Annotated in this window: 112 protein-coding genes and 1 pseudogene (1 of these 113 cut by a window edge); 55 read left to right on the top strand and 58 right to left on the bottom strand. The window is 62.1% G+C overall.

The window, feature by feature from the left end; genetic code table 11:
• Positions 1-327 precede the first annotated feature (327 nt).
• The 4 genes from J2J98_RS06085 to J2J98_RS06070 all read left to right on the top strand — a co-directional run bounded on the left by J2J98_RS06085 (position 328) and on the right by J2J98_RS06070 (position 5,039).
• The gene (locus J2J98_RS06085; RefSeq protein WP_207602634.1) at positions 328-1,830 is read left to right on the top strand and encodes a protein adenylyltransferase SelO; all 1,503 of its coding nucleotides are present in this window, start codon (positions 328-330) and stop codon (positions 1,828-1,830) included.
• A gap of 157 nt (positions 1,831-1,987) precedes the next feature.
• Entirely contained in the window at positions 1,988-2,131 is a 144-nt protein-coding gene (locus tag J2J98_RS06080; RefSeq protein WP_156665736.1) for a hypothetical protein, read from the top strand.
• A 12-nt stretch (positions 2,132-2,143) separates the two neighbouring features.
• Positions 2,144-4,483 carry a glucose/quinate/shikimate family membrane-bound PQQ-dependent dehydrogenase gene (locus J2J98_RS06075; protein WP_207602633.1) on the top strand — a complete coding sequence of 780 codons (2,340 nt, stop codon included), beginning with the start codon at positions 2,144-2,146 and terminating at the stop codon, positions 4,481-4,483.
• Between the two features lie 91 nt (positions 4,484-4,574).
• The gene (locus tag J2J98_RS06070) at positions 4,575-5,039 is read left to right on the top strand and encodes a hypothetical protein (RefSeq protein ID WP_207602632.1); all 465 of its coding nucleotides are present in this window, start codon (positions 4,575-4,577) and stop codon (positions 5,037-5,039) included.
• Between the two features lie 194 nt (positions 5,040-5,233).
• Here J2J98_RS06070 and bla read toward each other — a convergent pair whose 3' ends face one another.
• The 3 genes from bla to dmeR all read right to left on the bottom strand — a co-directional run bounded on the left by bla (position 5,234) and on the right by dmeR (position 7,602).
• Complete coding sequence (gene bla / locus J2J98_RS06065; RefSeq protein ID WP_207602631.1) at positions 5,234-6,139, bottom strand: class A beta-lactamase; 906 nt, start codon at positions 6,137-6,139, stop codon at positions 5,234-5,236.
• A 97-nt stretch (positions 6,140-6,236) separates the two neighbouring features.
• A complete protein-coding gene (dmeF, locus tag J2J98_RS06060) occupies positions 6,237-7,235 on the bottom strand; it encodes a CDF family Co(II)/Ni(II) efflux transporter DmeF (RefSeq protein WP_207602630.1) in 999 nt (332 codons plus the stop codon).
• Positions 7,236-7,329: 94 nt separating this feature from the next.
• Complete coding sequence (gene dmeR / locus J2J98_RS06055) at positions 7,330-7,602, bottom strand: Ni(II)/Co(II)-sensing transcriptional repressor DmeR (RefSeq protein ID WP_064711046.1); 273 nt, start codon at positions 7,600-7,602, stop codon at positions 7,330-7,332.
• 320 nt (positions 7,603-7,922) lie between these two features.
• Between dmeR and J2J98_RS06050 the strand changes: the two genes are divergently transcribed.
• The gene (locus J2J98_RS06050) at positions 7,923-8,417 is read left to right on the top strand and encodes a GNAT family N-acetyltransferase (protein WP_064711045.1); all 495 of its coding nucleotides are present in this window, start codon (positions 7,923-7,925) and stop codon (positions 8,415-8,417) included.
• A gap of 66 nt (positions 8,418-8,483) precedes the next feature.
• Positions 8,484-9,113 carry a glutathione S-transferase family protein gene (locus tag J2J98_RS06045; RefSeq protein ID WP_207602629.1) on the top strand — a complete coding sequence of 210 codons (630 nt, stop codon included), beginning with the start codon at positions 8,484-8,486 and terminating at the stop codon, positions 9,111-9,113.
• Between the two features lie 24 nt (positions 9,114-9,137).
• Here J2J98_RS06045 and J2J98_RS06040 read toward each other — a convergent pair whose 3' ends face one another.
• From J2J98_RS06040 to J2J98_RS06030, 3 genes are all read right to left on the bottom strand, one after another.
• Positions 9,138-10,052 (bottom strand): c-type cytochrome, encoded by a 915-nt coding sequence (locus tag J2J98_RS06040; protein WP_138393590.1) that lies wholly within the window; start codon positions 10,050-10,052, stop codon positions 9,138-9,140.
• A gap of 192 nt (positions 10,053-10,244) precedes the next feature.
• Entirely contained in the window at positions 10,245-10,685 is a 441-nt protein-coding gene (locus J2J98_RS06035) for a c-type cytochrome (protein WP_138393591.1), read from the bottom strand.
• A gap of 144 nt (positions 10,686-10,829) precedes the next feature.
• Entirely contained in the window at positions 10,830-11,465 is a 636-nt protein-coding gene (locus J2J98_RS06030) for a LysE family translocator (RefSeq protein ID WP_207602628.1), read from the bottom strand.
• Between the two features lie 128 nt (positions 11,466-11,593).
• Here J2J98_RS06030 and J2J98_RS06025 point away from each other — a divergent pair, with 128 nt between their 5' ends.
• Complete coding sequence (locus J2J98_RS06025) at positions 11,594-12,307, top strand: helix-turn-helix transcriptional regulator (protein WP_207602627.1); 714 nt, start codon at positions 11,594-11,596, stop codon at positions 12,305-12,307.
• A 74-nt stretch (positions 12,308-12,381) separates the two neighbouring features.
• Here the strand turns inward: J2J98_RS06025 and J2J98_RS06020 are convergent, their stop codons facing one another.
• Both J2J98_RS06020 and J2J98_RS06015 read right to left on the bottom strand, forming a co-directional pair.
• On the bottom strand, positions 12,382-13,227 hold the full coding sequence (locus tag J2J98_RS06020) for a metallophosphoesterase (RefSeq protein ID WP_207602626.1): 846 nt from the start codon (positions 13,225-13,227) through the stop codon (positions 12,382-12,384).
• A gap of 100 nt (positions 13,228-13,327) precedes the next feature.
• Entirely contained in the window at positions 13,328-13,930 is a 603-nt protein-coding gene (locus J2J98_RS06015; RefSeq protein WP_012483135.1) for a superoxide dismutase, read from the bottom strand.
• Between the two features lie 212 nt (positions 13,931-14,142).
• On the opposite strand from J2J98_RS06015, the gene J2J98_RS06010 reads away from it, so the two are divergent.
• From J2J98_RS06010 to J2J98_RS06000, 3 genes are all read left to right on the top strand, one after another.
• The gene (locus tag J2J98_RS06010; RefSeq protein WP_207602625.1) at positions 14,143-14,469 is read left to right on the top strand and encodes a hypothetical protein; all 327 of its coding nucleotides are present in this window, start codon (positions 14,143-14,145) and stop codon (positions 14,467-14,469) included.
• A 194-nt stretch (positions 14,470-14,663) separates the two neighbouring features.
• On the top strand, positions 14,664-15,317 hold the full coding sequence (locus J2J98_RS06005) for a class I SAM-dependent methyltransferase (RefSeq protein WP_064706594.1): 654 nt from the start codon (positions 14,664-14,666) through the stop codon (positions 15,315-15,317).
• Between the two features lie 59 nt (positions 15,318-15,376).
• Positions 15,377-16,108, top strand: a complete 732-nt coding sequence (locus tag J2J98_RS06000; protein ID WP_138393597.1) for a sulfite exporter TauE/SafE family protein — start codon at positions 15,377-15,379, stop codon at positions 16,106-16,108.
• Positions 16,109-16,120: 12 nt separating this feature from the next.
• Here the strand turns inward: J2J98_RS06000 and J2J98_RS05995 are convergent, their stop codons facing one another.
• Positions 16,121-16,465, bottom strand: coding sequence for a nuclear transport factor 2 family protein (locus J2J98_RS05995; RefSeq protein WP_207602624.1), 345 nt, complete (start codon positions 16,463-16,465; stop codon positions 16,121-16,123).
• A 115-nt stretch (positions 16,466-16,580) separates the two neighbouring features.
• Here J2J98_RS05995 and J2J98_RS05990 point away from each other — a divergent pair, with 115 nt between their 5' ends.
• Positions 16,581-17,837 carry a multidrug efflux MFS transporter gene (locus tag J2J98_RS05990; protein WP_207602623.1) on the top strand — a complete coding sequence of 419 codons (1,257 nt, stop codon included), beginning with the start codon at positions 16,581-16,583 and terminating at the stop codon, positions 17,835-17,837.
• Between the two features lie 21 nt (positions 17,838-17,858).
• Here the strand turns inward: J2J98_RS05990 and nadE are convergent, their stop codons facing one another.
• Positions 17,859-18,692 (bottom strand): ammonia-dependent NAD(+) synthetase, encoded by an 834-nt coding sequence (gene nadE, locus J2J98_RS05985; protein WP_064711039.1) that lies wholly within the window; start codon positions 18,690-18,692, stop codon positions 17,859-17,861.
• Between the two features lie 462 nt (positions 18,693-19,154).
• Complete coding sequence (locus J2J98_RS05980) at positions 19,155-20,042, bottom strand: branched-chain amino acid aminotransferase (protein WP_207602622.1); 888 nt, start codon at positions 20,040-20,042, stop codon at positions 19,155-19,157.
• 243 nt (positions 20,043-20,285) lie between these two features.
• On the opposite strand from J2J98_RS05980, the gene J2J98_RS05975 reads away from it, so the two are divergent.
• A complete protein-coding gene (locus tag J2J98_RS05975) occupies positions 20,286-21,329 on the top strand; it encodes a zinc-dependent alcohol dehydrogenase family protein (protein ID WP_207602621.1) in 1,044 nt (347 codons plus the stop codon).
• Between the two features lie 148 nt (positions 21,330-21,477).
• On the opposite strand, the gene J2J98_RS05970 is transcribed toward J2J98_RS05975, so the two are convergent.
• Entirely contained in the window at positions 21,478-22,410 is a 933-nt protein-coding gene (locus J2J98_RS05970) for an AraC family transcriptional regulator (protein ID WP_064706582.1), read from the bottom strand.
• Positions 22,411-22,654: 244 nt separating this feature from the next.
• Between J2J98_RS05970 and J2J98_RS05965 the strand changes: the two genes are divergently transcribed.
• From J2J98_RS05965 to J2J98_RS05925, 9 genes are all read left to right on the top strand, one after another.
• A complete protein-coding gene (locus J2J98_RS05965) occupies positions 22,655-24,085 on the top strand; it encodes an extracellular solute-binding protein (RefSeq protein WP_207602620.1) in 1,431 nt (476 codons plus the stop codon).
• Positions 24,086-24,220: 135 nt separating this feature from the next.
• On the top strand, positions 24,221-25,099 hold the full coding sequence (locus J2J98_RS05960; protein WP_064706580.1) for a carbohydrate ABC transporter permease: 879 nt from the start codon (positions 24,221-24,223) through the stop codon (positions 25,097-25,099).
• Positions 25,096-25,929 carry a carbohydrate ABC transporter permease gene (locus tag J2J98_RS05955; protein ID WP_064692241.1) on the top strand — a complete coding sequence of 278 codons (834 nt, stop codon included), beginning with the start codon at positions 25,096-25,098 and terminating at the stop codon, positions 25,927-25,929. The genes J2J98_RS05960 and J2J98_RS05955 overlap by 4 nt, the downstream gene beginning before the upstream one ends.
• A gap of 2 nt (positions 25,930-25,931) precedes the next feature.
• A complete protein-coding gene (locus J2J98_RS05950) occupies positions 25,932-26,138 on the top strand; it encodes a DUF2160 family membrane protein (protein ID WP_010052171.1) in 207 nt (68 codons plus the stop codon).
• 4 nt (positions 26,139-26,142) lie between these two features.
• Positions 26,143-27,183 carry an NAD(P)-dependent alcohol dehydrogenase gene (locus J2J98_RS05945; protein ID WP_207602619.1) on the top strand — a complete coding sequence of 347 codons (1,041 nt, stop codon included), beginning with the start codon at positions 26,143-26,145 and terminating at the stop codon, positions 27,181-27,183.
• A gap of 1 nt (position 27,184) precedes the next feature.
• On the top strand, positions 27,185-27,955 hold the full coding sequence (locus tag J2J98_RS05940) for an SDR family NAD(P)-dependent oxidoreductase (RefSeq protein WP_207602618.1): 771 nt from the start codon (positions 27,185-27,187) through the stop codon (positions 27,953-27,955).
• A 66-nt stretch (positions 27,956-28,021) separates the two neighbouring features.
• Positions 28,022-29,092: an ABC transporter ATP-binding protein gene (locus tag J2J98_RS05935; protein ID WP_207602617.1), complete on the top strand. Its 1,071-nt coding sequence runs from the start codon at positions 28,022-28,024 to the stop codon at positions 29,090-29,092.
• Between the two features lie 25 nt (positions 29,093-29,117).
• Positions 29,118-29,846: an SDR family oxidoreductase gene (locus J2J98_RS05930; RefSeq protein ID WP_207602616.1), complete on the top strand. Its 729-nt coding sequence runs from the start codon at positions 29,118-29,120 to the stop codon at positions 29,844-29,846.
• 23 nt (positions 29,847-29,869) lie between these two features.
• Positions 29,870-30,598 (top strand): SDR family oxidoreductase, encoded by a 729-nt coding sequence (locus J2J98_RS05925; RefSeq protein WP_138393610.1) that lies wholly within the window; start codon positions 29,870-29,872, stop codon positions 30,596-30,598.
• 178 nt (positions 30,599-30,776) lie between these two features.
• Here the strand turns inward: J2J98_RS05925 and J2J98_RS05920 are convergent, their stop codons facing one another.
• Both J2J98_RS05920 and J2J98_RS30830 read right to left on the bottom strand, forming a co-directional pair.
• On the bottom strand, positions 30,777-31,124 hold the full coding sequence (locus J2J98_RS05920) for a YciI family protein (protein WP_138393611.1): 348 nt from the start codon (positions 31,122-31,124) through the stop codon (positions 30,777-30,779).
• Positions 31,125-31,479: 355 nt separating this feature from the next.
• Positions 31,480-31,659 (bottom strand): YjiS-like domain-containing protein, encoded by a 180-nt coding sequence (locus tag J2J98_RS30830; protein WP_375337139.1) that lies wholly within the window; start codon positions 31,657-31,659, stop codon positions 31,480-31,482.
• A gap of 714 nt (positions 31,660-32,373) precedes the next feature.
• Between J2J98_RS30830 and J2J98_RS05910 the strand changes: the two genes are divergently transcribed.
• The 3 genes from J2J98_RS05910 (at position 32,374) to tam (ending at position 35,372) form a co-directional block, all read left to right on the top strand.
• Positions 32,374-32,829: a cupin domain-containing protein gene (locus tag J2J98_RS05910; protein WP_138393612.1), complete on the top strand. Its 456-nt coding sequence runs from the start codon at positions 32,374-32,376 to the stop codon at positions 32,827-32,829.
• 416 nt (positions 32,830-33,245) lie between these two features.
• Positions 33,246-34,526 (top strand): hemolysin family protein, encoded by a 1,281-nt coding sequence (locus tag J2J98_RS05905; protein WP_207602614.1) that lies wholly within the window; start codon positions 33,246-33,248, stop codon positions 34,524-34,526.
• Between the two features lie 75 nt (positions 34,527-34,601).
• A complete protein-coding gene (gene tam, locus J2J98_RS05900) occupies positions 34,602-35,372 on the top strand; it encodes a trans-aconitate 2-methyltransferase (RefSeq protein ID WP_207602613.1) in 771 nt (256 codons plus the stop codon).
• A 125-nt stretch (positions 35,373-35,497) separates the two neighbouring features.
• On the opposite strand, the gene J2J98_RS05895 is transcribed toward tam, so the two are convergent.
• The 6 genes from J2J98_RS05895 to speB all read right to left on the bottom strand — a co-directional run bounded on the left by J2J98_RS05895 (position 35,498) and on the right by speB (position 41,730).
• Positions 35,498-36,517, bottom strand: coding sequence for an Ldh family oxidoreductase (locus tag J2J98_RS05895; RefSeq protein ID WP_375337102.1), 1,020 nt, complete (start codon positions 36,515-36,517; stop codon positions 35,498-35,500).
• Positions 36,518-36,741: 224 nt separating this feature from the next.
• A complete protein-coding gene (locus J2J98_RS05890; protein ID WP_207602611.1) occupies positions 36,742-37,539 on the bottom strand; it encodes an ABC transporter permease in 798 nt (265 codons plus the stop codon).
• Positions 37,536-38,393 (bottom strand): ABC transporter permease, encoded by an 858-nt coding sequence (locus tag J2J98_RS05885; RefSeq protein ID WP_064706566.1) that lies wholly within the window; start codon positions 38,391-38,393, stop codon positions 37,536-37,538. The genes J2J98_RS05890 and J2J98_RS05885 overlap by 4 nt, the downstream gene beginning before the upstream one ends.
• Positions 38,390-39,424, bottom strand: a complete 1,035-nt coding sequence (locus J2J98_RS05880) for an ABC transporter ATP-binding protein (protein ID WP_207602610.1) — start codon at positions 39,422-39,424, stop codon at positions 38,390-38,392. The genes J2J98_RS05885 and J2J98_RS05880 overlap by 4 nt, the downstream gene beginning before the upstream one ends.
• A gap of 60 nt (positions 39,425-39,484) precedes the next feature.
• Positions 39,485-40,567, bottom strand: a complete 1,083-nt coding sequence (locus J2J98_RS05875; RefSeq protein WP_207602609.1) for an ABC transporter substrate-binding protein — start codon at positions 40,565-40,567, stop codon at positions 39,485-39,487.
• A gap of 104 nt (positions 40,568-40,671) precedes the next feature.
• On the bottom strand, positions 40,672-41,730 hold the full coding sequence (gene speB, locus J2J98_RS05870) for an agmatinase (RefSeq protein ID WP_064706563.1): 1,059 nt from the start codon (positions 41,728-41,730) through the stop codon (positions 40,672-40,674).
• A 174-nt stretch (positions 41,731-41,904) separates the two neighbouring features.
• On the opposite strand from speB, the pseudogene J2J98_RS05865 reads away from it, so the two are divergent.
• Both J2J98_RS05865 and zwf read left to right on the top strand, forming a co-directional pair.
• Positions 41,905-42,771 (top strand): annotated as a pseudogene (locus tag J2J98_RS05865) (LysR substrate-binding domain-containing protein); the annotation flags it as partial.
• A 185-nt stretch (positions 42,772-42,956) separates the two neighbouring features.
• The gene (zwf, locus tag J2J98_RS05860; RefSeq protein WP_207602608.1) at positions 42,957-44,474 is read left to right on the top strand and encodes a glucose-6-phosphate dehydrogenase; all 1,518 of its coding nucleotides are present in this window, start codon (positions 42,957-42,959) and stop codon (positions 44,472-44,474) included.
• A gap of 7 nt (positions 44,475-44,481) precedes the next feature.
• On the opposite strand, the gene J2J98_RS05855 is transcribed toward zwf, so the two are convergent.
• The 3 genes from J2J98_RS05855 to J2J98_RS05845 form a co-directional block, all read right to left on the bottom strand.
• Positions 44,482-44,799 (bottom strand): hypothetical protein, encoded by a 318-nt coding sequence (locus J2J98_RS05855; protein ID WP_138393620.1) that lies wholly within the window; start codon positions 44,797-44,799, stop codon positions 44,482-44,484.
• Positions 44,800-44,918: 119 nt separating this feature from the next.
• Positions 44,919-45,374 (bottom strand): NUDIX hydrolase, encoded by a 456-nt coding sequence (locus J2J98_RS05850; RefSeq protein WP_138393621.1) that lies wholly within the window; start codon positions 45,372-45,374, stop codon positions 44,919-44,921.
• 86 nt (positions 45,375-45,460) lie between these two features.
• Positions 45,461-45,853 (bottom strand): hypothetical protein, encoded by a 393-nt coding sequence (locus tag J2J98_RS05845; protein WP_207602607.1) that lies wholly within the window; start codon positions 45,851-45,853, stop codon positions 45,461-45,463.
• Positions 45,854-46,075: 222 nt separating this feature from the next.
• On the opposite strand from J2J98_RS05845, the gene J2J98_RS05840 reads away from it, so the two are divergent.
• Entirely contained in the window at positions 46,076-47,635 is a 1,560-nt protein-coding gene (locus J2J98_RS05840) for a helicase HerA-like C-terminal domain-containing protein (RefSeq protein ID WP_207602606.1), read from the top strand.
• A gap of 129 nt (positions 47,636-47,764) precedes the next feature.
• Here J2J98_RS05840 and J2J98_RS05835 read toward each other — a convergent pair whose 3' ends face one another.
• The gene (locus J2J98_RS05835; RefSeq protein ID WP_207602605.1) at positions 47,765-47,974 is read right to left on the bottom strand and encodes a hypothetical protein; all 210 of its coding nucleotides are present in this window, start codon (positions 47,972-47,974) and stop codon (positions 47,765-47,767) included.
• Between J2J98_RS05835 and J2J98_RS05830 the strand changes: the two genes are divergently transcribed.
• Positions 47,973-49,571: an ABC-F family ATP-binding cassette domain-containing protein gene (locus J2J98_RS05830; protein ID WP_207602604.1), complete on the top strand. Its 1,599-nt coding sequence runs from the start codon at positions 47,973-47,975 to the stop codon at positions 49,569-49,571. The two genes, J2J98_RS05835 and J2J98_RS05830, sit on opposite strands and share 2 nt — an antisense overlap.
• 450 nt (positions 49,572-50,021) lie before the next feature.
• Positions 50,022-51,548 carry an ABC-F family ATP-binding cassette domain-containing protein gene (locus J2J98_RS05825; RefSeq protein ID WP_207602603.1) on the top strand — a complete coding sequence of 509 codons (1,527 nt, stop codon included), beginning with the start codon at positions 50,022-50,024 and terminating at the stop codon, positions 51,546-51,548.
• A gap of 139 nt (positions 51,549-51,687) precedes the next feature.
• Here the strand turns inward: J2J98_RS05825 and J2J98_RS05820 are convergent, their stop codons facing one another.
• From J2J98_RS05820 to J2J98_RS05810, 3 genes are read right to left on the bottom strand one after another with little or no spacing between them, the layout of a single operon-like run.
• Positions 51,688-52,467 (bottom strand): VOC family protein, encoded by a 780-nt coding sequence (locus J2J98_RS05820; protein WP_207602602.1) that lies wholly within the window; start codon positions 52,465-52,467, stop codon positions 51,688-51,690.
• Positions 52,468-52,516: 49 nt separating this feature from the next.
• On the bottom strand, positions 52,517-52,984 hold the full coding sequence (locus J2J98_RS05815) for a DUF1579 domain-containing protein (RefSeq protein ID WP_064706554.1): 468 nt from the start codon (positions 52,982-52,984) through the stop codon (positions 52,517-52,519).
• A gap of 43 nt (positions 52,985-53,027) precedes the next feature.
• On the bottom strand, positions 53,028-53,756 hold the full coding sequence (locus tag J2J98_RS05810; protein ID WP_138393627.1) for a DUF899 domain-containing protein: 729 nt from the start codon (positions 53,754-53,756) through the stop codon (positions 53,028-53,030).
• An 88-nt stretch (positions 53,757-53,844) separates the two neighbouring features.
• Here J2J98_RS05810 and J2J98_RS05805 point away from each other — a divergent pair, with 88 nt between their 5' ends.
• Both J2J98_RS05805 and J2J98_RS05800 read left to right on the top strand, forming a co-directional pair.
• On the top strand, positions 53,845-54,366 hold the full coding sequence (locus J2J98_RS05805; RefSeq protein WP_207602601.1) for a MarR family winged helix-turn-helix transcriptional regulator: 522 nt from the start codon (positions 53,845-53,847) through the stop codon (positions 54,364-54,366).
• 394 nt (positions 54,367-54,760) lie between these two features.
• On the top strand, positions 54,761-55,981 hold the full coding sequence (locus J2J98_RS05800; RefSeq protein ID WP_207602600.1) for a cytochrome P450 family protein: 1,221 nt from the start codon (positions 54,761-54,763) through the stop codon (positions 55,979-55,981).
• A gap of 418 nt (positions 55,982-56,399) precedes the next feature.
• Here J2J98_RS05800 and J2J98_RS05795 read toward each other — a convergent pair whose 3' ends face one another.
• Positions 56,400-56,822: an organic hydroperoxide resistance protein gene (locus J2J98_RS05795; RefSeq protein ID WP_064706550.1), complete on the bottom strand. Its 423-nt coding sequence runs from the start codon at positions 56,820-56,822 to the stop codon at positions 56,400-56,402.
• Between the two features lie 125 nt (positions 56,823-56,947).
• Here J2J98_RS05795 and J2J98_RS05790 point away from each other — a divergent pair, with 125 nt between their 5' ends.
• Entirely contained in the window at positions 56,948-57,436 is a 489-nt protein-coding gene (locus J2J98_RS05790) for a MarR family winged helix-turn-helix transcriptional regulator (protein WP_207602599.1), read from the top strand.
• A 37-nt stretch (positions 57,437-57,473) separates the two neighbouring features.
• Here the strand turns inward: J2J98_RS05790 and J2J98_RS05785 are convergent, their stop codons facing one another.
• The 10 genes from J2J98_RS05785 to J2J98_RS05740 all read right to left on the bottom strand — a co-directional run bounded on the left by J2J98_RS05785 (position 57,474) and on the right by J2J98_RS05740 (position 65,651).
• The gene (locus J2J98_RS05785) at positions 57,474-57,710 is read right to left on the bottom strand and encodes a hypothetical protein (protein ID WP_207602598.1); all 237 of its coding nucleotides are present in this window, start codon (positions 57,708-57,710) and stop codon (positions 57,474-57,476) included.
• A gap of 91 nt (positions 57,711-57,801) precedes the next feature.
• A complete protein-coding gene (rpsU, locus tag J2J98_RS05780) occupies positions 57,802-58,038 on the bottom strand; it encodes a 30S ribosomal protein S21 (RefSeq protein WP_064706547.1) in 237 nt (78 codons plus the stop codon).
• 56 nt (positions 58,039-58,094) lie between these two features.
• Positions 58,095-58,379: a cold-shock protein gene (locus J2J98_RS05775; RefSeq protein WP_207602597.1), complete on the bottom strand. Its 285-nt coding sequence runs from the start codon at positions 58,377-58,379 to the stop codon at positions 58,095-58,097.
• A 171-nt stretch (positions 58,380-58,550) separates the two neighbouring features.
• Positions 58,551-58,760 carry a cold-shock protein gene (locus tag J2J98_RS05770; RefSeq protein ID WP_207602596.1) on the bottom strand — a complete coding sequence of 70 codons (210 nt, stop codon included), beginning with the start codon at positions 58,758-58,760 and terminating at the stop codon, positions 58,551-58,553.
• A gap of 257 nt (positions 58,761-59,017) precedes the next feature.
• A complete protein-coding gene (locus J2J98_RS05765) occupies positions 59,018-59,752 on the bottom strand; it encodes a L,D-transpeptidase family protein (RefSeq protein ID WP_207602595.1) in 735 nt (244 codons plus the stop codon).
• Between the two features lie 139 nt (positions 59,753-59,891).
• Complete coding sequence (locus J2J98_RS05760) at positions 59,892-60,698, bottom strand: L,D-transpeptidase (protein WP_138393631.1); 807 nt, start codon at positions 60,696-60,698, stop codon at positions 59,892-59,894.
• A gap of 137 nt (positions 60,699-60,835) precedes the next feature.
• Positions 60,836-61,759, bottom strand: coding sequence for an alpha/beta hydrolase family protein (locus J2J98_RS05755; protein WP_138393632.1), 924 nt, complete (start codon positions 61,757-61,759; stop codon positions 60,836-60,838).
• A gap of 118 nt (positions 61,760-61,877) precedes the next feature.
• On the bottom strand, positions 61,878-63,503 hold the full coding sequence (locus J2J98_RS05750; protein ID WP_207602594.1) for a cisplatin damage response ATP-dependent DNA ligase: 1,626 nt from the start codon (positions 63,501-63,503) through the stop codon (positions 61,878-61,880).
• Positions 63,504-63,785: 282 nt separating this feature from the next.
• The gene (locus J2J98_RS05745; protein ID WP_207602593.1) at positions 63,786-64,796 is read right to left on the bottom strand and encodes a ligase-associated DNA damage response exonuclease; all 1,011 of its coding nucleotides are present in this window, start codon (positions 64,794-64,796) and stop codon (positions 63,786-63,788) included.
• A 51-nt stretch (positions 64,797-64,847) separates the two neighbouring features.
• Complete coding sequence (locus J2J98_RS05740; protein ID WP_138393634.1) at positions 64,848-65,651, bottom strand: alpha/beta fold hydrolase; 804 nt, start codon at positions 65,649-65,651, stop codon at positions 64,848-64,850.
• Positions 65,652-65,773: 122 nt separating this feature from the next.
• On the opposite strand from J2J98_RS05740, the gene J2J98_RS05735 reads away from it, so the two are divergent.
• Positions 65,774-66,745, top strand: coding sequence for a glycerophosphodiester phosphodiesterase family protein (locus J2J98_RS05735; RefSeq protein WP_207602592.1), 972 nt, complete (start codon positions 65,774-65,776; stop codon positions 66,743-66,745).
• A gap of 19 nt (positions 66,746-66,764) precedes the next feature.
• Here J2J98_RS05735 and J2J98_RS05730 read toward each other — a convergent pair whose 3' ends face one another.
• On the bottom strand, positions 66,765-68,555 hold the full coding sequence (locus J2J98_RS05730) for a methyl-accepting chemotaxis protein (RefSeq protein WP_138393636.1): 1,791 nt from the start codon (positions 68,553-68,555) through the stop codon (positions 66,765-66,767).
• A gap of 481 nt (positions 68,556-69,036) precedes the next feature.
• Between J2J98_RS05730 and J2J98_RS05725 the strand changes: the two genes are divergently transcribed.
• Entirely contained in the window at positions 69,037-69,759 is a 723-nt protein-coding gene (locus tag J2J98_RS05725; RefSeq protein ID WP_064706536.1) for a LuxR family transcriptional regulator, read from the top strand.
• A 36-nt stretch (positions 69,760-69,795) separates the two neighbouring features.
• Here J2J98_RS05725 and J2J98_RS05720 read toward each other — a convergent pair whose 3' ends face one another.
• On the bottom strand, positions 69,796-72,093 hold the full coding sequence (locus J2J98_RS05720) for a sensor domain-containing protein (RefSeq protein ID WP_207602591.1): 2,298 nt from the start codon (positions 72,091-72,093) through the stop codon (positions 69,796-69,798).
• 251 nt (positions 72,094-72,344) lie between these two features.
• Between J2J98_RS05720 and J2J98_RS05715 the strand changes: the two genes are divergently transcribed.
• On the top strand, positions 72,345-73,709 hold the full coding sequence (locus tag J2J98_RS05715; protein WP_207602590.1) for a TIGR03808 family TAT-translocated repetitive protein: 1,365 nt from the start codon (positions 72,345-72,347) through the stop codon (positions 73,707-73,709).
• Between the two features lie 19 nt (positions 73,710-73,728).
• Here J2J98_RS05715 and J2J98_RS05710 read toward each other — a convergent pair whose 3' ends face one another.
• The gene (locus J2J98_RS05710; protein WP_207602589.1) at positions 73,729-74,193 is read right to left on the bottom strand and encodes a YbhB/YbcL family Raf kinase inhibitor-like protein; all 465 of its coding nucleotides are present in this window, start codon (positions 74,191-74,193) and stop codon (positions 73,729-73,731) included.
• Between the two features lie 54 nt (positions 74,194-74,247).
• Complete coding sequence (locus tag J2J98_RS05705) at positions 74,248-74,487, bottom strand: hypothetical protein (protein ID WP_207602588.1); 240 nt, start codon at positions 74,485-74,487, stop codon at positions 74,248-74,250.
• 237 nt (positions 74,488-74,724) lie between these two features.
• On the opposite strand from J2J98_RS05705, the gene J2J98_RS05700 reads away from it, so the two are divergent.
• The gene (locus J2J98_RS05700) at positions 74,725-75,390 is read left to right on the top strand and encodes a glutathione S-transferase family protein (protein ID WP_207602587.1); all 666 of its coding nucleotides are present in this window, start codon (positions 74,725-74,727) and stop codon (positions 75,388-75,390) included.
• A gap of 3 nt (positions 75,391-75,393) precedes the next feature.
• Here J2J98_RS05700 and J2J98_RS05695 read toward each other — a convergent pair whose 3' ends face one another.
• Complete coding sequence (locus J2J98_RS05695) at positions 75,394-76,290, bottom strand: LysR substrate-binding domain-containing protein (protein ID WP_064706532.1); 897 nt, start codon at positions 76,288-76,290, stop codon at positions 75,394-75,396.
• Positions 76,291-76,433: 143 nt separating this feature from the next.
• Between J2J98_RS05695 and J2J98_RS05690 the strand changes: the two genes are divergently transcribed.
• Positions 76,434-76,628 (top strand): hypothetical protein, encoded by a 195-nt coding sequence (locus tag J2J98_RS05690; RefSeq protein WP_207602586.1) that lies wholly within the window; start codon positions 76,434-76,436, stop codon positions 76,626-76,628.
• Between the two features lie 67 nt (positions 76,629-76,695).
• Here the strand turns inward: J2J98_RS05690 and J2J98_RS05685 are convergent, their stop codons facing one another.
• Complete coding sequence (locus tag J2J98_RS05685) at positions 76,696-77,154, bottom strand: DUF2231 domain-containing protein (RefSeq protein ID WP_207602585.1); 459 nt, start codon at positions 77,152-77,154, stop codon at positions 76,696-76,698.
• Positions 77,155-77,516: 362 nt separating this feature from the next.
• Between J2J98_RS05685 and J2J98_RS05680 the strand changes: the two genes are divergently transcribed.
• From J2J98_RS05680 to J2J98_RS05655, 6 genes are all read left to right on the top strand, one after another.
• Complete coding sequence (locus J2J98_RS05680) at positions 77,517-78,395, top strand: SDR family NAD(P)-dependent oxidoreductase (RefSeq protein ID WP_207602584.1); 879 nt, start codon at positions 77,517-77,519, stop codon at positions 78,393-78,395.
• Positions 78,396-78,570: 175 nt separating this feature from the next.
• Positions 78,571-79,128: a DUF2087 domain-containing protein gene (locus tag J2J98_RS05675; protein ID WP_207602583.1), complete on the top strand. Its 558-nt coding sequence runs from the start codon at positions 78,571-78,573 to the stop codon at positions 79,126-79,128.
• A 188-nt stretch (positions 79,129-79,316) separates the two neighbouring features.
• Positions 79,317-79,784, top strand: coding sequence for a hypothetical protein (locus J2J98_RS05670; RefSeq protein WP_207602582.1), 468 nt, complete (start codon positions 79,317-79,319; stop codon positions 79,782-79,784).
• A 117-nt stretch (positions 79,785-79,901) separates the two neighbouring features.
• On the top strand, positions 79,902-80,903 hold the full coding sequence (locus J2J98_RS05665) for an ABC transporter ATP-binding protein (protein WP_207602581.1): 1,002 nt from the start codon (positions 79,902-79,904) through the stop codon (positions 80,901-80,903).
• A 90-nt stretch (positions 80,904-80,993) separates the two neighbouring features.
• Complete coding sequence (locus tag J2J98_RS05660; protein WP_138393647.1) at positions 80,994-81,794, top strand: ABC transporter permease; 801 nt, start codon at positions 80,994-80,996, stop codon at positions 81,792-81,794.
• Positions 81,795-81,796: 2 nt separating this feature from the next.
• Positions 81,797-82,600, top strand: a complete 804-nt coding sequence (locus J2J98_RS05655; protein WP_207602580.1) for an ABC transporter permease — start codon at positions 81,797-81,799, stop codon at positions 82,598-82,600.
• Between the two features lie 200 nt (positions 82,601-82,800).
• On the opposite strand, the gene J2J98_RS05650 is transcribed toward J2J98_RS05655, so the two are convergent.
• The gene (locus tag J2J98_RS05650; RefSeq protein WP_207602579.1) at positions 82,801-83,421 is read right to left on the bottom strand and encodes a glutathione S-transferase family protein; all 621 of its coding nucleotides are present in this window, start codon (positions 83,419-83,421) and stop codon (positions 82,801-82,803) included.
• A gap of 285 nt (positions 83,422-83,706) precedes the next feature.
• On the bottom strand, positions 83,707-84,063 hold the full coding sequence (locus J2J98_RS05645) for a DUF4406 domain-containing protein (RefSeq protein WP_207602578.1): 357 nt from the start codon (positions 84,061-84,063) through the stop codon (positions 83,707-83,709).
• Between the two features lie 140 nt (positions 84,064-84,203).
• Here J2J98_RS05645 and J2J98_RS05640 point away from each other — a divergent pair, with 140 nt between their 5' ends.
• Positions 84,204-84,959: a DeoR/GlpR family DNA-binding transcription regulator gene (locus J2J98_RS05640; protein ID WP_207602577.1), complete on the top strand. Its 756-nt coding sequence runs from the start codon at positions 84,204-84,206 to the stop codon at positions 84,957-84,959.
• On the opposite strand, the gene J2J98_RS05635 is transcribed toward J2J98_RS05640, so the two are convergent.
• On the bottom strand, positions 84,960-85,967 hold the full coding sequence (locus J2J98_RS05635; RefSeq protein ID WP_207602576.1) for an asparaginase: 1,008 nt from the start codon (positions 85,965-85,967) through the stop codon (positions 84,960-84,962).
• Between the two features lie 403 nt (positions 85,968-86,370).
• On the opposite strand from J2J98_RS05635, the gene J2J98_RS05630 reads away from it, so the two are divergent.
• Complete coding sequence (locus J2J98_RS05630; RefSeq protein ID WP_207602575.1) at positions 86,371-87,582, top strand: MFS transporter; 1,212 nt, start codon at positions 86,371-86,373, stop codon at positions 87,580-87,582.
• 99 nt (positions 87,583-87,681) lie between these two features.
• On the opposite strand, the gene J2J98_RS05625 is transcribed toward J2J98_RS05630, so the two are convergent.
• From J2J98_RS05625 to J2J98_RS05610, 4 genes are all read right to left on the bottom strand, one after another.
• Positions 87,682-88,680, bottom strand: a complete 999-nt coding sequence (locus J2J98_RS05625; protein WP_207602574.1) for an NAD(P)H-quinone oxidoreductase — start codon at positions 88,678-88,680, stop codon at positions 87,682-87,684.
• A 75-nt stretch (positions 88,681-88,755) separates the two neighbouring features.
• On the bottom strand, positions 88,756-90,573 hold the full coding sequence (locus J2J98_RS05620) for a GGDEF domain-containing protein (protein ID WP_207602573.1): 1,818 nt from the start codon (positions 90,571-90,573) through the stop codon (positions 88,756-88,758).
• 159 nt (positions 90,574-90,732) lie between these two features.
• Positions 90,733-90,975 (bottom strand): ribbon-helix-helix domain-containing protein, encoded by a 243-nt coding sequence (locus J2J98_RS05615; RefSeq protein ID WP_064706519.1) that lies wholly within the window; start codon positions 90,973-90,975, stop codon positions 90,733-90,735.
• A 180-nt stretch (positions 90,976-91,155) separates the two neighbouring features.
• Positions 91,156-91,704, bottom strand: a complete 549-nt coding sequence (locus J2J98_RS05610; protein ID WP_207602572.1) for an HdeD family acid-resistance protein — start codon at positions 91,702-91,704, stop codon at positions 91,156-91,158.
• Positions 91,705-91,844: 140 nt separating this feature from the next.
• On the opposite strand from J2J98_RS05610, the gene betI reads away from it, so the two are divergent.
• The 3 genes from betI to betA all read left to right on the top strand — a co-directional run bounded on the left by betI (position 91,845) and on the right by betA (position 95,810).
• Positions 91,845-92,480 (top strand): transcriptional regulator BetI, encoded by a 636-nt coding sequence (gene betI, locus J2J98_RS05605; protein WP_245296560.1) that lies wholly within the window; start codon positions 91,845-91,847, stop codon positions 92,478-92,480.
• Between the two features lies 1 nt (position 92,481).
• Complete coding sequence (betB, locus tag J2J98_RS05600; protein WP_207602571.1) at positions 92,482-93,945, top strand: betaine-aldehyde dehydrogenase; 1,464 nt, start codon at positions 92,482-92,484, stop codon at positions 93,943-93,945.
• A gap of 212 nt (positions 93,946-94,157) precedes the next feature.
• Positions 94,158-95,810 carry a choline dehydrogenase gene (gene betA, locus J2J98_RS05595; RefSeq protein WP_064706515.1) on the top strand — a complete coding sequence of 551 codons (1,653 nt, stop codon included), beginning with the start codon at positions 94,158-94,160 and terminating at the stop codon, positions 95,808-95,810.
• A gap of 12 nt (positions 95,811-95,822) precedes the next feature.
• Here betA and J2J98_RS05590 read toward each other — a convergent pair whose 3' ends face one another.
• The 3 genes from J2J98_RS05590 to J2J98_RS05580 all read right to left on the bottom strand — a co-directional run bounded on the left by J2J98_RS05590 (position 95,823) and on the right by J2J98_RS05580 (position 97,249).
• On the bottom strand, positions 95,823-96,293 hold the full coding sequence (locus tag J2J98_RS05590; RefSeq protein ID WP_064706514.1) for a DUF6644 family protein: 471 nt from the start codon (positions 96,291-96,293) through the stop codon (positions 95,823-95,825).
• Between the two features lie 9 nt (positions 96,294-96,302).
• Positions 96,303-96,689 carry a DUF6152 family protein gene (locus J2J98_RS05585; RefSeq protein WP_207602570.1) on the bottom strand — a complete coding sequence of 129 codons (387 nt, stop codon included), beginning with the start codon at positions 96,687-96,689 and terminating at the stop codon, positions 96,303-96,305.
• A 113-nt stretch (positions 96,690-96,802) separates the two neighbouring features.
• Positions 96,803-97,249 (bottom strand): RrF2 family transcriptional regulator, encoded by a 447-nt coding sequence (locus J2J98_RS05580; RefSeq protein WP_064706512.1) that lies wholly within the window; start codon positions 97,247-97,249, stop codon positions 96,803-96,805.
• A gap of 421 nt (positions 97,250-97,670) precedes the next feature.
• On the opposite strand from J2J98_RS05580, the gene J2J98_RS05575 reads away from it, so the two are divergent.
• The 3 genes from J2J98_RS05575 to cysN all read left to right on the top strand — a co-directional run bounded on the left by J2J98_RS05575 (position 97,671) and on the right by cysN (position 100,974).
• On the top strand, positions 97,671-98,411 hold the full coding sequence (locus tag J2J98_RS05575; protein WP_207602569.1) for a phosphoadenylyl-sulfate reductase: 741 nt from the start codon (positions 97,671-97,673) through the stop codon (positions 98,409-98,411).
• Between the two features lie 111 nt (positions 98,412-98,522).
• The gene (gene cysD / locus J2J98_RS05570; protein ID WP_064692172.1) at positions 98,523-99,476 is read left to right on the top strand and encodes a sulfate adenylyltransferase subunit CysD; all 954 of its coding nucleotides are present in this window, start codon (positions 98,523-98,525) and stop codon (positions 99,474-99,476) included.
• A 1-nt stretch (position 99,477) separates the two neighbouring features.
• Positions 99,478-100,974 (top strand): sulfate adenylyltransferase subunit CysN, encoded by a 1,497-nt coding sequence (cysN, locus tag J2J98_RS05565; RefSeq protein ID WP_207602568.1) that lies wholly within the window; start codon positions 99,478-99,480, stop codon positions 100,972-100,974.
• A gap of 204 nt (positions 100,975-101,178) precedes the next feature.
• On the opposite strand, the gene J2J98_RS05560 is transcribed toward cysN, so the two are convergent.
• Entirely contained in the window at positions 101,179-102,171 is a 993-nt protein-coding gene (locus J2J98_RS05560) for an MBL fold metallo-hydrolase (RefSeq protein ID WP_207602567.1), read from the bottom strand.
• 136 nt (positions 102,172-102,307) lie between these two features.
• Here J2J98_RS05560 and J2J98_RS05555 point away from each other — a divergent pair, with 136 nt between their 5' ends.
• Positions 102,308-103,204, top strand: coding sequence for a LysR family transcriptional regulator (locus tag J2J98_RS05555; RefSeq protein ID WP_207602566.1), 897 nt, complete (start codon positions 102,308-102,310; stop codon positions 103,202-103,204).
• A 34-nt stretch (positions 103,205-103,238) separates the two neighbouring features.
• Here J2J98_RS05555 and J2J98_RS05550 read toward each other — a convergent pair whose 3' ends face one another.
• The gene (locus J2J98_RS05550) at positions 103,239-104,138 is read right to left on the bottom strand and encodes an alpha/beta fold hydrolase (protein WP_207602565.1); all 900 of its coding nucleotides are present in this window, start codon (positions 104,136-104,138) and stop codon (positions 103,239-103,241) included.
• 227 nt (positions 104,139-104,365) lie between these two features.
• The gene (locus tag J2J98_RS05545) at positions 104,366-105,103 is read right to left on the bottom strand and encodes a hypothetical protein (protein ID WP_207602564.1); all 738 of its coding nucleotides are present in this window, start codon (positions 105,101-105,103) and stop codon (positions 104,366-104,368) included.
• Between the two features lie 112 nt (positions 105,104-105,215).
• Here J2J98_RS05545 and J2J98_RS05540 point away from each other — a divergent pair, with 112 nt between their 5' ends.
• The 3 genes from J2J98_RS05540 (at position 105,216) to J2J98_RS05530 (ending at position 109,338) form a co-directional block, all read left to right on the top strand.
• Positions 105,216-105,668, top strand: coding sequence for a winged helix-turn-helix transcriptional regulator (locus J2J98_RS05540; RefSeq protein ID WP_207602563.1), 453 nt, complete (start codon positions 105,216-105,218; stop codon positions 105,666-105,668).
• 131 nt (positions 105,669-105,799) lie between these two features.
• On the top strand, positions 105,800-108,088 hold the full coding sequence (locus tag J2J98_RS05535; RefSeq protein ID WP_207602562.1) for a PBP1A family penicillin-binding protein: 2,289 nt from the start codon (positions 105,800-105,802) through the stop codon (positions 108,086-108,088).
• Between the two features lie 296 nt (positions 108,089-108,384).
• Complete coding sequence (locus J2J98_RS05530) at positions 108,385-109,338, top strand: NmrA/HSCARG family protein (RefSeq protein WP_207602561.1); 954 nt, start codon at positions 108,385-108,387, stop codon at positions 109,336-109,338.
• A gap of 329 nt (positions 109,339-109,667) precedes the next feature.
• Here J2J98_RS05530 and J2J98_RS05525 read toward each other — a convergent pair whose 3' ends face one another.
• Positions 109,668-110,197: the 3' portion of a LysR family transcriptional regulator gene (locus J2J98_RS05525; RefSeq protein ID WP_207602560.1), read on the bottom strand. The gene runs 391 nt beyond the window's last position; only the last 530 of its 921 coding nucleotides appear in the window; the start codon falls outside the window, past its right edge; it ends in the stop codon at positions 109,668-109,670.

Here is a 110,197-nt window from a genome sequence, read left to right as displayed (position 1 = left end):
GGACGCGCGCGGCGCAAGACAGCTTCGTTCACTGGAACTGCCCCAGGTGGCGGCGTCGTGTGGCCGGCGCGCTCGAAACAGCAGTCGCGGTCATGATCGCCGTTCAGGGCTACTCGCGATATCGGACTGCTTTTCGGCGCGGTGATCATCGTCGCGGCAGCTTTTACTGTCCTACGCCACCGTGATGCTTGCCCCCACTTTGAGCCTTCGTCGGCTTGATCGTCCTGGCGGGCATCGCCTGACGAACGGAAGCTTGCCCCGGGGCCTGAAGACCTGGCTTCACGGGAGCGGCTTGCGCTGCGGCCACCCCGGCCCTACCTATGAGTGATGACCTCGACCTCGCAGAAAATCAGGTCCGGCGCGGCCTTTCCGTTCGACAACAGCTATGTCGGCTTGCCCGAGCGCTTCTTTGCGCCGCAAGCGCCGACCCCGGTGACCGAACCCTGGCTGATCAAGCTCAACGAACCGCTTGCCGCCGAGCTCGGGCTTGACGTCGAGGCGCTGCGCCGCGACGGGGCGGCGATCTTTTCCGGCAATCTCGTCCCCGAAGGGGCCGAACCGCTGGCGATGGCCTATGCGGGGCATCAGTTCGGCGGCTTCTCGCCGCAGCTCGGCGACGGGCGGGCGATCCTGCTCGGCGAAGTGGTCGCCCGCGGCGGCCAGCGTTTCGATATCCAGCTGAAGGGTGCGGGACCGACGCCTTTTTCACGGCGCGGCGACGGGCGGGCGGCCATCGGGCCGGTGCTCAGAGAATATATCATCAGCGAGGCGATGTTCGCGCTCGGCATTCCCGCCACGCGGGCACTGGCAGCCGTGACGACGGGCGAGCCGGTCTATCGCGAAGAGGTGCTGCCGGGCGCGGTCTTCACCCGGGTCGCCGCAAGTCATATCCGGGTCGGAACGTTCCAGTATTTCGCGGCAAGGGGCGATACAGACGGCGTGCGGGCGCTCGCCGACTATGTGATCGAGCGGCACTATCCCGCGCTGAAGCAGGCGGAGGAGCCCTATCTCGCGCTGTTTTCGGCGGTGTCTGAGCGCCAGGCGGCGCTGATCGCCCGCTGGCTGCATGTCGGCTTCATCCATGGCGTGATGAACACGGACAATATGACGGTTTCCGGCGAGACGATCGACTTCGGCCCCTGCGCCTTCATGGATGCCTATGATCCGGCGACCGTCTTCTCGTCGATCGACCAACATGGCCGTTATGCCTATGCCAATCAGCCGGCCATCGGCCAGTGGAACCTCGCGCGGCTCGGCGAAACGCTGTTGCCGCTGATCGACGCCGAGCCGGACAAGGCGGTCGACAAGGCCAATGCGGTGATCCGGGCCTATGGCGAGCGGTTCCAGGCTGCGTGGCTGGCCGGCATGCAAGACAAGATCGGCCTTGCCGGAGACGAAGACGGCGATCTCGACCTCGTCCAGGCGCTGCTGTCGCTGATGCAGGCGCAGGGCGCCGATTTTACCCTGGCGTTCCGGCGGCTGTCCGATCTTGCTGGCAACGACGCCGCAGAACCAGCCTTTGCCGACAGCTTCCGCGAGCCGGAGGCCTGCCGTCCCTGGCTCGCGCAGTGGCGCGAGAGACTATCGCGTGATCCGCAGACACCCGCCGAACGCGCCATCACCATGCGCAGCGTCAACCCAGCCTTCATCCCCCGCAATCACCGGGTCGAACAGGCGATCGAGGCCGCGGTCGAGAACGGCGATTTCTCGCTGTTCGAGGCGCTGCTCTCGGTGCTTTCGAAGCCTTACAAGGATCAGCCGGAATTCGCCGCCTATATGGAGCCGCCCAAGCCGGAAGAACGGGTGCTGCAGACCTTCTGCGGCACGTAAGGGCGGGTCGCCAGCATCGCAAGCGTAGCCTCCCCGCATTGGCCGGATCGGACCCGCCGATCGGAGGAAAAATTCAGTCGATAACGGACTGACATTTCCGACATGGGAACTATTTTCTGCACCGGGGGTTGAGAACGCTCTTGCGAGGGATCTGCCTATGAAGAAGAACAACCTTCTGATCACCGCTGGCGCCGCAATCGTCTTGATCGTCATTCTCCTGCTTTTCACCGGCATCGGCACAGACGAACCGCCGACCCCCGGACAGCCATCCCCGCACGCGCTTGACCAATCCCAGCAGTGATTAGGAACCGCCATGGCTATCATCGTCACTTTCATCCTATTCATCATCATCGGGCTTGCGCTCGGCGGCGGCGGCCTCTGGCTCGTGACGCTCGGCGGCAGCGTCTTCTATCTGTTCGCCGGCCTGATGTTTCTCGTCACTGCCGGGCTGCTGCTGATGCGCAAGGCGGCGGCGCTCTGGGTCTATGCGGTGCTCGTCGTCGCCGCACTCGCCTGGGCGGTCTGGGAGGTCGGCTTCGACTGGTGGCAGCTAGGGCCGCGCGGCGAGGTCATCATTCTTCTCGGCCTCTGGCTGCTGACGCCCTGGATCCGCCGGCCGCTCGGCTTTCGCAGCCCGACGGGCATCGCCTACGGCGCCAATCCCTGGCCGCTCGCCGTGCCCGTCATTCTCGCCATCCTCGTCGCCGTCTATTCGATGACAACAGACCCGCATGATCTGGCCGGCGAACTGCCGAAGGATCAGGTCGCGGCCAGCCCGGCCGTCGGCGGCAGCGTGCCTGATGGAGAATGGCACCAGTATGGCCGCACCCCCTTCGGCCAGCGCTATTCGCCGCTCGACCAGATCACCGCCGAGAACGTCTCGACGCTGAAGGAAGCCTGGAGATATCAGACCGGCGACGTCAAGCGGCCGGAGGATATCAGCGAGACGACCTATCAGGTGACGCCGCTCAAGGTGAAGGACACGCTCTATCTCTGCACGCCGCATAACTGGGCGATCGCGCTCGACGCCAAGACCGGCAAGGAGAAATGGAAATACGACTCGAACTCGGGCATGAATCCCAACCGTCAGCATCAGACCTGCCGCGGCGTCACCTATTATGCCGATCCCGATGCCGCCGCCGGCCAGCCCTGCGCCGAGCGTGTCTACCTGCCGACCTCGGACGCCAGGCTGATCGCGCTCGATGCGGCCGACGGGAAGGTCTGCACCAGCTTTGCCGATCAGGGCGTGCTGCACCTGGAAACCGGCATGCGCTTCAATCCGGCCGGCTATTATTATTCCACCTCGCCGCCGGTCGCGGTGGCCGGCAAGATCATCGTCGGGGGGGCGGTGAACGACAATTATTCCACCGAGGAGCAATCCGGCGTCATCCGCGCCTTCGACATCAAGACCGGCGCGCTGGTCTGGAACTGGGATTCCGGCAACCCTGATGTGACGACACCGCTCGCCGAGGGCCAGACCTACACGACCAACTCGCCGAACAGCTGGTCGGTCTTCAGCGTCGACGAGTCGCTCGGCATGGTCTACATCCCGCTCGGCAATCAGGTGCCGGACCAGATCGGCATCAACCGAAGCGACAATGTCGAGAAATTCTCCTCCTCGATCGTCGCGCTTGACATCGCCACCGGCCAGCTGCGCTGGGTGCGCCAGACCGTGCATCACGATCTCTGGGACATGGACGTCCCGGCGCAGCCCGCACTCATCGACCTTACCAAGCCTGACGGCACTGTGGTTCCAGCCCTCGTCGGCCCGACGAAGCAGGGCGATCTCTATGTGCTCGACCGGCGCAGCGGCGAGCCGATCATCCCGATCAAGGAAATCCCGGCCCCCGGCGGAGCGGTCTCTGGCGACCACACCGCGCCGACGCAGCCGATCTCCGACCTCACCTTCTCGCCCGAGCCGCTTAAGGAAAAGGACATGTGGGGCGTGTCGCTGTTCGACCAGCTCCTCTGCCGCATCGATTTCCACCGCTATCGCTATGAAGGCCGCTACACGCCGCCGTCGCTCGAAGGGACGATCGTCTATCCCGGCAATTTCGGCACCTTCAACTGGGGCTCGGTGGCGGTGGATCCGGAGCGGCAGATCATGTTCGGCATGCCGACCTATCTCGCCTTCACTTCCCGCCTGGTGCCGGCTGCCGATATTCCGCCGAGAGGCCAGGACGAGAAGGGCAGCGAACAGGGGCTCAACCGCAATGACGGCGCGCCCTACGGCGTCTTCATGGGACCCTTCCTCGGGCCTCTGCAGATCCCCTGCCAGGCGCCGCCATGGGGCTATGTCACAGGCGTCGACCTGCGCACCGGCAAGATCGCCTACATGCATAAGAACGGCACCGTCCGCGATATGACGCCGCTGCCGCTGCCCTTCAAGCTTGGCGTGCCCGGCATCGGCGGCCCGATGCTGACCAAGGGCGGAGTCGCCTTCCTCGGCGCGGCGGTCGACAACTATCTGCGCGCCTACGACGTGACGAACGGGCACGAACTCTGGCGGACGCGGCTTCCGGCCGGCGGCCAGGCGACGCCGATGACCTATACGACCGATGACAACAAGCAATATGTCGTCATGGTCGCCGGCGGCCACGGCTCTGTCGGCACCAAGCCCGGCGACTATGTCATCGCCTACACGCTGCCGTGATGGGAAGCTGCTTTTCTCGAGTGGAAGAGCCGGCGCAAGTTCTAGGCAGGGTTGCCGCGCCATTGTCTCCCCGTTTTATGGGGAGATTTTTATGGAAATCAGTAGCAATATTCGCAATTACTATGGGATCGGCGGCCTTTTCGATCAGCAGCCCAAATCCAAGAAACAACAGACGACGGAATTCACCACAGCCGCCCGCAGTGGCGGGCCCGGTCTCGAACCAAGCAGCACGCCGCCGTCGATCGCCAACACTGTCTGGGCTCTTCAAAGCACCGAAGGCCCCTATATCGATGCACCTTCGGACAAGGAGGCAGCGGCGGGCGCGGTGCACCAGTCCCTGATCGACGAGTTTTCCGAATGGGGCAACATGACGCCGGCGGAGTATATCCGAGCCCGCTACCTGGAGCAGCACGATCTCACCGAAGCCGATCTGGCCGCCATGCCTGCCGACCAGCGCGCGGCAATCGAAAAGGAGATCGCAGAGCAGATCAAGCGCGAGATGGCCGGCATCGAGACTGACGGCAGCGAAACGACGGATGACATCGCCGCCGTCTGAGCGGGAGCGTTTCGCGCAGCTGTCCCACACGTCGTCGGTGTGACGAACGCCGAGGCGTCCAAGGGGGGCGGCCATGGGTGTGGGCTTCAACGTGCCAACAGTTGCAGCGTGGTCACTTGGGAGATAGTTGTAGGGAAGGTCTTTCTCCGGCTCAAACCGAACAGCTGTCGATCATGCCCTCCGCATTACCTGCGTCACACCATCTCGGTGATCATCTTGCTGACTTCGGCAAAGATCGGATTGAGATCCTTCACCGGCGCGGTTGCCTCGGCGATATAGACGGCCGCGACGATCGGGCCGCGGTCGGGCGGCCAGATCACGGCGATGTCGCCGAGTGAGCCGTTCGGACCGGTGCCGGTCTTGTCTCCGACCTTCCAATCCTGAGGCAGGCCCGCCCGCAGCCGCTCCTTGCCTGTTGAACTTGCCACCAGCCAGGCGATCAGCCTGTCCGAAGAGGCTTCGGTGAGCACCGAGCCGAGCGTCAGATTTCCGAGCGTGTCGAGCATTGCGTCCGGCGTCGTCGTGTCGCGCGGATCACCCTTTCTGCCCTCGTTCAGCGTCGGTTCGGTGCGGTCGAGGCGCGTCGTGCCGTCACCGATCGAACGCAGCCAGTCGGTCAGCGCCGGCGGGCCGCAGAAGCTTTCGAGCAGCAGGTTGCCGGCCGTATTGTCGCTGACGGTCACCGCCGCCTCGCAGAGTTCGGCGATCGTCATGCCGTCGACGCCGGCGTGTTTTTCACTGAGCGGCGAATAGTCGACCAGCTTGTCCCTGCCGTAAGTCACCCGCCGGTCGAGCTTTTCGTCGCCTTTGTCGACGCGGGCCAGCACGAAGCCGGCGGCCAGCGCCTTGAAGGTGCTGCACATTGGAAAGGCCTCGCTGCCACGATAGCCGAAGGAAATGCTCGTCTGGGTGTCGAGCACCGAGACGCCGAGACGGCCGCCGGTGCGTTTTTCCAGCGCGGCAAGCCGCCGCTCGATATTGTCGTCGCCCTCCCCGGCACTCTCCTGCGCATCGGCGGGAAGCGCCAGTGCGGATAGACCCAAGGCTGGCAAGCAGAGTGCCGAGCCGATCAGCGTGCGGCGAGTAAGACTGATATCCATGAAATCCTCCGGCGAGTCGGTGACAGAGCTAAGGACCGATTGCGGCGGCATCTCGTCCGCTCGACAACCTTGTTCGTCCGCGCGGCAACTTCGCCAATCAGGCGGCGCGCGTGACCTCGACCGTCACATGCGACAATTCTTCGAGCGCCGAAAGCCTGCCCTTGTAGAAGGCCGGTTCGCGCGGCTGCGACGTGACGACGGCAACGATCGCCGCGTGATGGCCGGGGCCGACCTGCCAGACATGCAGATCGGTGATCCGGTCCTCCTCGGTCTCGATGGCCTCGCGGATTTCGCCCGGCAGCGTCTCACCTTCCGGCACGACGTCGAGAAGCACGCCTCCGGAAGATTTCATCAGGCTCCAGGACCAGTTGGCGATGACCAGCCCGCCGACGATGCCCATGATGGGATCGAGCCAGAGCCAGCCATAAAGGCTGCCGAGGGTGAGTGCCGCGATGGCGAGCACGGAGGTGAGCGCATCGGCCATGACATGCAGGTAGGCGGCGCGAATATTGTTGTCGCCGGCCTCTGTGTGGTGGTGGGCATGGTCGCCATGGCCACCATGGGCGTGGTGGTGTGCGTGGTGCCCATGCGCGTGGTGTCCGTGCGCGTGATGGCCATGCGCGTGACCGCCGCCCGCCAGCAGCCAAGCGCTGGCGAGGTTGACGGCAAGTCCGATGACGGCGACCGCGATCGCCTGGGCAAAACCGATCGGCACCGGATTGGAGAGGCGCAGCAGGCTTTCCCAGGCCATCAGCAGGGCAATCAGGGCAAGGACGATGGCGCTGGCAAAGCCGGCGAGATCGCCAAGCTTGCCGGTGCCGAAGGTGAAGCGCGGATTTCGCGCCTGCCTGCGGGCGAAGAGATAGGCAAGTGCGGAGATCAGGAGAGCGCTGGCATGGGTCGACATGTGCCAGCCGTCGGCGACGAGGGCCATGGAGCCGTAGACGCTGCCGGCGGCGATTTCGGCGACCATCATCACCGCCGTCAACGCGATCACCAGCCAGATGCGCCGCTCGTTGCGCGCGTGATCGGCGCCGAGGAACACATGGTCGTGCTGCAGGCGGCTCATCGCAGCTTTATCTATTCCGGCACTCATTACAGGCTCCTTCGTCACGCTGGAGCGATTCGGCTTTCAGAGCCGCCCCAAGTTTCTGGTTTTTTCAGTTTCCTGGAAATCCGCATCACTGGCTCTAGCGGATATAGGTTCTCAAGACTTCGGATATTTCCTCGACCGCCTCAGCCCTCGCCCTATCATCCTCGGCATTCAGCACATGTTCGCGCAGGTGATCATCCAGCACCTCGCCGGTCAGCCCGGTCAGGGCGCCGCGGACGGAAGCGAGCAGCTGCAGGATTTCGCCGCAGGGGCGCTCGGCCTCCAGTGCCCGTTCGACCGCCTCCATCTGCCCTTTCAGACGGCTGATGCGGGCGATGAGCTTCTTCTTCTGCAGGGTGGTGTGCGACATGGAAGGTTCTCATTTTAGTATAGGGGGGTACCCTATCATGAGCATGGAGCCAAGCGCAAACGGCCGGCTTTTTTCGCTTTCGGCCCCGGATGAACAGCTAGACCGGCGGATCGATGACGCTTCGGCGATCTGCCATTGACAAACGCCGCGTTTGCGACGATTGATGCTCTATGATCAAAAACGTGCACCAGAGCCGCTCGTATTTTTGGCTGTACCTGTAAAGGGCGGCCGGACAGATCATATTGTCAACAAGCCGCCGTCAGGCGGCTTTGTTGTATCGGCAGCGTCCTGACGGCAGATTATCGAAGGACGCGAAGACCATGACCGACATCGAAGACAGCGAAATTTCACTGATGCGCCCATCGGTGGTGACGATCCGCACCGCCAAGCCGCGCGATCTGCCAGAGCTCAACGAAATGATCGCCCTGCTTGCCGCCCATCACGGCGATGCGGCCGCTGCGACGCCGGAGCAATTGGAACGCGACCTGTTCGGCCCGCTGCCCTGGATTACCGCGCTTGTGGCCGAGACCGGCGAAGGGCTGATCGGCTACGCCATTCTCGTGCCGCTCTACAGGGCGCAGGAAGGCAAGCGCGGCATGGACCTGCATCATCTCTTCGTGCGCGATGGCCATCGCGGCCACGGCACCGGCCAGTTGCTCGTCGACCGGGCGCGCGAGACCGCGCGCAATGCCGGCTGCGGCTACCTCTCCGTCAGCGCCGCGACCGGCAACGTGCTGGCGCACCGCTTCTACGAACAGATGGATTTTACCCCGCGTCCCGTTACCGGTATGCGTTACATGCAGTCGATCGCCTGAAGCGCTTCGCGATCCTTCAAATTCGCTCGGCCGACGCTTCAAGTCTTTGTCCTATAAGGAACTTTCATGCCTGATTTCAAACTCCATTGCTTCGCTCTCTCGGGGAATTGTTACAAGGTCGCGCTCTTCTTTGCGCTTGCCGGCATCGAGTGGGAAAGCGTTTTCGTGGATTATCTGGGCGGCGAAACGCGAACCGAAGAATGGCGGAAAACCGTAAACGAACAGGGCGAGGCGCCTGTGCTCGAACATGGGCACACGAAGATCAGCCAATCGGGAATCATCCTGGATTATCTATCGGAGGTGACAGGGCAGTTTGGGGCGCAGACAGCCGAAGAGCGGCGAGACATCATGCGCTGGATTCTCTTCGATAACCACAAATTCACCAGCTATTACGCGACGCTGAGGTTCATCTACGGCCTCCAGAAGAGCGGCGAGACACCGGTCACCGAGTTTTTAAGACTGAGGGCCAAAGCTGCCTATGCCATTGTCGACGAACACCTGACAGGCCGGGCCTTCATGGTCAGCGGCCGGCTGACGATCGCGGACCTCTCTTTGGCAGGCTATGTCTTCATGCCGGAGGATACCGGGATCGATCACAGCGCTTATCCGGCCATCGCAGCCTGGAAAGACCGGATCAGCAACATGGCCGGCTGGCGCCACCCCTATGATCTGATGCCAGGCCCCACCTCCCTGTAAAGAGGCGTCGGTTTTGCAAAGGCGCTAACGCCCCGGCACCACCTTCAGATAGGCGGCGATCGCCTCGCGGTCGCTGGCCGGCAGGCGGGCGATATTCTGTTGAACGTCGACCATCTGGCCACCGACGGAATCGAAATCGGGCGTGAAGCCGGTCTCGAGGTAGTTGACGATGTCCGCCTCGCTCCAGCCGCCGATGCTCTCGGAGGCCGGGGTGATATCGGGTATGCGGCCCTTGCCTTCCGGATTGGGCGCGCCGGCGAGCCACTGATCTGCCTGGAAGCCGCCGAGCCCATCGCGCGGCGTGTGGCATTCGCCGCAATGGCCGGGGCCTTCGACGAGATATTGCCCGCGCTTGATCTTGTCGTCGCCCCTGGCGAGCGCGACGCGCGGCTGATCGTTGAGATAGAGAAATTTCCAGCCGCCGAGCGCCAGGCGGACGTTGTAGGGAAAGGGCAGTTCATGCGGAGGCGTTACGTTGGCGCTCTTCGGCAGCGTCTTCAGGAAGGCGAAGAGATCGTTGACGTCCTTGTCGCTCATGCGCGCATAGGAACCATAGGGAAAGGACGGATAGAGATGCTCCCCGCCCCGGCCGACGCCGCGCTTCATCGCGTTGCCGAACTCGGCGAGCGTCCAGGCGCCGATGCCAGCCTTTTCATCCGGCGAGATGTTGGGCGCGTGGAAAGTGCCGAAAGGGCTCTTGAGCGCCAGACCGCCCGACAGCGTCAGCCTGGCATCGCCTTCGGAACCGGGCGCAGCATGGCAGCTGACGCAGCCGCCCGTCCAGAAAACCATCTCGCCGTTTGCCGTGTCCGGCGCACCGAGGTTGGCCCAGTGGCTCTCCGGCAGCGGATCGGGCGCGGTGACGAGATAGAAGGCGCCACCGCCGAGCACGGCGACGCCGATCAGACAGAGCAGAAACCGGATGAACCTACGGACCATACGCCGCCTCCCCTTTGAAGACATTCCTCTCCGGTCGATCCGCGACCGGTCCGCACGAGCGGACAATAATGCGATCCGCGCCGGCGGCAAGTGCAGCGCGAATCGAGTGTCCAGATCATTTTCGCTTTTGCGCAATTCCAAACACAAAACCGCTCCGCAGTTTTGCTGGACTTGCTCAGACAGGCCTATCGCTCACTTACTAAGCCGATAGGCCTTGTGACAGCCAGCGCAATTGGCGCCGAGCGTGTTGACCGCAGCGCCGACGGCTGCGGCATCAGCCGGCAGCTGAGCGAGAGCGGTTTCGGCATCGGCGGAGAGCTTTTCGGAACGAGCCTTGAAGTCCTCCATGTTCTCCCAGATTTTCGGGCTGGCCCCAGGGTCGTTCATATCGCTGCCGGGCTTGAACTGGTCGGGGAAGGCCTTGGCAGTCGTCGCAATCGTCGTCAGCGCCGCCTTCACTGCCTCGGCATCATAGGGCTTGGAGCCTTTCGCGATGGCTGAAAGCGCGCCGGTCGATCCACCCATCTGCTTCATCTGCGCGACGCGCGAATCTTGCGTGCCGTCGGCGGCCGTCACCGAACCCACGGCCAAGCCGGCCATCGCTGCGGCGGCAGCTACTGCTTTCCAGTTCATATTTCCTCTCCATTTCTCTGCGTTGTTCCTGGGGCCAAAACGGCCAGTTGCCAATCTGCACCGGCAGAATGACAAAATTCCATGCGTCCAGGCGGTCACGTTTTGCCGGAGGGTCATAAAAACAATGTGATAAGCACTGGCGACTCATGCAGTTTTCCAACCCTGCCAAAGGCTGAAGGCGGAGACCGCAACCAGCAGCAGCCCGGCGAAGCGGCCGACAAAGGCCGTGGCGTCGGGATTTGCGACCAGCAGGTCGCGGCTGCGGCCGGCTGTCATCGCCAGCGTGCCGTAAATGGCGAACTGCGTAGTGACTGTCATGAGACCCATGATCAGGCCCTGCATCCAGACCGGACCGTATTCCGGCCTCAGAAACTGCGGGTAGACGGCGAACATGAAAATATAGGCCTTGGGATTGACGAGGCAGGTGACGGCGCCCTGACGGAAAGCGCGCCAGGCGGAGCGCGCCGTCGCCGGCCCGACCGCCTCCACAGTGATCGAACTGCGCATCAGCGAAACGCCGATCCAGATCATATAGGCAACGCCGGCAAAGAGCAGCAGGTTGAAGAGCTGCGGCAGCATGGTGACGAGCACGCCGACGCCGGCCGCACCATAGGCCGAATGCACCGCACCGCCTGCCATGATGCCGCCTGTGGCAGCCAGCCCGCGGCGGACGCCGCCCGTCAGCGAATTGGCGAGGACGAAGAGCATGTCCATGCCCGGCACGATGATGATGCCGAAGAGAAGGGTGAAGAAGAGCCACAGGTTTTCATGGTAGTTCATGTCAGTTACCGCCTTCATTCCGCGGGCCATTTTCGAAAGACCGCGATTGATTTCAATCCGATAGACGGCTCTATACGCAAACCCAACTGACAGTGTATTGTCAGGAGCGTGGGAGATGGAGGCAAAAGATGCGCAAGGCGTCACGGCTTTTCGAGATCATTCAGATCCTGAGGCTCGCCAGAAAACCGATGACGGCGGCTGTTATGGCCGAGACGCTCGAAGTGACCGTGCGCTCGATCTATCGCGATATCGCCGCCCTTCAGGCAATGCGGGTGCCGATCGAAGGCGGACGCGGCATCGGCTACATCATGCGGCCGGGCTTTGACCTGCCACCCTTGATGTTCTCGATCGAGGAGATGGAGGCGATCGTTCTGTCGCTGGCGTTGCTCGAACGGACGGCCGACGAGGAGCTGAAGCAGGCCGCCCGCCGGGTCAACCGGAAGATATCAGGCGCCGTGCCGGCACCGTTGCGCCAGGCGCTGGACAACAAGGCGCTTTATGCCTGGGGCTCGACCGCGCAGCCGGCTGCAATCGACCTTGCGATCGTGCGCCGGGCGATCCGCGACGAACGCAAGCTGACACTCGCCTATCGCGACGAGCTCGGCCGCGCCAGCGAGCGGACGATCCGGCCGATCGCGTTGATCTATTATTCGCAGACCGCCAATATCGTCGCCTGGTGCGAGCTGCGTCAGGCGATCCGCAATTTCCGCAGCGACCGGGTGGAGCGCTGCGGGGCGAGCGAGGATTTCTTCAAAGGCGATGGCGACAGGCTGCGGGAGTTGTGGACGAGCGGCTGGACGGAGAAGGCTGTGTCGGGTAGCGCGCAAGCGTTTGGTGGATGAACCCTCGCGGCGCCTGCGTGCGGACAGGACCTCGATGTTGTAGGAGCGGGCTAGCTCAGGAAATCTTCCAAGCTCTAGTAAGCAAGCGTGCGGCTCTGCTCTCGGCCGAAGCCGCGGATTTCGATGCGGTCGGGGTGGAGCTCGACGATGGCGAAGGCGTTTTCACTTTCTGTGTCGACCACGCCCTTGAAATTGACGAAGTGGCAGGCGCCGGCCTTGCCGTAATTGCCGACATGGTCGTGGCCGTTGAGATAGGCGACGACATGACTTTGCGAGGCGAGCAGCGCGACGACGCGCTCGCTGTCCCACATGCCGTGCTCGCCGGCGGGATAGACGGGATAGTGGTTCATGATGATGACCTTCTCGCCGGCCGCTGCAGCCTTTGCGATTTCATCGGCCAGCCAAGCGAATTGCTTGTCGCTCAGCGCGCCATTCCAGCGATGAGCATTCGCTGCACCTTTGGCTTGCAGCTCCGCCAAAATCTCGGCAGCCAAAGCGCGATGAGGATGGTTATCCGGCGGCGCGAAGGTGCTGACCTCGTTGCCGTCGAGCACGACGAAGCGCCAGCCGGGACGGGAAAAGCTGTAATAAGGCGACGGCATGCGAAGACGGGCAGCTACTTCGGAAAGGTGCCCGGCTGAGACGGAGAAATCGTGATTGCCGAGCAGGAACAGCGCCTCGTGCCTCAATTTGCCATAGACCGGCAGGATATCGTCGAAGCTCGCGAAGCTGCGGTCGATGACGTCGCCGAGCGTCATGACGAAACTCAACTCCTCGCCGTTGAAGACCTCGATCGCCTCGGCGACCTTGACGAGGCTGTTGGCGTAATAGCGGTCCATCGCCACATGCGGGGCGATTGCCGCATATTGCGGATCGGCGATGATGCCGAAGCGGAGCGGAGGAGAAGCGGAGGAGGACATCGGGCGTGATTAGGAGCGGCGGATGACAGGGCTATGACGGCCGATAGAAAGAAAACACCCGGCGTCTGAGGCGCCGGGTGTCGAATTGGATGAAAGCCGCTTACTTCGTTGCTTCTTCGTAGCGTTCCAGGACGTAATCCCAGTTGATCAGGCTGTCGATGAAGGCCTCGAGATATTTCGGGCGCGCATTGCGATAGTCGATGTAATAGGAGTGTTCCCAGACGTCGACGCCGAGGATCGGGGTGGCGCCGTGAACCAGCGGATTTTCGCCGTTCGGGGTCTTGGAGATTTCGAGCTTGCCGTTCTTGACGGAAACCCAGGCCCAGCCCGAGCCGAACTGGGTGGCGCCGGCATTGGCGAAATCGGCCTTGAACTTGTCATAGCCGCCGAGATCGGAGGCGAAGGCCGCTTCGAGCTTGCCCGGCAGCTTGTTGCCGCCGCCGCCCTTCTTCATCCACTTCCAGAAGTGGATGTGGTTGTAGTGCTGGGCGGCGTTGTTGAAGAGCCCGGCATTGGTGCCGAAGGACTTCTTCACGACCTCTTCGAGCGAGAGATCCGACAGGCCGGCTTCGGCGGCGAGCTTGTTGCCGTTGTCGACATAGGCCTTGTGATGCTTGTCGTGGTGAAACTCCAGCGTTTCCTTCGACATGAACGGTGCAAGCGCTTCGTAATCATAGGGAAGTTCAGGCAATTCGAAAGCCATGTCAGATCTCCTCTTGGCAATAGATTGCGTCATCGGCAGGTGAGGCGGAACATAGGAGGGGAAAGGAGGAGAGGCAACCGGCGAAATATCAAAAAACGACCGCACGGAGGAAAATTTGCCTCAGTTTCAGGGCGAGATTCAAGCGCGCAAATCGCCCGCCATGCCGCCGCCAAAACAGCTTACACCGGCAACAGACACAACGGAGATCAGATATGAAAAGGAATATAATCCCGCATCTCGCCATTTCCGCGCTTCCGTTTCTTGTCACTGCGGCGCATGCCTCCTCGGACGAGGCCTGGAAACAACTGGCCGCCGACGTGGAAGCCAAGTGCAGGAAGGCCGCGGTCGCGATCGAGAAGCCGAATGCCGTCGTCGATCCCTTCGGCACCTCGCATTACGGGCTGGCCCTGGTGACGGGAAAGCCGAAGGGGGCCAAGGGGCTCGTCGTCCAGATCTGCGTCTATGACAAACAGGAGAAGTCGGTCGAGATCGGCAGCGCGATGGATGCTAAAGAGTTCGGGCTCACGCCAGCGAAATAGCCGGCCGCGGTAATTGTTTGTGACTGCGGTCACATTCCGAGCGGAACCCAGGCTCGCCCCCGCGAGTTGAAGTCCTGGCTTTTTAGAGCACGGCGCGTCTAGGACAGGCGCCAAGGCGCACTATGTTTGCGATAAGCATGACCTTTTCGAGGACCGATACCGATTCTCGAGGTTGTGCGCAGGGAGGTTTAAGCATGTCGGAGCTTCGCAACCGGGCGGAAGATCAGCAGAAAATCTATCAGCGCTGGGCACCTGTTTATGATCGTGTCTATCGCGGCATCTTGCGCGACGGCCACCGCAAGCTTGCCGCGCTTGCCGCTGCGGCCGGCACCGATATTCTCGAAATCGGGGTCGGCACCGGCCTGACGCTCGCCCACTATCCCAGCCGCTGCCGGGTGACCGGCGTCGACATTTCCGAACATATGATCGCACGGGCGCGCGAAAAGGTGCGTCGCGAAAACCTGCAGCATGTGCAGGCGCTCGAGGTGATGGATGCGCATGCGCTGCGTTTTGCCGACAAGTCTTTCGACGTGGTCTGCCTACCCTTCGTCATCACGCTGATTCCCGAGCCCGAGCGGGCGCTGGACGAATGTGCCCGGGTGCTGCGGCCGGGCGGTGAGATCATCCTCGCAAGCAAGCTCAGCGACGGCGCCGGTCTGCAGGGCGCGATCGAGGCGGCGGTGGCGCCGCTGGTGCGTCACATCGGCTGGTCTTCCGCCTTCCGCATCCACCGGATCGTTGCCTGGGCCGAGCGCCGCGGCGATTTTTCAACGACCGATATTCTGCCGGTCTTTCCGAACGGCTTTTTCAAGATCGTCCGGCTGAAGCAGCGCGGCTTTTCCTCCTGAGACCAAAATTTTTTCCCGCATCGCCGATTCTGATGCTACCGTTCGCCTGAGGGGACTGCATGACATCGGATATCTTCTTTTTCATCGCCGTTGGCTTCTGCGCGCAGATCGTCGACGGCGCGCTCGGCATGGCCTTCGGCGTGCTGTCGACGACGAGCCTGCTGGCTTTCGGGGTGCCGGTGGCCAATGCCAGCGCCATGACGCATGTGACGGAAATGTTCACGACGGCGGCGTCAGGCCTGTCGCATGCCTATCATCGCAATGTCGACTGGCGGCTGGTGGCGCGTCTCGCTCCGGCCGGCATGATCGGCGGCGCGATCGGCGCCTATCTGCTTGCCAATATCGACGGCAAGGTGATCGAGCCCTTCGTATCGGCCTATCTGATCGCAATCGGCCTCCTGATCCTCTACAAGGCCTTCCGACCGCAGATCAGGCGCGAGGTGCGCGACTGGGCCGTGCCGCCCGTTGGCCTTTTCGGTGGCCTGCTCGATGCGATCGGCGGCGGCGGGTGGGGCCCTATCGTGACCAGCACACTGGTCGGGCGCGGCCATGATCTGAAACGGGTGATCGGCTCGACGAATTTCACCGAATTCGCGGTGACGCTGACGATTTCGATCACCTTCGTCGTGACGCTCGGCTGGTCTGAGCTCAACTCAGCGATCGGCCTCATCATCGGCGGCGTCATCGCCGCGCCTTTCGGCGCCATCCTCGTCAAGCGGCTGCCGGTGCGGGCGCTGATGGTGGCGGTCTCGATGGTCATCATCACAACGTCAGCGATGCGGCTCTTCTAGCCCGCGCCGGAGCTACAGATTCCGGCCGAAATAGACATCCACGGCGGCGATCCTGTCGCCGCGAAAACGAAGGCTTTCCATGTTGGCGAAGCTCGTGCCGTCCAGTTTTTCGGCGCGGTAACGCACAACAGCCTCGTCGCCCTTGATCGCCAGGAATTCGATGTGGATCCCGCGGAAGAGCGGCTCCTTCGGCCAGCAACGCTCGAAATAGGCGGCCCTGTCGATACGGTCGTCGCGCGGGCTGGAGAAGGTGAAATCCTCCGTCAGCATGGCGCCGACAATATCCTTGCGGTCGGCGAGATAGGCGGCATAGAGGTCGCGGACGGTCTTCTCGCGAGATGGGGACATTGCGTTCATGGCAAATCCTCCAATTAACCGGTTGCGTCACGCAATCCGTTTGGCTCTAGCACTTTTAGCTGAGATGATCCAGATTGCGGCGCAACTGCGCTGCAGGATCGATGCCGGGGCAAGAATGACAGACACGCAACAGGAGGCCAGCGCCAGGCCGGGCTCGATTTACTGGAAGCGCAACCTCGCCGTCTCGCTGACCGGCTCCTTCACGACAATCGTGGCGATGACGCTGCTGCTTCCCTTCCTGCCGCTCTATGTCGAGGAGCTCGGCGTAACCGGCCATGCGGCGATCGTGCAATGGTCGGGCATCGCCTATGGCGCCACCTTTCTTGCCGCCGCCCTCGTCGCGCCGCTCTGGGGGCGGCTCGGCGACATCTACGGCCGCAAACTGATGCTGGTGCGCGCCAGCCTCGGCATGACGCTGGCGATTTCGCTGATGGGCATGGCCGGCAATGTCTGGCAGCTGGTGGCGCTGCGCCTGTTCGTCGGGCTTGCCGGCGGTTATGCTTCCGGCTCGATGGTGCTGGTGGCGACGCAGACGCCGAAAGACCGCTCCGCCTGGGCTCTCGGCGTGCTCTCCTCCGGCATCATGGCCGGCAATCTCGTCGGGCCGCTCATCGGCGGGGCGCTGCCGCCGATCATCGGCATCCGCGGCACGTTTCTCACCGCCGGCGGCATGATCTTCCTCGCCTTTCTCGCCACTATCTTGCTGATCAAGGAGGAGAAGTCACCGGCCTACAGCCGGGCGGCCAAGGCCAGCGGCGGCTGGAAATCCATTGCCGACAAGCGGCCCGTCATCGCCATGCTGGCGACCGGCATGCTTCTGATGTTCGCCAATATGTCGATCGAGCCGATCATCACCGTCTATGTCGCTCAGATCGTGCCCGTCGAGACGCAAGTCACCATGCTCTCGGGGCTCGTCATGTCGGCCGCCGCCCTCGGCAGCATTCTCTCGGCCTCGTGGCTCGGCAGGCTCGCCGACAGGATCGGCCACTGGCCTGTTATAGCGGGCGCGCTCGCCGTCGCCGGCCTGCTATTGATCCCGCAGGCCTTCGTCACCAGTTCCTGGCAGCTGATCATCCTGCGTTTCCTGATGGGCGCAGCCCTTGGCGGGCTTCTGCCCTGCATCGCCGCCATCATCCGCCATAGCGTGCCGGACAGCGCGGCCGGCAGCATTCTCGGCCTTTCCGTCTCCTCGCAATATGTCGGTCAGGTGGCGGGCCCAATCCTCGGCGGCTTCGTCGGCGGGCATATCGGCATGCGGGCGGTTTTCCTCGGCACCTCGCTGCTGCTTGTGGCGGGTGCCGCCTATGCCTGGGCGGTGCGGCCCAAGAATGCGCAGACATCAAACATGCGTGCTTCGGCAGATCGCGCCTGAGCGGGCAATCGCCTCCAGCTCTCAGAGTGTGTTGACGGCGACCGGCAGCGCGCGCTTATGCGCGGTGGCCCGATAGGCGGCGAGGATGCGGCGGCGGGCGATCTCGCCAACCGGCTTGCCTTCAAGGAAATCGTCGATCTCGTCATAGGTGACGCCATAGGCCTCCTCGTCGGGACGCAGCGGCCGCTGATCCTCGAGATCGGCCGTGGGCACCTTGAACACCAGTTCGTCCGGAGCGCCGAGCCGCTTTGCCAGCAGCCGGACGCGGCGCTTATTGAGGCCGGCAAGCGGCAGGATATCGGCGGCGCCGTCGCCGAACTTGGTGAAGAAGCCCATGACTGCCTCGGCCGCGTGATCCGTACCGATGACGAGCCCGCCGAGCGCGCCGGCCAGAGCGAACTGGGCGATCATCCGCTGGCGGGCCTTGATATTGCCGAGGATGAAATCCTGCCGACCGGCATCGGCGAAGGCGAGACCGCCGTTCTGCGCGGCGGCCAACATCGCATCCGCCGGTTCCTTGATGTTGACCACCATCGAGCGGTCGGCGCCGATCGTTGCGAGCGCCTTCGCTGCATCGGCCTCATCCGCCTGGATCCCGTAGGGAAGGCGCACGGCTATGAATTCCGCCGAGTGGCCGCTGTCACGCAGCTCGCGCACCGCCCTCTGGGCAATCAGCGCCGCCGTCAGTGAATCGACGCCGCCGCTGATGCCCAGCACGTAGCCGCGCATGCCGGACGCCACAAGATAATCCTTGAGAAAGGCGGTTCGCCGCTCGATCTCATGCTCCGGGTCGATCTCGGCGGCAACGCCGAGTTCCCGGATGATCTCGCCTTGTTCATCGGAGAGCACGGTCATGGGTCGTTTCCTCGGTGTTGTGGAATTCGCGGGCACTATGGCGGCAGGGAAGGGAAGCGGTTTCGGGCACGCCCGCCCTACGTCGTCGAGTGAGCGTTTGACATTTATGATCGATCGGCGAAGCCGAAATGATTGCGTGACGAGATTGTTCCCGACCAACTGGAACCTGCGTGAGGCCAAGATGCAACGGGCATCTCAATCGCTCGTTGCGTTGTCGTCGCTGAACGATTGATGAGCAATTGCCGGCGTGGGACTGTTGCGCTTGGTGGGGCCGACGCGGATCTCCATTTTGCCGCGCATGCCAGACCGCCTTCCAGTCCCCGAGGTTCGCAGTTTGTAATCGCTTATTGGGTCGATTGCTCCCGCTGCGCAGGACCTCTCCAGCCCTGCGCTTGCGCTCCGGGCGTTCGCAGTTGCAATCGATTCACCGGATCGATTGCTTCGGCTGCGCCGAACCACTGCTCACTCCTCGCTCTCGCTTCTGCCGTGGGCCCAGTCCATGTAGAGCTCCAGCGCTTTGCGGGTGACGGGGCCTTCCTGGAAAACGCGGTCGTCGAGGCGGGTGACGCCGACGACCTTGGAATAGTTGCCTGTTGTGAAGATCTCGTCGGCTTGAAGGAAATCCTCGACGGAGAGCGTTGCTTCCACGACGTCGAAGCCGGCCTTGCGCAACAAGCCGATGACCCGGGCTCGGGTGATGCCGGCGAGGAAAGTTCGGTTAGCGGCCGGCGTCATCACGATGCCGTCGCGCACCAGGAAGACGTTCGACGAGGCAGTCTCGACGACATTGCCGTTCAGATCGCGCGCCAGGGCGTTGTCGAAGCCGCGGCTGCGCGCCTCGGTGATCATGCGGCCGCTGTTCGGGTAGAGCGAACCGGTCTTGGCCTCGGTCATCGCGGTTTCCGGAGAAGGGCGCCGGTAGGGGGAAATGGTGAGGCTGGTGCCGCCATGGCCGCCCATCGGCGCCTCGAACAGGCAGAGCGCGAAGCGGGTCGATTCGGCGTCGACGGAGACGACGCTGCCGGGTGCACCATGTTCGCCCCAGTACATCGGCTTGATGTAGATCGCCGTCGCGCCATCGAATTTGGCAACGCCTTCCCAGGCGAGTGCGGCGATCTCCTCGGCCGACTTCACCGGCTTCAGGCCCATGGCGAGCGCTGAGCGGTTGACGCGCTGGCAGTGCAGGTCGAGATCCGGGGCGATGCCGTCGAACCAGCGGGCGCCGTCGAAGACGGTGGAGCCGAGCCACATGGCATGCGAGGTCGGCCCGATCAGCGGCGGATTGCCGGGGAGCCATTCCCCGTCGACGTGAGTCCAGGTGGTTGAACGCGGTGATGTATCGACGGCCATGCTACCCTCCCTATCAGGTCGCGAAAGCAAAAGCCGCAGCGGCAAGCCCGGTCAAGGGCAAATCCGGGCGGGAAATGCGGAAGCAAGAAAATGCCGGAGGACGCCGCCGGGTCGCAATATTCGTGCGCGGCGACGGGAGCTTCGGCGATGGGTGCATCAGCAAAAATGATGGAATGAATGTTGGATCGGCCAGCTCCCGCATGCGATGATGGCAACCGCGGAGAGACAGCAAGGAAGACGCCGATGAAAGCCATGTTTTACGAAGCCTTCGAGCAGGCGCCGGAGATCCGCACCCTGCCCGATCCGACGCCTTCGGAGGACGGCGTCGTCATCGCGGTCGGCGCAAGCGGGCTCTGCCGCAGCGACTGGCACGGCTGGAGGGGCCACGACCCCGATATCCGCCTGCCGCATGTGCCGGGGCACGAGCTTGCCGGGCGGGTCGTCGCCACCGGCCGCGGCGTGATGCGCTTCAAGGTGGGCGACCGGGTGACCGTGCCCTTCGTTTCCGGCTGCGGCCACTGCTCGGAATGCCATTCCGGCAACCAGCAGGTCTGCCCGAACCAGTTTCAGCCGGGCTTCACCCATTGGGGCTCCTTCGCCGAATATGTGGCGATCGACTATGCCGACACCAATCTGGTGCACCTGCCCGATACGATCGACGATGCGACGGCGGCAAGCCTCGGCTGCCGCTTTGCCACCTCGTTCCGCGCCGTTGCCGACCAGGCCCGCACCGGCCCCGGCGAATGGATTGCCGTGCATGGCTGCGGCGGCGTCGGCCTCTCTGCGATCATGATCGCCACCGCGCTCGGCGCCAATGCAATCGGCGTCGACATATCCGAGGAAAAGCTCGCCTTCGCGCGCGAATGCGGCGCGGTGGCGACGGTCAATGCATCTGATGTCGCCGACGTGGCCGAGGCGGTGCGCGAGATCACCAAGGGCGGCGCGCATGTCTCGATCGACGCGCTCGGCCATCCCGCCACCTGCTTCAACTCGATCAACAATCTTCGCCGGCGCGGCCGGCATGTGCAGGTGGGGCTGATGCTCGGGGAATACGCCACCCCTCAGATCCCGATGGCTCAGGTGATCGGCCACGAGCTCGAAATCTACGGCAGCCACGGCATGCAGGCCTGGCGCTACGACGCGATGTTGTCCATGCTGGCGGCCGGCAAGATCGCCCCGCAGAAACTGATCGGACGGCGCGTCAGCCTCGAGGAAGCCGTGCCGGCGCTGATGGCGCTCGACAAGGCGGAGGCGACAGGGATCAGCGTAATTACGCGGTTTTCATAGGGAGCGTTTTCCCCTCCCTGCCGGGACGAACACGCGAGGAAGCAATAACTTCCTCCGTCAGGTCGGAAAGGAGTAGGTATGAGTCAGGGCATATGAAGTCGCAAGAATAATACATCTTCCCTCCTCTCTGAGTAGCATCGATTGATCGCTAGACTGGCTGCACAGGCACATGATCTGTCGCGGTCTGAGGTAACGGAACGGTTCTGCGGTTGGTGGACAGTTTCCGGTATTTTGTCGGTGTTAAGTTGTGGTGGCGGAGAAACACTCGGTTGAAATTCGACAGATTGCGATAGCCCACCTCGAAGCAGATGTCCGTTATTGGCAGAGAGGTATCGGTCAATAGCTGACCCGCCTTCCAGATACGAAGCTTGTTGATGTGGTCGGTGAAGGTGTGGCCGCTGTTTTTCTTGAAGAATCGCGAGAAGGCGCTGTCACTCATGCCGACCATGCGAGCCATATCAGGCAACCGGATGTCCTCCGACAGATTAGCAAAAAGATACGCGAAGACCTGTTGTAGGGCTTCCAGCGAACCATAGCTCAGGTCCGGCACATAAGCCTCTGAAGACAGCGTATCGAACTCGTCAGTGTCCCGCAGCAGTGAGAGCAATGACAGGAAGGTCGCAAGCCGCACCGAGCCGGTCTGGAACTCCATGTCGAGTATCAGCGCCTCCGCCTGTTCCCGCGCCCGGCCCTTGAAGGAGAGCCCCCGCTGTGCGCGGGCCAAAAAGTCACGCAGCCCCGCCAGTTCCGGCAGGAAGGCCGAAGCCTGCTCCAGCTTGGCCGGCGGAAACTGGATGACGATGTCACGTCCTGGAATGCGCTCATTCGGTCCGAGCGGCGTCACCCAGTCGTGCGGCAGGTTGCTGCCGATGACGGAAATATGGCCCGGCGTGAACGCGCCGACATGATCGCCCGCAAGTAGGACGCCGCTGGCGTTGGGAATATAGTGGATCTCCACCTCCGGGTGGAAATTCCAGACGTTGCGTTCCCACGGATAGTCGTCGCGGCGCCAGAGGAACGACTCGTCCGCCCCGGTCAAGACATATTCAAATCTCGCGACCTTCGGCGAAATAACTGACATTGCGGATATCCTCCAGTGCTTCCCCGCCATGCTCGCTGCACCGACAATCAATATTCGATTGTGCAACGCACACAAAAATTCATGAAGATATTCGGCATTTCGCGCATGAGAGTATCAGTATCGCGCAACGGCCGCGCTTGTGTCCACCCCTTCTTTCTACAAGTATTGAGGTCCGTTGAGCGTGTCGGAGGAGAGTTGAGAACGCACAACCGGACCGATTTTGCGATCCAAATGGAGGAGAACAATGAACAGTTTCGTCAAAGCCGTGGGCGTCGGCTTCATTTCGCTTGGCCTTTGGAGCTCGACAGCTCTTGCTCAAGATTCCTGGTGGAAGACTGCCGCCCAGCCCTATCAGGGCGCGACCATCCGGGGCATCTCGGAATCGACCCCAGCGTCGAAATATGTCGAGCAGGTGCTCGGTCCCAAGTTCACCGAAGAGACCGGCATCAAGGTCGAATTCGAGGCCACGTCCTGGGACCAGATGTACGACAAGGCGATCAAGGACATGGAGGCCAATACCGGCATCTATGACTTCGTCTATATCGAGCAGGACATCGTATATACGTATCTGGCCCGCAACTTCCTGGTCGATATCACCAAGTCGCTCGCCGATAATGCGAAGATCGCTTCGCCGGACTTCAAGCCGGAGAATTTCACCACTTTCTTGAACTATTTCAAGGATCCGAAGTCGGGCAATGTCATGGGCGTCCCCATGGAAGCATTCATCAAGCCTTACCTCTACCGCAAGGATCTTTTCGATGATCCGGCAATCCAGAAAGCCTACAAGGATTCCACCGGTGCGGATCTGAAGCCCGCGACGACGCATGACGAGTATACCCAGATCGCCAAGTTCTTCACCGAATACGGCGCAGACAAGGAGCTCTGGGGAACTACCGTACAGGCCTCGTCGAGCCACCCCGCCGCCTTCTACGAATTCTTCGAGTCGATCGCGCCGACCTTTGGCGTGTACAACTGGGGCATCGATGGCACGACCTTCGCGGCCACCGAAGCTAACGGCGGCCAGATGAACTCCGCCGCCGCAAAGAAGGCGCTCAACTACTGGGTCGACCTGCTGAAATACGCGCCGCCGGAATCGACGTCGTCCACTTGGGACGAGGTTGCCGGGACATTTGCCGCCGGCCGCGCAGCCCAGGGCCTCGTCTACGGTGAAAACGCTGCCTGGATCGCAACCGACGAAAGCAAATCGACGGTCGTCGGCAAGGTGGGAGTGTCATTGCCTCCGGTCGAGGCGGGTGTCATGGAAGCAGCCGAGTCCGGCAAAGGATATATCGGCTATTACGATGGTGGCGCGTTCGGCATCCCGCATTCGTCCAAGAACAAGGAGGCGTCGCTGCTATTCCTGCAGTATATCGGTCAGGCTTCAGTGCAGACCGACTGGGCGCTGGCCGGCTCCCGCATCGTCATGAACTCGACCTATGACGATCCCAAGATCGTCGATCAGGACAAGAAGATGAACGGCTATTACACGCTGATGCGTGAGGACGGAAAGCTGTTCGCCGGAGCTCCGCCGTTCCCGTTCCACTCGCAAGTTCTGCAGGTAGTCGCGCCGTTCATCTACAAAGCGATCGTCGGTGAGATCAAGCCGGACGATGCGCTGGACCAGGCCGCCACCGCAGCTGAAGCTGAACTCGTGAAGCTCGGCTACCGCAAGTAAAGACCGCACCTCCCAAGCGGTTGGCGGTCGCCTTCAGCAAGGTGGCCGCCCCTTTCCTGACTGCGGTTTGCGGGCCTGTCCGCGACGCTGGTAGTCAGGCGAATAAGAGTCAAGGACGATCTGACGGAGCGCAGGATGAGACAATCCAACATCGGATGGCTGTTTCTAACACCAGCCACGCTAATCCTGTTCATTGTCGGGTTCGTTCCCTTCATCTACATTCTCTATGTTGGCTTCTTCGACTGGAACACCAACGCAGTCGACCCCACCCTGCGCTGGGCCGGCCTCCAGAATTATCGCAGCCTCGTTTTTGACACGACATTCCTGAACTCGCTTGCGCGCACGCTGGTTTTCGCATTCTTCGTCGTCGTGAGCGAACTGTTGTTAGGCTATGTCCTGGCCCGCGCGCTGATGGCAGACCGCCTGTGGGGCCGGCAATTCTTTCGCACGATCCACACACTGCCGATCGTTGTCGCGCCCATTGCAGTCGGCGCTACCTGGCGGCTGCTCTGCGTCCCGGGCTTCGGTATCGTGCCCTATTACCTGAAACTGTGGTTCGGCATCGACTACAACATCTCGACCAACGCCTATCACGCCTTCGGCACGGCGATCATCATGGACCTGTGGCACTGGACGCCGTTCGTTACGCTGTCGCTCATGGCGGGACTGACCGCCTTGCCGAAAGAACCGCTCGAACAGGCGCAGATCGACGGCGGCAACAAGCTGCAGATTTTCTGGTACGTGATCGTTCCGATGTTGAAGCCGGTGCTGCTGACGACCGTCTTCATCCGGCTGATGGACGCATTGCGCTCGGTCGATGAAATCTGGATGCTGACCAAGGGTGGTCCGGCTGAGGCGACCCGGTTCATCGGCCTTCATATCTGGATCAACGTCTTTCCGAAGACCGATTACGGCTATGGCGCGGCCATGTCGCTGCTGACGCTTTACGTCACGATCGTTCTGAGCTGGCTGCTGTTCGTCGCCATGACCGGCCGCAAGGGAGGTGCACAATGAAACGCTCCGGTATAGCCTCCTTCGTCCTTTGGGTATGCCTGACCATTCTGACACTGCTTCCCGTCTGGTGGATGCTGGTCGTTTCCATGCGCCCCCGCGTGAAGCTTTATTCGAAGTCGTTCCTCATCGACGATCTTTATTGGAACAATTTCCTGGCGGTGCTGAACAGCTCGACCTTCCTGCAGTATCTCTGGAATTCGCTGATCGTGGCGACATCGAACGCAGCGCTGGTATGCGCGCTCGGCCTGCTCGCGGCGTTCGGGCTGTCGCGTTACAAAATCGGCGGCGGTGACAACGTGTTTTTCTGGTTGATCACCAACCGCATGGCGCCGCCAGCCGTGTTTCTGCTGCCGCTCTTCCTGCTGTTCACCAAGTGGTTCGTGTTTGGCGATTTCATGCTGTTCGACACGAAGATTGGCCTAATCCTGCTCTATTGCGTCTTCAATCTGCCCTTCGCCATCTGGCTCTTGAAGGGCATGCTCGACGGGATTCCGCAGGAACTTGACGAAGCGGCGCGGGTCGATGGTGCGACAACCGGCCAGGTGCTGTCCAACGTCATCCTGCCGCTGGCGCGGCCGGGGTTGGCCGTCACCTTCATCCTGACGTGGATTTTCGCCTGGAACGAGTACCTATTCGCTGCGACCCTAACGTCGTCGGCTGACGCCAGAACCGTGACGACAGCGCTTGCTGAATATGTCTCGGTCACCGGAACGAATTGGGGCGAGATGGCGGCGATGGCGTTCCTGACCACGCTCCCGGCCCTAATCGTGCTCGGCTTCGTCCAGAAGCACATCGTGACCGGCCTCACGTTCGGCGCATTGAAAGGGTAAAGATGATGGCTGGCGTTCAACCCCAGAAAACCCAACGCGACGGATTCCTGCCTATCCGAACCAACGGCTTCGACAGGGGCTTCATCTCGGTCGTGATCCTAATCCTGGTGCATCTTCTATGGATGCGCTTCCTGGAGGGCGTGTTGCCCCTATGGGTGGCGACGGTGCTCTGCCTGGCGCTGGCCGTGTTCATTATCCGAAAGGGCTGAAAACATGAGATCACTCGTCCTCGAACGCAAAGACGAACTGCGCATTCGCGACCTGGACCCGAAGGAGGCGCTCGGTCCCACCGACGTGCGCATCGCCATCAAGACCGTTGGCGTCTGCGGATCGGACGTTCACTATTACACTCACGGCGCGATCGGCCCTTTCGTTGTGCGCGAGCCGATGATCCTCGGCCACGAAGCCGCCGGCATCATCGAAGAGGTCGGCAGCGCCGTCCAGAACCTGAAAGTAGGCGACCGCGTTTGCATGGAGCCCGGCATTCCCGACCCTCAAAGTCGCGCGTCGCGACTGGGTCTCTACAATCTCGATCCCGCGGTGCGCTTCTGGGCGACGCCGCCGGTGCACGGCGTACTGAGACCGAGCGTGGTCCACCCGGCGGCCTTCACCTTTAAGCTTCCGGACAACGTTTCCTACGCCGCTGGCGCCATGGTCGAGCCACTGGCTGTAGGCTTTCAAGCAGTGTCCAAGGCGAGGCTGACGCCCGGTGCGATCGCGCTGGTCACGGGTGCCGGGCCGATCGGCATGGTGACGGCGATCGCGGCGCTGTCGGCTGGCTGCGCCAAAGTTATCGTTACCGACGTTGTCGACGAAAAGCTCGACGTGGCGCGCAGGCTCGGCCCTGCCATCATGACCGTCAACGTACGCTCCCAGGACCTGAAGAGTGTCATAGCCCGCGAAACCGACGGCTGGGGCGTCGATGTCGTCTTCGAATGTTCCGGCGCGGCCGAAGTGATCGCAGACACGGCGCACCATGCTTGCCCCGGCGGCGCCATCGTCCTTGTCGGCATGCCCCTGAAGCCGGTACCGCTCGATGTCGTCATCTCCCAGACCAAGGAGCTGCGCATCGAACACGTGTTCCGCTACGCCCATGTCTATCCGCGCATCGTCGCGCTATTGGGATCGAACCAGATCAATGTCGATGCGCTGATCACCGATACCTACGCCTTCGAGGATTCTGTCGAAGCGTTCGATTACGCCGTGCGACCGAAGCCGTCCTCCGTGAAGATTCAGATCGAGCTTGGGAAGTAGCATGTACCTGCGGAAGCTGGATCTCAGTGGAAGAGTGGCGGTCGTCACCGGCGCGGGGCGCAACATCGGCTATGCCTGCGCTGATGCCTTATCGGAAGCGGGCGCGCATGTCGTACTGACTGATCTTGATGAAGAGCTCGGTCATTCGGCCGTCTCGAAGCTCGCCGCGATGGGGCGAAAGGCCGAATTCATTCGTCTGGACGTGACCGATTCCGGCGAAACCGACCGTGTCGCGGCGGCGATCGCGACCAAGCTTGGTCGCGTCGACATTCTGGTCGCCAATGCCGGCATCGCTTCGCACAGTCCGGCGGAGGCGATGTCAGATGAGGATTGGCTCAGAGTCCTGAACGTGAACCTCAACGGCGTGTTCTGGAGCAATCGCGCTTTCGGAAACCTGATGCTGAAGGCGGGCAAGGGCTCGATCGTCAATATCGGTTCGATGTCCGGCATCATCGCCAACCGGCCGCAGCCGCAAGCTGGTTACAACGCCTCGAAGGGTGCCGTTCACATGCTGACGAAGTCGCTTGCAGCCGAATGGGCCGAGCGGGGCGTGCGCGTCAACGCCGTCGCGCCAACCTATATCGCGACGGACATGACGAAGACCGCCGTCGAGAGGACCGGGTGGGACAAGGACTGGATGGACATGACGCCGATGAAGCGGATGGGCGAAGTCGAGGAAATTGCGTCTGTCGTCCTGTTCCTGGCCTCCGATGCCGCCAGCCTGATGACCGGCAGCATCGTCGTTGCCGATGCAGGATACACCTCATGGTGAAGCTGCCCGTGGACCCGTCCCGAATGATCGGCGGCCATGCCGCCACAACTGACTAAGGATTGACACATGGCAACGATCGAGCTCGACAACGTCGACAAGCATTACGGCTCCTATCACGCACTGCGCAACATCTCGTTCGATATAGCCGACGGTGAGTTCGTCGTACTGGTCGGTCCTTCCGGTTGCGGCAAGTCCACGCTGCTGCGATCGCTCGCCGGCCTTGAGGAGATCACCGAGGGCACGATCAAGATTGGCGGACATCGCGTCGACAACATCGCCGCCAAGGACCGTGATGTGGCGATGGTGTTCCAGAATTACGCGCTCTATCCGCACATGACCGTTCGGGAGAACATGGCCTTCGCACTGAAGTTGCGCGGCGAAAATCTTGCGGATCGCAATGCCAAGGTCGACAAGGCTGCCGAGATGTTGCGGCTGACGCCCTATCTCGACCGGTATCCGAAGGCGCTCTCCGGAGGTCAGCGGCAGCGTGTTGCCATGGGGCGCGCGATGGTTCGCAGCCCGAAGGCGTTCTTTTTCGACGAGCCTCTGTCAAACCTGGACGCTGCGTTGCGCGTAGACATGCGTTCGGAGATCAAAGCGCTTCACCAGCGCCTTGGCGCTACTTCCGTCTATGTCACGCATGACCAGATTGAAGCCATGACGATGGCGGACCGTATTGTAGTGCTTCGTGACGGCAAGGTGGAGCAGATCGGTGCGCCGCTGGAGCTTTACGATCGGCCAGCAAATATCTTCGTCGCCGGCTTCATCGGATCGCCGGCGATGAACATGCTACCAGCCACGATCGATCTCTCTGCGAACTCAGCGCGGCTCGCCGACGGGTCAGCCCTTACGCTTCCAAAAGGCACGCGGGCAAGTAACGGCCAGGAGGTGATATACGGCGTCCGTCCTGACCAGTGGCTATTGTCGAACGGAAATAAGGGCGTACCGGCAACTGTCGAGTTGATCGAGCCGACGGGTGCCGAAATACTCGTGGCAGTCCAATTGGCGGGCAAGCGGATCTTATGCGCCTTTCGCGAGCGCCACGCGTTGAGGCCGGGCGACAGGATAAGGCTCGACGTCGATCCTGCCGCGGCTCATGTGTTCGACAAGCAAACCGAGCAAAGACTCCCGTTCTGAGCAACAGGCATCGGAAGGATCAACCATGTCGGACTTTACAGGAAAAACGGTAATCATCACCGGTGCCGGCAAGGGTATCGGTCGCGCCTGCGTTGAACTGCTCACCCACCGTGGCGCTCGAATCGTAGCCTTGTCGCGTACGCAGGCCGATCTGGATGATCTTGCGGCAAAGTTCGGCGCGACCGTAATATCAGTCGATCTCGCCGACAATGCAGCAGCACGCGCCGCCATGAAGAAGGCGGGGCTGGCAGACGCGCTGATCAATTGCGCGGGAACCAACGTGCTTGAAAGCGTCATCGATATGACCGAGGAGGGCTATGAGCAGGTCCTCGGCATCAACCTGCGGGCCGCGCTGATTTGTGCGCAGGAGTTCGCGCGGGCTCGCATTGCAAACGGCGGCGGTGGTACGATCGTGAATGTGACCTCGATCGCCGGACATCGTGGTTTCGTGGATCACGTGGCTTACGCCGCTTCGAAGGCGGGACTGGAAGGCGCGACACGTGTCATGGCCAAGGAACTCGGCGCCTATGGAATCCGGGTCAATGCAGTGGCGCCTACGGTTACCATGACGGAGCTTGCCGCCAAGGCGTGGTCCGAGCCTTCCAAACGTAACCCGATGATTGTTCGCCACCCGTTGGCGCGCTTTGCAGCGGTCGACGACGTCTCGCGCTCGATCGCACTGCTTATTTCAGAGGACGCCCCGATGATCACTGGCGCAGTACTGCCAGTCGATGGCGGCTTCCTTGCTGTCTGAAAACCAAGAGGCGAGACAAGACGATGACTAAATCACTCGAAGGAAAGATCGCTGCGGTAACCGGCGCAGCTTCCGGTATCGGGCTGGCGACGACCCGTGCCCTGGTCGATGCCGGCGCCAAGGTCGTGATGGTCGACTATAACAGACAGGCGCTGGAAACGTACGCTGCCGAGTTCGGCGACGCCGTAGTCATGCAGGTAACCGATCTTCTGGACGCCGCAAGTTGTGCGGCCATGGTGCCGGAAATCCTGGCAAAGGTCGATCATCTCGACATCCTGCACTGCAATGCAGGGTCTTACATTGGCGGGGATCTTATCGATACCGATACCGCGACAATCGATCGGATGCTGAATCTCAACGTGAACGCCGTCATGAAGAACGTCCGCGACATCGCTCCGCATATGATCGAGCGCGGGACCGGGGACATTTTGGTCACTTGCTCCGTAGCCGGCCATGCGCCGATCCAGTGGGAGCCGGTCTATTCCAGCTCCAAGTGGGCGATTACCAGTTTCGTCCAGATCATGCGCCGGCAGTTGAAAAACCACGGCATCAGGGTCAGCCAGGTCTCGCCCGGCCCGGTCGTTTCCGCTCTGCTTGCCGATTGGCCCGCGGAAAACCTTGAGAAGGCAAAGGCCAATGGGAGTCTGATCGAGCCCTCAGAGGTCTCCGATGCCATCATCTTCATGCTGACCCGCCCGCGAAACGTCACGATCCGGGACATGATTGTCTTGCCGACAAATTTCGACGTGTAGGTACATCCGCAGTGTTTTCCTCCGCGGGCGTCGTGTTGCTCTTCCCTCCGCAGTGATCTTCGCCCGGCTCTTCCGGGCGTGTCTCGTCAAGAGCATGAACAATCCAGCGAGAACGATTCATGTTACCTAATCAGAACGTCGGGGGCATGTCCGATGGAATTAGCGGGACACCTCGAATCTAAAAGCCGGCGGTCTCGCGCACCTCGATCGCCCCCATCCGAGCGAGCGGGTCCCGCCCCGCGATCTCCATTGCCTCCGCAAGGTTCTTCGCTTCGATGAGCAGGAAGCCACCCAGATGCTCCTTGGTCTCTGCGAAGGGCCCGTCGGTCCAACTTGCCTTGCCGGCCCGAACGCGCAATGTCTTTGCGGTCTTTGGGTCGGCAAGAGCATTGGAGGCGAGATAGTGGCCTGATCGTTGGAGTTCTTCATTGGAAGCCAAGGACTCCCGGTCGATCTCGGCCCATTCCTCCTTGCTGGCGGCATCAGCAAGTGTTTGATCGATGTAGAAGAGACAAAGGTAGCGCATCCGGTTCCTCCATGGTGCTGCCGATACTAGTCGCATTTGGACACCGCGAATCGACAAAGAGCAAAATAATGCTGTACGCTTTCCGGTGAGAGCTGCTTGCTGCTCTGCGTGAGCAGTGCCTCATAATGCCTCGTGTTCGCTTCGCTTTCCTTGCTCGCCATTCTTCTTGGATATTATCTCTCCGCTTGAGCAAGCGGATAGGAGGTGACCTCCGACCCATCAATCCTAGAGGCGCGAGCCGAAGAAGAGGATACAAGGGAACGGCCGCATTCCCTCTCGCCGGCATGCGGCGACTAGGGGAAGAGGGGCGACATGAAGCGGCGCAGCTAAAGGCAAACGCACTCATACCGGCGAGTCAGCCATCGCGGACGGATTCTGGTTCCAGCACTCTGATCGTCTGGGTGGAGAGGTCATTCTCCGATCTTTCCAGTGGAGACTCTGGGGGCGCCAAGCCGATATCACGGAGCAGGCGAGAGTTAAACCGCGAGAGCTCGCTCAAGCTTCGGCGGTACCTTCGCTGATGTTTCAGCAGCATCCAAACGGCTTGCAAAGTGCGCACGACACTGAAGTGCGGCGACTGTTCGACTTGTTCGGAATGCATAGTGGCAACCATACTTGTCTCTCCTTTGACTGGTCACGGCGCTCCGTCTTAATCGAACAGGATCGGCCGAAATCGACACGCTGGTTTCCGGTGCTTGATCAGAGCGGGTGACAAGACGGTGCGCGGACCATGGCCGTGGTTTGATGAGTGACACGATCTTGAGGGAATAGCGCCGGCCGACCCGCAGGACTTCGTGAAGGTGCTTTTCATGATGAAGGCAGCGGGCTTACCCACGGTGGGTTTTATCGAACTTCACACCAAACGATGTTCCGGCAGGCCTGACCATTGAGGGCGCTGCGTTACAAGCAATGACATTGCTGGTTGGGCCCAATTACGTGATGAGCCGTTGCACGTGCTCGAATGGTATGTGTGACGAGCCCATCGCGGCGAGCCGGCCGCAGGATCATCAAGGCGGCGGCAGGCCCGTGTCATTTTCACGCAGGCTGCCCCGGATCAGGGACCTTGCGGAAACGGCCCGCCGCACCGATATCCGCCGCGACGGCTTCACCAGGCATTTCCCGTACCGAAGCCACCCGGCGATCTTGTCCCCGGCAACAGGGCAGTTGCCAAAGGCGGCGCAAAGGTCTAACGGCTGCGCCGGCAAGAAGGCGCCTACAAGAAAAGCCTCGCTAAGAAGAAGAAAGAGACATGATGTCCAACTCGTTTGTGAAAATACCTGCCGAAAAGCGATATTTCGTGCTCGGCGACCAGATCGAGCGGCGGCTTCGGCTCCGCGGAACCTGGCTCAACATCTTCGACGTAACCGTGCCTTCAGGCAGCCGGACTCCGAAACATGCGCATGCGAGCCCGGAAGTGTTTCGCATCCTCGAGGGCCGCCTGACGATCTGGCGGCTGACCGACAGCGGTCCCGAAGAGATCGAGGCCGGCGCTGGCGACATCATCACAATCCCGCCCTTCATGGTGCATGGTTATGCCAACCGCGGAACCGTTCCGGCGGTCTTTTCGGCGATCGTCGACCGCGAGATGGCCGAATTCATCGAAGCGGAAGGCACGAGCGAGCCGCTGAAAGCCCCCTCGCCCGAGACCATCGCCCGGATTAGGGCCGCTGCCAATGCTTATGGGATCACCATTCTGGCGGCCTGACATTTTGAGAGCGTGATGCCGGAACGCTCTTGCGTCTTCGGCATCACGCATGAATGCAATTTCCCCTGAAAATCCCCGGCGGACGGCATGTTTGCCGCCAATTTTCCGAAACTGTCACATCAATTCGCTATAAGGAATTCGCCCAGCGCCTCTTGCGCCGAGCCTATTTCACCGCCAAAATTGCGCCATGCCTGATAGCGACCCATCCAGTACAAGCTCCGCCTGGTCAAACCGGAAAGCCGCCGCAGAAGATGCTGGCGCCTGTTGTAAACGGTGTGACGATGTCTGCTTCGCCTCGCACCCAGCCGGGCTCACAGAAAGCTTTGCCGATGGGTGATGCGCATATATAGCGTCTCTGCGAAAAGCCCCGCCGCCTCGCCTTATGCGGCATCAAAACCTCAACGAATAGGGTCCCTGTGTTTCTGGAAATTGGAATTGTGGCGCTTCTCACCATCTTGAATGGTGTGCTCGCCATGTCTGAACTCGCCGTGGTGTCTTCTCGAACGGCCCGCCTGAAGGTTCTGTCCGACAATGGGAGCAAGGGTGCAGCTCAAGCAATCAAACTTGCCGAAACCCCCGGTCGCTTTCTCTCCACGGTTCAGATCGGCATCACGCTGGTCGGCGTTCTCTCCGGCGCTTTCTCAGGCGCCACGCTCGGGGGCCGCCTGGCTGGATGGCTGGAAGCTCAGGGGGTGTCGTCGACTGCCGCCGACGCCATTGGCGTCGGTTCCGTCGTCGTGGCAATCACCTATCTTTCCCTGATCGTCGGCGAGCTTGTTCCAAAGCAGATCGCATTGCGGGAACCAGAAGCGGTTGCGGCGAGGGTCGCGCCCGCCATGGCGCTGCTTTCAAAAATTGCGCTGCCTCTCGTCTGGCTTCTCAACGCCTCGGGAAATCTTGTGCTCAAGCTCCTCGGCCAAACAGGAAAAGTCGGTGACAACGTCTCTGACGAAGAGATCAAGACCGTTCTGGCCGAGGCGCAGTCGGCGGGTGTTATCGAAAGCGAGGAGTCAGCGATGATCTCAGGCGTCATGCGGCTGGCGGACCGCACCGCCCGGGCGCTGATGACACCGCGACGGGACGTCGAAATTATCGATATCGATGACAGCCTCGATGAAATCCGGGCGCAGTTGCACCGAACGAAACGGTCTCGATTGCCGGTTCGCAAAGGCAGCTCCGACGAGGTGATCGGCATCCTTCCGGTCAAAGATTTTTACGACTCGATGTCCGAACACGGCAGTGTCGACATCAAGGCTCTGACGCAGGACGTTCCGGTCGTTTCAGACCTTGCAACCGCCACCAGCGTGATCGAAGCCATCAGGAAGTCGCCTGTTCACATGGTGCTGGTGTTTGACGAATACGGCCATTTCGAGGGGATTGTTTCGTCAGGCGACATTCTGGAAGCGATCATGGGCGCGCTCCAGGAGGGGCCGATCGATGAGCAGGCCATCGCGCGTCGAGACGACGGTTCCTATCTCGTATCCGGCTGGACGCCGATCGACGAATTCGCCGAGTTCCTGAATCTCAAGCTCGAGGACGATCTCGAATATCAGACCGTGGCCGGCCTGGTGCTGGAGGAGCTGAAACATTTGCCGGAATTGGGGGAGAGCTTCACGAGGGATGGATGGCGCTTCGAGGTCATTGATCTCGACGGCAGGCGCGTGGACAAAATCCTTGTGACCGAAGATCGCACCTGAGCTCGACGGCCGCAACTTCGACAAGATCCGCATGCGCCACAGGAAAGACGTGGCCGAACATCGAGAGATATCGCAATGGCGTGGTCCGCCAGCCAATATGTGAAGTTCGAGGACGAGCGCACGCGACCGGCGCGCGATCTTCTGGCGCAGGTACCGCTCCAGAACCTTCGCCGCGCTGTCGACCTCGGCTGCGGACCGGGCAATTCCACCGAACTCATTATCGAGCGTTTTGGGGCTGCCGGCGTCTCCGGCCTCGACAGCGACATAAATATGCTGGAAGCGGCGCGCAGGCGCCTGCCGGGAACGGCCTTCGTGGAAGCCGATCTCGCCAGCTGGCAACCCGCCGAACCGGCCGATCTGCTCTTTGCCAATGCGGTCTTCCAGTGGCTGCCCGATCATCTCGACATCTTCGACCGGCTGATGGACGGGCTTTCCGAAGGCGGCGTTCTTGCCGTGCAGATGCCCGACAATCTCGGAGAACCCTCGCACCTGGCGATGGAAGAGACCTCCCATGCCGGCCCGTGGAAGGCTGCCTTCGCGGCGAAGGGCGTGCGCCGCAGCCCCCTGCCCCCGCCGTCCGCCTATTACGACAGGCTGATCGCCAAAGCCTCGCGCGTCGACATCTGGCACACCATCTATAATCACCCGATGGCCGATGCGGCGGCGATCGTCGAATGGGTCAAGGGAACCGGGCTGATGCCCTATCTCGCCCGTGCCGGCGAAGAGCATCGCGAGGCATTTCTCGCCGATTACCTCGCGCGGGTCGAACAAGCCCATCCTAAGCTGTCGGACGGGCGGGTACTTCTCAGATTTCCGCGGCTTTTCATAGTGGCGGTGAAGAAATGACCGGCTGCGCCCGGCATGCTCTTCGCACCCTTGCGCTCACAGTTCGCAGGGATTGCACATGAGATTCCGAGGTCGATGGATCCGTCATTGCCCCGAAACCGCTGCGCATTTCCGAACGACGTGCTTTATTTAACGGCGGCCAGTCCGCCAGCCAGCAGCGCATCCAGCTGGGCGATCTCCGCTGCAGTCAGGCTGATCCCTTCGGCTTCCGATTTGATCCGCGCGGCGAAGCGGCGCTGCGATGGCAGCCGCGCGCCTTGTCCGACGATCGTTTCGAAGAGGATTTCGGCGCGCGCGAACGGATCGCCGGGGCGGCCCCTGGCGAAGTTCTGGGGTGATATTGCAATGATCAGTTCGCCATGAAACGGCGCCAAGGTCGTCGTTCCGAGGTAGTCCAGAACCTCGGGGCTGGTGAGATCGCCGATCATGATTCCGGCGAGCAGTTCTATCATGGTGGCGATGGCGGACCCCTTGTGGCCGCCGAAGGGCATCATTGCGCCTTCGAGCGCAGCAACCGGGTCAGTGGTGGGATTGCCTTCAGCATCGATCGCCCAACCGTCCGACAGTTGCTTGCCAGCGCGGCGGTGCAGTTCGATCTCACCGCGCGCCGCCACCGACGTGGCAAAATCGAACACGTAGGGCGGCTGGTCCTTGCGAGGCCAGCCGAAGGCAAATGGATTGGTGCCCAGCAGAGGCTTGCTGCCTCCGGATGGGGCAACCGTCGCATAGCTCGGGCACATCACCAATGCTGCCAGGCCATGCGCGGTCAGTGCCTCGACCTCGGGCCACAGGGCCGAGAAGTGCGAGCAATCGTTGATGACCATGGCGGCGATGCCAAGCCGCCTGGCGCGTTCCGCCAGGGCGGGTACGCCAAGTTCAAACGCCGCACTGGCGAAACCGCCCTGCGCGTCGACCCTGACGATGGCGCTGCCGTCATCCGGCGCAAGGACAGGAGCGGCATCGGGCTTCACCTTGCCCGCCTTTACCGTGCGCAGCGCACCCTCGATGCGGTAAATTCCGTGCGACTTGCAGGCATCGCGCTCACCGGCCACGATGACATGGGCCAAAGCCACCGCCTGGATCTTGTTCAAGCCTGCGCGCTCGAAGATGGCAACGACTCGATTTTGCAGGGCTTCGACGCTCATCCTAACGGCTTCAGTCACACAATTCTCCATCCGAGATCAAGTTTGGCTTTCGCCGTCCTGCCTTTCGGCCACCGACGCGGTGGCAAGTCTTCGACCGTCCTGCAACCCAGTTGCGCCATCGTTGCTATCAGTTCGGCATTCAGAACGTTCATCAAATGATCGCCGCCGCGTAGAAAAGGACTGCGGAACGCACCGGCGTTCCGTGGCGGGATGGGTTGCCTCGATCACGGTTCGCTTGACGTCATCGCGCCCAGCAGTTTCGGAAGGTCGCCGAAGCGCGCGACGAGGCTGAAGACGATCGCTGCCGTCGCCACAAACAGGACCGTCACCGCCCCCATGGTCGGAGTGTAGCCGTAACGCAGCGAATTGAAGATCTTGATCGGCAGCGTTTCCATCGTGAAACCGACCGTCATGTAGGCAACGATGTATTCGTTGAGCGACAGTACAAAGGCAAAAGCGTAGCCCGACACGATGTACGGCGAGATCAGTGGCAGAACGATGGTTCGGAACACCGTGCGGTCGTCGCCTCCCAAGGTCGAGGCGGCCTCTACCAGCGAGCGGTCGATCGCAGAAAAGCCGAGCGAAATGGTTACCAGCGGCAGCGTGACGAAGAAAATGGCGTGGCCGATCACCGCCGTCCAGGACTGGCCGTAAAATCCGGTCGTGGCCCAGAAAGTCAGCAGGCCGAGCGCCGTGATAACCGGCGGCAAGGTAAAGGGCGCTACGCCGAGCAACTGAAAGATATTGGCCCAGGGCGCGTAGCGGCGCCATAGGAACCAGGCTAGCGGCAAGGCGATCAGCACTGCCAGCGCCGCCGACGACAGCGCCAGCACAAGCGACGCGATCAGCGCGTTGCGCCATTCCATGTCGAGAAATATCTGACCATACCAGCCGGGCGAGAAGCCTTGCGGCGGGAAGGTGAGGCTCTGCCTGGCGTTGACCGACACCCCGGCGACGACGATCAGCGGCAGAGCGAGAAACAGTCCGACGACCCCGAAAAGAACGTTGCGGAGAATAGTCATTTGATCGCCCCTCCTCGGCGGCCAACGAGCAGGGTCAGCGCTACAAGGGCCAGTGTGACCAACACCAGGAAAACCGCCATGGCAGCCGCGAAGGGCATGTTCGATTGATAGATCGCCTGGTCGGTAATGTGCACGGAAAAAGTCCAGTGCTGCGGGCGGCCGAGCAGTTGAGGCAACAGATAGGACCCGAGCGCGAAGATGAAGACCATGATCAGCGTGGCGACGATCGTATCGCGCAGCGCAGGCACGACGACGGTGAAGAATGCCTTGACCGGCGAAGCGCCGAGCGTACGCGCGGCCTCCGAAAGCGTCGGATCAAGCCGCACCAGAGCGGGATAGAGGACCAGGACCGTGTAGGGGAAGGCCTGGTAGACCATGCCGGTGACAACGGCCCCGATGCTCGGTGTCAGGGCGACTGCCTGCTGCATGAGGCCGAGCCACACGAATAGGTTGGTGATGCCGGCCGTCCGCGAAAACAGCGTCGACCAGGCGAAACCGATGATTACCTCAGAAAGGGACAGGATCGAAAGGAGTGCGACCAGCCAGACCACCTGGGTGCTCCGCTTCATACGGATGAGCAGATATGTGAAAGGCAGGGCCAGAACGACACACATGACGGCCACCGCAATCGCAAGGATCAGCGAGAAGCTGAGCACCCCGCCAAAGAAGGCAGAGAGGAAGCGGACATAATTGTCGAAGACAAAATCAGGCGTGTAGAAGGCGCCCTGCTGGCGCTTGAAGAAGCTGACGGAAATCATGGTGCCGAAAGGCACGACGAAGAAGACGATCAGCATGATCGCCGGGAAGGCTAGCGGGGCATAGTCGCCAAGCGTCTGGGGGGCTTCGCGTCTCATTTGTCGAGCACCACGCAGTCCCTGTCGGTGAGCGCAATGCCCACCGTCTGGCCAACCGCCACATCGGGGCGCTCGCGCGGCGTCGAGACCGCAATGAACTGCTGACCGCCGACATTGACAAAGGTTTCGACGACGCCGCCGAGATCGCGCACGAAGGTGACCTCGCCCGTCAGTGCACCGACCTTCGGCGGGCCCAGGCGCACGTCTTCCGGCCGGATCGAGAGCGTGGCGCGCTCGATCCCTGGCGACAGCGACAGGTCGGCGACCGGCTGCCCCAATATGCTGACCGCGCCGCCCTCTCGCCTGGCCTCGACCAGATTTGTCTGGCCAATGAAATCCGCGACGAAGCTGTCTGCCGGTCTGCGATAAATCTCGGTCGGCGACGCCGCCTGGCGTATCTGACCGCCGTTCATGACCACGACCGTATCGGCCATGGTCATCGCCTCGCGCTGATCGTGCGTGACGGCGATCGTGGTGATGCCGAGCCGCTGATGAAGCTGGCGAAGCTCCACCTGCATGGCTTCGCGCAGCTTGGCATCAAGCGCCGACAGCGGCTCGTCGAGCAGAAAGAGTTTTGGCGAAATCGCCAGTGCCCTTGCAATTGCGACGCGCTGCCGCTGGCCTCCGGAAAGTTTCGACACGGCGCGATCAGCGTAGCCTGGCAAATAAATCATCGCCAGCAGCTCTTCGACACGCTTCGCCTGCTCGTCCTTCGGACGGCCGCGAATGCGCAGTGGGTAGGCGATATTCTCGCCCACCGTCAGGTGCGGGAACAGCGCCAGCGACTGGAACACCATGCCAAGTTCACGCTGGTGCGTCGGCGTCCTGGTGATGTCTTTCCCGTTGAGCGTGATGCGGCCCGATGTCGGCAGATCGAGACCTGCGATCATGCGCAGCAAGGTCGTCTTGCCGCAGCCGGAGGGGCCGAGCAGACAGACGAATGCGCCGTGCGGCACCGTCAGGTCGACATTGTCGACGGCGCGAATGACGCTGAAGTCCTTGACGATATTCTGAAGCGTGAGTCCCGACATATGCCTCTTCCCGACCGAAAGGCAGGCCCCTGAACGGGGCCTGCGAAAGCACGATGAGCGTCAGCTGGCGATCATTTCCGTCCACTTCTCGTTCAGCCAGTCGGCCTTGGAGATGTACATGTCGTAGTGTGGAATGATCGGTTCGATGTCGGAGGAAACCGCCGCAAATTCCTTCTCGTTCAGGTCGGTCGTTTCGCGCTTGACCGTTGGCGAGGTGCCCACCTTGCGTGACAGCACGGCCTGCATGGACGGCTGACACATATAGTCGATGAAGATATGCGCCTCTTCCGTCTTCTGCGACGCCTTCGACAGCGCCCACGAGCCTGCGTCCTGAATGCCGCCCTCCTTCGGGAAGGTCGAGCGAACGGGTTGGCCGTCCGCGGCGGCGAGGCCGGTCACGTCGTGATAATACTGTCCCATCGGAATTTCACCCGACTTTAGCGCCTGTTCGAACTGCGCCTCGTCGCGATACCACAGGCGGACATTCGGCTTCAGCTCGGCGAGCTTGGCGAAGACCTTGAGGATGTTCTCCTCAGTGTCGAGCGCCTGGGCGCCGCCGAAATAGGTCTTTGCCGTCACGTCGAGCAGGAAGGAGTTGGAGACGAGCGCCAGCAGACCGAGCTTGTCGGCATTGGCCGGGTCCCACAGCGCTGTCCAGCTGGTCGGCGCTTCCTTGTAAACATCGGTGTTGGTGACCAGGGTGATGAACCATGAGACCGCGCCGATGCCGGCGACGCGGCCATCCGGGTATTTGTTGATGAAGCGCTCAAGCAAGTTGCTGGAATTCTTGATCTTGGCGAGGTCGAGCGGAGCCCAGAGCTCTGTGGCCTGACCCTTGCGCATCGACACCTGCGACATCATGGAAACGTCAGCCGGCGCCTGGCCTGCCTTGGCTGCCTGCTGCATCTGCACCAGCCAGGCCTCGCCGGTCGGCTCTGCGACGGATTCGACCGCTATGCCGGTCGCCTTGGTGAACTCCGGAAAGATGTTCTTGTCGAATGAGTCCTTGAAATAGCCGCCATAAACACCGACCTTCAGCGACTTGTCCTGAGCGCGCAGCACATTGGGCATTGCCAACATGGCTACACCAGCACCTATTCCGACGCCGAGCACGGTGCGGCGGTTCATTGTCAATTTCGTCATCGTCTTTCTCCTAACCGATGCGGCACGCCGCTTCCCTCTTTCAATGTATTCGAGGCCTTTGCGGCCTTCTTTTCGTTCCTGGCCTTGAGCTGCGGCCAGGCCCGTCAGGTGGCACGGCGGATTGCCGGGCTGAACGCCATCAGGCTCAATATTTCGAACAGCATCTGCGCGCCGGCATGGGCTGTGTTGGTGGTGGCGTCATACTGGGGCGCGACCTCGACGACATCGCCACCGACCAGGTTCACGCCCTTGAACCCCCGGATGAGCTCCAGCGCCTCGCGGGTGGTGAAGCCGCCGATCTCCGGCGTTCCGGTGCCCGGCGCGAAAGACGGATCGAGGCTGTCGATGTCGAAGGAAAGATAGGTCGGCCCATCGCCGATGACGGCCTTCGCCTTTTCGATGATTGCAGGGATGCCCATTGCCGAGATCTCCTCGGCATGGATCACCGTCATGCCCGAGGCGTAAGAAAACTCCCAGAGATATTCAGCCGAGCCGCGAATGCCGATCTGAATCACGCGCGTCGGGTCGAGCACACCGTCGAGCACGGCGTTGCGGAACGGCCCGCCGTGGTGGAACTTGGTCAGGTCGTAAGCACCGCCGGTATCGCAATGGGCGTCGATATGGATCATGCCGACCGGCCGCTCCTTGCCGACGGCCCTCAGAATCGGATGAGTGATCGAGTGGTCACCGCCTACCGAGAGCGGCAGCACACCTGCGGCAACGATCTGCGCGACGCGTTTTTCGATATCTTCATGCGACAATTCCAGCCGGTAACGGCTCTGAAACGCCACATCGCCAATGTCTGCCACGCGCAGTTCCTGAACCGGCGCGCAGCCGAGCACATGGTTATAAGGCCCGATACGCTCAATGGCGCGCAACGCGCGCGGTCCGAAGCGCGAGCCCGGGCGGTTCGTCACGCCCAGATCCATCGGCACGCCGAGGATCGCGACCTGCAGATCACCGAAATCCGGATTCTCGTTGTCGACCTGCATCAGCGGGGCGGAGAGGAATGTCGGGATTCCCGAATAGGGCGCGAGCCGGGTGCCGCTCTTGTTGAAGATCTTCTCCGCGACCTTGCGGAACTCAGGATGGTGCAGCTCACCGCCGTGGCTGTCGCCATATCTCGCTCGGAGTTCGGAAAGCTTGGTTTCATTCCAGGACATGACGGCCTTCTTGAGGGTGACGATGTTGCGATCAGGATGGCAAATCGGTCCTCGGCTGCAGCTTTGCCGCAGAGGCCGATGGCTTCTCTCAGTGATTGAACGGCAAGCTCGCTGGAAAAGCAATTGATATTAATCTACAGTTTCATGCAAGTTTTTCTCACAGGTCTTTGTCTCATGTCCAGCCGTCTGCCGCCCCTCAATCCGCTACGCGCGTTTGAGGCAACCGCCCGCCATGGATCAGTTTCCGCGGCGGGTCGCGAGTTGAATGTCACCCACGGCGCGATCAGCCATCAGATACGCACATTAGAGGAATCCCTAGGCGTGCGCCTGTTCGAACGGGGCGGCAAATGGCTGAAGCTTACAAGCCAGGGCGCGTTGCTGATGCCGGTCGTTTCCAACGCATTTTCGGACATCGCAGCAGCGAAAGCCGCGATGACCCGGCCCGCGACCGGCGGCACGCTGCGCGTGACCTGTGTTGCGGCAGTACTGTCGCTGTGGCTTATCCCGCGGCTGCAGGAATTCACCGATCAATATCCCGACATCCAGCTCGACCTGCGCGCCTCGAACGACCCGAACAATCTGAGCTCCCCGAATGTCGACCTGTGCATTCTCTACGGCGGCGGCAACTGGCCCAATTATTGGTCGCGCCTGTGGAGCCGGATGGAGCTCTTCCCTGTCGTCAGCCCGGCGCTCATGAACAGGCGTCCACTGCGCTCCCCGCGCGACCTGCGCGACCATATGCTGCTGCACGCCGATCGCGGCAATGAGTGGAACACCTGGCTGACCGCCGCCGGCATTGCGCTGCCGGCGCGCCAGCACATGATGAGCGACGCGCGCCTTTCGATCGAGGCCGCCATGCACGGTCATGGCGTTGCGCTCGGAGACAACATCACCACCGCACACATGATTGCGCGTGGCGAGCTGATCGCGCCATTCGAACTTAGGGTTCCGGCCAACGACGCGGTCTATGTGGCCTGCCGAACGGAGGCTCATGCTACGCCAATCGTTCGCGTCTTCATCGACTGGTTCTATGCTTCGCTCGTCCGCAACTGAGTATGGTCGAGGGGAGCTGGGCTGAGCGCCAAACGGGACATCGCCGCACTCCTTGCAACCCACCTGGCCGCGGCACCCGCGTCGCCGTCAAATGCCTGTTACCCCTCGCCGCCTATGTTGCGGCGAAACCGGCAGGCATTATAGTCGGCCGCACAATCTCGGAGATGAGACACATGCACGCTGCCCCTACCCCGCCGGTCACCCTCGTCATCTTCGGCGCGACGGGCGACCTGACGCGCCGCCTGCTGGTGCCGGCGATCATCAACCTGACGCGCCAGCGCCTCGTCGGTGAGGATCTCAATATCCTCGGCATCGGCATCGAGCCGGGCGACGACGAATTCCTGCGCGGGCGGCTCGATGCCTTTCTCAATCATCTGAACGGCGAGGAACAGACGGAGAAGGACGAGGCCTGGGAGAGCCTGCGCCAACGCATTTCCTATATGTCGGGCGATTTCACCAGGGAGGATGTTTTCGTCGAGATCGGCGAACGGCTGGGACCGAACGCCAATGCCGCCTTCTACCTCGCGGTGCCGCCGTCCTTCTTCGGCACGATCGTCGAGAAACTTGCCGCCCATGGGCTGACCGATGAAAGCGACGGCGTCTTTCGCCGCGTCGCCATCGAGAAGCCGTTCGGCACCGATCTCGCCTCGGCGCGGGCGCTCAATGCGCAAATCCTCGCCCAAGTCAACGAAAGCCAAGTCTACCGGCTCGACCACTTCCTCGGCAAGGAGACGGTGCAGAACCTGATGACGGCGCGTTTCGCCAACATGATCATCGAATCGCTGTGGAACAGCCGCTATATCGACCATGTGCAGATCACCGCCGCCGAGATCGTCGATGTCGGCAGCCGCGGCAAATTCTATGACGCCACAGGCGCGCTGCGCGACATGGTGCCGAACCATCTCTTCCAACTGCTGGCGATGATCGCCATGGAGCCGCCGAACAGCTTCGATGCCGAAGCTATCCGCAATGAGAAGAGCAAAGTGTTGAAGGCCTTGCGCATCTATACGCCCGAGGAGGCAAAGACGCATGGCGTGCGCGGCGCCTATGCGGCCGGCCCGCTCAATGGCGTCGAGCTTCCGGCCTATCGCGACAGCAGGGACGTCTCACCCGACAGCCGGACCGAGACCTTCGTGGCGCTGAAGCTCTATGCCGATACCTGGCGGTGGGCGGGTGTGCCCTTCTACCTCAGAACCGGCAAGGCAATGACGGCGCGCGACACGGAGATCGTCATCACCTTCCAGCCGGTGCCCTTCGCGCAGTTCCGGGAAACCGAGGTCAATCGACGCCTGCCGCCGAACCGGCTGGTGATCCAGGTGCAGCCGGACGAGGGCATGAGCATGGAGATCTCGATCAAGTCGCCGGGGCTTTCGGTCGATACGACGCCGGTGTCGCTCGACTTCCGCTATGCCGACAAATTCGACATTGGCAAGACCACCGGATACGAGTCGCTGCTCTACGACCTCTTCATCGGCGACCAGACGCTGTTCCAGCGCGCTGACGGCATCGAGGCCGGCTGGGCGGCGGTGCAGCCCTTCCTCGACATCTGGAGCAAGGACCCGAGCACGCCCGAAGCTTACGCGCCTGGCAGCATGGGGCCAACCTGCGCCGACGAGCTCATCGAGCGCGACGGACGCAAATGGCATGAACTCGGCGTCATCCTGCACCACGAGAGCAAGAAGGACAAATAGAGCCCGCCTACTGACCTTCGCGGCATGCGGGGCTGACGGAGGCGCCGCTATTGCCGCCCTGCGTGGCAAGCGCGCCGCGTGCCTTGCGCGGCGGGCAGCGCGCCCAGTCGACGGGACCGGCCGGGACACCGTTGTCGATGCTGCCGGTTTCGATCGAGTCGAGCGGGATGATCAGCCCGCTTTGCGTCTCGGCGCCCGGCGCGGTGCCGAGCGGCGGCGTGCCATCGATCCGGCCGCTGGCATCCATGCCCATGTTCGACTGGGCCAGAACCGGGGCGGAGAGGCTGAGGAGAGCGATCGACGTTGCTGCAATGAACCTGCGCATGATGCTGTTCCTTCTGGTGTCGGCGATGCAACAGAAACAGCGATCCTGCGCCCCTTGTTCCCTATGGAGCGAGTACGGACGATCAAAGTTTGGCGAGCAGAACAAAACCGTCCTTGGGCTCAATCACGCCAGCGCGACAGCACCGTCTCGAGACCCGTGGGATAGAGTTCAAGCGCGGTGTCCCGCAGCATGTCGCGGCCGAACCAGCGTGCCGTCGCCGCCGTCTCATCCAGCTCGCAATAGCGGATCTCATCGCACTCGTAGAGGGTTTTATCCGCCAGTTCGATATCGGCCGCGAAGATGAATTCGTGGCCGAGTGCGCCATGGTGTTCGAAGATGTTTTCGAGAAGATGCCAGGGGCCGACGATGCGGATTTCCGTCCCGAGCTCCTCCCGGATTTCGCGGTGCAGGGCCCGTTCGCGTGTCTCGCCGAATTCGATCGAGCCGCCGAGCGGCCGGACACCCTTGATGCGGCCGTTGTCATCTTCCACTTCCGCGGCTAGCAGCCGGTTCTCCCGCCAGGCAAGGCCGATCACTTTCACCCTGATCTGCTGCGGCGGGCGCCAGACGGTCATGCAGTTCATCCATCTTGAGAGCTCAGGGAGCGACAAAAGTAAAGCCCCGCAGCGTTGCCACGGGGCTCTTGCCGTTCTGTCCTCGTTCAGACGAACTGGCTGAGGCCGGGGACGGAGGCGACGACTTCGTCGACAAGCTCTTCGCCAGCATATTGCTTGGCGATCGCGATGGTCTCCTTGGCGAGCGAGGTGATCTCGCCCATGCCGAGGCCCTCGCCCATCAGCTGCTGGCCGAGCCCCATGATGCCGCCACCGCCGAGCGAACTCATCAATCCGCCGAGCAGGCCGCCGCCGCCCTCACCTGCGCCATTGAACTGGGCGACGAGATCGGCGCCGCCGGGAATTGCTTCGATCATCCGCGCGACCGGGCCATCAGCGGCCTCGCGCTGCAGGAAGCCGAGCATCATGCCGAGCGCCTTCTCCGCCTGCTCCGGGGCAATACCCACGCGATCGGCGATTTCAGTCACAATTTCATTCATCGTCAGCCTCCTGTCATTTTGACGTTAACGTCAACGTTAGTCGAGATTCGAGCGCAACTCAAGCCAGGGTTACCACGAGGCTTTCATCCGCTTTTGCTTCCGAGACAGACAGTTGTCCGCATCCGGCTGCCTGCTTATAACAGGGAAACGATGGTTCGATGAAGGCGGCGTAAGGCCAGGCCTTCTCAGCAAATGGCGGCAGAGCCGAAGGGAGCACTGGGGATGATCGAGGACGGCAGGATTTTCATCGGCGCGAGCCGCAATCCCGACGACAGCATCAACAAGCCGGAATATCTCGACCTGAAATTCGGCAATCGCCACGGCCTCGTCACCGGCGCCACCGGCACCGGCAAGACGGTGACGCTGCAGGTGCTGGCGGAAGGCTTTTCCCGGGCCGGCGTGCCGGTCTTTGCGGCCGACATCAAGGGCGATCTGTCCGGCATCGCCGCCAGGGGCGAGCCCAAGGACTTCCTCACCAAGCGGGCCGAACAGATCGGTTTTGCCGATTATGAGTTCGACCAGTTCCCGGTGATTTTCTGGGATCTGTTCGGGCAGAAGGGCCACCGGGTGCGCACCACCGTCGCCGAGATGGGGCCGCTGCTGCTCGCCCGGCTGATGGATGCCTCCGAGCCGCAGGAAGGCGTCATCAACATCGCCTTCAAGATCGCCGACGAAGCCGGGCTGCCGCTGCTCGACCTCAAGGATTTCACCTCGCTCCTGAATTATATGGGCGAGAACGCCTCCGAGCTCTCCAGCCAGTACGGCCTGATCTCCAGGGCCTCGGTCGGCTCGATCCAGCGGGCGCTGCTCGTGCTCGAACAGCAGGGTGCCGAGCATTTCTTCGGTGAGCCGGCGCTGAAGATATCCGACATCATGCGCACCAGCAACAATGGCTACGGCCAGATCTCGGTGCTTGCCGCCGACAAGCTGATGATGAATCCGCGCCTTTACGCCACTTTCCTGCTCTGGCTGCTGTCGGAGCTGTTCGAGGAACTGCCTGAAGTGGGCGATCCGGAAAAGCCGAAACTCGTCTTCTTCTTCGACGAAGCCCATCTGCTCTTCAACGACGCGCCGAAGGTGCTGATCGAACGGGTCGAGCAGGTGGTGCGGCTGATCCGCTCCAAGGGCGTCGGCGTCTATTTCGTGACGCAGAACCCGCTCGACGTGCCGGAAACGGTGCTCGCCCAGCTCGGCAACCGCGTCCAGCATGCGCTGCGCGCCTATTCGCCGCGCGAACAGAAGGCGGTGAAGACGGCCGCCGAGACGTTCCGGCCGAACCCGGCCTTCGACTGCGCCACGATCATTACCAATCTTGGCACTGGCGAGGCGCTGGTCTCGACCCTGGAGGCCAAGGGTGCGCCGTCGATCGTCGAGCGCACGCTGATCCGCCCGCCGTCCGGCCGCGTCGGCCCGCTGACCGATGGCGAGCGCCAGCAGGTGATGGACAAGAGCCCCGTTCTCGGCGCCTATGACGAGGACGTCGACCGCGAATCCGCCTTCGAAATGCTGACGGCGCGCGCCAAAAAGGCGGCTGAAGCCGAGGCCGCCAAGCGGGCGCAGGCAGAAGCGGCAGAGCAGCCGGGCACGACCTCCGGCTGGAGCCTGCCGGGCTTCGGCGGCGATGAGGACAACCGCCAGGGCCGTGGCCAATCACGCGGCAGGTCTTCCGGCTACCAGCGCGAAACGGTGATGGAGGCGGCGATGAAGAGCGTCGCCCGAACGGTCGCCACCCAGGTCGGCCGGGCACTGGTGCGCGGGATCCTGGGGAGCTTGAAGCGGTAGGTTCGGCGGTCTTGCAGTGCCCCGGGTCTCTACCCCTCCCATCGGTCCACCGCAGGCAGGGCATAGGATATGCTTCACCCTCTCCGCTCACTTCCGTTCTGGTATGACATGTCCGCTCTCGCCACGTTTTTAAGGGAAGAGGGTTAGGGTGTGTGAGGTAATCTCAGGACGAAGCCGGCCGAGAAAGCCGGGCGGCAAGTTCACCACTTTATCTTGAACCTTCGGCGTTTCTTCCCTAAATTGCCCGCCATCGACCATTTCAACAGGATGTGTGCCGCAATGGATTTCAACCCGATCGCAATGCCAGTTCGCCTTGCCAACGGGGAAATCCATATCCATGCCTGCATCCATCACTCTCTCGCAAATTTCCTGGGCCACACCTGACGGGCGGCCGCTTTTTTCCAATCTCAATCTCAGTTTCGGCAGTGACCGCAGCGGTCTTGTCGGGCGCAACGGCGTCGGCAAGACGACGCTGCTGAAACTTGTCTCCGGCGATATCCGGCCGCATTCCGGGTCGGTATCGATCAACGGCAGCCTCGGGGTGCTGCGTCAAAGCGTTCAGGTCGCAGCCGAAGAGACCATCGCCGATCTCTTCGGCGTGACGAGGGCGCTTGCGCTTCTTCGTCGCGCCGAAGCCGGCGAGGCAACGGCCGACGAGCTTGCCTCGGCGGACTGGACGCTGGAGGCGCGCCTCGCAGCCGCGCTCAACCGGACGGGGCTCGACGCAGAGCCGCGGACGCTGCTTGCCGCACTCTCTGGCGGGCAGCGCACCCGCGCCGCGCTTGCCGCACTTATCTTCAGCGAACCGGATTTCCTGCTGCTCGACGAACCCACGAACAATCTCGACCGCGAAGGCCGCGAGGCGGTGATCGCGCTGATTTCAGGCTGGCGGGCCGGCGCGGTCATCGTCAGCCATGACCGGGAATTGCTCGAAAGCGTCGATCAGATCGTCGAGCTGACGTCGCTTGGCACGACGCGCTACGGCGGCAACTGGAGCCATTACCGCGAGCGCAAGGCTCTTGAGCTTGCCGCCGCACAGCATGATCTTGCCGATGCCGAAAGACGCATGGCCGAGGTTGCCAGGAAAGCGCAGGCGAATGTGGAGCGTCAGGCACACAGGGATAGCGCCGGGCGGAAGATGGCCGCCAAGGGCGGCATCCCGCGCATCATGCTCGGCGGCATGAAGGAGCGGAGCGAAACCACAGGGGGCGACAGTGCGCGTCTTGCCGAACGAAGGCGCGCCCAGGCCCTTGAAGAGACCAAGGCGGCGCGCGAGAAGATCGAGATCCTCCAGCCATTGTCGGTGAGCTTGCCGCCGACGGGGCTGCCGGCCAGCAGGATCGTGCTGAAGATCGATCGCGTGACGGCAGGTTACCGGCCTGATGAACCTGTCATATCAGATCTCTCCTTCGACGTGACGGGACCGGAACGCATCGCCGTCACGGGGCCGAACGGCTCGGGCAAGACGACGCTGCTCGCGCTCATCACCGGCGAGCTCAGTGCCTGGGTCGGCACGGTGGCCGTGATGACCGGTTTCGCGATGCTCGACCAGAAGGTCGGCCTTCTCGATCCATCGGCCTCCATCAGGGACAATTTCCGCCGGATCAATCCGCACGCCGATGAAAACACCTGCCGGGCCGCGCTTGCCCGCTTCATGTTCAGGGCCGATGCGGCGCTGCAGACGGTTTCGAGCCTCAGCGGCGGTCAATTGCTGCGCGCCGGCCTTGCCTGCACGCTTGGAGCCGCACCGCCGCCGCTGCTGATCCTCGACGAGCCGACCAATCATCTCGACATCGACTCGATATCGGCGGTCGAGGCGGGTCTCAGCACCTATGACGGGGCGCTGATGGTCGTCAGCCACGACGAGACGTTTCTCGAAAATATCGGTATAACGCGGCGGCTGGAATTGCGGAGCGGCGGTGATCCGGCGGGGTGATTTCCGGATAACGGTAGCGCTTCCCGCCGGTAGCACCTGACGCCGACACACCCGCCTCGTCCTTCGAGGCCCTTGCGGGGCCACCTCAGGATGAGGCTCTCGTGAGAGCCGAGCGTGGCGCCATCCCAAATCGGCGTGCCTGCGCCTCCTTGCCTCTTTTGGCGGGCAATGGTATTTCCCAACTGCAATCCTTTCGAGAAAGGAGGATCACGTCATGCAATATTATTTCCGGCATCATCGCCAGCGTGGTCCCGTCGACGCCCTGCAAATGCGTTTGCAGGGCTGACCAGAGACGCTTTTCGACATCTCTTCCTGGTCTGCCCTTCGTGGCCGATGCGCTGCCGTCAGCTGACTGTGCGCATTCCTCTCATTCCCGGGCGCGAAAGACGCAATCCGTGATGGCCTGATGCCACCGATTGCGCCTGCCCCGGTCAGGACCAGAGAACGAACATGACCCTCATCAATATCCGCAATCTCGGCGTGACGCTGGGCAATCCGTTGTTTTCCAACCTCAGTCTCGTCGTCAATTCCGGAGACCGCATCGGCCTCGTCGCCGCCAACGGCCGCGGAAAATCCACCCTTCTTGCCTGCATTATCGGCGCGCTGGAGCCGAGCGAGGGCGAGATCACCAGAGCGCGCGGGCTCACCATCGGCCATGTCGCGCAGAATGTGCCCGGCGCACTTTTCGACACGCCGTTCCATGATGCGGTGCTGCAGGCGTTGCCCGCCGATCAGGCCGAAAGCGAGAGCTGGCGCGTCGACGTCGTGCTGGAATCGTTGGAGGTACCGGAGACCATGCGCAGCCGGCCGGTGAAGCAATTGAGCGGCGGGTGGCAGCGGCTCGCCTTGCTTGCCCGCAGCTGGGTGACCGAGCCCGACGTGCTTCTGCTCGACGAGCCGACCAACCATCTCGACCTCGAAAAGATCGCGCAGCTGGAAAGCTGGCTGAATGCGCTGCCGCGCGACGTGCCGGTCATCCTATCCAGCCACGACCGCGCCTTCCTCGATGCGACGACCAACCGGACGCTGTTCCTGCGGCCGGAGCAATCGCCGGTCTTTGCGCTCCCCTATAGCAGGGCACGCGCCGCCCTCGACGAGATCGACGCCTCGGAGGCACGCCGGTACGAGCGCGACATGAAGGCGGCGGAGCAGCTGCGCAAGCAGGCCGCCAAACTCAATAATATCGGCGTCAATTCCGGCAGCGACCTGCTCGTCGTCAAGACGAAGCAACTGAAGCAGCGGGCGGAGAAGCTGGAGGATGCGGCAAGACCGGCGCACCTCGAACGTTCGGCCGGCGCCATCCGCCTGTCCAACCGCGGCACGCATGCCAAAGTGCTGGTCACATTGGAAGACGCGGCGGTGACGACTCCGGATGGGACGCTGCTGTTCAGAACCGGCCGGCAGTTCATCTGCCAGGGCGACAGAATCGTGCTCCTCGGCCTCAACGGCGCCGGCAAGTCACGGCTGGTATCGATGCTGAAACAGGCGATCGAGAAGACGGAAATGGCGCAGGACGGCATCAAGGCGACGCCCTCGCTGGTTCTCGGCTATGGCGACCAGGCGCTTGCCGATCTTGCCGACAAGGATACGCCGATCGGCACGATCATCCGCCGCTTCGATGTCGGCGACCAGCGGGCGCGGGCACTGCTCGCCGGCGCCGGCATGACTATCGACATGCAGGGAAGACCGATCGGCCAGCTTTCCGGCGGCCAGAAGGCGCGGCTCGGAATGCTGGTGCTGCGGCTGACGGAGCCGAACTTATATCTGCTCGATGAGCCCACCAACCACCTCGATATCGAGGGGCAGGAAGCGCTGGAGAACGAATTGACTGCGCATGAGGCGAGCTGCCTACTGGTATCGCACGACCGCAGTTTCGTGCGGACGGTCGGCAACCGCTTCTGGCTGATCGAAAGGAAGCGGCTGGTGGAGGTGGAGAGCCCGGAGGGGTTCTTTGCTTCTGTGGGATCGCGGGGATGATGGGTGTCTGGCACTGCCCCTCACCCTAGCCCTACCGCGGTCGAGCCATTGGTTCCGACCCGTGGCTCGACCTCCGTCGGTGGCGGCAGCCGGATGAGGGCTGGCCACACGATGCACCGTCAACGACACACCGAAAACATTACCGCTTCGGCGCCACCAGGCAGAAGAAGGCGCCCTGGGGGTCCGTGGCCTGAATGATCCAGCTGCCGCCGGGGACCTCCATCGGGCCGTTGACGACCTTGCCGCCGCCCGAGGTGACGCGTTCGATCGCAGCGTCAAGCGCTGGCACGATGAAGTAGTAGCACCAGAATGGCATCGGCATGCTGTCCGGCTTGGTCATCATGCCGCCGGTCTGTCGGCCGTCATGGGCGAAGAGGTAATAGACACCCATCGGCCCCATATCCATCTCGCTGTCCTTCGTCCAGCCGAAGAGCTTGGTGTAGAAGGCAAGCGCATCTTTGCCGTTGCCGGCATAGAGTTCGTGCCAGCCGATGTTGCCGGGCGCGTCGGGGGCGAGTTCCGGCCAGGTCTGTTCCATCGGCGCCGGCGTCATGATGCAGATGACGGCACCATCCGGATCGGCGACGACGGCGAAACGGCCGATGGTCGGGATATCCTGCGGCGGCCGGCGGACCGCGCCGCCATTGGCGGCGAAATCCCTTGCCGTCTGATCGACATCGTCGACGCCGACATAACCCGTCCAGTTCGGCGGAATGCCCTGGGCTTCAAGCTCGGCGGGAAACTCCATCAGACCGGCGACGCCGATGCCGTTCGCCTCGAAGACCGTGTAGGTCGGCATGCCCTCCACCTTCATTTCCGAGGTGGTCCAGCCGACGACGGAACTGTAGAATTTCGCGGCGGACGAGGTGTCGGGGGTCATCAGCTCACACCAGATGAACTTTCCATGCGTCTTGGACATCACTCTCTCCCTCTTCTGACGCCTTTCGCTGCGTAGGGCGCCCTGATTGTCAGATTTTGCGGGTGTAATGCGCTTCCATGAACTGCTTCCAGGAGCCGTCGGCCTGCTTGGCGCTGGAGGTGAAAGTGCGGCGATGGTCATCGATGAAGGTGATCCGCTCGCGGTAGTCGGCGAGGCCCTCGCCGTTGAAGTCGGGTCCCGTCGTATAGAGGTCGAGCACATTGCCGGAGGCGTCGACCTCGCCCTCATAGACCCACATATAATCCATCATGCTGCCGATCCAGCTGCCGACATACTTGCCTTTCTCGGCGTTGTAACCGAGCGTCAGGATCGTGGTGGCCTGCTTGCCATCCGGCATGGGGCCGGTTCCTTCGGCGACGAACCAGATGCCGTGCAGCGAACGGACGGTCTCCGTCCAGTCCTTGCCGTCGGACATTTCGGGAGCGGTGACGCTCCAGTCGCCGACCAATCTCTCCAAAAAGGAATGCTCCTTCAGCACTTCGGCGGTCTTCATCATCCTCTTCTCCCTTCGAATGACGATATTCCAGACATTTGAATGCTCAGTGACAGCAGGACTGCGCCTTGGCGGCATCCTCATATTCGTCATGCCGGCGGACGAAATCCATTATGGCCCCCTCGTTGCGGCCCTTCGGCGCGCGGTCGAGGATCATCAGAGTGCCGATCAGTTCTTCCGGGCCGCGGGCGTAGCTCGAATAGGTATGAAAGATCTCGCCCTTGTCATTGCGGTAGAAGGCGCTGAGGCCAGGCAGTTCGTCATGGGCCTCGGCCGGCTCGATGGCAGTGAAGTTATAGAAGACCTTGTCTTTGGCAAGATCCTCCTGGCTGAAAGAAACGTGATAGTCGAAATTGAAATCGCTGCCGAAGGACGAGACCCATGGAAATTTCCAGCCCATGCGCCTCTTGTAGGCGGCGATCTTGTGGAGCGGCGCACGGGAAACGGCGACCCAGGTGACGTCGTGGTTGTTGAGATGCGGCAGGGCGCCATCCACATGATCAGACAGGAAGGAGCAGCCGGTGCAGCCGGCCTCCCAGTCCGGCCCAAGCATGAAATGATAGATCAGCAGCTGGCTGCGACCATCGAAGAGATCGGCGAGCGATTTCCTGCCTTCGGGCGTGTCAAAGATGTAATCCTTGTCGACCTTCACCCAGGGCAGCGCCATGCGCTCGGCGTTGATACTGTCGCGCAGCCTCGTCGCCTCCTTTTCCTTCAAGAGCAGGGCGCGGCGGGCCTCAAGCCATTTCTCGCGGGAAACAACCTCATTCTGCATGGGATGCGCCCTCCTCCGGCGCCTGCCGGTGAAGCCGGCTCATCTCCTTCTCCTTGACTAATTACATTGATATCAATAGAAAATAGTCATGTCAAATTCGATCGAGATTCCCTTTTCCACGACGCTGATGGTGCGCGACACCTGCCTCTGCCTGCATGTGCAGCGGGCGGCGCGAGCGCTTGCCCGGCTGTTCGACGATGCGCTGCGGCCGGCCGGGCTTACCAACGGACAGTTTTCGCTGATGATGTCACTGAACCGGCCGGAACCGCCGCCGATGGGGCCGGTCGCCGCCCTGCTCGCCATGGACCAGACGACGCTGACGGCGGCGCTGAAGCCCTTACAGCGCAAGGGCTGGGTGGTGGTAATGGAGAACCCCAGGGACCGGCGCGGCCGGCTGCTCAGCCTTACCGCCGAAGGCAAGGCCGCACTGGCGCGGGCGCTGCCGATCTGGGAGAGCACGCATGCCGTTCTCGACCGCACGCCGCCGGACGGCGGCGCGGCGCGGCTCCGGCAGGACCTGCAGGCGCTGTCGGGGGTGACGGTGGAAACGCCGAAACGGTCTGGGTCATCCCGCCGCCCACCTCGAAGCGGGCGTACTATGGGGGCATAAGGCGAGCTGGAGTGATCCGCCGCTGTTCAAACTTGCATGCTGATACCCGGTTAAGCCCCACGGCTCATCGATTTGTGGCGAGGACGGCCCCTTACCCCGGGATCGACATTCAGGATTCCAATCGCTTGATCACTGCCACAGGACACCGTGTTGAACACGGAGGTCTGAGCGATTAGCAGTGGACGAAGATTGCATGCCTGTCCGGCAAGACTGGTGATCCGGGCTCGAACAGCCGTTTTTGCTGGAGGAAGCGGCCACCGCAGGATTTTCTCGAACTCCTGTCGCCGTTCGTGTACATCTCCGCGCGGGTTCCCATTTACCCCTACTATGCTCCTACCGGGCGGAATGACGAGAATCGCAATGGTTCTTCAAGGAAACTCTCGGAGTGACATGCATGGCCGAGCCGCATGATTTCGATGTCCTGTCGCCGCGTTTCCACGCGAATCCGTTCCCCACGCTCGACCGCATGCGTGCCGAGGGCGCTGTTGTTCGCATGAAGTTGCCGATCCTCGGCCGCACGTGGTTCACAGTCACACATGACGCCTGTGCAGCACTGTTGAAGGATTCCGAGAGCTTCGCGCGCGACCCGGCCAATGCGGGGAGCAGGACCCAGGCGCGAATCCTGAAGTGCCTTCCGAGAACGATCGGCCTTCTGGCATTGAACATGATCGGCTACGACGACCCCGAGCACCGCCGTCTGCGCGGTCTCGTCGACCAAGCATTCCAGCGTCGATCGATTGAGGCCATGAAGCCGATGATCACGCATATCGCCGATCGGCTCCTCGATCGGATGGAGGGAAAGAGGGAGGTCGATCTCATGTCCGAGTTCTGCCGGGACCTGCCGCTTTCGGTGATCTGCGCGGTGCTCGGCCTGCCGGAGCAGGATCACGATCACTTCAAGAGTTGGCTCGGCGGTCTGAAGGACACTGCCAATGTCGGCGCCATCATCCGTGCCATTCCTGGCGTTGTTCGTGCGGTGCGTTATCTTCGCCGCGTCTCGCGACCGGGAGGTGGAGCCTTGTCTGACGGCCTAGTTGCCGCATTGTGCGATGCCGACATGGATGGGCTGAGGCTCAGTGAGGACGAACTTGTCTCGATGATCTTCCTGCTCTTCGGAGCTGGGCAGGAAACCACCACGCATCTGATTGCCGGCGGCCTTTTCACACTGCTGTCGCACGAGGATGAACGGCTACGGCTGCAGAATGATCCAAGCCTGATGCCGACCTGCGTCGAGGAATGCCTGCGCTACGTCTCGCCGGTGCAGATGACCAAGCCGCGCTTCGCCAGACGCGACATGAATTGGCAGGGACAGCAATTTCGTCGTGGTGACATGATTGCCGCTTTTATCGCCGCGGCTAATTGCGATCCTGCCAAGTTCGAGAACCCGCACCGTTTCGACATCACGCGCCACCCGAATCCGCATCTCTCCTTCGGTACCGGAGTGCATTTCTGCCTCGGCTTCCAACTCGCACGGGTAGAGGCCGCAATCGCGTTCGAACGTATCCTTACGCGCTTTCCAAGCTTGAGCCTGAATGGCAACCCAGCAAACATCAGGTGGCGCAAGCGCCTTGGGATTCGCGCCCTGGCACACCTACCCGTGGAGATGGCGGCGTGAAGATAGCTCATGGATCGGCTGGAATCGGGTGGTGGGCTGATCGTGACCGAGTCCTGACGCACCACCCCGTGCGCAATCGCTGCAGGGAAAAAGCGGGGGCATAATCGTCGCTGACAGGATGGCGAAATCCGCTGCCTTCGACCTCGGCGTAAGGCGTGACGGCGGGTGCCTGCAACCATGGTCAGCCTTAATGTGCGAAGGCCCGACCGAGCCGCGGGCCTCAACCCGTCCTGTGGATCCCTGTCTGACGGGGCGAGAGGACTGCCATGGCGAGGGGGACGGTGTGGTCTCTGCCAGTTCCATCGCCCCCCGCAAGCGGAGATCCGAAGATCGGGTTGAGACGAGTGGCTCAACCCAGCAAGGTATCGGCAGGCGGACGAGGGGCCGCCTCACCGATCTTCCGTGGTCGTTACTCCAATCAGGCGACGGTGACCGGAACTTCGGTCGAGGTGCGCATGGCGTGGCTGTAGGGGCAGACGATATGGGCCGCGGCTGCGAGCTTTTCGGCAGTTTCACGGTCAAGACCGGGAATATTGACGGAGAGCGCCACTTCGATGCCGAAGCCGGTGCCGTCCTCGCGCGGGCCGATGCCGACCTTGGCGGATACTGTCGTCTCTTCCGGAATCTTGACCTTCTGCTGGCCTGCGACAAATTTCAGGGCACCGAGGAAACAGGCGGAGTAGCCGGCAGCGAAAAGCTGTTCGGGATTTGTGCCGGTTGCGCCGTCGCCGCCAAGTTCCTTGGGAACGGTCAGCGTCACGTCCAGAACGCCGTTTTCGGAAACGGCGCGGCCGGCGCGGCCGCCGGTGGCAGAGGCTTTTGTCGTATAGAGAATAGGCATGACGATCTCCTTTAGTTGGCCCTTCTATCGGGTTGGAATTTTATTATCGCACAATTAAATTGCACGCAAGTGAATTTTGCGAATTGCGTTTCGCAGGTGGTAAGAGGACAATCACAACCTCGGGGATGACGGATATGAAAGCGCAGACAGCAAAGACAATGGAGATACCTGAGGAGGAGAAGCGGCTGGAAAAGCAGCTGTGCTTTGCGGTTTATGCGACGGCGCATGCCTTCACCCGTGCCTACAAACCGATCCTCGACAGGGTGGGCCTCACCTACCCGCAATATCTCGTGATGCTGGTGCTGTGGGAACGCAGCGCCCTGCCGGTGAAGACGATCGGCGAGCAGCTGGATCTCGATTCCGGCACGCTGTCGCCGCTACTGAAGCGGCTGGAACATGGCGGGCTGATCAAACGCATCCGCGATCTGCGCGACGAGCGGCAGGTGATCGTGTCGCTGACGCCAAAGGGCGAAGCGATGAAAGGAGACGTCGATACGATCATGACGGCGATCGGGAAAGCCGCCGGCTGCACGCTCGAGGAAATGGCCGGGATGCGTGACATGCTGCATCGACTGCGGACCAATCTCGGGCGGGCGGGAGCGGCCGACGGTTGAAAGCCCCTGCCCCAGACCCATTGGGGCTATGGCGGGATCAAGAGCGCCGCTTCGCGACCTTCGCAGTTGAGCGCCGCTTTTTTGGAGGCGCAGGTGAGGCTTCCGCTTCCTCGGCGGCCTGCTGCAGACGCAACGCCCGCAGCTTCTCCGTCTTCTTGTCGCGGGCTGACGCCTCGGCCGCGATGATGGCGCGCGCCGTGTGATCGGTCGCTTCCGCCTTGTCGCGCGGCGTGAGTTTGGCGGGGTTGAAGAATTCTCCCTTCGTGGCGGTCATGTGCCCCTTTCTCAGGTCGTGGCGGCTTTTGATCCATTCTCTATGCATTAAGAGGCCGAAAATGGCCCCGACCGTGATTCCACGTTTGGAATCAGCGGGCGCGGAGCGCCTTTTTCGGCGCCGGCAACAGCCCTTCGCGCTGCAGCTTCTTGCGGGCAAGCTTGCGCTGGCGGCGAACGGCCTCCCCCTTTTCGCGGGCACGCTTCTCCGACGGCTTCTCATAGGCGCTGCGGGCTTTCATTTCCCGGAACAGGCCTTCGCGCTGCATCTTTTTCTTAAGCACGCGCAACGCCTGATCGACATTATTATCCCTGACGAGTACCTGCAAACGAATATCCTTCCTATCGCGGCGATGCCGCTGTTAAATGATGAAAACTGGCGGGGCTACTTGCCCATGTGGATGCCCGAAAACTTCAGCCACGGCTCGGCGCCGCCGGCTTTGGCAGCCGCCTCGGATGAAGCCCGCCGTGGCGACTCCCCGAGGTCGATGTCGTCCTCGGTGATGCGGCGCTCGAAGTTCTCGCCCGGGAACTGGACGCGATATTGCACGTGCCCGTGATCGTTGGGCAGAATGCTGGCGATCCGGCACCGCCGGTCGGCCTCTGTCGTGCGGGTCAGGCCGGATTTCAGCACGATCATGTCGCCGACTTTATAGCTTGGTCTGCTCATTCAGCGTCCCTCGACTCTTCGGCTGCTCGATTTGAAGAAAACAAAAAGGCCGGGCTTGAACCCGACCTCTTCCAGTCATTCAGCCACCAAGCTGCCTTTGATGGTCAGCGCGCTGCCAGTACATCCGTGGTCAGCTCGCTGCGATCTGTGGTCAGCCCAGGTGAATGACAATCATGCGGCCTGAAGGTTGTCGGCTGCGTCCTTGCCGGACCGCTTGTCGCGGACGAGATCGAAGCGGACCTTCTGACCTTCGGTAAGCTCGCGCATGCCGGCGCGTTCGACCGCCGAGATATGGACGAAAACGTCCGTCGAACCATCATCGGGCTGGATGAAGCCAAAACCCTTGGTGCCATTGAACCACTTGACGACGCCTGAATTCATAACGATCTCCTTTTCAACCGTTAGAGTGCGCCCGGGGAAGGATTTCCGCGGACAGTATCGATGTTGAGAGAGATCTGACGAAGCGCGTTCAGCGCACGGACAAAGGTCGCAAGCAATATTCGATAGGCCCCATGTAGGGGGTTTATCGAATTAAGCAATAAATTTTCAAAAATAAATTCTGTTTCCGTGCGGCGAAAGAGAAAGCGCTTGCCGGAAATCTGTCTGGGGCGGCCGGGTCGCGGCCGCCCCCGCGAGATTCATTGCCAGACGACGATGGGCGCCTTGGACGGAACGCGATCATAGAGATCGATGATATCCTGGTTCAGGAGCCTGACGCAGCCCGAGGAGACGGCCTTGCCGATCGAGCGCCAGTCCGGATTCCCGTGCAGGCGATAGAGCGTGTCCTCTCCATTCGAGAAGATATAGAGAGCGCGGGCGCCGAGCGGGTTCGTCAAGCCCGGTTCCATGCCGCCGTTCTCGATCGAATATTTGACAAGTTCCGGCTGGCGGGCGACCATCTCGTTCGGCGGCTTCCAGCGCGGCCATTTCTGACGCCACTGGATGACGCCCGACCCCTGCCAGGCGAAGCCCTCGCGGCCGATGCCGACGCCGTAGCGCATCGCCATGCCGTCGGCCTGGACGAGATAGAGAAAACGCGACGGCGTATCGACAACGATCGTGCCGGGCGGCTGGCCGGTGGGATCGAGGACACGCTGGCGATAGTAGCGTGGATCGATCTGCTCGTAGGGAACGGCGGGAATGAGGAAGCCGCCGTCCTCGACGGGGCCGTACATGACGGCAAGCTCCGGACCGCTCGGCACACTCGATGCTCCCGGCGACCGGAACAGGCGCATGGGCGAGCGGTAGATGATCGACGTGTCGCCCGATGTCACGGTGTTGGCGGAGGAGGCGCAGCCGGTGAGCGCGGAGGCTGCCGTCATTGCCGAAAGGGAAAGAAAGCTGCGGCGGGAAAGATGTCTATCGAAGCTCATGACGCGGGACTGATTTCCTTTGATGCGTGACGCCGGGGTGGCGACACCTAGAAATCTATCGGCTTGCACCAAATAAACCATAGCTTCACGCAGACGTGTTCCGGCGAGAGCCGACGATATGGCCCCCGCTGTTGCAGCGCTACATCACAACGATCTCGGCCTTGGCGGGAAGGCGATCGTAAAGGTCGATGACGTCCTGATTCAGCATGCGCACGCAGCCGGACGAAGTCGCCTTGCCGATCGACTGCCAGTCGGGCGTGCCGTGGATGCGGTAGAGCGTATCCTGCCCATCCTTGAAGATATACATGGCGCGCGCGCCGAGCGGGTTCTGAAGCCCGGGGTTCATGCCGCCATTTTCCGCGGAGAAGGCGCGAACTTCCGGCTGGCGCGAGACCATTTCCACCGGCGGCGTCCAACGCGGCCACTTCTGCTTCCATTGGATGACGCCGCGCCCCTGCCAGGCGTAGCCTTCGCGGCCGAGGCCAACACCGTAGCGCATGGCCTTGCCGTTACCTTCGATGAAATAAAGGTACCGCGTCTTGGTATCCACGACGACGGTGCCGGGGCGCTCGTTCGTCTGGTAATCGACTTCCTGGCGCAAAAACTGCGGCTGGACGCGGCTGACCGGGATCGCCGGCAGGGTGAAATCCTCGTCGCGCTGCTCGCCATACATCGCCGTATGCACGGGGTTGGCCACCGGCAGGCCGTAGGTCTGGTGGAACTGGGTCTTGTAGAGTTCGCGCGTCTGCGGCACCGGCTGATCGGGGATGGGCCGCACCCGGCTCGGATCGACGCCCGGCGGCTGGTAAAAGACCGGCGAGGTCTCCTGGACGAAGCGGGCGGGCGAATCGGCAGCGACATCGGGAATGAGGATGTTGCAGCCGCTGAGCGGCGCGACAGCGATCATAAGTCCGGCAATCGGAAAAGCCCGGTGCAGAAAATTCATGGAACCACCCTTATCAACGATCGGCGAGACGGCGATATCTGCCGCCAGGATGGCACCCGCGGCTGGCGCGAGGCTGGTGTTGAGGCAGGAAAAGCCGGGAGATTAAATCGACCAGAGATTTGAAGCGGCGACAGAGCTTACGCCGCGACCCCGTGGAAGAAGCGAATGCTCTGTTCGATCTCGGCCGGCAGCGCCGAGGTGTGGTTACCGGCGACAGTGTCGGTTTCAATATGGGTGCCGGCGGCGCGGGCGCGGCGGGCGAGCAGATCGGCGCGGTCGTTGAAATGCGCCTCTTCCGTGCCGTGAACCACCCGGATGGGGCATTTGAAGCTGCGGGCGTAGCACAGCGCCGAACGCACCTCGAATTCATGCGTATTGCTGTCGTCGAAGCGAATGTCCTGGGGATAGCGGCTGAAAAAGCGGAAGGCGTTGGGATTGCCCGAAATCGGTGCGGCGGCGCGGAATTTATGGGTGCTCATCGCCGCCAGCATGGTCAGCGTGCCGCCGATACTGTGGCCAGCGATGAACAGGCGCCCGGGGTCGACGCCCGGCAGATGTGCCAGGCGTTCGGTGGCGGCAAGAACGTCGTCGACCTCATCGTAGAAGCCGGAGAAATTGCCCCTCTGGCCGTTTTCGCCGCGCAGCGACGGCATCATCACGACATAGCCGGCATCCATATAGGGCTTCATCAACTGCCAATGGCCGGTGCCTATGGCATTGCCGCCATGCAGGAAGAGCACCGCCGGCCTGGCGGTGCGCTCGCGCTTGTACCTGGAAACCCAGGCCGCCAGTTCCAGCTCGCCGCCGTAACCGGAGCGATAGAAGATCTTCTCGGCATCGGCAGGCGCAGTCAGAGGCTCGTATTTGTCCGGCGCCGGGCCCTTCTTCAGGAGTTTCGTGCGGAAATGGCGGCGGACCTCGGCATAGTCGTGCTTGGCAAGGCGCGGCTCGTCCGGAACATCGAAGGCGGCCGCCATGCGCGGCAGGACGAGTGCGCCGGCAAGCCCTGCCAGAACGGCGCGGCGTTGGCGGAAGAAGGAATTTTGTTCATGCGAGTTCATAACGCAGCACCCAAATCACTTCCCCGACACGCCAGATTTGCATCGGAAACCCGGTGCCGCCAATACACATGATGTTGAAACTATTGCCCTGCGTCATTGTTGCGCAGGAGCGCGAAGCTCAGCCCGGCTTTGCATCGATCATCGCGATCAGCGTGCGCAGGCGGTCGGCCTCGTAGGAGGGTTTGTCGGGGCGAAGGCGGGCGATGCGGGGGAAGCGCATGGCGACCCCCGATTTGTGCCGCGTCGAGCGGTTGATGCCTTCGAAGGCCACTTCGACGACGAAGCCGAAATCCCTGTCGGCGCGGACGGCGCGCACCGGGCCGAAACGCTCGGTCGTGTTGTTGCGCACGAACTTGTCGAGCAGCTCGAGTTCGGCGTCGGTGAAGCCGAAATAGGCCTTTCCCACCGGCACGAGTTGTTCGCCATCCTCGTCATCGGCCCAGACGCCGAAGGTAAAATCGGAATAATAGCTGGAGCGCTTGCCGTGGCCGCGCTGGGCGTACATCAGCACCGCATCGACATTATAGGGATTGCGCTTCCACTTGAACCAGGGGCCTTTCATGCGGCCGGCCTGGTAGATGCTGTCGCGCCGCTTGATCATCACGCCCTCGATAACCGGATCGGGTGGGGCGGCGCGCAGTGCATCGAGCTCATCCCATGAGGAGAAAGGGACGAGCGGCGAGAGGTCGAACCGATCATGGGGGGCGCGTTCGATGATATCGGAGAGACGCTCGCGGCGATCGACATAGGTGCGGCCGCGAATATCCTCCTCGTGGTCGAAGAGCATGTCATAGGCGCGGATGAAGGCGGGAAAATCGTCGAGCATCTTCGCCGTCACCGTCTTGCGGTTCAGGCGCTGCTGCAGGTCGGAAAAGGTGCGCGTCGGGCTGTTGGAGCGGGCGGTGCCGCCGACCAGCAGCTCGCCGTCGACGACGCCGGAAAAATTGATCGCCTCGAGAATATCGGGGAAGGCGCCTGAAATGTCGTCACCGGAGCGCGAATAGATCTTGCGCCTGTCGCCGGAGCGGGAAAGCTGGACTCGAATGCCGTCCCATTTCCACTCGGCGGCATAGTCGGCCGGCTTGAGACCTGTCAGGTCCCCCTCCTCCACCGCATTTGCGAGCATGACGGAATGGAAGATCGCCGGTGTCGCCAGAGCCGGTTTCTCGCCGTCGCCTGCAAGCCAGTGGAACAGCGTCTCATAAGGCGGCTGCAGGCCGTGCCAGAGGGTTTCGATCTCGGCGACATCTTTACCGCCGAGGTCGGCCAGCGCCTGCTTGGCAAGACGGGCGGAAACGCCGATGCGCAACGCCCCGGTCGCAAGCTTGATGAAGGCGAAACGGCCGGAGGAATCCAGCCGGTCGAGCAGATCGCGGACATAGCCACGCACTTCGGTGCGGCCGAGCCCGTTCATGCGGGTGACGACCTCACCAAGGCGCGGCTGAGCCAGGGCCGACCGGTCGATATCCCGCTCATTATCCCAGACGAGCGAGATGGTCTCGGCGAGATCGCCGACATAATCGTAGGAATAATGAAACAGAACCTCGTCCATGCGCTCCAGCACCAGGTCGCGCAGCATGGCGGGCTTGACGTTGCGCACTTCGAGCGTGCCGGCGATGGCGGCAAGACCGTAGCCGCGGTCCGGATCGGGCGTGTCGCGGAAATAGTCGGTCAACAGCTTCAGTTTGCCGTTGCGGCTGGGCGTCAGGACCAGGCGGTCGAGCAGGTCGGCGAAAGCTTTCATATTGGCCTCCCCATTCCGGCATGAAGAAGCCCCATGGGAACTCCCTCATTCCTGCGTCTTCGGGGCTTTGCCCGAGGGATTTCACAGGAATCCAGTGCGCCCAAGTCCTTGGGCGCGGGAAACTCTCCGGCGTTACATGAGTCATTCGCCACGCCGACGCGCGGTGGCTGGATTCCTGTGCCGAGCACAGGAATGAGGGAGTGTGGAGCCGACGTCGGCGCCACCTCCAGAGTGGCGGTAAGATCGTCTAAGGTGGGCTTTGGATGCATTCTCCAGCTCATCTCAATCCGCCTCATCCTCATAACCCACGAGATGCAATGGTTTCGCCCTGATGCCCTGCAACTGGCACCAGCGCACAAGCGCCTCCTCGCGGCCATGGGTCACCCAGACTTCGGCCGGGTGCAGCTCCCGGATCGTTTCGGTCAGTTCAGGCCAGTCGCAATGGTCGGAGATGACGAGCGGCAGTTCGACGCCGAGCTGTTTTGCGCGCTGACGCACCATCATCCAGCCGGAGGCGAAGGCCGGCAGCGGCTCGTTGAAGCGGCGCGCCCAGCGGTCGGCAAAGGCCGATGACGGGCCGATGACGATGGCGCCTTTGAAGGCTGACTTGTCGCGGCTTTCGATCGTGGCGGGCTGCAGCTCGCCGAGATCGATGCCCTCACCGACATAATAGTCGCAGAGCTTTTCCATGGCTCCGTGGATATAGATCGGCTCGGCATATCCGGCATCGCGCAGCAGCCGGATGACACGCTGGGCCTTGCCCAGCGCATAGGCGCCGACGAGATGGGTGCGCTCGGGAAATTGCCGGAGCGAGGCCAGCAGCTTGCCGGTCTCGTCGATCGGATCGGGATGATGGAAGACGGGCAGGCCGAAGGTCGCCTCGGTGATGAAGACATCGCAGGCGACCGGCACATAGGGCGCGCAGGTCGGGTCGGGGCGGCGCTTGTAATCGCCGGAGACGACAATGCGGGTGCCGTTCTTCTCGATGGCGATCTGGGCCGAGCCGAGCACATGGCCGGCGGGATGAAAACTTACCTTGACGCCATTGACCAGCAGCTCTTCGCCGAAACCGGCAATCTGCTCGCTGGCGCAAAAGCCGTCGCCGTAACGCAGTCGCATGATCTCGAGCGTCTGGCGGGTAGCAAGCACGTTCACATGGCCCGGCCGGGCGTGATCGGAATGCCCATGGGTGACAAGCGCCCGTTCGACGGGCCGCACCGGATCGACATAAAAGCCGCCCTCGGGGCAATAGAGTCCCTCCGGGGCGGGATAAAGCAGCGCATCAGCTCTCATGAAACAAGAGATAGCGGCAAAGAGGCGCGAGGCCAGAGGAAGCGACCGTCATCACCTTATCCCGTCGAGGAAGGATATGATTGCGGCGTTGAACTCCGCCGGCCGCTGCAGCGGAGCGAAATGGCTGACGCCGGGCAGGTAGATCATCTGAGCATTCGGGATAGTGCTTGCAAGATATTCGGCATGCTCGGCTTTGATGAATTCGTCGTTTTCGCCGAGCACGATCGCCACCGGAAGGCGGATGCGGCCGAGGTCGTCCGCCTGATAATTCGGCTCCGTTCCCATCATCAGGCTGACAGCTTCGACGAAGGAATTGAAATCGTCCGGCGTGGCCGACAAGGCAGCATAGTCCTTGGCGTGGCGGGCGAAACATCGGTCGATGACCGGGGTCGCAACGAATTCCAGCGTGCCGCTCGGATCCATGTTGCAGGCGAAGAAAAAGACGCCCTCAACACGCGACGGAGCCGTCATGGCGAGGATCAGCGCGATGCAGGCGCCGTCGCTCCAGCCGACGAATGCCGCCGTCTCCAGGCGCAGTTCGTCCATGACCGCAAGCACGTCCGCGGCCATCAGCTCATAGGTATAGGGGCTGGCATCGCGGGTGCTTCGGCCATGGCCGCGGCTGTCGATCAGCACGACGCGGCGGCCGCTGCCGAGCAGCACCGGGACCTGATAGCCCCAATTGCCGCTATGGCCGAGACCACCATGCAGCAGAATGACCGCAGGGCCAGTCCCGTAGCTGGCATACCAGATGCGGGCGCCGGCCCGCCCGACGTGGCCTTCGACGGAAGCCGGCGGCAATGGGGCGGCCCCATGCGCCTCGAAATGGATGAGTTCGTCGTCCCGTCGTTCCATGGCGATGCCAATCCTTTCCGGCGAATAATCCCGCGCATAGAAAAGCCGGAAAACAGCCCAAGAACAACCAGAATCGCTTTCTAGCTGCTTCCTCTATCGATGCAATCGGGAGGAGCAGAAAGGTGGGCAGGAAGCTTTTCTATTGCGCGGCGGCGACCGCGCTCGCAGCCGCCGGCGTCTATCTCAACAATACCAGCCTCATTGCCGAGCATCGGCCGGGAAAGCCGGTACTGCTCGCCCATCGCGGCATCGCCCAGCGGTTTGACGAGACCGATCTGAAGAACGACACCTGCACGGCGAGCCGCATGCTGCCGCCGAAACACGACTATCTGGAAAACACCATCCCGTCGATTCAGGCGGGCTTTGCCGCCGGCGCCGATATCGTCGAGATCGACGTGCATCCGACGACAGACGGCGAATTCGCCGTTTTTCACGATTGGACGCTCGACTGCCGCACCGACGGCCACGGCGTGACGCGCGAGCATTCCATGGCTGAGATGAGGACACTCGACATCGGCTACGGCTATACCGCCGACGGCGGCAAGACCTTTCCGTTCCGCGGCCGGGGCATCTGTATGATGCCCACGCTGGCGCAAGTGCTTTCGACCTTTTCGGATCGGCGCTTCCTCATCAATATCAAGAGCCGCGATCCGTCCGAGGGAGAAAAGCTCGCAGCTTTGCTGAACGGGCTTGCGGCGACACGACGGGCCGGCATCATCGTCTATGGCGGCGACGAGCCGATCGACGTGCTCGACCGGCTGACACCCGATATCAAAACCGCCTCGCGCAAGAGTCTGAAAAGCTGCCTTTTCGATTATATTGCCTACGGCTGGACCGGCGTCGTGCCCGAGGCCTGCAAACATCGGATGATGCTGGTGCCGATCAACATTGCGCCCTGGCTGTGGGGCTGGCCGGACCGCTTTCTCAACCGGATGAAGGATGCGGGCACTGAAGTTTTCGTGCTCGGTCCCTATCGCGGCGGCGATTTTTCTACCGGCGTCGACGATCCCGCGCAACTGGCGCGCCTGCCGCATAACTATGCGGCAGGCATATGGACTAATGAGATCGAGGAGATCGGCAAGCTGATGAAATGAGGCGGAGCCGCCCTGCGCCTCAGAACTCCTCCCAATCGCCGCCGGCGACTGCGGCATTGCCGTGGAAGGCAGCGCTCACCTTCGCAGCCATTGCCCGCGGCGCTGATGCAACGGGCCTGGAAGCGGCGGTGGCCACGGCGGGGCGTTGCTGGCGTGCGGCCGCACCGCCGATGTTGAACTGTCCCAGCAGCTGGAACAGTGCGTCTGCCTCCCTGGCAAGACTGTGGGCGGCAGCCGTCGATTCCTCGACCATCGCCGCATTCTGCTGCGTACCCTGGTCCATGGTGTTAACGGCCGTGTTGATTTCCTTCAATCCAGTCGCCTGCTCCTTGGAACTTTCGACGATCGCAAGAACATTGCCATTGACCTGCTGAACCTGGCCGACGATCTCTTCGAGGGCCTTGCCGGTTTCGCCGACCAGCATCACGCCGTTCTTGACATGTTCGTTGGAGGCCCTGATGAGCTCCTTGATCTCCTTTGCCGCTTTGGCCGATCTCTGAGCAAGCTCACGAACTTCTTGCGCCACCACAGCAAAACCCTTGCCGGCATCGCCCGCGCGGGCGGCCTCGACACCGGCGTTAAGCGCCAACAAATTGGTCTGGAACGCGATTTCATCAATCACGCCGATAATATTGCTGATCTCCGCGGACGATGTCTCGATCTTCCCCATCGCATCGACGGCGCTGCGGACCACCTCCCCGGAACGCTCGGCGTTTTCGCGGGTCCTTCGCACCAGTTGGCCGGCTTCCTGGGCACGATTGCTGGAATCGGAGACCGTCGTGGTGATCTCTTCAAGGGCGGCTGCGGTTTCCTCGACGGAGGCGGCCTGCTGTTCGGTGCGCTTCGACAAATCGTCCGAGGCGGAACGAACCTGCTGGGCTCCGGCAGCAATGCCCGTTGCGTTTTGGGCGACGACCTGCATGGCTGTGCGCAGCTTGCCAACCGCGGCGTTGAAATCGGTCCGGAGTTTTTCCAGTGTCGGAATGAATGGTGTAGCGACTTCCTGAGTCAGATCGCCGCCGGACAGCGCCATCAAGGATGCCGCCAGTTGATCGACATTGTTGACGCGGGCGGTGACGTCGGTCGCGAATTTGACGACCTTGAACACCTTGCCGTTCATGTCGAGAATCGGATTGTAGGTGGCCTGGATATAGATCCTCTTGCCGCCCTTGCCGATGCGCAGAAACTCATCGGCCACGTATTCGCCAGCCGACAGACGCTCCCAGAACCGTCTATAGTCGTCACTGTTTGCGTAGGTGCTTTCGCAGAACATGGAATGGTGGCGACCCTGGATCTCGGCAAGCTGATAGCCGAGCGCCGACAGGAAATTCTCGTTCGCCGTTAGAATCTCGCCTTTCGGCGTAAACTCGATAACCGCCTGGGCGCGCGACAGCGCACTTATCTTACCGGCATCCTCGGCGCTCTGCATTTTCTGCTTGGTGATATCGGTCGCGAATTTCACCACTTTGTACGGTTTCCCGCCACTGAAGACGGGATTGTATGAGGCTTCGATCCAGATTTCCCTGCCGCCTTTGCCGATGCGCTTATACTGGCGCTGATCGAACTCGCCTCGGCCGAGCTTCGCCCAGAATTCGCGATATTCGGCCGACGCGGCTTCTGCCGGCTCGACGAACATCCGGTGGTGCTGGCCGACGATCTCGGACAGTTCGTAACCGAGCGCGGTGCAGAAATTGGCGTTGGCCGTCAGAATCTTGCCGGTGAGGTCAAATTCGATGATTGCCTGCGACCGGCTCATTGCCGCCAGTACGGCCTTGGCATCCGAGCCGAAGCTGAATCCTAGTGTCTTCATGCTGTTCCCCCTAACTCAGGTCTGAGCGATGACTGCCGCGACCCACCACGGGGCTTGCGCTGGACGAGCAACCTGAAAATAGAATCCTATAAATTCTTTAAGCATCCTTTAACCCGGTCGTCGCGAATGGGGACACCGCAGCTCCGGCCGGGGCTGAAGAAGAATCAATTAGAATCAAGCGCTTGCCTTGAGACCTCGATCGGTTCGCTTGGGCACAAGATGTTCCGGCAAGCATTTCGAGCACCAGGACAGCGTTTTTTCACCTCAAGCCTGCCCTGAAAATCCGGAGATGGCTTAACTCTTTGTTAACCATCGACCGCCCTCTATGTTCGTATTCCCGGTCGTCAGGGGACTTTCTGTTTTTCCGCTGCAGGTGCATATTTCACCGTCCTTCGCGCGTGCAGAATCACGTCCGCTACGAGCGAATTGCTGGACACGTCAGCCGCCCGAACGCCGGATGCGATAGTTGATCGGAGAAGACATGAAGCTCGAGGACGAGTTCAATCGCATCGAGGAAGTCGCGGCAGGCTTCAAGACGCATTACGAAGTCTTCAAATATATGAAGGGTCTCACTCAGGATCTGGGAATGACTGCTTTCCTGATCATGACGCTGCCCGCGGTGGACTTCGTCGAAATAGGCGCGACGAAGATCATCACCAACTGGCCGGCGGAGATGGTCGACTATTACGACGCCCATAACCTGATGGCGGACAGTCCGGTCATCCGCCGAATGCTGAGATCGACCAGCCCTTTCAACTATGATGTCGAGGCGATCAATACCGATCGCGGAGAGGGCAAGAAGTCCACGGTCATCGATTTGTTCAGGCGTTACGGCATGGAAAAGGGAGCCTATTTTCCTGTCCATGATGCCGCGGCTGGACGCGGTGCGATATCGATTTCAGGGTCCCGGAATTTCAGCATGATCGAAATGGCGAAGATCCTGTTTATCGCCACGCTCATCTACGACCGCCTCTCGCAGCTGACATTGAACGAAAAACACAAGCCGATTGCGTTTACGGCGAGCGAGGTTGACTGCCTGAGGCTGACGGCCGGGGGCAGGAAGAGCAGTGAAATTGCCAAGCTTCTCGATCTGTCGGAAAATGCGGTCAACAATCATATCGGCAGCGTGATCAAGAAGCTGGGATGCACGACGAGAACGCAGGCTGTCGTCAGCGCTCTGCGTCTCAATATCATTCGGGTTTAAGGTCTCGGCGGATGGACGGCAAGCTGAGGAACAATTTCAGAGAAACTGCGCCTGCAGCAACAGGGTAGCCTCGTCCGGCGAGACAGGCTTGGAGAAGCGGTAGCCCTGCACTTCCTCGCAGCGCGCCTGCCGCAGAAAATCCATCTGGGCATCGGTCTCGACGCCTTCGGCGAGAACCGACAGCTTCAGCGTCTGCGCCAGCGAGATGACGGCCGAGGCGATGGCGATAGCGGTCTTGTCGCCCGGCAGGGCCTCGACCAGCGAACGGTCCATCTTCAGCCGGTCGAAGGGGAAGGTCTTCAGGGCAGCAAGGCTGGAATAGCCGGAGCCGAAATCGTCGATCGACAGGCGCACGCCAAGCGCCCGGAGCGACTCCATCATGGCGAGCGCGCGATCGGCATCCTGCATCACCACGCTTTCGGTGACTTCGAGCTCCAGCCAGCGGGATTGCAGGCGGTTACGCTCCAGCGCCTCGGCGACATGGCTCGCAAAATCCGGATCGGCGAACTGCTTGGCCGAAACGTTGACGGCGATCGTCAGCGGCGTCAGGCCCATGTCCTGCCAGCTGCGCGCCTGGCGGCAGGCCTCGTTCAATACCCAGAGGCCGAGGGGAACGATGAGGCCGGTCTCTTCAGCGAGGGGAATGAAATTGGCCGGCGGCACCCTGCCCTTGGCCGGATGCTTCCAGCGGACCAGCGCCTCGACGCCGGTGATGCGGCTGTCGGCGACATCGACCTGCGGCTGATATTCCAGGAACAGCTGATGCCCGGTGATCGCCTGGTGGAGCTCCTCCTGTTCGCCGCGCGGCATGCCGACCGGCGCGCTGTCGCCATCGTGATGCTGCAGCGTGTTGCGGCCGAATTGCTTGGCCCGGTACATTGCGCGGTCGGCATTCGCAAGCAGCTCCTCCGAGGTGGTCCCGTCCACTGGAAAGGCGGCGACGCCGATGCTCGAGGTGATGGTGATGTCACCGCCCTCGCCGCGCATCGGCCGAGTGATCGCCTTCTGCAGGTCGCGAAGCCGGCGGGTGATGCCGGCATCGTGGCTCGACTGGTGGACGAGCACGACCAGGAATTCGTCGCCGCCGAGCCGCACCACCATATCCGACGCGCGGATGCTGTTGACCATGCGGGTGGCGATCTCCTTCAGCACCTCGTCGCCGGCGGCGTGGCCGCGGCCGTCATTGACGTCCTTGAAATTATCGAGATCGATATAGGCGACGGTGACCTTGCGGTTGTGGCGCCGGGCCTGGTCGAGAATGCCGGCCAGCCTTTCCTTCAGAAAGGCGCGGTTCGGCAGGCCGGTGAGATCGTCATGATGCGCCATGAAATGGATGCGATCGTCGACGCGCTTGCGTTCGATGGCGATGCCGGCGACGTGAGTGGCAAGCGCCACCAGCGTCATTTCCTGCTCCGTGGGACGGCGCACCTCTCTGGAATAGAGAGCAAAGGTGCCGAGCACATTATTCTCAGAGGTGGCGATCGGCGTCGACCAGCAGGAGCGAAAGCCGAAAGGGGTAACCAGCGCGCGGAAATCCTCCCAAAGCGGATCGCTCAGCACGTCCTCGACGATGACGGGCTCGCCGCGCCAGGCGGCGGTACCACAGGAGCCGACCTTGGGGCCGATGGTGACACCATCGATGAGCCGGCTGTAGCCGCCGGGAAGATTGGGAGCCGCACCGTGATAGAGCTTGGTGCCCTCGCCGTCGAGCAGGAGAACCGAGCCATCGATACCCGTCAGCTGCGCCTCGATCATCAGCACCAGCGCCTCGAGGATCATCGGCAGCGGTTCATTGCGGGCGATCATCTCAAGCAGTTTCGCCTGGCCGCGATGGAGATCCTCCTGCAGCTTGCGCTCTGTGATATCGCGGGAAACGCCGATCAGGCCGACGATCGCGCCGCGATCGTTGCGCAACGGTATTTTCGAGGTCAGCCGGCATACCGGCTTGGCGGCGCCGGGAAGGACGACCGTTTCCTCCATGTCGATGCGGGCCTCACCGCTCGCCATGATCTGCTGCTCGACATCGAAATAGCGGCGCGCCGCGTCGAAATCGAAGAGGTCGAAATCACGCTTACCGGCGATCTCTTCGACGCTCCCGAGGCCGAGGCTGGCGGCGGTGACGGCATTGGCGAAGACAAAGCGGCTGTCACGATCCTTGACGTAGAGGAAGTCCGGGAGTTCGTGGATAATCGCCTTCAGGCGCAGGTTCTCCACACCTTCCGAGAGGTGCTGGGCGGTAGACGCCATCATCGCCTCGGTGGCGGCAACGAAACGCCGCGTTTCGGCCGACAGGGAATCAGCCGATTCCCATCGCGCGGCACTCGGTTCGTGCATGACGCCATTCTCTCCCAGCGGCTGAAGGCCCATCCCGTAACATCCGTTTATTTTCCCTCCAAAGTAGTCCGCATTCCCTTCGGCTTGCTTAAATGGAAGGGTGAATAAGCAAACAAGATAAGCGGCGAGATCCTGCCATCGGCCTCTGCCGCAACAAGAATTTCCGACAGGTGTGGAGGGCTTGTGCCAAAAGAAGACAGGCGGGCTGGCACGTTTTCTGCTACGGGCGTGCCATGACAGGAGAGCCCGGAATGCCCCTTCGCCGCGACATGCTTCTCTTTCTCGCCGCCTCGGCGGTTGCGGGCGGGACGGCGCGCGCGATTGCCTCGCCGCTGACAGCGGCCAGCCAGCCCGATCTGCGCGGTGCGATCGACGCGGTGGAATATCGCGCCGTTCAAAGCGGCGACCGCGAGACCCGTCAGCTCGAACAGATGATCAAACAGGCCGCGGCCGAGAATGTGCCGGTCTTCCTGCCGCCGGGCACCTACCGCGTTTCCAATCTCACTCTGCCGGACAATACCCACATCACGGGCGTGCCCGGCGCCTCGCGGATAGTCTATACCGGCGATGGTCACCTTTTTGCGGCCGAGAACATCAGACGCATCGAACTTTCCAACCTCGTCATCGACGGCGGCAACCGCTGGCTCGGCGATTATGCCGGCGGGCTCCTTCAATTTACCGGCGTCGACGAGGTGCTGATCGACAATTGCGAGATCGGCGGCAGCCGCAAGCACGGCCTGCAACTGGAGCGCTGCGGCGGGCGGATCGAACGCAGCCGCATTTCGGGCGCCGCTCAATCCGGGCTTTACGCAGTCGATTCCACCGATCTTTCGATCGTTGCAAATACGATCTCGGATTGCGGCAATGGCGGCATCCTCGTACATCGCTGGAAGAAGGCGGAGGACGGGACGGTGGTTTCCGGCAACCGGATTTCCAACATACGGGCCAATGACGGCGGCACCGGCCAGAACGGTAACGGCATCAATGTCTTTCGCGCCGATGGCGTAATGGTGGTGAACAACCACATTTCCGACTGCGCTTTTACCGCAATCCGCGCCAATTCTGCCTCGGACATCCAGATCAGCAGCAACCAATGCCGGCGCTCCGGCGAGACAGCGATCTATGTCGAATTCGCCTTCGAAGGCGCCGTCGTATCCGCCAATATGATCGACGGGGCGGCGAACGGGATATCGATCGCCAATTTCGACGAAGGCGGCAGGCTCGCAAGCGTCACCGGCAATGTCGTGCGCAATCTGACATTGAACGGCCCCTACACCCACGAGGTCGGCTTCGGCATCGGCATAGCGGCGGAGGCCGATACGCTGGTGTCGGGCAATGTGATCGAGGGCGCGCCGCGCTGGGGACTGCAGATCGGTTGGGGCGCCTATCTCAGAAATGTCGTCGTCAGCGGCAATGTAGTACGCAAGGCGCCTGTCGGATGCGCCGTCTCGGTCGCCGAGGGCGCCGGCACCGCCGTCATCACCGACAATGTCTTTCAGGAGACGGCCGAAGGAGCCGTCCTCGGCTTCGAATGGGACCGAAAAGTCTCCGGCGAGATGGCGAGCGGCGGTTCAGCCTACAGGCAGCTGACTGTCGAACGGAACCGCATTTCCTGACACACGGCTCCGCCTCTGGTCATTGCGTCTGGTAGGTGCCAGTGACGGTCGCTTCCGCCAATGCATGTTTCCTTGCCTCCGCCCACATCGCACTGATGCCGGCCGCAGCCGGGATGGAAAGCTTGGGCACGTCGAGAGCCGCGAGGCGGAAGATGTAATGGTGCGGGCGATCGCCCCGGGGCGGTTGCGGGCCGTCGTAACGGGCATTGCCGAAGTCATTCCTGTAGAAGCGGGGAGCTGTTCCCGGCGCCGTATCAGCGCTTTCGGAAAGTGCGCTCCACTCGGCCGGGATATTGGCGATGCCGCAGTGGCGGAAGGTGCCGTGCGGAGCATCCGGATCCTCGACCACCAGAGCAAAGCTCCTCGTCTCATCGGGGGCGCCGCTCCAGGCAAGCGGCGGAAACAGATTCTCGCCGGCCCGTGCATATTTCTTCGGGATCGGCTGATCCTCGGCGAAAGCCTTGCTGATCAATGTCAAAGTCATGACATTCTCCTTTGCTGATCGAGGGGCTCCCTTTCACATCGGGGTCGCTCATGGTCAGGGGCGACCGCTTCCCTTTTTATGCTCGCTCTCCTGATTTCGGCCGCGCACCATGGCGCGATCGTCATTGCCCGGGTCAGGGTCGGCCTTCAAACCGCTGCCTTTCCGAAAGGCCTCCTTTGCCTGCTCGTTGCGTTGCAGATCTGCCTTGGCGTCGAAATCCTCGCCGGCATTTGCAGTTTTCTCGCGCTTCTCGATGACACGAAGCTGCTGTTCATGCGTCTTCCTGCCTGTCATGGGTTCCTCCTTTGCCGGCACGCTGCGCGCGGCCGATCGCTTCAGGCGCCTCGACGGCGCCGGTCTCAGGGCCCAACCCGCCGGCCCCCTCATTGTTCCCCCGGTCAGGGCAATTGCGCCCGTTGACCGGAACGGCCCTGGCCGCATCAAAAGCTTTCATCGTCCCATCAGTGGCGAGGGCTTTTCGGTGGGAGCTCCGGCGTTTACGGTTTCTACGAAACATCAGGGGATATGGGCATGCTGACAATCTATGGAGTCTACCGATCGCGAGCGTCACGCGTCTACTGGATGGCAGAGGAGCTCGGGCTCGAGTTCCGCTCCGTGCCGGTGCTGCAGGGCAGGCGGCTTGCCGACCCACTGGCCGAAGAAGCGCCGCTCAACACGCATTCGCCTGATTTCGAAGCCCTCAACCCAATGGCGCAGATCCCAAGCATTCGCGACGGCGACCTCGTCTTGCACGAGTCGCTGGCGATCAATCTCTACCTCGCGCGCAAGCATGGCGGACCACTTACCGGCCAAACCGTCGAAGAAGACGGATTGCTGACGATGTGGACGATCTGGGCGGCCTCACAGGTCGAACCGCATTCGGTGAAGATCGTGCTGACCTATGATAACGAGCTCGAAAACAGTGAGGACGGCAAGCAGACGATTGCCGCCGCCTGCTACGGGCTGCGCAGGCCGTTTGCCGCGCTCGAAAGCCATCTCGCCGGCCGGCAGTGGATCGTCGGCGATCGCTTCACCGTCGCCGATCTCAACATCGCGGAGGTGCTACGTTATGCCCAGACCGAGACGGACCTTTTCGACGCGCATCCGAACATCAAGGCCTGGATCGAACGCTGCCAGGCTCGCCCGGCCTACAGGGCAATGCAGGCAGCACGCGCGAAGGAGCCGATCGAGGTTTGACACCTACTGGAAAAGCGTCAGCGTGCCGGCCATTTCCTCGCGGATCCACGCCTTGAAATCCCTGACCTTCTTCGGCTCGCGCGCACCATCGGCGGTAATGAAATAATGGCCGAAGCCGGTCTTGGCGCGAATGCCGAAGGGGGCCACCAGCCGGCCTTCGGCAAGCGCAAAGTGGGCGAGCGTCTGCCAAGCGAGCATGACGCCCTGGCCGGCGATTGCCGCATCGAGGCAGAGTGAGGCATCGTTGAAGACGTGGCGCGTCGAGGGCGATGCGCCTGACAGGCCTGCCTCGCGCATCCAGACCTCCCAGCTGAACATGGCGCGGCCGTCGATGACCGCTGGCAGGGCCAGGATATCGACGGGTTCACGCAGTTTCGCCGCCATCTCGGGCGAGCAGACAGGGAAGACCTCCTGTTCCAGCAGCAGTTCAGCCTTCACGTCGGGCCATCGGCCATTCCCGACGCGGATGCCGATATCGACGTCGCCGAGGGCGGGATTGACGAGATTGGTCGTTGCATCGAGCCGCAGCTTGATCTCGGGATGACGCTCAGCGAAGCGATCGAGGCGGCAGACAAGCCAGCGGGCGGCAAAGACCGGCGCCACCGAGATGGTCAGGATCGTATCGTCCTTGCGTTGCGCCAGAGACACTGCGGCCGAAAGACGGGCGAAGCCCTCGTCGAGCGCCGAAAGCACCGGCCGGCCGGCTTCCGTGGCGATCATTCCCCGGGCGGTGCGCTCGAAAATCACCTGGCCGAGCTGGGCCTCGGCCTTGATCACTTGCTGGCTGACGGCGCCAACCGAGACGCCCAGTTCGTCGGCGGCCGCCTGCAACGAGCCGAGACGGCCGACGGTCTCCAGCGCGCGCAGGCCGTTGAGATGGACGCTATTCAGGTTCTTCATATAGTTTTTCTATAAGACAGCCATCGTAATCTCAATTGAAAATCCGCACACGGCGGCCGACATTGCCAAAATCGAGGAGCCCATTCCGTACCAGCGGCCGGGTGGTCACGATCTCGTAGCCGTTGGAGAAAGCGAGGCATGCCATGTCGTTGCTGAAGTTTTTCTTGAAGCCCGCCCGTGCAATGGGCCGCGTGGACATCGTTCCAAGCTGGAAGGACGATCCGCTGCGCCACCCCGAGGTCGAGCGCATGTCGCTGCGCGACATCGCCGATCTGCCGCTGCGAGTGGAGACCGACTTTTATGCCGAGGCCGAACCGCAGCTGGCGAAATGCGCGTGAGCACCGCTCCCACGCTTTCGCAGGATTAGAGAAACCGGGGGCGTCGGCTATGGATGCATGCTGTGCATCATCTCGTCGTGCCCGGATCCTCGCTGACGCCAACGCGGTGGCGATAGACCATTTCCCAGCCTTTCCAGCCGTTGAACAGAAGAAGGGCGGTGGCGATCAAAGACAGGACCAATCCGGTCGGCACGATGAAGTCGCCGCCTTCGGCCATTCGCCGCCAGAGGTTGACTGCCTCGATCAGGACGAGGACGACATTGCCGATCATATGAAACCAGGCGTCGCGCAGGTCGCGAATGCGGCTGTCGCCGAAGAAATCGATCAAGCCGGCAACGGCAGCCAGCGCCGCCATGACAAGGCCGGCGCCGAGCATCCAGTTGGTTGCAGCTGCCCAGGCCGGATCGCCCGACCGGGCGTAGACGATGTCGAGAACCAGCGTGCCGACGAAGGCTGCGACCGGGAACGGGATCAACATCGGGTGGATCGGATGACCGGCAATGCTAAAGGTGCTTTTCGGGTTCATCCCATCCTCCTCCACGCTTTTTGAATGCCGCTTCCTTATGCCTGGCGCTATGATGGCGCTTGCCGACTGTTCTCGTGCGATGCGATGCCTCGGTGGACCGGCGCCGAGGTATCTGATCTCCCCGAGCAAACCTGACTACGTCGCGTAACTCGTCAGATGCCGCAGAAGGTGCCTCTAAACATCAGAACCTCGCCCTTGTTCCCGGTCATACGCAAAGATCAAACCTCCAACTGCGAATACGCCGTGCCTGCTCGGCTCCTGCCAAGCTGATGGCCCTTCTCAAAAAGCGGTCGCCCGGCGCAAGCCTCTCTGCCAGTATGCGCGCATCCGCGTCGATCGACAGTCCACTCAGGAGGCCCAACATGAAAGACGTTATCGCTTTGGTCACCGGCGGAAGCCGCGGTATTGGGCGCGGCATTGCACTTGCTCTGCTTGCCGAAGGCGTCACCGTTCATGTGACCGGCAGGACACGTTTCGAGGCAGAGGCAAATCAAGCGGGATCGGCGGGTTCGCTCGAGGGGCTGGAGCTTGAAGCGGCAAAACTGCCGGGGCGTCTCTTCGTCCATCGATGCGATCACGCCAGCGATGCCGACAATGAACGCCTGACTGAAGCGATCCGGGCCGGCGGCAGGCTCGATATTCTGGTGAACAATGCCTGGCCGGGTTACGAAAACATGGTCGAAGATGGCGAATTCACCTGGCCTAAGCCATTCTGGGAGCAGCCGGCCCGGCGATGGGAGGCGATGATCGGCACTGCTCTGCGGGGTGCTTTCATGATGTCGCGCGCTGTCGCTCCGTTGATGATCTCGGCGCGACGCGGCCTGATCGTCAACATCTCCTTCTGGGCCGCCCAGCTATACGAAGGCAATGCGATCTATGGCATAGCCAAAGCCGCCGCCGACAAGATGGCCGCCGATTTCGCGCATGAGCTGCGCCCTCACAATGTCGCGGCGATCGCGCTCTATCCGGGGCTGGTCCGCACCGAAGCGGTGCTTGAGAACGCCGAGTATTTCGACATGAGCAATTCGGAATCGCCTCAGTTCATCGGCCATGTCATCGGTGGCCTGTGGCGAGACCCGGCGCTGATGTCGAAGTCCGGGCGCGTGCAGATCGCCGCGGCATTGGCGCGCGAATACGGCATCGCCGATGTCGACGGCTACAGGCCGGTTCCCCTGACTGCCGCCGACTTTGTCCGCGATGCCGGGCCATCGGCCGGTCCCACCGAACTGCAAGACAGTTGAAATATCGAGGGCGCGGTGATAATTGCTGCGCCGGGTCTGCAGTTCACCCAGGCATCGCCGTTCTCCGGAACTCGCTAAACCTGACAATGATTGAGATATGGACACCGATCCCGTGCCATGTCGGAAGGGCGATCACCGATAATCCATCCGGAACGGCACGACCAAAGGATAGGTCATGTCCAGAAAACTCATTCCGCTCGAAGTGAGCGACGCATCCGCATTTGCGAAATCGCTGCGCCTGCAGCTCTCCGCCCATGAGGGTCTTCCCTCTCACCTCCAGTTCCTCAACATGCTGGCAAAGGCTGCCGGTCACGGCAATTTCCAGAGCCTTCGTGCGAAAGCCGATCCAGCTGACAGCGAGGCCATCCGCCCGACAGCAGTGCCCGTCGCCGATCCCGAGATCGACCGGAAGCATATCGACCGTGTTCAACGCAGCTTCGACGGAGAGTTTCGCCTGATGCGCTGGCCGTCGCGGCGCACGGATCAAATTACGGCGCTTTGGCTTCTCTGGTCGCAGCTTCCCTCGGCAATGGAAATGTCCGAAAAGGAGGTCAGTGCTCTTCTTCGCGACAGGCACCTGTTTGGAGATCACGCTTTGCTGCGGCGGGAGCTCTGCGAACTCGGCCTGGTGAGCCGGACGCGCGACGGCAGTGTCTATAGACGCGTCGAACGGCCAATGCCGATAGACGCAGCGGCAATCCTGCGTCAGCGGTTCCAACGACAAGCGGGCTGATACCGATCTCTGCGGGGGCGCCGTGATCAAAAACGGCCTTCGTTCACGGCGCCTCCAGGCGATCAACAACTGATTCGGGTCACGCGGTTGAAAAGCGATTGACCGTCTGAATCGTGACTGGCAAGCGTGTTAAACTGCGGGTTCGCCGTCTCCCGGCAGCGAACGGCACGCGTGTGAAAGCAATATTAATGAATTCTATTCTTTATCTTGCGTCGATTTTAATTTCCATGTCCGCGAACGCTGCTGATTTGCCCGAGAGCTTTTCCATAAATTCGCTCGATGCGCTGGAGGCCAAATGCCCGGAATTCGGAAAGCATGTACCCGACGCGGTAGTGATTTTTACCTGCGATAATGACGAACGTTCTTTGATAGTGGCAAAGGCGCTGACGTTCGACGGCCGTTCCTACATCAAGGATCCAGAAACCCACGCCAGACGAATCATGCTGGATGTGCGCGATATTGTACATGAAGAATTTCAGATAGAGGCCGAAATACAAACTTGCCACATATGGACCGACTCCCTCGGAAGGTGCAAAAGGGTCTATAGTTTACGTGGAACCAGGGATTTCGATGAGGCGGCTTTGGCCATCAACCCCATCGAGGAGAAAATGAACAGCTTCTCCTATTTCTTCATCCTCGGCTGGCATCGCGATTGAGAAAAAGCTCAGCCGGACGACCCCAAGCGCAACTTAACCTTGCACGAATCCCACATCCCGCTAGCCTGCCTTCTCCCTGCTCCTGCCGAGTCGGCTTGAACACGCGAGGCAATGTGCATGACGGCTATGATCGAAGCCCGGGGCGTCAGCAAACGCTTCCGGCAACACAAGCGATTTCCCGGTCTCATCGGCGCCTTCAAGACGCTGGTGACCAGCGAATATACCGAGGTTCAGGCCGTTTCCGATATCGGCTTCGATATTATGGCCGGCGAGGCCGTCGGCTATCTCGGCCCGAACGGCGCCGGCAAATCGACGATGATCAAGATGATGACCGGCATCCTGGTGCCGAGCGCCGGCACGATTTCGGTGCTCGGCCGCACGCCGCATCTCTCCCGCATGGACAATGCTCGCGAGATCGGCGTCGTCTTCGGCCAGCGCAGCCAGCTGTGGTGGGACCTGCCCCTGATCGACAGCTTCACCCTGCACCAGCGCATCTATGATATTCCGCCTGCCCGTTACGCCGATAATCTGCGCCACTTCAGCGAGCTGCTCGACCTCACCCCCTTCCTCGACCGGGCGGTGCGCCAGCTCAGCCTCGGCCAGCGCATGCGCGCCGAGATCGTGATGTCGCTGCTGCACGATCCGAAGATCCTCTTTCTCGACGAACCGACGATCGGTCTCGACGTGGTCGCCAAGGATGCCGTGCGCCGCTTCCTCTCCGAGATCAACCGCGAACGCGGCGTCACCATCATCCTCACCACCCATGACCTGCAGGACATCGAGACCATCTGCCCGCGGCTGATCATGGTCGATCACGCCAGGCTGATCTTCGACGGGGAATTGCGCAGCCTTCGCGCAGCCCTTGGCTCGGCCCGGCGGCTGACGCTGGAGTTTGCGAGCGACCCCGGCCCCTTGCCGCTCAGGATGGCATCGCTCGTCAGCGACGAGGGACTGCGCAAGGAATATCTGATCGAGCGCGAAGACGTCTCGCTGGTCAAAATCCTTTCGGAGGTCGGCAGTGACCGTGACCTCAAGGATGTGGCGCTGCACGAGCCCGATATCGAAGAGGTGATCCGCACCTTCTACCAACGCCGCAACGCCATGGCACGGGCCTCATGAGCGCGTATCTCACCTTCACCCGCGCCCCCCCGGCGCCGACACCATGAGCGCTTATCTTGCCTTCACCCGCAACGCCCGGGCGCCGAAACCATGAATGCGTATCTTGCCTTCACGCGCAGCGCCTTCCACGCGCAGCTCGCCTACCGCAACGAGGTCTGGGCCAATATTTTCGGCAAGCTCGTCCAGGTCGTCGCCCGCGTCGCAATCTGGCTCGCCGTCTATGCCGGCGCCGGCGCGACGGTCGTCGACGGCGTCTCGCTGCAGCAGATGGTGACCTACGCCCTGCTCGGCGGCGCTGTCATGGGCGCCACCCGCCCTGAAAGGATCATCGGCGAGATCGGCCGCTCACTCAAGACAGGCGATATCGCCGTCTGGCTGCTGAAGCCGCTCTCCTATCCGCTCTATCTCTTCGCCAATGAATGCGGCAGCTTTTCCTACCGTCTGACGACGCAGGTCATCCCGACCGTCGCCTTCACGGCCTTGTTCTATGGCATGCTGGCGCCGGCAAGCCTGTTTCACGGCCTGATGTTTGTCGCCTTCTGGGCGCTGTCCTTCGTGCTGATTTTCCTGATGTCGGCGCTTTTCGGCCTGATCGCCTTCTGGCTGATGACGAGCTTCTCGCTGGACTGGATCCTCGGCGCCCTGCTGCATCTGTTCTCCGGTGTGCTGGTGCCGTTCTGGTTCTTTCCCGAGCCGCTGGCGACGATCGCCCGTCACCTGCCCTTCGCCTGGGTCGTGTATTATCCCAACGCCGTCTATCTCGGCAGGCTTTCTGTCGCCGACACCTGGCTGCATCTCGGCCTTGGCCTCGGCTGGGCCGGACTGTTCCTTTCGGGCGTGCTCTGGCTCTGGCGCATGGCGTCGCGCCGCATCACCGTGCAGGGGGGATGATCATGCTCCTTCATCACCTCCGCGTCATTCCCCACTTGGTGCGCATGCATGTCCGCTCACAAATGGAATATCGGGGCGCCTTCTGGCTCGACCGGCTTGCGCAGGTCCTTTCCTACGGCAGCGTCTTTGCCACCATCGGCATCCTGCTTGCCCGCTTCCAGACGCTTGGCGGCTGGACCTGGCCGGAGCTGGCGCTGCTCTTCAGCTTCCAGCTGCTCGCCTATTCGCTGGGTGCGGCAATGAGCTTCGTGCAATTGCGCGATCTCGAGGAGCTGGTGCGGCTGGGCACCTATGATACGCTGCTGGTCAAGCCGTTCAGCCCCTGGGCCTATCTCGTCTTTTCCGGCCTCAATATCGGTTATGCCGGCCATATCATCCTGGCGGTGCCGCTGCTCGGCTGGGCGGTCCTCTCCGTCGACTTCGCCTGGTCTGCCTCGTCCGTGGCGTTCCTGCTGGCCGCGATCGTCAGCGCGACGCTGCTCACCGGTGCGATGATCACCATGATCGGCGCGACGGCGCTGATGTGGGTGCGATCGAACCACCTGTTCTCGATCTTCTTCGGCTTCTGGGAGCTGACGCGCTACCCGCTCAACATCTTCCCGGGCAGCATCCAGATCACCCTGATCACCGCTGTTCCGCTGGCGCTGACAAGTTCGGTCCCGGTCGGCGCCCTGCTTGGCAAACCGATCCCGATCCTCGGCGATTGGGCCGGACCGGTGGCGCTCGTCGCCGGCCCGGTTTGGGTGCTGCTCGCCATGGCCCACTGGCGCTACGCCACCCGCAAATACCAGGGCGCCGGCGGTTGATGGGGCTGGAGATGGCGCCGCTTCGGGCGTAGCTGCTGAGGGCGACGATCTGGTCGGCGGCCCCGTCTGGGACAACAGACTTACCCATGCGGCCGAAGCGCGGGCCAAGGATCCAAGCCGCCCAGTCTTCTGATGTATTTGGCCGAGCGGAGACGCAATAGCCGATCCAGCGTGACCGACGAGCTTAACATCCCTGCATATCAGCCCCGGTCGTAGGCCAGCGCCCGCTGGACTGCTGGGCGCAGCATCATGCGGGCGTGGTGGTCGCTGACTTTTGCGAAGCGGGCGGGATCGACGCCGTCGGACGGCAGCCAGTCGGTCATGACGAAGAGATAGGGATCGGCGAGCGAATAGGTCTCTCCCATCACCCACGGGCCTTCGAACATCTTCTCTTCGATCAGGGTGAAGCAATCGGCCATATTCTGCGGTACCTTGGCCTTCATCGCCTCGAGTGCCGCCGGCTCGTCGGCCCAGCGGGAGCCGCGCCGGCGATGGGCATGGTTCACATGCACGGTCGAGCAGAGATAGCTGTTGAAGGATTGCAGCCGCGCCATTTCGAAAGCATCGCCGAATGGCGCGAGCTTGGCGGCCGGGGCGATTTCAGCGATGAAGCCGAGGATCGCTGGCGTCTCCGTCAGCACGCCGCGATCGGTGACGAGCGCCGGCACACGGCCCTTCGGATTGATCTTCAGATAATCCGGCGAACGCTGCTCGCCATCGCTGAAGCTGAGCTTTTTCGTTTCGAAGGCAAGGCCGGATTCTTCCAAGGCAATCAGGCTTGCGAGCGCGCAGGTTGCCGGCGCGTAATACAGTGTCAGCATGGTTCTCGACTCCTTTCGGCTATGGTTATAGCGCAGGCGTAGGCGCGCCGGAATTGGGAGATTCGGTTTTGCGATCCCTTCGAAGGCCATTTGAAGCGGCGTGTCCGTAGCGCCCCTCATCCGCCTGCCGGGGCCTTCTTCCCATCGTGACAGGGAGAAGGGGATATGCCGCACGCCCTCCATTCCCACTCACCTCTCGCAAGCCACGTCCCTCGCCCCGTCAGGGGGGAGAGGGTTAGGGTGAGGGGCAGATCTTGCGCCCAACTTTCCTTCACATTGCGCCGCTCACCCGCAGCCCGGCACATCCTCCAGCCGGTGCCAGACCGGAATGCCGCGTTCCCTGGCGATGCGCACGTCGTTGTCGGCGCCCTTGGAATCGCCGGGCAGGCGCAGTACGCCCTCGCAGAGCTGCAGCAGCCGGCCGGCGACCGGATGGAAGATCTGCTCATAAAGCGCATCGCCGACCGATCTGCCGCCGGCGGCATGCCAGATCGGCAGGGCCACCCATTCGCCGATCATCGGCACATGGCCGGCCTTGAACAAGGCGTAAGAGGGTTCCTCCAGCCGCTTCAGGTTGGCGGCCATCTTTTCCGGGTCGTCGCCCGTTCCGGACCGATAAGGCCCGGCAATCAAAATCAACATGATCCACTCCATCGCTCCGCTTCTGCGTGAGCACTCCCGGCCTCATGCACGGGATTTCCCGAAAATGCACGATATTTCTTGAATGTCGAGTCATTTCGTGCAAGATCATGCCATCTCGTGAATTTTCGTGCGGAGAGACAATGCTGACGACGCAGCGCAAGACCCTGATACTCGACATATTGCGCCGCGATGGCCAGGTGATCGCCAAGCGTGTCGCCGAGGATTTTTCGCTTTCAGAAGACACGATCCGGCGCGACCTCCGGGAAATGGCAGCCGAGGGACTGCTCAAACGCGTGCATGGCGGCGCGATGCCGCTTTCACCCGATCTGCCCGATTTCACCGCGCGGGCCAGCGTCTCCTCCGAGATAAAGGCGCGACTGGGAGCCAAGGCAGCGGCGATGGTCAAGCCTGGGCAGATGGTCTTCCTCGACGGCGGCACGACGACGGCGGAGATCGCCAGGCAACTGCCGCGTGACATGCCGCTTACGGTAGCGACCCACAGCCCGACGATCGCTGCCGAGCTGGAACAGCATCCGACGGCCGAAGTGATCCTTACCGGCGGCCGGCTCTATAAACATTCCATGGTGGCGACGGGCGCGGCAGCGATGGCGGCGATCTCGCAGCTGCGCCCGGATCTCTTCTTTCTTGGCGTCACCGCCGCGCATCCCGTTCACGGGCTTTCCACCGGCGATTTCGAGGAAGCGGCGATCAAGCGCCATATCGCGCGTTGCTCGGCCGAAACGCATGTGCTGCTGACAGAGGAGAAGTTCGACCTCGTCTCGCCCTGCCCCGTCCTCGGTATTGCCGAGGTCGCGGGTCTGATCGTGCCGGCCGAGATGATGTCCGAGCGGCTCAAGCCTTATCGCGATCTCAACGATACGATCGCCGCGGCATGATCATGCCGAGAAGACGGAGGCCGCTCTGATATCGCCGACATGGATGCCGTTCCAGTTGCGCATCGCGGTTGCGGCAAAGGCGGTCAGCGCAGCATGCACCGTCTCTTCCGTCTCGAAGAAGCGGGCGAGCGTCGCCGCCACCATGGCCTCGGCGGCGCGGGTGGCGCCATCCTCGCATTTAAGCGCAATGGCGATGCCCTTTTCCGGGATCGCGGCGCAGAAGACGCCTTCGGCGCCTGTCTTGACGAAGATGCGGCCGGGGGCGATCTGCATCAGTTTCGTGCAGGCGCGGCCGGTGCCGGCGACATAGAAGGGCTCTGCCATGCAGGCTTCGATCAGGCGGCGGGATGCCTTGGCGCGCAAGGGCTCCAGGCCGATGCCGGTCGCCATTTTGGCAAAGCCGTGCGCCAGGCTGCGCAGAGGCACGGCATAGGTTGGGATGGAACAGCCGTCGGTGCCGCAGCTCTCGGCGCCGAGCATGGCGCCGGTCAGGCTTTCCATCGCCGCACGGATCTCGACCTGCAGCGGGTGCTCGTAACCGACATAGCCCTTCGGATCGATATCCCGGTGGCAGCAGGCGCAGATAAAGCCGGCATGTTTTCCCGAGCAATTGTTGTGCAGCGCCGTCGGCGCCTCGAGCGTGCGGGCCTGCTGGATCAGCACCTTCTGGTTCATCGACCAGTGGGCGCCGCATTCGAGCGCTTCAGAATTGCGGCCGGCGCGCGCGAGCATCGAGGCGGCAAGCGCCACATGCTCCTCTTCCCCATTGTGCGAGGCACAGGCGAGCGCCAACTCCTTGTCGCCGAAGCCATAGGCATCGGCCGCGCCGCTCTCGACGAGCGGCAGCGCCTGCATCGCCTTGCAGGCCGAACGCGGAAAGACGGCCGCCTCGATGTCGCCCAGTGAAAAGACCAGCTTGCCATCGCCATCGACGACCGCCACCGCGCCGCGATGACGGCTTTCGACGAGCAGGCCTCGGGTGACTTCGACGGTGACGGGATTGGTCATGAGTTCTCATCCGGATGCGGGCGGGATGCGGCAGGCATACCGCGTCAGGGCGCGAAAGCCAACGGGGTTTAGGTGCCCTGTTTTGTGGCCGCGCGGGTTCCCGGCGCCGCCTGAGGAGGACGGAGGGTGGGGTGGGCTCCTGCGGCAAATACGTGACGTACGGCGGAGTAGCAAGTGGCCAATTCTCCGTCCGGGCAGTCGCGCCTCTTGCCGGTCGAGTCCCTAGCCCCGTCATTCCAGGCCTTGAGCCTGGAATCCAACCCGGAGCTCGACCTGGCATCTCCGTCGGACGGCCATTACGTCACCCTAATACTCATCACATAAATTGAGACAAGCGATCGAAAACTATTATTTCTCTGATCTGTGCGATCCGACTAAGAACTGGTGTGTCAGGAACCGCCCCATGTCATCCAGTTTTTCCCTCATCCTGCGCGACAACAGGATCCGCATTCCCGCCGTGACGCTCGTCGCGCTCGCCTTCACCTATGCTTCGACCGCGCCCTACCAGTCGATCATCGGCATCAACGAACTGGGCTTGAGCAATGGCGCCTATTCGGCGCTGGTGTTCTTCTCGGCGATCGTCAACGTCGCGACCAGTCTGACGCTCGGCATCTGGTCGGACAGGCTTAAGGAGCGGCGGCCGCTGGTGCTCTCGCTTTCGGTCGCCGGCATGCTCGGCTTCGGGTCGATCGCGCTCATTCATAGTCCGGCAATCTTCATCTTTTCGACGCTGTTGCTGGTGCCGATGAGCAATTCCACCTATTCGCTGCTTTTCGCCAGCCTGCGCGCCAGGACCAACCAGATGGAGCGCGGTCAGGGCGCGGCGGTGACGGCCACCGTGCGGGCGCTGTTTTCCGGCTCCTGGGCGCTGGCGCCGGGGCTGATCGGTCTTTATCTCGCCAATTCGTCATCGATGACGCCGGCCTATGGGATCGCGGCGATTGCCAGCTGCATCTGCTTCTGCCTGTATTTCTTCTTCGCCCCCGGCTACGGCACCGCCGGCCCTGCCCCCGATCCGGTCGGCTTCGTCGCTTCGCTGAAACGGGTCTTCATGCCGAACGTGCTGATCCGCATCGTCGTCATGGCGATGCTGTTCGGACTGCAGCGGCTGAACGCCATGCTGCTGCCGCTGATCATCACTCATGCGGCCGGCGGAAGCGTGGTCGACGTTGGCTTCATCGCCGGACTGACAGCGCTTCTCGAAATGCCGTTCATGATGATGTGGGGCATGGCGCAACGGCGTTTCCGCACCGCGCCTGTGCTCGCCTTCGGGGCGCTGATCTATTGCGCCTATTTGCTGCTGCTCGGATTTGCTTCCACGCCCTGGCACATATATGCGCTGCTCCTCCTCAATGCCTGCGGCGCGGCGGCAATCCTCAGCGTGCCGATCACCTATCTCCAGGACCTGATCGCCGACCGACCGGGGCTCGGAACCTCGCTCATCTCGCTCAACACCTTCATCGGCACCGGCATCGCCGCCGGGCTGTTCGCCCTCGGCACATCGCTCACCGATTATTCCGGCACCGCCTTCGTCGGCGCCGGCGCGGGGGTGGCGGCGATTGCAGCCCTGCTCTATCTTGAAAGCGAACGGCGCCAGGCGCGGCAGCCGGCCTGATGCGCGGTCGGCGTGTCGAGCGCACTATCTCGGCGGCGCACTGGCCTTATCTGCTGATCGCGCTGCCCGGCATTCTCGCCATCGGCATCGCGCTGACGCTCAGCCGATGCGCAGCATGACCTTACCGATATGACTGCCGTCTTCCAGCAGCCGGTGCGCCTCGACAACATCCTCGAAGGCAAAGACCCGGTGAATGACCGGGGCGACGGTGCCAGCCTCCAGCAGCGGCCAGACCTCGGAGAGCAGATCGTCGCGAATGGCGCGTTTTTCCTCGGCCGTGCGCGGGCGCATGGTCGAGCCGGTGACCGTCAGCCGCTTAACCATGATCGGCGAGAGGTTGACCTTTTCGGCAACGGCCCCGCCCAGGAAGGCGATGATCGACAGGCAGCCGTCCTTGGCAAGCGAGGCGATGTTGCGCTCGAAATAGGCGGCACCGATCATGTCGAGGATGATATCGACGCCGTGACCAGTCTCGGCCTTGATCACCGCGGCGAAATCCTCGTTCCTGTAGTTGATGGCGCGTTTGGCGCCGAGCCTTTCGCAAGCATCGCATTTTTCCTTCGAGCCGGCCGTGGCGTAGACCTCGGCGCCGAAGGCGCGGGCAAGCTGGATCGCGGTGGTGCCGATACCGCTCGTGCCGCCATGGATCAGCACGCTCTCGCCTTCGGTCAGTCCGGCCATCTGGAAGAGATTGGCCCAGACGGTGAAGAAGGTCTCGGGAAGAGCCGCGGCCTTCACCGCGTCGTATCCCTTGGGAAAGGGCAGGATCTGACCGACCGGCAGGAGGCAATATTCGGCATAGGCGCCGCCGTTGGTCAGCCCGCAGACCTTGTCGCCGACGGCATAGCCGCTGACGCCGGGCCCGACGGCGACGATTTCACCTGCCAGCTCAAGGCCGAGGATCGGGCTCGCATCCTTGGGCGGGGGATAGCTGCCCTGACGCTGGGCGATATCGGGACGGTTGACGCCGATCGCCTCGGCGCGCACGAGGACCTCGCCCTCGCCGGCCACCGGCAGCGGACGCTTGCCGATCGCCATCACATCAGGCCCGCCGAAGGCCTTGAGATCGACGAAACGCATTTCCTGAGGCAGTGACATCGTGACCCTCCTGATCCCGAAGGATCGGAATAGATCAGCCCGGCGGGCTTGGGAAGGCTGGAAGCGGCAAGGGCGTCAATTCGCCTCGCCCAGCAAATGGAAGGCGAGGCCTTCCTCGCTCTCCTTGGCGGACGACTTGATGACGGCGATTTCGGCGCTGACGCGGTTGATGTCGTCGATGACGAGACCTTCCGGCAGTTCGAGAACGCCGATCGAGCAGCGCATCAGCGGGAACAGGGCTTCAGCGCCGGTGCGGTCGTGGCCGAGGATGCGGCCGGCGGCGCGGTGCTCGTCGGAATAGAGATCGAGCACGTCATCGTGAAAGTCGCTGATCAGCCGGTCGAGGATCTCGGTCAATTCCTCCTTCGTCCAGCCAACGACGCCGATAAAGAAATCGTCGCCGCCGACATGGCCGAGGAAATGGCGCTCGGCAAAGAAATAGCGGCGCATCAGCGCGGCAAAGAGTGAGATCGCGTGGTCGCCGAGATGGAAGCCATAGGCATCGTTGAAAGGCTTGAAATTATCGAAATCGCAATAGCAGAAATGGCGAACCGCATCGCCGTCGCGGCCGGACTGGCGCATGAAATCGCGGATGGCGTGGTTGCCCGGCAGGCCCGTCAGCGGATTCTGGTCCTGGGCGGTCTTCAGCTGTTTCTCATTGATGACCTTGATGAGCGAAGCTGCGGAAACGACGCCGGCATAACGCATGTTGTCGGTCAGGATCAGGCAGTTGTTGCCCTCCATATTGGCGAAGATCGCCATCAGATGCTCGGCGTCGCTGTCGAGGCCGACGATCGGCGCCATCTCGACGAAATGCGAGATGGAACGCTCGTACATCTTGTTCTTCAGGAGGTCGCGGCCAAAGGGCTGATAGATATATTCCTTGAGGTGATGCTCATGGATAATTCCGCGCGGCTCGCTATTGGCGTTGAGGACGGGAAAGAACGCCTGGCGCGGATTACGGCGGAAAAGCTCGAAGACGCTGTCGATGCTGTCGTTTTCGTAGACCGTCGGCAGGAGCTCGATCTGCCTGCGGATGAGGATCTCGTCCAGCGACTGGCTGCCCCGCTTGCTCTTGCCGAGCTCCTGCAGATGCGGGAAAGACGGCGCCAGCTCTGATATATGCGTCGTCGGGCGGGAGATGAACCAGCCCTGGACGAGATCGACGCCATATTCGCGGCAGGCGATGAATTCCGCCTCTGTCTCGATGCCTTCGGCAATGACGCGCGTGCCGAGCACATGGGCGATGTTGACGATGCTTTTCAGGAGGTGGCGCTTGCGGGCGCTGCGATCGATCGCTGCGACGAAATGGCGGTCGATCTTCAGATAGTCGACGGCATAGTCGCAAAGCAGTTTCATCTCGCCATGACCGACGCCGAAATCGTCGATCGCCAGCTTGAAGCCGGCCCTGCGCAATTTCGAAACCAGCGCGGCAAATTCCGGCACGCTGGTATTGTCGAAACGTTCGGAGAATTCGAAACAGATGGAGGATGGCGGAATACTCGCTGTCCGCAAATGTTGCAGCAGGCTCTCGACCAGGCGCTCGCCATCTGGGATCAGCCTGACATCAAGATTGAGAAACAGCGTCGAGGTGGAGAAATTCGACAGCGTCGCGAACTTGGCGAGCCCGCGGCTGGCGACCATCTGTTCGAGCTGCAGCAGTTGGCCGGCCCGATGCGCCTCGTCGAGAATATCGGCCGGCGTGTCGTAACCGATGCGATCCTGGCCGCGCATGAGGGACTCGTAACCGAACACCGTGCCGGTGCCGGCTTCGACGATCGGCTGGAAAGCGTTCTCGACCACGAGCTTGGCAAGGGTTACGATCTGATCGCTGGCATAGCGGCGGAGCACGCCGGGCTCGACGGCGGCAGCCAAAGATATTCCAGTCTTCATTGTGGGACGATCTCCACTGCGACTTGTTCTTCTTGGTCAGGAACTTGCCGCAGAAGGATCAACGAACCCTTTCGCCAATATGAAAGTTTTGTGAAAGACGCGAATGCTCTCCACGCGTTAAGCGTTCATTCGAATTCACCAATACAATCAGGCGCTTGTTCAGGCGGAGCGACGGCGCTGCTCCTCATGATCTGCGAACATGTCGGCGACACATTTGCCGCCGGAGGCGACACTCTCGTCATCAAGGAGGTCCGCCTTGATTTCGCCGAGCTTGCGGGCGGTATCCCAGAGACGAAGCGCCTCGCGAACGACCTCGCTGCTCGAGGCGTATGCGCCCGTGTCGACGGCGGCACGGATGCCCGCTGCCTGCTGCGGAGAGATGGAAACGGTGACCATCGGCATGAACTTCCTCCCTTTTTTTCTTCAGGCAGTTACCCTGCCTTTGGGGGACGCATGACCTTTTCGGCATTCCAGGCGGTTGCGCCGGTGCTTTGGTGCATACGCACCGGAACTGTCCGCATAATCCCTAAAGTCTAATCCCCCGCTGTGTTCTTGTCAAAAAAGAAACCGCTTTCCACCGTTTCAGCTGCGGATGCCAAGGCCGAAGGCGATCATCGTCCAGCCCTGAAGGATGAGATCAACGGCGAGGAACAGGCCGAGGACCCAGAGGCTGTTGACCGGCCAGCCGAGCGCTATGACGAAACCGGCGAGCGCGGTGATGACGCCGCTTGCGACGATCCAGCCCCAGCCTTTGGCCGGCTTCATCTTCCTTCCGACCCAGGTGCGGAAGACGCCAGCGATGACGAGGGCGAGCGACAGAAACAGCGTCAGCGCCGCCGATGTCAGGATCGGATTGACGAAGGCTGAGATGCCGGCAAGCACATAGAGCAGACCGCTCAGCGCCCAGAAAAGCACATGATCCCAGCCACGCACCTGGAAGGCGTGGACGAGATAGATCACGCCGCCGAACAGCATCAGCATGCCGACATAATAGACTGAGACGACAGTGGCGAGCATCAGGTTGCCGAGCGCGATCAGCCCGCAGATGAAGAGCAGTACGCCGAGGCCGACGAACCAGATCCATTTCGACTGCAGCTGCGCTGTCGGCGTTTCGTCAAAGATATCCGCCATGAACGCACCTCCCCTTGCTTTGAGATATGTTGCAGCAATGGCCCGCGGAAAGATGCCGCCACATAGGAGATCAAGAAAGATTTTTATTGATTGATCAGTCAATCAAGAATAAGATGGCGCCATTTCAGGGAGTGGCGGTTTTGCCGAAGGTCGGAATGGAGCCGGTGCGCCGCAAGGCGCTTGTCGACGCGGCGCTGCGGGTGATCGGCGATCACGGCTCGCTTGCCGTTACGATGTCCGATATCGCCCGCCAGGCCGGCGTCTCGCCTGCCCTTGCGCATCACTATTTCGGCAGCAAGGAGCAATTGCTGATCGAGACGATCCGCTCGCTCCTCAGGCAACTGCGTCACGATGCAGTGGCGGCGCTGAAAGCCGCCAGGACGCCGCGCGAGCGGCTTTCGGCGGTGATCCGCGTCAGCTTCAACGCCGACCAGTTCGCGCCGGAAACGATTGCCGCCTGGCTTGCCTTTTATGCCGAAGCGCAGCGTTCCGAAGAGACGCGGCGCTTTCTGGTGATCTATGCCAGGCGGCTGCGTTCGAACCTGCTTGCCGATCTCAAGGCGCTGCTGCCAGCCGACGCCGCAGAACGCATCGCCGAGGGCGCTGCGGCGATGATCGACGGGCTCTATATCAGGCAGAGTCTGAAATCGGCGCCGATCGGCATCGAGGCCTCGATCGCGCTGACGGAAGATTATGTGAATGCGCTGCTAGCCGCCGCCTCCCCTTCTGCCCAGGGGAGAAGAAACGACCACATCGAACACCCCAAGGACAAATGACATGAAAGCCCAGCCGAAAGCCTCGCACTTCATCGACGGCGAATATGTCGAGGATAGCGACGGCGCCGTCATCGAGAGCCTCTATCCCGCCACCGGCGAGGTGATCGCCCGGCTGCATGCGGCAACGCCTGCGATCGTCGAGAAGGCGATTGCTGCGGCCAAGCGCGCCCAGCCGGAATGGGCGGCGATGAGCCCGATGGCGCGCGGCCGCATCCTCAAGCGGGCCGCCGAGATCATGCGCGAGCGCAACCGGGAGCTTTCCGAGCTGGAAACGCTCGACACCGGCAAGCCGATCCAGGAGACTGTTGTCGCCGACCCGACCTCGGGCGCCGATGCCTTCGAATTCTTCGGCGGCGTCGCGCCGGCCGGCCTCAACGGCGCCCACATCCCGCTCGGCCAGGATTTTGCCTATACCAAGCGCGTGCCGCTCGGCGTCTGTGTGGGCATCGGCGCCTGGAACTATCCGCAGCAGATCGCCTGCTGGAAGGGTGCGCCGGCGCTGATCGCAGGCAATGCCATGGTGTTCAAACCCTCCGAAAACACGCCGCTCGGCGCCTTGAAGATCGCCGAGATCCTGCACGAGGCGGGACTGCCGAAGGGGCTCTACAACGTGATCCAGGGCGACCGCGATACCGGGCCCCTGCTCGTCAACCATCCCGATGTCGCCAAGGTATCGCTGACCGGCTCGGTGCCGACCGGGCGCAGGGTCGCGGCGGCCGCCGCCGGCAGCCTCAAGCACGTGACGATGGAGCTCGGCGGCAAGTCGCCGCTCATCGTCTTCGACGACGCCGATCTCGATTCGGCGGTCGGCGGGGCGATGCTCGGCAATTTCTATTCGACCGGCCAGGTCTGCTCGAACGGCACGCGCGTCTTCGTGCAGAAGGCTGTTAAGGCGGAATTCCTGAAGCGGCTGAAGGCTCGCACCGAGGCGATGCTGATCGGCGACCCTATGGACGAGGCGACGCAGATCGGCCCGATGGTCTCCTGGGCGCAGCGCGAGAAGGTGATCGCCTATATCGAGAAGGGCAAGGCCGAGGGCGCGACGCTCATTGCAGGCGGCGGCATTCCGAACAACGTCTCGGGAGAAGGTTACTACGTACAGCCGACCGTCTTTGCCGACGTCACCGACAACATGACGATCGCCCGCGAGGAGATCTTCGGTCCAGTCATGTCGGTGCTCGATTTCGACGATGAGGACGAGGTGATCGCGCGCGCCAATGCCAGCGAATTCGGCCTTTCCGGCGGCGTCTTCACCGCCGACCTCACCCGCGCCCACCGCGTCGTCGACCGGCTGGAGGCCGGCACGCTCTGGATCAATACCTATAATCTCTGCCCGGTGGAAATCCCCTTCGGCGGCTCGAAACAATCTGGCTTCGGCCGGGAGAATTCGCTGGCAGCGCTCGAGCATTATTCGGAGCTGAAGACGGTTTACGTCGGCATGGGGCCGGTGGCGGCGCCTTATTGAGAACACCTGTGCCATCCCTTGCCCTCACCCTGACCCTCTCCCCCGCGCGGGGAGAGGGCACGTGCCCAAAGCAACCTCGAAGATAGGGGAAGCCGGTGCGGCATATCCGCTTCGCCCCGTTTACGGGGAGAAGGTGCCGGCAGGCGGATGAGGCGCCGGTTCTGAGAACACAAGAAGCAGCCGGATCACGGCAGCTCAAGGAAAACAACAAGATGCAACAAGCAGATTTCGTCATCATCGGCTCCGGCTCGGCCGGCTCGGCGCTGGCCTATCGCCTCTCCGAGGACGGCAGGAACAGCGTCCTCGTCATCGAGGCGGGCGGCAGCGATTTCGGGCCTTTCATCCAGATGCCGGCGGCGCTTGCCTGGCCGATGAGCATGAAGCGCTATAATTGGGGCTATCTCTCAGAGCCCGAGCCAAACCTCAACAACCGGCGCATCACCGCGCCGCGCGGCAAGGTGATCGGCGGCTCCTCCTCGATCAACGGCATGGTCTATGTGCGCGGCCATGCCGAGGACTTCAACCGCTGGGAAGAGCTCGGCGCCAGCGGCTGGGCCTATGCCGACGTCCTCCCCTATTTCAAGCGCATGGAACATTCGCATGGCGGCGAGGAGGGCTGGCGCGGCACGGACGGGCCGCTGCATGTCCAGCGCGGCGGCTTCACCAATCCGCTGTTCGGGGCTTTCATCGAGGCCGGCAAACAGGCGGGCTTCGAGACGACCGAGGATTATAACGGCAGCAAGCAGGAAGGCTTCGGGCTGATGGAGCAGACCATCTTTGCCGGCCGCCGCTGGTCTGCCGCCAACGCCTATCTGAAACCGGCGCTGAAGCGCGACAATGTCGGGATCGTCTACGGCCTGGCGCGCCGGATCGTCATCGAGGACGGGCGGGCGACCGGCGTCGAGATCGAGTGCAAGGGTAAGGTGGAGGTAATCAAGGCGACGCGCGAGGTGATCGTCTCGGCCTCCGCCTTCAATTCGCCGAAGCTTTTGATGCTGTCCGGCATCGGCCCGGGCGCCCATCTTCAGGAGATGGGCATCGAGGTGAAGGCCGACCGGCCGGGCGTCGGCGCCAACCTGCAGGACCACATGGAATTCTATTTCCAGCAGGTGAGCACCAAGCCGGTGTCGCTCTACTCCTGGCTGCCATGGTTCTGGCAGGGCGTGGCGGGCGCCCAATGGCTGCTTTCGAGGGGCGGGCTCGGCGCCTCCAACCAGTTCGAGGCCTGCGCCTTCCTGCGCTCCGCACCGGGGCTGAAGCAGCCCGACATCCAGTATCACTTCCTGCCTGTGGCGATCAGCTATGACGGCAAGGCGGCGGCCAAGAGCCACGGCTTCCAGGTGCATGTCGGCTACAACCTGTCGAAATCGCGCGGCAGCGTGACGCTGCGCTCGCCCGACCCCAAGGCCGATCCGGTGCTGCGCTTCAACTATATGAGCCATCCGGAAGACTGGGAGAAATTCCGCCACTGCGTCCGCCTGACCCGCGAGATCTTCGGGCAGAAGGCCTTCGACACCTATCGCGGCCCCGAGATCCAGCCGGGTGAAGGGGTGCAGAGCGACGATGAGATCGACGCCTTCCTGCGCGAACATCTGGAAAGCGCCTATCACCCCTGCGGCACCTGCAAGATGGGCGCAAAGGACGATCCGATGGCTGTGGTCGATCCGCAGACGCGGGTGATCGGCGTCGACGGCCTGCGCGTCGCCGACAGCTCGATCTTCCCGCACGTGACCTACGGAAACCTCAACGGCCCCTCGATCATGACCGGCGAGAAAGCGGCCGACCATATCCTGGGCAAACAGCCGCTGGCCCGTTCGAATCAGGAGCCGTGGGTCAACCCACGGGCTGCGATCAGCGACCGGTGAACAGTCTCGGCGTCAAAGAAATCCGATCCATCGCCCGGCCAATACGGCAGCGATCCAGAATACGGCCGACAGGGCTGCGGAGAAGCGCAGGCCGGGCCGGACGCGTCCGGTGGCGGTGAGCGTTTTCCACCCTCGCCCGACATGAACCGCAAGCAGGTTGAGAAGGCCGAGCCCGATCAGCCCGAGCTTGGCGAGGAAGGCAGGATTTTCGGCGTATTCGACCGCCCGCACGCTGAAGAGGCAGAAGCCGGTCGCGATCGCCAGGACGAGGCCGACGCCGGCCGAACGGGAAAGAAACGGCGCGACGACCTCGACAGGCACTTTGCGGAAGAAGCCGGCAAGCCTGAGATCGAGCGGCAGAATGGCGCCGACCAGGAGGCCGATCGACAGAATGTGAGCGGCATTGACGACCATATAGAGCGTCGCGGAGCGCCGCAGCGCCATGGCGGGCGCCGTGGCCGACAGCCATTCGAGAACATCCATGACGACGGGTCAGTTCGTCCGGATGCGGTCGGGATAGATATCGTAGCGCTTCTCGCCGATGGTGATGCGCACCGCCTTCATCCGCTTCTCCTTCGGATCCTGCGAACGATTGCCGAGCGCGATCACCTGGTCGCCGGGCTTGGCAACGCCCTCGACGAAACCGGAGCGTTCGGTCTGGCGCGGATTGCCGAGTTCGACGCGCCAGACGCCGTCATCGGCGGTGGCGACATCGAGCGTCGGATGCGGCCCGCCCATCGATATTTTCTCGATGGTGCCGCGAAGCTCGATCTGGTCCGCCTCGGCCCACGACCAGCCATGATGGGCGGCAGCGCTCGTCGCAAGGGCAACCGACAGACCGACGGCAGCCAGCACATGCTTTATCGAAAATGCAAACATCGGAATTCTCCCTACCGGATGGACAGGCAGGTGGAGCATCGCAGCGGCGAGAAAAGGCATTTCACCAAATCTTGAAGAACAGACGTCCCGGCGGCTTTACTCAAGCCCCGGGCTCAGGCGAGCAGGCGGGTGACTTCGGCGCCGTGCGTCGGCGCGACGGCATCGGCGATGGTCGTCGAGAACAGCACCTTGCGGGTGGCGTCTGCCACCTTGGCGAAGACGTGGCGGATTTCGCAGTTCTGTTCGCCGTCGCAATCGTCGCATTTGCGGTAGGCGGTGATCGACAGGCAGGGCAGCGGGGCGATCGGGCCATCGATGATGCGCAGGATTTCGCCGAAGGTGATGGTATGGGCGGGCTTGAGCAGGAGATAACCGCCCTGCTTGCCCCGGCGGCTGACGACGATGCCGTGGTGTTTGAGATCGAGCAGGATCTGTTCGAGGAACTTCTTCGGGATCTTCTGCTGCGCTGCAATATCGGAAATCATCACCGGTTCGTCGGCATCGGCATCCGCCAGAACCGTCAGCGCCCGCAGCGCGTATTTCGCCTTTTGCGTAATCATCTCAGACCGTCGACACACACAGGCGGCGCGCATTTTCGCGCCGCTTCACGAGTTCATTCGCCTCTATGGCACAACCAGCATGAACGGAATTTGAACGCGCCGGCAGAAAGCCTTGAGGGACAAGCATTTTTGGCCTTGTTTTTCGCCCTTGGCCAACGTCCTGCAATCTACGCCTAAACCGGGCGCTCTGCATCTTTTTCAGCATCACTTCAGATTTCGGATTGACAGGCTGCGTGTAAGTCTACTAATTCGATAGACATTGAAGCTGCCGACGCGGATTTCGCTCGCGGGCGGCTGCTTTTCTGCATTGCGGCAGCTTCGGAGAGATATTTGCTCTTCCGGCCGCAGCTTTCGAAATCCCTTTTTCTGTCCGATCCAGGCTTGAACTGCGATACTCCCGGCAACTAAGGACAGGATTTCCATGACTGCTATCAATCCGAATGCAGAAGCCGAGGCGCTGAACGACAAGCTGGCAGGCCTCGACCTGGCCGGGCGTCTGTCGCTGGTGGCAGGCCTGGGCGGCCGCGTGGTGTTCACCACCTCGCTCGGCATCGAGGATCAGGTGATCACTGCTGAAATCGGCACGCACCGCCTGCCGATCGACATCGCGACGCTGGAAACCGGCCGCCTGTTTGCCGAGACGCTGGCGCTGATCGACGAGACGGAAGCCCAGTACGACATCCATATCCAGCGCTTTTCGCCTGAGAAGGCCGATATCGACGCCTATGCCGCGCAATACGGTCTCAACGGTTTCTACGAGAGCGTCGAAGCCCGGCATGCCTGTTGCGGCGTGCGCAAGCTGAAGCCGCTTGCGCGTGCGCTCGAAGGGGCGACGGTCTGGATCACCGGGCTGCGCCGGGGGCAATCGACCAACCGAGCCGAAACGCCCTTTGCCGAATATGATGCCGAACGGCACCTCCTGAAGGTCAATCCGCTCGCCGATTGGGACATCGAAGCGATCAAAGCTTTCGTTTCCGAAAACGGCGTGCCGGTCAACCCGCTGCATGCCCGCGGCTATCCCTCGATCGGCTGCGAGCCCTGCACAAGGGCGATCAAGCCGGGCGAACCGGAGCGCGCCGGCCGCTGGTGGTGGGAGCAGGACGAGAAGCGCGAATGCGGCCTGCACGTCGCCGAAGAGGCGGCGGCGATCGCCGCACAATAACCATCTTCACGGCTTTCCGGATCAGGGCGCGGCGATCGCCGCGGGCCCCGAAGAGCCACAATCGACAAAAGCTTGCGGGCAGCCGCAAGGATCGACAGTCTGGAGTAAGACATGCCCGATAGCCGTCCGGATACGGAACTCAGCAATCCCCAGAGCGCCAAGGCACCGCTCGACCCGCATCTGAAGGCGCTGGAAAACGAATCCATCCATATCTTCCGCGAAGTGGCGGCCGAATTCGAGCGTCCCGTCATGCTCTATTCGATCGGCAAGGATTCCTCGGTGCTGCTGCACCTGGCGCGCAAAGCCTTCTACCCGGGCCGCGTGCCCTTCCCGCTCCTGCACGTGAACACCGGCTGGAAATTCCGCGAGATGATCGCTTTCCGCGACGAGACCGCGAAGAAGTACGATCTCGATCTGATCGAGCATATCAATCCGCGCGGCGCGGCTGAGAACATCACGCCCTTCACCCATGGCTCGGCGGCCTTCACCGACATCATGAAGACCGAAAGCCTGCGCCAGGCGCTCGATGCCGGCCAGTTCGACGCTGCTTTCGGCGGCGCCCGGCGCGACGAGGAGGCAAGCCGCGCCAAGGAGCGCATCTATTCCTTCCGCACCCCCGACCATCGCTGGGATCCGCGCAACCAGCGGCCGGAACTCTGGAACATCTACAACGGCATGATCCGCAAGGGCGAGAGCGTGCGCGCCTTCCCGCTGTCGAACTGGACCGAGGTCGATATCTGGCGCTACATCCAGGCCGAGGACATTCCGCTCGTGCCGCTCTACTACGCCCGCAAGCGCAAGTTCGTGGAGCGCGACGGCATGATCATCCTCGCCGAGGATCCGCGTCTCGAACTGCTGCCCGGCGAAGTGCGCCAGGAAGGCATGATCCGCTTCCGCACGCTTGGCGATTTTCCGCTGACCGGAGCCATCCGCTCCGAGGCGAGCACGCTCGAAGAGGTGATCGCCGAACTCGAAATTGCAACGGTGTCCGAACGCCAGGGCCGCGCCATCGACCGCGACCAGTCCGGCTCCATGGAAAAGAAGAAGCGTGAAGGATATTTCTGAGATGACCGCAGCTAACACAGCCGTCTCGGCCGCAACCGTCGCCAGCCTGCCCGCCGCCGAGCCGCAGAAGGCTCAGCGCGACTCGCGCCCGCTGCGCCTCATCACCTGCGGCAGCGTCGATGATGGCAAGTCGACGCTGATCGGCCGCCTGCTCTGGGACACCAAGGCCGTCAAGGAAGACCAGGCCGCGACGCTGCAGCGCGATTCCACCGGCAAGCAGAACGACCTCGGCCTGCCCGACTTCGCGCTCTTGCTCGACGGCCTGCAGGCCGAACGCGAACAGGGCATCACCATCGATGTCGCCTATCGCTATTTCTCCACCGACAAGCGCTCCTTCATCGTCGCCGACACGCCCGGCCACGAGCAATATACCCGCAATATGGCGACCGGCGCCTCGACCGCCGATCTCGCCATCCTGCTCGTCGACGCCCGTCTCGGCATTCTCGAGCAGACGCGCCGCCACGCGACGATCGCCTCGCTGCTCGGCATCAAGCAGTTCGTGCTCGCCGTCAACAAGATCGACCTGACGGGCTACGACCGCGCCGGCTTCGACAAGATCAGCCACGAATTCCGCGAATTCGCGCTGTCGCTCGGCGTCAAGCAGATCACCGCCATTCCGATGTCGGCGCTGAAGGGCGAAAACGTCGTCTATTCCGGCCAGGGCGCCATGCCCTGGTATACCGGCCCGACGCTGGTGGAAACGCTGGAGCTTGCGACCGTGCGCTCGTCGCAGACGGTCGGCTTCCGCCTGTCGGTGCAGCGCGTCTCGCGTCCGGGCGAAAGCTTCCGCGGCTATCAGGGCACGGTTGCCGGCGGCTCGGTCAAACCAGGCGATAGCGTCATGATCCTGCCGTCGGGCATGGTCGCCAACGTCTCCAAGATCGTCACCTTCGATCTCGTGCGCAACGCCGCGGTCGCCGGCGACGCGATCACGCTCGTGCTCGACCGCCAGGTCGACGTGGCGCGCGGCGATATGATCGTCTCGATCGACGCCCAGCCCCAGGTCGGCCTTTCCTTCGACGCGCAGATCGTTGCCCTCCAGCCCGAGGGTATCGAGCCCGGCAAGCGCTACTGGCTGAAGAGCGGCAGCCGCCGCCAGCGCGTGCAGGTGCAGCCGTTGAGCCAGCTCGAATTGAAGACCGGCACGTGGAACCCCGCCCAGCGGCTCTACATGAATGCGATCGGCAAGGTGCGCCTTGCCTTCGACGAGGCAGCGATCTTCGATCCGTACGAGCAGAACCGGCAGTCCGGCTCCTTCATCCTGATCGATCCGGAGACCAATAACACGGTCGCCGGCGGCATGGTGACGGGCAAGCGCGCCGAACTCGGCGGCCTGCACAATGGCGAAGCCCGCGTCATCCTCTCGCTTCCGGCCGACCTTGCCGAAGAGATCATGGCGAGCGAACTCTTCGCCAACCGCCGCCATGAGGCCGAGGTCCGGAGGATGACGGCAGCCGAAGCCGCCGACCTCTGGTCGAGCGCCGCCAGCGATATTTGATTGGCAAGGAAGGGGCCAGCTGGACTGGCCCCTCACCGAACTGAATTCGCTGGTTGGATGGCCGCGCGCCTATCCGCGTTGACTGCGCAGCCCTGCCACATTGCTCGGGCGTGACGACGAATGCCGTCGGGGCGGTACCGACAGATCTGGTGCCCATGGCCGTTCCAGCCTCGCGCCGTGGAGCGGGATCGGCGGCAGTGGAGCTCAGTTCTGTGACGCCCAGTCCGCCACCTGCCAGCGCATCTGCCCGCGGTCGGCGACAACACGGCCGAGGCCCGGGAAGGGCATGTGCGTGGCGGCGATAAGCGCGCCTTCCGAAGCGGCGCGGGGAAAAAAGCGGTCGCGCATCGCTTTGGCAGCTGCGGGGTCCTGCTCGAACAGGAAGAACACATCGGTCGCCCCAGGATGCACGACCGGAAAGATCATATCCGAAACCATGATGAGGCTCTGCCCGTCATCTTCGACCCGCACGCCGATATGGCCGGGTGTATGGCCGGTAAGGTCGACAATGGAGACGCCCCGCATAATCTCACGCTCGCCGTCAATCGCCTGGAGTTTCGGGTAAAGGCGCACGACCTCCCCCGCCATCTGGAAGCTCGTCTGCAGATAGTCGGGCGCGCCACTGCGCTTGGCCGGGTCAGTCCAATGGGCGACGTCGCGACGGTCGATGTAGAGTTCCGCCCCGGGGTAGTTGTTCTTGCCCCCGACAATCAGACCGCCCATGTGGTCCTGATGCATATGCGTCACGATCACCGCGTCAATCTGGTCGCGCTGCAGGCCAAGCGCGCCGAGCGCCTGGGGCAGTGCGCCGGTCTGCCCGATCGAGCCCGCCGGACCGGCATCGATCAGAATGCGGCGCTCGCCATCCTCGATAAGATACTGGTTGAAGAGGAACCTGACGCCGCTCGGCCGGGCGGTGAATTGCGCGGTTGCCGCCTGCTCGACCTCGGCCGCGGAGCGTCCCGGAAAATAGCTGTAGGGCATATCGGCATACCCGTCCGTCAGGGCCGTCACAGTGAAGCGGCCGACACGGATCTGTGCTAGCGGCGTAACGCTGACCGGCGTCTTGGCGGTACCCTGCGTGGCAGCAAGCGCCGGCGCGGGAGCGGCACCGAGCAGGCTTGCCGCGAGAAGGCTCCCTCCGGTGAGGCCTAGTGGAAGAGCGCTGACAAAGGCGCGACGTGACAGTTGAGGCATGACGCCTTCCTCCGAATCGTTGGAAAGATGGGGAGCCGGCCGGCGTCCCCCAGGACGACGTCAAGCTATGATATCTAGCACTGATAGAGTATCCTGCCATTGAGAGAGCTTTCCTCTCAGATTCCGGAAGGATTAGATGGATCGGTTTGAAGCAATGTCGGTGCTGGTGGCGGTGGTGGAGGCAGGCAGCCTCTCGGCCGGGGCGCGGCGACTGCATGCACCGCTCGCCACGGTCAGCCGCAAGGTCGCCGATCTCGAAAAGCACCTGGGCGTGCGCTTGGTCCGGCGCACCCGCCGCGGCCTCGCCGTCACGGAGGAGGGGCGCGCCTTCGTCGCCGCGTCACGTCGCATTCTGGAGGAGCTGGAGGCGGCGGAGCGGCAGGCCAGCGGCGAATATGGCGCGTTGCGTGGCGGGCTGCACGTGACCGCACCGATTGCCTTCGGCGAGTGCCATCTGCTGCCAATTGCCCTGGACTTCCTGAAGGAGCAACCCGAAATCAACCTGCGTCTGACCTTGGTCGACCGGCAGCTAAGTCTGGCAGATGAGCACGTCGATGTGGCCCTGCGGATCGGGCATCTGGCGGACAGCGCGCTTATCGCAACGCGCGTAGGCGCCGTTCGCCGGGTGATCTGCGCGAGCCCGGACTATCTCGCCCGCCGAGGGGTGCCGCGTCAGCCGGATGACCTCGCCCAGCATGACGGCATCAGCTTCCAGGGCTTTGCGACGGCGCCGGAATGGCGCTACCGCCGGGACGGCGCGGCCTTTTCCGTCGAGCCGCGCTCCAAGCTCGCGGTCAATACGACGGAGGCTGCCATCCAGGCCGCACTGGCCGGCATCGGCATTATCCGCGTGCTGTCTTACCAGATTTCCGATCAGTTGCGCTCCGGCGCCCTGCAGGAACTGCTGACGGATTTCGCACCGGAACCGCTGCCGGTGAACGTTATCCATGGACCAGCCGAGCCCTTGCCGCCGAAGGTGCGGTGCTTCCTCGACTGGATCGTGCCGCGCCTGCGCGCGCGGATGGCTCCCTAGCCTCTCGGCTATCCAGACGCCGTCGATAGCGGTCTCAGGCGATCTCGTGGACGGCGAGGATCGCATCGGCGAAGGCTTCAGGGGCTTCGAAAGGAAATGCATGGCCGCAATCGAACGCCTTGTGCTGATAAGGCCCCGTGAACATGACTGAATGATCGGCCGTGCCATCCGGCTTGAGAGGGTCCTGGGTACCATCAAGGGTGATCGCCGGAATGACGATTTGCGGCCTTGTTGCCAGGATATCTTCCAGATCCTGAAGTTCGGGATCGCCACTCTCGGTTCCGAGAGCAAACCGGTAGGAGTGGAGAACGACGTCCACGAAGTCCGGATTTTCGAAGGACGCGGCAGACCGGTCAAAGGTGGCGTCATCAAATTCCCACTGCGGCGACCATTGCTCCCACAGCATCCGGCAGAGTTCGCGGCGATTGTGTTCAAGGCATTCGCGGCCGCGTTCGCTCTGGAAGAGGTGTTGATACCACATCGCGTGTTCCAGCGACGGCGCAAAGGAGTGACGCTGCCTGTTGACGTCGATGACATCATAGCCGGCGTAGGAAACCAGCCCGTCAACCCGCTGCGGCCACAATGCCGCGGCGACGCAGGATGCCAGGCCGCCCCAGTCAAATCCGGCAAGCAGCGCGCGCGGCAGAGCCAGTGCGTCGAGCAGCGAAATCAGGTCTTTGCCCAGCGCCGCCTGCTGGCCGCTGCGCATGGTTCTTGGCGACAGAAACCTCGTAGGGCCAAAGCCGCGAAGGTACGGGACGATCACCCTTGCGCCTCGCGCGGCTAGGATTGGCGAGACGTCCCGATAGGCATTCACGTCATAGGGAAAGCCGTGTGAAAGCACGACTGGCCAGCCATCGGCAGGGCCAATCTCGAAATAGGCGATCTCCAAAACGTCGGTGCGGATTGTCTTGAGATGTTGAGAAAAAGCCATTTGGAGAAGTCTTATGCGTGGAAGTTGACTGCCATAAAGGTTCAGGCGCGTGTTCAGTTCCGCATGATCGCTTCCATATGACCCAATGTCTTGCCTTGGCGCAATGCCGGCGTCGCCGGCGACGCCATCACCTGGTGCTCGACCGCCCGGTCGACGCGCGCTGCGACATGATCGTCCTGATCGACGTCTAGCCGCAGGCCGGAGACTGCCGAGCCTGCTGACGGAAGTCAGCGCCCCGCGGGATGTGGTTCAATGCCGACGTCGAGCAAATCAATCGAAACGGCGACCCGATCGAGGATGGGCCGGTTGTCCGCGCCGGTTGTATAAACCCTGCGCTTCGTCGGGATCGTCAAACCAGCAAAACATTTGTGGTCGCTTGCATAGTTGGCGCTCGTGGTGCCGCCCATGATGTCGACGCTATAGTCATGGCGGCGCAACAGGCCATTCGAGTCGAAATAGAATGTCTGCGCGGTGGAATGGCTCGGGACGCTTAAGGGGAATGTTACCCTCAGCCGGCGCCAGATTTCATTCTCTTCCTGCCATGGCTCAATCTCCTCCGTCTTGAACCCGGGGAGCCTGAAGAGAAACGGCGTCGTCAAATAGGTCCACATGGCATAGCCGGTGAAATAGATAAGATGCTGTCGGTCCCACGCTGTGGCGATCGTGTGCCCCTCAAAAGACGAACGCGGTGCGACCCGATGCTCAATGACTTCGCCGCTGTCGGCCACGATCGCTGTACGCTCCGCCTCCCAAACGCAATGGTACCCTTTCTCCAGGAAGGGGGCGAATTCAGTGTACGGACGACGGGTCGAAACTATAGTGTGGATGTCGGCATAGGCATCCGGCCAGCCCTTCACATGCCAGACCGCGCCACCAACTTTGATGTGTGCACGCAATTGCTCGATCCGCTGCCACAGTTCAAAGCCGCCATGAGCCTGAATTGCGAAATCCAATAGGTCGGTCACTCCAAAACCCTCCAGTCTTTAACGCTCACAAAGGTTTAATTTTGAAACCTATCGACTCATAACGCCAAATGGTTTAACTTTGCAACCATAATTCAGAGAAAGGCGGTGGAACTTGAAGGGCAAGCGAACTGACATGGGGGGTGCCCAGTGCGGAATCGCGCGTTCTCTCCAGGCCGTCGGTGATTGGTGGTCCCTCCTCATCGTTCGCGAGGCCTTCAAGGGGCGTCGGCGATTTTCCGAGTTTCAAAAGAGTCTGGGACTCGCGAAGAACATTTTGTCGGTTCGCCTGCGGAAGCTCGTAGAAGAGGGCATACTCACGGTCGAGCCGGACCCTGATTCCGCACTAAGTCGTCTCTATCTGCTGACGCCAAAAGGGCGTCAGCTGTGCGTGATCCTTGTCGCGCTCTGGCAATGGGGAGAGGAGCATTGCTTTGCCCCCGGGGAACTGGACTACGACATAGTCGACAGTCTGCACGGACAACCCTTGCAGAAGCTGGAGCTTGTAGCCGGCGACGGTCGACCTTTGAACCCCCAACAGTTTCGCATTGAGGCCAGGGGTCGTTAATCGCAGCTCGGCTTCGAGTTTTCGACGCCCGGATCCGGGTGGTGCGCAGCGGTTGCGGCCTTTTGCGGTGGAACACGCAGCATCACCCAGCTATAAGGGTCCTGCTGCGTTGGCCTTTTTAGCGGTAACCGATGCCCAATTCTCCCGAATCCTCAGGTGAAAGCGTTAGCAGCTCGAGCGCGGGCCACGATCAGATACAAGATTCGGCAGCGCAAGCGACCGTCTCGGCGTCTCCAGGCCCCGCCCATCTCGACGAGCCGCAGCCGCCCCGCGGATCCTTTGATCAAACTCGACGGGCCGCGGGCGATCTGTGGCGTGCCCTGCGCCAGGATTTGGAGGAAAGTTCTGCGAAGACCAAGGCGTCCGCTTCGTTTTTGAAAACAACGCTAAGCAGGTCAATGCGGCTGGAGACCACGTCAGCTCCAGCCGGGTGGATCAAGAGCGCCCTCGCCAAGGCCGGGCGCGGTGTTGGCGACTGGCGTGGCAATCCGCGTGAACATCGCTGGCGCCGCTTTCTGGCGGGCTGGCGGAAATTCCCGATCGGTGCGGCTCTGCTTGTCTGCCTCCTCGTAGGATGCGTGCTGGTATGGGCACTGAAAGACGTGCCCTGGAGCGAAATCCGCGATGGAACGTTGAAGCCGGTCGTGGTGCTGGAAACCGCCGACGGTGCGCCGCTGGTGAGACAGGGACCTTATCAGGGGCCATATGCCCGATACGACCAGTTTCCACCCCATTTGATCGATGCCGTGCTGTCGATCGAGGATCGCCGGTTCATGGATCATTTCGGCGTCGACCCCAGGGGCATCGGGAGGGCGCTTCTGCGGAATTTGCAGGCTGGCTCCGTGGTGGAGGGTGGCAGCACGATCACCCAGCAACTCATCAAGCTGCAATATTTAGACAGCGACCGAACCATAAAACGAAAGATACAGGAAGTCGTCATTGCATTCTGGCTGGAGTGGAAGCTCGGCAAGCAGGAAATCCTGACGCGCTATCTCAACAGCGTCTATCTTGGCGCCGGCGCCACCGGCATGCCTGCCGCCGCGCGGATCTATTTCAACAAGGACATCGGCGCCCTCAACCTGCCGGAGTCGGCAATGCTGGCAGGATTGCTGCGGGCGCCGAGCCAATGGAATCCCATCGACAATTTCGAAGGCGCCAGGCAGCGCACCATGGTCGTTCTCGACGCGATGGCGGCCAATGGCAAGATCACCGCGCCACAGGCGGCGGAGGCCAAGACGAGCTTTACCAGCCTGCACCCGACGACGCCGACGCCGCGCTCCGGAAGCTGGTTTGCCGACTGGATTTCGCCGCAGGCAAGCGAAATCGCCGGCTCATCGCCAGGTTCGACCACCGTGCGCACCACGCTGGTGCCGCAGTTGCAGCAGATCGCCGAACGGGTCGTAAAAAGAGCCTTGGACAGTGAGGGAAAGGCGGTCGGAGCATCGCAGGCGGCCTTGGTTGCGATGACGCCGGACGGCGCCGTCGTTGCGATGGTCGGCGGGCGCGACTACAAGGCGAGCCAGTTCAACCGCGCCGTGACTGCGATGCGCCAGCCGGGTTCCACCTTCAAACTATTCGTCTACTACGCAGCGTTGAAGGCCGGGCTCACACTGTCTGACCAGGTTCTGGACGCGCCAATCGACATCAATGGCTGGTCGCCGGAAAATTCCGGTGGCAGCTATCGCGGGTGGGTAACGCTTGCCGAGGCGTTCGCGCGATCGCTCAATGCCGCGTCAGTAGCGCTTGCCGAAGAGGTCGGTCTGGGCAATGTGATTGCCGCAGCGCGCGAACTCGGCATCGATGCGCCGCTGGCCGATACTCCGTCTTTGGCGCTCGGCACGTCCGAAGTGAATCTGCTTGACCTCACCAGCGCCTATGCGTCCGTCCAACTCGGCAGGGCGCCTGTCAAACCCTGGGGCATCATCGACTTTCAAGCGGCAGGGCAGCCCAAGGCCTTTCGAGTTGGCGCACAATCAAAGCCGGATGTCGATCTTTCGCCCTACCAGTCCGATCTCCTCGGGCTCCTGCAGCTGGTGGTCGAACGCGGCACGGGACGTGGAGCCGACCCCGGCACATTTGCGGCCGGCAAGACCGGCACCAGCCAGGACAATCGTGATGCCTGGTTCGTCGGCTTCACGGAATCGCTCGTCGTCGGTGTCTGGGTTGGCAATGATGACGACACGCCGATGAAGGGGGTGACGGGCGGCGACCTGCCAGCGCACATCTGGCGGGACTTCATGCGCGCGGCGACCACCGAACCGGCGCTGAACGGAGTGCGGTCGACCGATGCAGACATCGATGGCCAGGGCGCTCCGCAGTCCTGCAACATCACCGCCTGCTCGCGCAGCTACCGCTCCTTCAGGCCGTCCGACTGTACCTACCAGCCATACTCCGGCGGCCGACGCCTTTGCGAAAAGTGATGTGATCCCGCAGCGACCGGATCTTGCCTCACGCCCGGTGTTTCATCGGCGACAAGCGGGATCGCCGGACACTCTCTCCGACAGACCGCCGCAACGAGATAAACACCGACTCCATCAGCACCTGACCCGGCCGATTTATCCTTAAAACGGCATTATCATATGCGTTCAGGCGATATTCATCAATAATTTCTCTTTCGATAGAGTACCGCGTCAAGGTCGGGCTGTGGGGTAAGGACCCTAAGTCTCAGCCTTTTTTAAATGCCCCTACCAGCGGGGAACGACAGGAAGGGAAAGCTATGTCTACAGACAACAAGCCACTGATCGCGGTCACTGGTGCAACGAGCAAACAGGGGCGCAGCGTCGTCGCGACACTTCTTGAGAGCCAACGTTTCCGCGTCCGCGCTTTTACTCGGAGAAAGGATTCGCACGAAGCCTTACGCCTGGAGGAACTCGGGGCCGAAATCGCCATCGTGCCTCTCGAACTCGGCCATCAGAAGGAGCTCGTTGCTGCATTCAAGGGCGCGGATGGCGCATTTCTGATGACGCCGCCGATCGCCCCGCCGGCGACTATCGAGGCTCCCCTTGGCCGACAGCTCGCGGATGCGGCCGTTGAGGCCGGCGTCGGTCATATCGTTTTCAGCACGCTGGAGAATGTCGACAGGATCGCCGGTGGGACGAAATATGCGCCGCATTTTACCGACAAGGCGCTCGTTGCAGACCACATTCGCAGCCTGCCGATTTTTCATTCCTTCGTCATGCTGGCATTCTTCTACACCAACCTTCTCGAATATTATGTGCCGCGCATGGAAGGCGACACCCTGCTCCTGCCGATTTATCTTCCTGAGGATTTCGCAGCGCCTTTTGTCGATCCGCTGACGGCGACCGGGCCCGTTGTCCTCGAGATCTTTTCAAACCCCGAGCGTTACGACGGCAAAACGCTACCGATCGTCGGCGATATCATTTCCCCGCGGGAGATGGTCGAGACCTTCCAAAGCGTGACCGGCCGCAAGGCCGTGTATCGAAATGCTTTCACCAGGGATGGGCTGCTGCATTATTTTCCGGAGTTTGCCGCCAACGAACTTCTCGTTCGAGAGATTCTCGGCATGGTCGAATATGCGGTCGAGTATGGCTATTTCGGCAAGGAACACGATCTCCAATGGAGCCGCCGGCTGAATCCCGAGGCGCTCAACTGGGAGCAGTTTCTGCGGACGACGGGATGGCGCGGCGACAAGCGGTCTTTCGGCGGCTGAAGCACATGTCTCGCAAAGTATGCTCCGGTCTTCGACAACCGATTGCTTGCCCTAGAGCCTTTCCGGGTTAGATTGAAGCATTCTGTTGGCTCAAACGGAGTCGGATGGTCGACCGGCCGGCGCGCGCCGTAGCCCAGCTCTACGGCCAAGCCGGCCGGTCGATCAGCCGGCCCGTTTCAGCCAACCCGGAGGGCCGGGCATGTTTCCGCCAGGATCAAAGGCGATCGGCTCGCACGTACCTTGGGGTATGCCCTTCGCCAATCGCCTTTGCCCTGACGAAAACCTGCTCCGGCAGAATGCTTCAATCTAACCCGGAAAGGCTCTAAGACCTACGACCGCCGGATCCCCGGCAGCCTGGCAACCTCAGCGGCAAGAAAGTCGACGAGCAGCCGAACGCGGGCAATGGCGGCACGTTCCGGAGCGATCAACAAGCTCAGCGGCACCGGCGAAGGCCGGTAATCTCCGAGCACGACCTCGAGCCGGCCGTCCTCCAGAAGATCGTGAACCAGCCAGAGATGGGTAGGACCAATGCCGCGCCCGGCGGCAAGAGCCTCGCGCGCCGCAAGCCCGTGGTCGACGCGCAGCCGGCCACGGACAGGGATCATCAGGCTTGTACCATCGGGAGAGGAAAGAAGGAGCTTGTCGCTGCCTGCCACGTTGGACATCACGACAGTTTCGTATCGCGACAGATCGGCCGGCCGCTCCGGCCGTCCCCGGGCGGACAAATAAGCCGGAGCGCCGACCAGCAGCCGCTGGCTTTCTCCAAGCGCGTGAAGTTTCATTGCGCTGTCGGCCAGAGGCCCGAGACGGAGCGCTACGTCGACGCCTTCGCGGACCAGGTCGATGCGCTGGTCCGTCA

The organism is Rhizobium bangladeshense (assembly GCF_017357245.1).
Classification (GTDB): domain Bacteria; phylum Pseudomonadota; class Alphaproteobacteria; order Rhizobiales; family Rhizobiaceae; genus Rhizobium; species Rhizobium bangladeshense.
Note: the sequence above shows the minus strand (reverse complement) of the source record. Positions and strands in the feature narration are given on the sequence as shown.

What these genes read in the sequence shown, in the direction of transcription:
- J2J98_RS06085 (WP_207602634.1), top strand. Translation starts at nt 328, where the DNA reads ATGACCTCGACCTCGCAGAAAATCAGGTCCGGCGCGGCCTTTCCGTTC.
- J2J98_RS06080 (WP_156665736.1), top strand. Translation starts at nt 1,988, where the DNA reads ATGAAGAAGAACAACCTTCTGATCACCGCTGGCGCCGCAATCGTCTTG.
- J2J98_RS06075 (WP_207602633.1), top strand. Translation starts at nt 2,144, where the DNA reads ATGGCTATCATCGTCACTTTCATCCTATTCATCATCATCGGGCTTGCG.
- J2J98_RS06070 (WP_207602632.1), top strand. Translation starts at nt 4,575, where the DNA reads ATGGAAATCAGTAGCAATATTCGCAATTACTATGGGATCGGCGGCCTT.
- bla (WP_207602631.1), bottom strand. Translation starts at nt 6,139, where the DNA reads ATGGATATCAGTCTTACTCGCCGCACGCTGATCGGCTCGGCACTCTGC.
- dmeF (WP_207602630.1), bottom strand. Translation starts at nt 7,235, where the DNA reads ATGAGTGCCGGAATAGATAAAGCTGCGATGAGCCGCCTGCAGCACGAC.
- dmeR (WP_064711046.1), bottom strand. Translation starts at nt 7,602, where the DNA reads ATGTCGCACACCACCCTGCAGAAGAAGAAGCTCATCGCCCGCATCAGC.
- J2J98_RS06050 (WP_064711045.1), top strand. Translation starts at nt 7,923, where the DNA reads ATGACCGACATCGAAGACAGCGAAATTTCACTGATGCGCCCATCGGTG.
- J2J98_RS06045 (WP_207602629.1), top strand. Translation starts at nt 8,484, where the DNA reads ATGCCTGATTTCAAACTCCATTGCTTCGCTCTCTCGGGGAATTGTTAC.
- J2J98_RS06040 (WP_138393590.1), bottom strand. Translation starts at nt 10,052, where the DNA reads ATGGTCCGTAGGTTCATCCGGTTTCTGCTCTGTCTGATCGGCGTCGCC.
- J2J98_RS06035 (WP_138393591.1), bottom strand. Translation starts at nt 10,685, where the DNA reads ATGAACTGGAAAGCAGTAGCTGCCGCCGCAGCGATGGCCGGCTTGGCC.
- J2J98_RS06030 (WP_207602628.1), bottom strand. Translation starts at nt 11,465, where the DNA reads ATGAACTACCATGAAAACCTGTGGCTCTTCTTCACCCTTCTCTTCGGC.
- J2J98_RS06025 (WP_207602627.1), top strand. Translation starts at nt 11,594, where the DNA reads ATGCGCAAGGCGTCACGGCTTTTCGAGATCATTCAGATCCTGAGGCTC.
- J2J98_RS06020 (WP_207602626.1), bottom strand. Translation starts at nt 13,227, where the DNA reads ATGTCCTCCTCCGCTTCTCCTCCGCTCCGCTTCGGCATCATCGCCGAT.
- J2J98_RS06015 (WP_012483135.1), bottom strand. Translation starts at nt 13,930, where the DNA reads ATGGCTTTCGAATTGCCTGAACTTCCCTATGATTACGAAGCGCTTGCA.
- J2J98_RS06010 (WP_207602625.1), top strand. Translation starts at nt 14,143, where the DNA reads ATGAAAAGGAATATAATCCCGCATCTCGCCATTTCCGCGCTTCCGTTT.
- J2J98_RS06005 (WP_064706594.1), top strand. Translation starts at nt 14,664, where the DNA reads ATGTCGGAGCTTCGCAACCGGGCGGAAGATCAGCAGAAAATCTATCAG.
- J2J98_RS06000 (WP_138393597.1), top strand. Translation starts at nt 15,377, where the DNA reads ATGACATCGGATATCTTCTTTTTCATCGCCGTTGGCTTCTGCGCGCAG.
- J2J98_RS05995 (WP_207602624.1), bottom strand. Translation starts at nt 16,465, where the DNA reads ATGAACGCAATGTCCCCATCTCGCGAGAAGACCGTCCGCGACCTCTAT.
- J2J98_RS05990 (WP_207602623.1), top strand. Translation starts at nt 16,581, where the DNA reads ATGACAGACACGCAACAGGAGGCCAGCGCCAGGCCGGGCTCGATTTAC.
- nadE (WP_064711039.1), bottom strand. Translation starts at nt 18,692, where the DNA reads ATGACCGTGCTCTCCGATGAACAAGGCGAGATCATCCGGGAACTCGGC.
- J2J98_RS05980 (WP_207602622.1), bottom strand. Translation starts at nt 20,042, where the DNA reads ATGGCCGTCGATACATCACCGCGTTCAACCACCTGGACTCACGTCGAC.
- J2J98_RS05975 (WP_207602621.1), top strand. Translation starts at nt 20,286, where the DNA reads ATGAAAGCCATGTTTTACGAAGCCTTCGAGCAGGCGCCGGAGATCCGC.
- J2J98_RS05970 (WP_064706582.1), bottom strand. Translation starts at nt 22,410, where the DNA reads ATGTCAGTTATTTCGCCGAAGGTCGCGAGATTTGAATATGTCTTGACC.
- J2J98_RS05965 (WP_207602620.1), top strand. Translation starts at nt 22,655, where the DNA reads ATGAACAGTTTCGTCAAAGCCGTGGGCGTCGGCTTCATTTCGCTTGGC.
- J2J98_RS05960 (WP_064706580.1), top strand. Translation starts at nt 24,221, where the DNA reads ATGAGACAATCCAACATCGGATGGCTGTTTCTAACACCAGCCACGCTA.
- J2J98_RS05955 (WP_064692241.1), top strand. Translation starts at nt 25,096, where the DNA reads ATGAAACGCTCCGGTATAGCCTCCTTCGTCCTTTGGGTATGCCTGACC.
- J2J98_RS05950 (WP_010052171.1), top strand. Translation starts at nt 25,932, where the DNA reads ATGATGGCTGGCGTTCAACCCCAGAAAACCCAACGCGACGGATTCCTG.
- J2J98_RS05945 (WP_207602619.1), top strand. Translation starts at nt 26,143, where the DNA reads ATGAGATCACTCGTCCTCGAACGCAAAGACGAACTGCGCATTCGCGAC.
- J2J98_RS05940 (WP_207602618.1), top strand. Translation starts at nt 27,185, where the DNA reads ATGTACCTGCGGAAGCTGGATCTCAGTGGAAGAGTGGCGGTCGTCACC.
- J2J98_RS05935 (WP_207602617.1), top strand. Translation starts at nt 28,022, where the DNA reads ATGGCAACGATCGAGCTCGACAACGTCGACAAGCATTACGGCTCCTAT.
- J2J98_RS05930 (WP_207602616.1), top strand. Translation starts at nt 29,118, where the DNA reads ATGTCGGACTTTACAGGAAAAACGGTAATCATCACCGGTGCCGGCAAG.
- J2J98_RS05925 (WP_138393610.1), top strand. Translation starts at nt 29,870, where the DNA reads ATGACTAAATCACTCGAAGGAAAGATCGCTGCGGTAACCGGCGCAGCT.
- J2J98_RS05920 (WP_138393611.1), bottom strand. Translation starts at nt 31,124, where the DNA reads ATGCGCTACCTTTGTCTCTTCTACATCGATCAAACACTTGCTGATGCC.
- J2J98_RS30830 (WP_375337139.1), bottom strand. Translation starts at nt 31,659, where the DNA reads ATGCTGCTGAAACATCAGCGAAGGTACCGCCGAAGCTTGAGCGAGCTC.
- J2J98_RS05910 (WP_138393612.1), top strand. Translation starts at nt 32,374, where the DNA reads ATGATGTCCAACTCGTTTGTGAAAATACCTGCCGAAAAGCGATATTTC.
- tam (WP_207602613.1), top strand. Translation starts at nt 34,602, where the DNA reads ATGGCGTGGTCCGCCAGCCAATATGTGAAGTTCGAGGACGAGCGCACG.
- J2J98_RS05895 (WP_375337102.1), bottom strand. Translation starts at nt 36,517, where the DNA reads ATGAGCGTCGAAGCCCTGCAAAATCGAGTCGTTGCCATCTTCGAGCGC.
- J2J98_RS05890 (WP_207602611.1), bottom strand. Translation starts at nt 37,539, where the DNA reads ATGACTATTCTCCGCAACGTTCTTTTCGGGGTCGTCGGACTGTTTCTC.
- J2J98_RS05885 (WP_064706566.1), bottom strand. Translation starts at nt 38,393, where the DNA reads ATGAGACGCGAAGCCCCCCAGACGCTTGGCGACTATGCCCCGCTAGCC.
- J2J98_RS05880 (WP_207602610.1), bottom strand. Translation starts at nt 39,424, where the DNA reads ATGTCGGGACTCACGCTTCAGAATATCGTCAAGGACTTCAGCGTCATT.
- J2J98_RS05875 (WP_207602609.1), bottom strand. Translation starts at nt 40,567, where the DNA reads ATGACGAAATTGACAATGAACCGCCGCACCGTGCTCGGCGTCGGAATA.
- speB (WP_064706563.1), bottom strand. Translation starts at nt 41,730, where the DNA reads ATGTCCTGGAATGAAACCAAGCTTTCCGAACTCCGAGCGAGATATGGC.
- zwf (WP_207602608.1), top strand. Translation starts at nt 42,957, where the DNA reads ATGCACGCTGCCCCTACCCCGCCGGTCACCCTCGTCATCTTCGGCGCG.
- J2J98_RS05855 (WP_138393620.1), bottom strand. Translation starts at nt 44,799, where the DNA reads ATGCGCAGGTTCATTGCAGCAACGTCGATCGCTCTCCTCAGCCTCTCC.
- J2J98_RS05850 (WP_138393621.1), bottom strand. Translation starts at nt 45,374, where the DNA reads ATGACCGTCTGGCGCCCGCCGCAGCAGATCAGGGTGAAAGTGATCGGC.
- J2J98_RS05845 (WP_207602607.1), bottom strand. Translation starts at nt 45,853, where the DNA reads ATGAATGAAATTGTGACTGAAATCGCCGATCGCGTGGGTATTGCCCCG.
- J2J98_RS05840 (WP_207602606.1), top strand. Translation starts at nt 46,076, where the DNA reads ATGATCGAGGACGGCAGGATTTTCATCGGCGCGAGCCGCAATCCCGAC.
- J2J98_RS05830 (WP_207602604.1), top strand. Translation starts at nt 47,973, where the DNA reads ATGCCTGCATCCATCACTCTCTCGCAAATTTCCTGGGCCACACCTGAC.
- J2J98_RS05835 (WP_207602605.1), bottom strand. Translation starts at nt 47,974, where the DNA reads ATGGATATGGATTTCCCCGTTGGCAAGGCGAACTGGCATTGCGATCGG.
- J2J98_RS05825 (WP_207602603.1), top strand. Translation starts at nt 50,022, where the DNA reads ATGACCCTCATCAATATCCGCAATCTCGGCGTGACGCTGGGCAATCCG.
- J2J98_RS05820 (WP_207602602.1), bottom strand. Translation starts at nt 52,467, where the DNA reads ATGTCCAAGACGCATGGAAAGTTCATCTGGTGTGAGCTGATGACCCCC.
- J2J98_RS05815 (WP_064706554.1), bottom strand. Translation starts at nt 52,984, where the DNA reads ATGATGAAGACCGCCGAAGTGCTGAAGGAGCATTCCTTTTTGGAGAGA.
- J2J98_RS05810 (WP_138393627.1), bottom strand. Translation starts at nt 53,756, where the DNA reads ATGCAGAATGAGGTTGTTTCCCGCGAGAAATGGCTTGAGGCCCGCCGC.
- J2J98_RS05805 (WP_207602601.1), top strand. Translation starts at nt 53,845, where the DNA reads ATGTCAAATTCGATCGAGATTCCCTTTTCCACGACGCTGATGGTGCGC.
- J2J98_RS05800 (WP_207602600.1), top strand. Translation starts at nt 54,761, where the DNA reads ATGGCCGAGCCGCATGATTTCGATGTCCTGTCGCCGCGTTTCCACGCG.
- J2J98_RS05795 (WP_064706550.1), bottom strand. Translation starts at nt 56,822, where the DNA reads ATGCCTATTCTCTATACGACAAAAGCCTCTGCCACCGGCGGCCGCGCC.
- J2J98_RS05790 (WP_207602599.1), top strand. Translation starts at nt 56,948, where the DNA reads ATGACGGATATGAAAGCGCAGACAGCAAAGACAATGGAGATACCTGAG.
- J2J98_RS05785 (WP_207602598.1), bottom strand. Translation starts at nt 57,710, where the DNA reads ATGACCGCCACGAAGGGAGAATTCTTCAACCCCGCCAAACTCACGCCG.
- J2J98_RS05775 (WP_207602597.1), bottom strand. Translation starts at nt 58,379, where the DNA reads ATGAGCAGACCAAGCTATAAAGTCGGCGACATGATCGTGCTGAAATCC.
- J2J98_RS05770 (WP_207602596.1), bottom strand. Translation starts at nt 58,760, where the DNA reads ATGAATTCAGGCGTCGTCAAGTGGTTCAATGGCACCAAGGGTTTTGGC.
- J2J98_RS05765 (WP_207602595.1), bottom strand. Translation starts at nt 59,752, where the DNA reads ATGAGCTTCGATAGACATCTTTCCCGCCGCAGCTTTCTTTCCCTTTCG.
- J2J98_RS05760 (WP_138393631.1), bottom strand. Translation starts at nt 60,698, where the DNA reads ATGAATTTTCTGCACCGGGCTTTTCCGATTGCCGGACTTATGATCGCT.
- J2J98_RS05755 (WP_138393632.1), bottom strand. Translation starts at nt 61,759, where the DNA reads ATGAACTCGCATGAACAAAATTCCTTCTTCCGCCAACGCCGCGCCGTT.
- J2J98_RS05750 (WP_207602594.1), bottom strand. Translation starts at nt 63,503, where the DNA reads ATGAAAGCTTTCGCCGACCTGCTCGACCGCCTGGTCCTGACGCCCAGC.
- J2J98_RS05745 (WP_207602593.1), bottom strand. Translation starts at nt 64,796, where the DNA reads ATGAGAGCTGATGCGCTGCTTTATCCCGCCCCGGAGGGACTCTATTGC.
- J2J98_RS05740 (WP_138393634.1), bottom strand. Translation starts at nt 65,651, where the DNA reads ATGGAACGACGGGACGACGAACTCATCCATTTCGAGGCGCATGGGGCC.
- J2J98_RS05730 (WP_138393636.1), bottom strand. Translation starts at nt 68,555, where the DNA reads ATGAAGACACTAGGATTCAGCTTCGGCTCGGATGCCAAGGCCGTACTG.
- J2J98_RS05725 (WP_064706536.1), top strand. Translation starts at nt 69,037, where the DNA reads ATGAAGCTCGAGGACGAGTTCAATCGCATCGAGGAAGTCGCGGCAGGC.
- J2J98_RS05720 (WP_207602591.1), bottom strand. Translation starts at nt 72,093, where the DNA reads ATGCACGAACCGAGTGCCGCGCGATGGGAATCGGCTGATTCCCTGTCG.
- J2J98_RS05715 (WP_207602590.1), top strand. Translation starts at nt 72,345, where the DNA reads ATGCCCCTTCGCCGCGACATGCTTCTCTTTCTCGCCGCCTCGGCGGTT.
- J2J98_RS05710 (WP_207602589.1), bottom strand. Translation starts at nt 74,193, where the DNA reads ATGACTTTGACATTGATCAGCAAGGCTTTCGCCGAGGATCAGCCGATC.
- J2J98_RS05705 (WP_207602588.1), bottom strand. Translation starts at nt 74,487, where the DNA reads ATGACAGGCAGGAAGACGCATGAACAGCAGCTTCGTGTCATCGAGAAG.
- J2J98_RS05700 (WP_207602587.1), top strand. Translation starts at nt 74,725, where the DNA reads ATGCTGACAATCTATGGAGTCTACCGATCGCGAGCGTCACGCGTCTAC.
- J2J98_RS05695 (WP_064706532.1), bottom strand. Translation starts at nt 76,290, where the DNA reads ATGAAGAACCTGAATAGCGTCCATCTCAACGGCCTGCGCGCGCTGGAG.
- J2J98_RS05690 (WP_207602586.1), top strand. Translation starts at nt 76,434, where the DNA reads ATGTCGTTGCTGAAGTTTTTCTTGAAGCCCGCCCGTGCAATGGGCCGC.
- J2J98_RS05685 (WP_207602585.1), bottom strand. Translation starts at nt 77,154, where the DNA reads ATGAACCCGAAAAGCACCTTTAGCATTGCCGGTCATCCGATCCACCCG.
- J2J98_RS05680 (WP_207602584.1), top strand. Translation starts at nt 77,517, where the DNA reads ATGAAAGACGTTATCGCTTTGGTCACCGGCGGAAGCCGCGGTATTGGG.
- J2J98_RS05675 (WP_207602583.1), top strand. Translation starts at nt 78,571, where the DNA reads ATGTCCAGAAAACTCATTCCGCTCGAAGTGAGCGACGCATCCGCATTT.
- J2J98_RS05670 (WP_207602582.1), top strand. Translation starts at nt 79,317, where the DNA reads ATGAATTCTATTCTTTATCTTGCGTCGATTTTAATTTCCATGTCCGCG.
- J2J98_RS05665 (WP_207602581.1), top strand. Translation starts at nt 79,902, where the DNA reads ATGACGGCTATGATCGAAGCCCGGGGCGTCAGCAAACGCTTCCGGCAA.
- J2J98_RS05660 (WP_138393647.1), top strand. Translation starts at nt 80,994, where the DNA reads ATGAATGCGTATCTTGCCTTCACGCGCAGCGCCTTCCACGCGCAGCTC.
- J2J98_RS05655 (WP_207602580.1), top strand. Translation starts at nt 81,797, where the DNA reads ATGCTCCTTCATCACCTCCGCGTCATTCCCCACTTGGTGCGCATGCAT.
- J2J98_RS05650 (WP_207602579.1), bottom strand. Translation starts at nt 83,421, where the DNA reads ATGCTGACACTGTATTACGCGCCGGCAACCTGCGCGCTCGCAAGCCTG.
- J2J98_RS05645 (WP_207602578.1), bottom strand. Translation starts at nt 84,063, where the DNA reads ATGTTGATTTTGATTGCCGGGCCTTATCGGTCCGGAACGGGCGACGAC.
- J2J98_RS05640 (WP_207602577.1), top strand. Translation starts at nt 84,204, where the DNA reads ATGCTGACGACGCAGCGCAAGACCCTGATACTCGACATATTGCGCCGC.
- J2J98_RS05635 (WP_207602576.1), bottom strand. Translation starts at nt 85,967, where the DNA reads ATGACCAATCCCGTCACCGTCGAAGTCACCCGAGGCCTGCTCGTCGAA.
- J2J98_RS05630 (WP_207602575.1), top strand. Translation starts at nt 86,371, where the DNA reads ATGTCATCCAGTTTTTCCCTCATCCTGCGCGACAACAGGATCCGCATT.
- J2J98_RS05625 (WP_207602574.1), bottom strand. Translation starts at nt 88,680, where the DNA reads ATGTCACTGCCTCAGGAAATGCGTTTCGTCGATCTCAAGGCCTTCGGC.
- J2J98_RS05620 (WP_207602573.1), bottom strand. Translation starts at nt 90,573, where the DNA reads ATGAAGACTGGAATATCTTTGGCTGCCGCCGTCGAGCCCGGCGTGCTC.
- J2J98_RS05615 (WP_064706519.1), bottom strand. Translation starts at nt 90,975, where the DNA reads ATGCCGATGGTCACCGTTTCCATCTCTCCGCAGCAGGCAGCGGGCATC.
- J2J98_RS05610 (WP_207602572.1), bottom strand. Translation starts at nt 91,704, where the DNA reads ATGGCGGATATCTTTGACGAAACGCCGACAGCGCAGCTGCAGTCGAAA.
- betB (WP_207602571.1), top strand. Translation starts at nt 92,482, where the DNA reads ATGAAAGCCCAGCCGAAAGCCTCGCACTTCATCGACGGCGAATATGTC.
- betA (WP_064706515.1), top strand. Translation starts at nt 94,158, where the DNA reads ATGCAACAAGCAGATTTCGTCATCATCGGCTCCGGCTCGGCCGGCTCG.
- J2J98_RS05590 (WP_064706514.1), bottom strand. Translation starts at nt 96,293, where the DNA reads ATGGATGTTCTCGAATGGCTGTCGGCCACGGCGCCCGCCATGGCGCTG.
- J2J98_RS05585 (WP_207602570.1), bottom strand. Translation starts at nt 96,689, where the DNA reads ATGTTTGCATTTTCGATAAAGCATGTGCTGGCTGCCGTCGGTCTGTCG.
- J2J98_RS05580 (WP_064706512.1), bottom strand. Translation starts at nt 97,249, where the DNA reads ATGATTACGCAAAAGGCGAAATACGCGCTGCGGGCGCTGACGGTTCTG.
- J2J98_RS05575 (WP_207602569.1), top strand. Translation starts at nt 97,671, where the DNA reads ATGACTGCTATCAATCCGAATGCAGAAGCCGAGGCGCTGAACGACAAG.
- cysD (WP_064692172.1), top strand. Translation starts at nt 98,523, where the DNA reads ATGCCCGATAGCCGTCCGGATACGGAACTCAGCAATCCCCAGAGCGCC.
- cysN (WP_207602568.1), top strand. Translation starts at nt 99,478, where the DNA reads ATGACCGCAGCTAACACAGCCGTCTCGGCCGCAACCGTCGCCAGCCTG.
- J2J98_RS05560 (WP_207602567.1), bottom strand. Translation starts at nt 102,171, where the DNA reads ATGCCTCAACTGTCACGTCGCGCCTTTGTCAGCGCTCTTCCACTAGGC.
- J2J98_RS05555 (WP_207602566.1), top strand. Translation starts at nt 102,308, where the DNA reads ATGGATCGGTTTGAAGCAATGTCGGTGCTGGTGGCGGTGGTGGAGGCA.
- J2J98_RS05550 (WP_207602565.1), bottom strand. Translation starts at nt 104,138, where the DNA reads ATGGCTTTTTCTCAACATCTCAAGACAATCCGCACCGACGTTTTGGAG.
- J2J98_RS05535 (WP_207602562.1), top strand. Translation starts at nt 105,800, where the DNA reads ATGCCCAATTCTCCCGAATCCTCAGGTGAAAGCGTTAGCAGCTCGAGC.
- J2J98_RS05530 (WP_207602561.1), top strand. Translation starts at nt 108,385, where the DNA reads ATGTCTACAGACAACAAGCCACTGATCGCGGTCACTGGTGCAACGAGC.